Origin of the sequence: Sphingobacterium sp. 40-24 (assembly GCF_001899705.1) — a bacterium.
Taxonomy (GTDB): domain Bacteria; phylum Bacteroidota; class Bacteroidia; order Sphingobacteriales; family Sphingobacteriaceae; genus Sphingobacterium; species Sphingobacterium multivorum.
The window spans coordinates 173,015-288,357 of sequence record NZ_MKWH01000055.1 but is presented as its reverse complement, the minus strand read 5'-3'; the positions used below and the strand labels follow the sequence as shown (position 1 = coordinate 288,357).

General features: G+C 39.1%; 111 protein-coding genes and 1 riboswitch (2 of these 112 running past the window's edge). Of the genes, 37 read left to right on the top strand and 74 right to left on the bottom strand.

Annotation, left to right across the window (positions count from 1 at the left end):
* Positions 1-1,830 carry the end of a HAMP domain-containing sensor histidine kinase gene (locus BGP15_RS20610; protein WP_083295801.1) on the top strand. Its footprint begins 1,917 nt before the window's first position, so 1,830 of the gene's 3,747 nt are visible here — the last part of the coding sequence; its start codon lies off the left edge, out of view; the stop codon is at positions 1,828-1,830.
* Positions 1,831-2,137: 307 nt separating this feature from the next.
* On the opposite strand, the gene BGP15_RS20605 is transcribed toward BGP15_RS20610, so the two are convergent.
* From BGP15_RS20605 to BGP15_RS20595, 3 genes are all read right to left on the bottom strand, one after another.
* Positions 2,138-3,064 carry a DUF8428 domain-containing protein gene (locus tag BGP15_RS20605; protein ID WP_286770649.1) on the bottom strand — a complete coding sequence of 309 codons (927 nt, stop codon included), beginning with the start codon at positions 3,062-3,064 and terminating at the stop codon, positions 2,138-2,140.
* Positions 3,065-3,163: 99 nt separating this feature from the next.
* Positions 3,164-4,315, bottom strand: coding sequence for a GDP-mannose 4,6-dehydratase (gene gmd / locus BGP15_RS20600; RefSeq protein WP_046674906.1), 1,152 nt, complete (start codon positions 4,313-4,315; stop codon positions 3,164-3,166).
* 262 nt (positions 4,316-4,577) lie between these two features.
* Complete coding sequence (locus tag BGP15_RS20595; protein ID WP_046674905.1) at positions 4,578-5,132, bottom strand: lipocalin family protein; 555 nt, start codon at positions 5,130-5,132, stop codon at positions 4,578-4,580.
* Positions 5,133-5,186: 54 nt separating this feature from the next.
* Here BGP15_RS20595 and BGP15_RS20590 point away from each other — a divergent pair, with 54 nt between their 5' ends.
* From BGP15_RS20590 to BGP15_RS20580, 3 genes are all read left to right on the top strand, one after another.
* Entirely contained in the window at positions 5,187-5,519 is a 333-nt protein-coding gene (locus BGP15_RS20590) for a hypothetical protein (protein ID WP_046674904.1), read from the top strand.
* An 87-nt stretch (positions 5,520-5,606) separates the two neighbouring features.
* Positions 5,607-6,521, top strand: a complete 915-nt coding sequence (locus tag BGP15_RS20585; RefSeq protein WP_070570365.1) for a lysylphosphatidylglycerol synthase transmembrane domain-containing protein — start codon at positions 5,607-5,609, stop codon at positions 6,519-6,521.
* A 2-nt stretch (positions 6,522-6,523) separates the two neighbouring features.
* On the top strand, positions 6,524-7,231 hold the full coding sequence (locus BGP15_RS20580) for an SDR family NAD(P)-dependent oxidoreductase (RefSeq protein WP_286770648.1): 708 nt from the start codon (positions 6,524-6,526) through the stop codon (positions 7,229-7,231).
* A 194-nt stretch (positions 7,232-7,425) separates the two neighbouring features.
* Here BGP15_RS20580 and BGP15_RS20575 read toward each other — a convergent pair whose 3' ends face one another.
* From BGP15_RS20575 to BGP15_RS20560, 4 genes are read right to left on the bottom strand one after another with little or no spacing between them, the layout of a single operon-like run.
* Complete coding sequence (locus BGP15_RS20575; RefSeq protein WP_286767593.1) at positions 7,426-8,799, bottom strand: alpha/beta hydrolase family protein; 1,374 nt, start codon at positions 8,797-8,799, stop codon at positions 7,426-7,428.
* Positions 8,800-8,811: 12 nt separating this feature from the next.
* Positions 8,812-9,396, bottom strand: a complete 585-nt coding sequence (locus tag BGP15_RS20570; RefSeq protein WP_070570371.1) for a hypothetical protein — start codon at positions 9,394-9,396, stop codon at positions 8,812-8,814.
* Positions 9,386-9,880 (bottom strand): hypothetical protein, encoded by a 495-nt coding sequence (locus BGP15_RS20565; protein WP_139145106.1) that lies wholly within the window; start codon positions 9,878-9,880, stop codon positions 9,386-9,388. The genes BGP15_RS20570 and BGP15_RS20565 overlap by 11 nt, the downstream gene beginning before the upstream one ends.
* 42 nt (positions 9,881-9,922) lie before the next feature.
* The gene (locus BGP15_RS20560; protein ID WP_286767594.1) at positions 9,923-10,222 is read right to left on the bottom strand and encodes a DUF2089 family protein; all 300 of its coding nucleotides are present in this window, start codon (positions 10,220-10,222) and stop codon (positions 9,923-9,925) included.
* Between the two features lie 123 nt (positions 10,223-10,345).
* On the opposite strand from BGP15_RS20560, the gene BGP15_RS20555 reads away from it, so the two are divergent.
* Entirely contained in the window at positions 10,346-11,086 is a 741-nt protein-coding gene (locus BGP15_RS20555; protein WP_046674899.1) for a lysophospholipid acyltransferase family protein, read from the top strand.
* Between the two features lies 1 nt (position 11,087).
* Here the strand turns inward: BGP15_RS20555 and BGP15_RS20550 are convergent, their stop codons facing one another.
* Both BGP15_RS20550 and BGP15_RS20545 read right to left on the bottom strand, forming a co-directional pair.
* Positions 11,088-12,218 carry a glycosyltransferase family 2 protein gene (locus BGP15_RS20550; RefSeq protein ID WP_070570379.1) on the bottom strand — a complete coding sequence of 377 codons (1,131 nt, stop codon included), beginning with the start codon at positions 12,216-12,218 and terminating at the stop codon, positions 11,088-11,090.
* Entirely contained in the window at positions 12,202-13,176 is a 975-nt protein-coding gene (locus BGP15_RS20545; RefSeq protein WP_286767596.1) for a lysylphosphatidylglycerol synthase domain-containing protein, read from the bottom strand. Before BGP15_RS20545 ends, BGP15_RS20550 begins: the two co-directional genes overlap by 17 nt.
* A gap of 100 nt (positions 13,177-13,276) precedes the next feature.
* Between BGP15_RS20545 and ruvC the strand changes: the two genes are divergently transcribed.
* Complete coding sequence (gene ruvC / locus BGP15_RS20540; protein WP_046674896.1) at positions 13,277-13,843, top strand: crossover junction endodeoxyribonuclease RuvC; 567 nt, start codon at positions 13,277-13,279, stop codon at positions 13,841-13,843.
* On the opposite strand, the gene BGP15_RS20535 is transcribed toward ruvC, so the two are convergent.
* On the bottom strand, positions 13,844-14,890 hold the full coding sequence (locus BGP15_RS20535) for a hypothetical protein (protein ID WP_286770673.1): 1,047 nt from the start codon (positions 14,888-14,890) through the stop codon (positions 13,844-13,846).
* Positions 14,891-15,278: 388 nt separating this feature from the next.
* Here BGP15_RS20535 and BGP15_RS20530 point away from each other — a divergent pair, with 388 nt between their 5' ends.
* The gene (locus BGP15_RS20530) at positions 15,279-15,752 is read left to right on the top strand and encodes an Lrp/AsnC ligand binding domain-containing protein (RefSeq protein WP_046674894.1); all 474 of its coding nucleotides are present in this window, start codon (positions 15,279-15,281) and stop codon (positions 15,750-15,752) included.
* A gap of 35 nt (positions 15,753-15,787) precedes the next feature.
* Here the strand turns inward: BGP15_RS20530 and BGP15_RS20525 are convergent, their stop codons facing one another.
* From BGP15_RS20525 to rplC, 34 genes are all read right to left on the bottom strand, one after another.
* Positions 15,788-16,852, bottom strand: coding sequence for a M20 family metallo-hydrolase (locus BGP15_RS20525; protein ID WP_286770647.1), 1,065 nt, complete (start codon positions 16,850-16,852; stop codon positions 15,788-15,790).
* Entirely contained in the window at positions 16,842-17,648 is an 807-nt protein-coding gene (proC, locus tag BGP15_RS20520) for a pyrroline-5-carboxylate reductase (protein WP_286754814.1), read from the bottom strand. Before proC ends, BGP15_RS20525 begins: the two co-directional genes overlap by 11 nt.
* 27 nt (positions 17,649-17,675) lie before the next feature.
* A complete protein-coding gene (gene argB, locus BGP15_RS20515) occupies positions 17,676-18,473 on the bottom strand; it encodes an acetylglutamate kinase (RefSeq protein ID WP_115047047.1) in 798 nt (265 codons plus the stop codon).
* 51 nt (positions 18,474-18,524) lie between these two features.
* Positions 18,525-19,487 (bottom strand): Rossmann-fold NAD(P)-binding domain-containing protein, encoded by a 963-nt coding sequence (locus BGP15_RS20510; RefSeq protein WP_286770646.1) that lies wholly within the window; start codon positions 19,485-19,487, stop codon positions 18,525-18,527.
* 138 nt (positions 19,488-19,625) lie between these two features.
* Entirely contained in the window at positions 19,626-20,771 is a 1,146-nt protein-coding gene (locus BGP15_RS20505; RefSeq protein WP_115047043.1) for an aspartate aminotransferase family protein, read from the bottom strand.
* 157 nt (positions 20,772-20,928) lie between these two features.
* Positions 20,929-21,432 carry a 50S ribosomal protein L17 gene (gene rplQ / locus BGP15_RS20500; protein WP_070570394.1) on the bottom strand — a complete coding sequence of 168 codons (504 nt, stop codon included), beginning with the start codon at positions 21,430-21,432 and terminating at the stop codon, positions 20,929-20,931.
* A 108-nt stretch (positions 21,433-21,540) separates the two neighbouring features.
* A complete protein-coding gene (locus tag BGP15_RS20495) occupies positions 21,541-22,533 on the bottom strand; it encodes a DNA-directed RNA polymerase subunit alpha (RefSeq protein ID WP_046674887.1) in 993 nt (330 codons plus the stop codon).
* A 96-nt stretch (positions 22,534-22,629) separates the two neighbouring features.
* Entirely contained in the window at positions 22,630-23,238 is a 609-nt protein-coding gene (rpsD, locus tag BGP15_RS20490) for a 30S ribosomal protein S4 (protein ID WP_046674886.1), read from the bottom strand.
* 60 nt (positions 23,239-23,298) lie between these two features.
* Positions 23,299-23,688, bottom strand: a complete 390-nt coding sequence (gene rpsK, locus BGP15_RS20485; protein WP_046674885.1) for a 30S ribosomal protein S11 — start codon at positions 23,686-23,688, stop codon at positions 23,299-23,301.
* 10 nt (positions 23,689-23,698) lie between these two features.
* Positions 23,699-24,076, bottom strand: a complete 378-nt coding sequence (gene rpsM / locus BGP15_RS20480) for a 30S ribosomal protein S13 (RefSeq protein WP_112373918.1) — start codon at positions 24,074-24,076, stop codon at positions 23,699-23,701.
* 30 nt (positions 24,077-24,106) lie between these two features.
* Positions 24,107-24,223, bottom strand: coding sequence for a type B 50S ribosomal protein L36 (ykgO, locus tag BGP15_RS20475; protein WP_013665024.1), 117 nt, complete (start codon positions 24,221-24,223; stop codon positions 24,107-24,109).
* A 45-nt stretch (positions 24,224-24,268) separates the two neighbouring features.
* Entirely contained in the window at positions 24,269-24,487 is a 219-nt protein-coding gene (gene infA, locus BGP15_RS20470) for a translation initiation factor IF-1 (RefSeq protein ID WP_002997456.1), read from the bottom strand.
* Positions 24,488-24,561: 74 nt separating this feature from the next.
* Positions 24,562-25,344, bottom strand: a complete 783-nt coding sequence (map, locus tag BGP15_RS20465; protein ID WP_046674883.1) for a type I methionyl aminopeptidase — start codon at positions 25,342-25,344, stop codon at positions 24,562-24,564.
* Positions 25,345-25,353: 9 nt separating this feature from the next.
* A complete protein-coding gene (gene secY / locus BGP15_RS20460; RefSeq protein ID WP_046674882.1) occupies positions 25,354-26,691 on the bottom strand; it encodes a preprotein translocase subunit SecY in 1,338 nt (445 codons plus the stop codon).
* A gap of 3 nt (positions 26,692-26,694) precedes the next feature.
* Positions 26,695-27,141: a 50S ribosomal protein L15 gene (gene rplO, locus BGP15_RS20455; protein WP_046674881.1), complete on the bottom strand. Its 447-nt coding sequence runs from the start codon at positions 27,139-27,141 to the stop codon at positions 26,695-26,697.
* Between the two features lie 119 nt (positions 27,142-27,260).
* Entirely contained in the window at positions 27,261-27,440 is a 180-nt protein-coding gene (rpmD, locus tag BGP15_RS20450) for a 50S ribosomal protein L30 (RefSeq protein ID WP_046674880.1), read from the bottom strand.
* Positions 27,441-27,445: 5 nt separating this feature from the next.
* The gene (gene rpsE / locus BGP15_RS20445; RefSeq protein ID WP_112373920.1) at positions 27,446-27,964 is read right to left on the bottom strand and encodes a 30S ribosomal protein S5; all 519 of its coding nucleotides are present in this window, start codon (positions 27,962-27,964) and stop codon (positions 27,446-27,448) included.
* A gap of 12 nt (positions 27,965-27,976) precedes the next feature.
* Positions 27,977-28,330 (bottom strand): 50S ribosomal protein L18, encoded by a 354-nt coding sequence (gene rplR, locus BGP15_RS20440; RefSeq protein WP_046674878.1) that lies wholly within the window; start codon positions 28,328-28,330, stop codon positions 27,977-27,979.
* Positions 28,331-28,335: 5 nt separating this feature from the next.
* Positions 28,336-28,890, bottom strand: coding sequence for a 50S ribosomal protein L6 (gene rplF, locus BGP15_RS20435; protein ID WP_088160090.1), 555 nt, complete (start codon positions 28,888-28,890; stop codon positions 28,336-28,338).
* Positions 28,891-28,911: 21 nt separating this feature from the next.
* Complete coding sequence (rpsH, locus tag BGP15_RS20430) at positions 28,912-29,310, bottom strand: 30S ribosomal protein S8 (RefSeq protein WP_046674876.1); 399 nt, start codon at positions 29,308-29,310, stop codon at positions 28,912-28,914.
* A gap of 139 nt (positions 29,311-29,449) precedes the next feature.
* Positions 29,450-29,719 carry a 30S ribosomal protein S14 gene (rpsN, locus tag BGP15_RS20425; RefSeq protein ID WP_028071569.1) on the bottom strand — a complete coding sequence of 90 codons (270 nt, stop codon included), beginning with the start codon at positions 29,717-29,719 and terminating at the stop codon, positions 29,450-29,452.
* Entirely contained in the window at positions 29,712-30,281 is a 570-nt protein-coding gene (rplE, locus tag BGP15_RS20420; protein WP_046674875.1) for a 50S ribosomal protein L5, read from the bottom strand. The genes rpsN and rplE overlap by 8 nt, the downstream gene beginning before the upstream one ends.
* Complete coding sequence (rplX, locus tag BGP15_RS20415) at positions 30,281-30,625, bottom strand: 50S ribosomal protein L24 (RefSeq protein WP_070570406.1); 345 nt, start codon at positions 30,623-30,625, stop codon at positions 30,281-30,283. The genes rplE and rplX overlap by 1 nt, the downstream gene beginning before the upstream one ends.
* Positions 30,626-30,627: 2 nt before the next feature.
* Positions 30,628-30,996: a 50S ribosomal protein L14 gene (rplN, locus tag BGP15_RS20410; protein WP_046674873.1), complete on the bottom strand. Its 369-nt coding sequence runs from the start codon at positions 30,994-30,996 to the stop codon at positions 30,628-30,630.
* Between the two features lies 1 nt (position 30,997).
* Entirely contained in the window at positions 30,998-31,252 is a 255-nt protein-coding gene (rpsQ, locus tag BGP15_RS20405) for a 30S ribosomal protein S17 (RefSeq protein ID WP_046674872.1), read from the bottom strand.
* A gap of 14 nt (positions 31,253-31,266) precedes the next feature.
* The gene (gene rpmC, locus BGP15_RS20400; protein WP_046674871.1) at positions 31,267-31,485 is read right to left on the bottom strand and encodes a 50S ribosomal protein L29; all 219 of its coding nucleotides are present in this window, start codon (positions 31,483-31,485) and stop codon (positions 31,267-31,269) included.
* Between the two features lie 92 nt (positions 31,486-31,577).
* Complete coding sequence (gene rplP, locus BGP15_RS20395; RefSeq protein ID WP_046674870.1) at positions 31,578-32,000, bottom strand: 50S ribosomal protein L16; 423 nt, start codon at positions 31,998-32,000, stop codon at positions 31,578-31,580.
* Positions 32,001-32,059: 59 nt separating this feature from the next.
* Complete coding sequence (rpsC, locus tag BGP15_RS20390; RefSeq protein WP_046674869.1) at positions 32,060-32,854, bottom strand: 30S ribosomal protein S3; 795 nt, start codon at positions 32,852-32,854, stop codon at positions 32,060-32,062.
* An 11-nt stretch (positions 32,855-32,865) separates the two neighbouring features.
* Complete coding sequence (rplV, locus tag BGP15_RS20385; RefSeq protein ID WP_046674868.1) at positions 32,866-33,300, bottom strand: 50S ribosomal protein L22; 435 nt, start codon at positions 33,298-33,300, stop codon at positions 32,866-32,868.
* Between the two features lie 6 nt (positions 33,301-33,306).
* A complete protein-coding gene (gene rpsS, locus BGP15_RS20380; RefSeq protein ID WP_002997495.1) occupies positions 33,307-33,573 on the bottom strand; it encodes a 30S ribosomal protein S19 in 267 nt (88 codons plus the stop codon).
* Positions 33,573-34,400: a 50S ribosomal protein L2 gene (gene rplB / locus BGP15_RS20375; protein ID WP_046674867.1), complete on the bottom strand. Its 828-nt coding sequence runs from the start codon at positions 34,398-34,400 to the stop codon at positions 33,573-33,575. The genes rpsS and rplB overlap by 1 nt, the downstream gene beginning before the upstream one ends.
* A 6-nt stretch (positions 34,401-34,406) precedes the next feature.
* Entirely contained in the window at positions 34,407-34,697 is a 291-nt protein-coding gene (gene rplW / locus BGP15_RS20370; RefSeq protein WP_046674866.1) for a 50S ribosomal protein L23, read from the bottom strand.
* Between the two features lies 1 nt (position 34,698).
* Positions 34,699-35,328 (bottom strand): 50S ribosomal protein L4, encoded by a 630-nt coding sequence (rplD, locus tag BGP15_RS20365; RefSeq protein WP_046674865.1) that lies wholly within the window; start codon positions 35,326-35,328, stop codon positions 34,699-34,701.
* 5 nt (positions 35,329-35,333) lie between these two features.
* A complete protein-coding gene (rplC, locus tag BGP15_RS20360) occupies positions 35,334-35,951 on the bottom strand; it encodes a 50S ribosomal protein L3 (protein ID WP_104385215.1) in 618 nt (205 codons plus the stop codon).
* Between the two features lie 334 nt (positions 35,952-36,285).
* Between rplC and BGP15_RS20355 the strand changes: the two genes are divergently transcribed.
* Complete coding sequence (locus BGP15_RS20355) at positions 36,286-36,756, top strand: DinB family protein (protein WP_115047041.1); 471 nt, start codon at positions 36,286-36,288, stop codon at positions 36,754-36,756.
* 149 nt (positions 36,757-36,905) lie between these two features.
* On the opposite strand, the gene BGP15_RS20350 is transcribed toward BGP15_RS20355, so the two are convergent.
* The 5 genes from BGP15_RS20350 to BGP15_RS20330 all read right to left on the bottom strand — a co-directional run bounded on the left by BGP15_RS20350 (position 36,906) and on the right by BGP15_RS20330 (position 46,125).
* Positions 36,906-37,859, bottom strand: a complete 954-nt coding sequence (locus tag BGP15_RS20350) for a helix-turn-helix transcriptional regulator (RefSeq protein ID WP_112373924.1) — start codon at positions 37,857-37,859, stop codon at positions 36,906-36,908.
* Between the two features lie 387 nt (positions 37,860-38,246).
* Positions 38,247-39,521, bottom strand: a complete 1,275-nt coding sequence (locus BGP15_RS20345; RefSeq protein ID WP_286770645.1) for a glycoside hydrolase family 88 protein — start codon at positions 39,519-39,521, stop codon at positions 38,247-38,249.
* A 41-nt stretch (positions 39,522-39,562) separates the two neighbouring features.
* Positions 39,563-40,828, bottom strand: a complete 1,266-nt coding sequence (locus tag BGP15_RS20340) for a DUF2264 domain-containing protein (protein WP_286770644.1) — start codon at positions 40,826-40,828, stop codon at positions 39,563-39,565.
* Positions 40,829-40,995: 167 nt separating this feature from the next.
* On the bottom strand, positions 40,996-42,840 hold the full coding sequence (locus BGP15_RS20335) for a RagB/SusD family nutrient uptake outer membrane protein (RefSeq protein WP_286770643.1): 1,845 nt from the start codon (positions 42,838-42,840) through the stop codon (positions 40,996-40,998).
* Between the two features lie 12 nt (positions 42,841-42,852).
* Entirely contained in the window at positions 42,853-46,125 is a 3,273-nt protein-coding gene (locus BGP15_RS20330; RefSeq protein WP_286770642.1) for a SusC/RagA family TonB-linked outer membrane protein, read from the bottom strand.
* Between the two features lie 137 nt (positions 46,126-46,262).
* On the opposite strand from BGP15_RS20330, the gene BGP15_RS20325 reads away from it, so the two are divergent.
* Positions 46,263-50,144 carry a hybrid sensor histidine kinase/response regulator transcription factor gene (locus BGP15_RS20325; RefSeq protein ID WP_286770641.1) on the top strand — a complete coding sequence of 1,294 codons (3,882 nt, stop codon included), beginning with the start codon at positions 46,263-46,265 and terminating at the stop codon, positions 50,142-50,144.
* Between the two features lie 126 nt (positions 50,145-50,270).
* Here BGP15_RS20325 and BGP15_RS20320 read toward each other — a convergent pair whose 3' ends face one another.
* Positions 50,271-51,518, bottom strand: a complete 1,248-nt coding sequence (locus BGP15_RS20320; protein ID WP_286770640.1) for a glycoside hydrolase family 88 protein — start codon at positions 51,516-51,518, stop codon at positions 50,271-50,273.
* Between the two features lie 149 nt (positions 51,519-51,667).
* Complete coding sequence (locus BGP15_RS20315) at positions 51,668-53,812, bottom strand: glycosyl hydrolase family 95 catalytic domain-containing protein (RefSeq protein WP_286770639.1); 2,145 nt, start codon at positions 53,810-53,812, stop codon at positions 51,668-51,670.
* 383 nt (positions 53,813-54,195) lie between these two features.
* On the opposite strand from BGP15_RS20315, the gene BGP15_RS20310 reads away from it, so the two are divergent.
* The 3 genes from BGP15_RS20310 to BGP15_RS20300 all read left to right on the top strand — a co-directional run bounded on the left by BGP15_RS20310 (position 54,196) and on the right by BGP15_RS20300 (position 60,280).
* Complete coding sequence (locus BGP15_RS20310; protein WP_046674856.1) at positions 54,196-55,464, top strand: Gfo/Idh/MocA family oxidoreductase; 1,269 nt, start codon at positions 54,196-54,198, stop codon at positions 55,462-55,464.
* A 12-nt stretch (positions 55,465-55,476) separates the two neighbouring features.
* Positions 55,477-58,878 (top strand): 3-keto-alpha-glucoside-1,2-lyase-like domain-containing protein, encoded by a 3,402-nt coding sequence (locus tag BGP15_RS20305; RefSeq protein ID WP_286770638.1) that lies wholly within the window; start codon positions 55,477-55,479, stop codon positions 58,876-58,878.
* 151 nt (positions 58,879-59,029) lie between these two features.
* Positions 59,030-60,280 (top strand): ROK family transcriptional regulator, encoded by a 1,251-nt coding sequence (locus tag BGP15_RS20300; RefSeq protein WP_046674854.1) that lies wholly within the window; start codon positions 59,030-59,032, stop codon positions 60,278-60,280.
* On the opposite strand, the gene BGP15_RS20295 is transcribed toward BGP15_RS20300, so the two are convergent.
* The 8 genes from BGP15_RS20295 to BGP15_RS20260 all read right to left on the bottom strand — a co-directional run bounded on the left by BGP15_RS20295 (position 60,277) and on the right by BGP15_RS20260 (position 68,983).
* On the bottom strand, positions 60,277-60,636 hold the full coding sequence (locus tag BGP15_RS20295) for a CoA-binding protein (protein WP_046674853.1): 360 nt from the start codon (positions 60,634-60,636) through the stop codon (positions 60,277-60,279). The two genes, BGP15_RS20300 and BGP15_RS20295, sit on opposite strands and share 4 nt — an antisense overlap.
* A gap of 124 nt (positions 60,637-60,760) precedes the next feature.
* Positions 60,761-61,951 carry a serine hydrolase domain-containing protein gene (locus tag BGP15_RS20290; protein ID WP_046674852.1) on the bottom strand — a complete coding sequence of 397 codons (1,191 nt, stop codon included), beginning with the start codon at positions 61,949-61,951 and terminating at the stop codon, positions 60,761-60,763.
* Between the two features lie 382 nt (positions 61,952-62,333).
* Positions 62,334-63,965 carry a dihydrolipoyl dehydrogenase family protein gene (locus BGP15_RS20285; protein WP_286770637.1) on the bottom strand — a complete coding sequence of 544 codons (1,632 nt, stop codon included), beginning with the start codon at positions 63,963-63,965 and terminating at the stop codon, positions 62,334-62,336.
* Positions 63,966-63,994: 29 nt separating this feature from the next.
* The gene (gene pdhA / locus BGP15_RS20280; protein WP_046674850.1) at positions 63,995-64,990 is read right to left on the bottom strand and encodes a pyruvate dehydrogenase (acetyl-transferring) E1 component subunit alpha; all 996 of its coding nucleotides are present in this window, start codon (positions 64,988-64,990) and stop codon (positions 63,995-63,997) included.
* Between the two features lie 243 nt (positions 64,991-65,233).
* Positions 65,234-66,616 (bottom strand): histidine--tRNA ligase, encoded by a 1,383-nt coding sequence (hisS, locus tag BGP15_RS20275; RefSeq protein ID WP_286770636.1) that lies wholly within the window; start codon positions 66,614-66,616, stop codon positions 65,234-65,236.
* A 24-nt stretch (positions 66,617-66,640) separates the two neighbouring features.
* The gene (gene rnc, locus BGP15_RS20270) at positions 66,641-67,381 is read right to left on the bottom strand and encodes a ribonuclease III (protein ID WP_286770635.1); all 741 of its coding nucleotides are present in this window, start codon (positions 67,379-67,381) and stop codon (positions 66,641-66,643) included.
* Between the two features lie 84 nt (positions 67,382-67,465).
* Entirely contained in the window at positions 67,466-68,719 is a 1,254-nt protein-coding gene (gene fabF / locus BGP15_RS20265; protein ID WP_046674847.1) for a beta-ketoacyl-ACP synthase II, read from the bottom strand.
* A gap of 27 nt (positions 68,720-68,746) precedes the next feature.
* The gene (locus tag BGP15_RS20260; RefSeq protein ID WP_028070665.1) at positions 68,747-68,983 is read right to left on the bottom strand and encodes an acyl carrier protein; all 237 of its coding nucleotides are present in this window, start codon (positions 68,981-68,983) and stop codon (positions 68,747-68,749) included.
* A gap of 287 nt (positions 68,984-69,270) precedes the next feature.
* Here BGP15_RS20260 and BGP15_RS20255 point away from each other — a divergent pair, with 287 nt between their 5' ends.
* On the top strand, positions 69,271-69,765 hold the full coding sequence (locus BGP15_RS20255) for an IPExxxVDY family protein (protein ID WP_236560104.1): 495 nt from the start codon (positions 69,271-69,273) through the stop codon (positions 69,763-69,765).
* A gap of 134 nt (positions 69,766-69,899) precedes the next feature.
* Positions 69,900-71,327 carry a pyruvate kinase gene (pyk, locus tag BGP15_RS20250; protein ID WP_070561569.1) on the top strand — a complete coding sequence of 476 codons (1,428 nt, stop codon included), beginning with the start codon at positions 69,900-69,902 and terminating at the stop codon, positions 71,325-71,327.
* 47 nt (positions 71,328-71,374) lie between these two features.
* Here the strand turns inward: pyk and BGP15_RS20245 are convergent, their stop codons facing one another.
* On the bottom strand, positions 71,375-71,704 hold the full coding sequence (locus tag BGP15_RS20245; protein WP_286770634.1) for a hypothetical protein: 330 nt from the start codon (positions 71,702-71,704) through the stop codon (positions 71,375-71,377).
* A gap of 374 nt (positions 71,705-72,078) precedes the next feature.
* On the opposite strand from BGP15_RS20245, the gene BGP15_RS20240 reads away from it, so the two are divergent.
* The 3 genes from BGP15_RS20240 (at position 72,079) to metE (ending at position 77,382) form a co-directional block, all read left to right on the top strand.
* On the top strand, positions 72,079-73,911 hold the full coding sequence (locus BGP15_RS20240; RefSeq protein WP_115047017.1) for a sensor histidine kinase: 1,833 nt from the start codon (positions 72,079-72,081) through the stop codon (positions 73,909-73,911).
* Positions 73,912-74,013: 102 nt separating this feature from the next.
* A complete protein-coding gene (locus BGP15_RS20235; RefSeq protein ID WP_172840643.1) occupies positions 74,014-74,703 on the top strand; it encodes a response regulator transcription factor in 690 nt (229 codons plus the stop codon).
* Between the two features lie 184 nt (positions 74,704-74,887).
* A riboswitch (SAM riboswitch) is annotated at positions 74,888-74,991 on the top strand.
* 78 nt (positions 74,992-75,069) lie between these two features.
* The gene (gene metE / locus BGP15_RS20230) at positions 75,070-77,382 is read left to right on the top strand and encodes a 5-methyltetrahydropteroyltriglutamate--homocysteine S-methyltransferase (protein ID WP_353681994.1); all 2,313 of its coding nucleotides are present in this window, start codon (positions 75,070-75,072) and stop codon (positions 77,380-77,382) included.
* Between the two features lie 99 nt (positions 77,383-77,481).
* Here the strand turns inward: metE and BGP15_RS20225 are convergent, their stop codons facing one another.
* The gene (locus BGP15_RS20225; protein WP_070561792.1) at positions 77,482-78,012 is read right to left on the bottom strand and encodes a hypothetical protein; all 531 of its coding nucleotides are present in this window, start codon (positions 78,010-78,012) and stop codon (positions 77,482-77,484) included.
* A gap of 420 nt (positions 78,013-78,432) precedes the next feature.
* Between BGP15_RS20225 and BGP15_RS20220 the strand changes: the two genes are divergently transcribed.
* A complete protein-coding gene (locus BGP15_RS20220) occupies positions 78,433-79,023 on the top strand; it encodes a helix-turn-helix domain-containing protein (RefSeq protein WP_286770633.1) in 591 nt (196 codons plus the stop codon).
* Between the two features lie 31 nt (positions 79,024-79,054).
* Here the strand turns inward: BGP15_RS20220 and BGP15_RS20215 are convergent, their stop codons facing one another.
* Positions 79,055-79,420, bottom strand: a complete 366-nt coding sequence (locus BGP15_RS20215; protein WP_286754801.1) for a hypothetical protein — start codon at positions 79,418-79,420, stop codon at positions 79,055-79,057.
* A 174-nt stretch (positions 79,421-79,594) separates the two neighbouring features.
* Here BGP15_RS20215 and BGP15_RS20210 point away from each other — a divergent pair, with 174 nt between their 5' ends.
* Positions 79,595-79,990 carry a single-stranded DNA-binding protein gene (locus BGP15_RS20210; RefSeq protein ID WP_070561582.1) on the top strand — a complete coding sequence of 132 codons (396 nt, stop codon included), beginning with the start codon at positions 79,595-79,597 and terminating at the stop codon, positions 79,988-79,990.
* A 52-nt stretch (positions 79,991-80,042) separates the two neighbouring features.
* On the opposite strand, the gene BGP15_RS20205 is transcribed toward BGP15_RS20210, so the two are convergent.
* Positions 80,043-80,450, bottom strand: coding sequence for a hypothetical protein (locus tag BGP15_RS20205; RefSeq protein WP_286770632.1), 408 nt, complete (start codon positions 80,448-80,450; stop codon positions 80,043-80,045).
* Positions 80,451-80,882: 432 nt separating this feature from the next.
* Positions 80,883-81,542 carry a helix-turn-helix domain-containing protein gene (locus BGP15_RS20200; RefSeq protein WP_070561585.1) on the bottom strand — a complete coding sequence of 220 codons (660 nt, stop codon included), beginning with the start codon at positions 81,540-81,542 and terminating at the stop codon, positions 80,883-80,885.
* A gap of 90 nt (positions 81,543-81,632) precedes the next feature.
* Here BGP15_RS20200 and BGP15_RS20195 point away from each other — a divergent pair, with 90 nt between their 5' ends.
* From BGP15_RS20195 to BGP15_RS20165, 7 genes are all read left to right on the top strand, one after another.
* Positions 81,633-82,022 carry a YbjN domain-containing protein gene (locus BGP15_RS20195; RefSeq protein WP_046674974.1) on the top strand — a complete coding sequence of 130 codons (390 nt, stop codon included), beginning with the start codon at positions 81,633-81,635 and terminating at the stop codon, positions 82,020-82,022.
* A 4-nt stretch (positions 82,023-82,026) separates the two neighbouring features.
* Positions 82,027-82,734, top strand: coding sequence for a PspA/IM30 family protein (locus BGP15_RS20190; RefSeq protein WP_112373947.1), 708 nt, complete (start codon positions 82,027-82,029; stop codon positions 82,732-82,734).
* Positions 82,718-82,915, top strand: a complete 198-nt coding sequence (locus BGP15_RS20185; RefSeq protein ID WP_083295781.1) for a DUF4177 domain-containing protein — start codon at positions 82,718-82,720, stop codon at positions 82,913-82,915. The genes BGP15_RS20190 and BGP15_RS20185 overlap by 17 nt, the downstream gene beginning before the upstream one ends.
* Before the next feature lie 11 nt (positions 82,916-82,926).
* A complete protein-coding gene (locus BGP15_RS20180; RefSeq protein ID WP_046674834.1) occupies positions 82,927-83,652 on the top strand; it encodes an OB-fold-containig protein in 726 nt (241 codons plus the stop codon).
* 119 nt (positions 83,653-83,771) lie between these two features.
* Positions 83,772-85,889: a flotillin family protein gene (locus BGP15_RS20175; RefSeq protein ID WP_112373948.1), complete on the top strand. Its 2,118-nt coding sequence runs from the start codon at positions 83,772-83,774 to the stop codon at positions 85,887-85,889.
* 97 nt (positions 85,890-85,986) lie between these two features.
* Complete coding sequence (locus BGP15_RS20170) at positions 85,987-90,831, top strand: DNA repair ATPase (RefSeq protein ID WP_286770631.1); 4,845 nt, start codon at positions 85,987-85,989, stop codon at positions 90,829-90,831.
* 155 nt (positions 90,832-90,986) lie between these two features.
* Positions 90,987-91,943 (top strand): Fic family protein, encoded by a 957-nt coding sequence (locus tag BGP15_RS20165; RefSeq protein WP_286770630.1) that lies wholly within the window; start codon positions 90,987-90,989, stop codon positions 91,941-91,943.
* Between the two features lie 342 nt (positions 91,944-92,285).
* On the opposite strand, the gene BGP15_RS20160 is transcribed toward BGP15_RS20165, so the two are convergent.
* The 9 genes from BGP15_RS20160 to BGP15_RS20120 form a co-directional block, all read right to left on the bottom strand.
* A complete protein-coding gene (locus BGP15_RS20160) occupies positions 92,286-93,992 on the bottom strand; it encodes a bifunctional alpha/beta hydrolase/class I SAM-dependent methyltransferase (RefSeq protein WP_286770629.1) in 1,707 nt (568 codons plus the stop codon).
* A 64-nt stretch (positions 93,993-94,056) separates the two neighbouring features.
* On the bottom strand, positions 94,057-95,493 hold the full coding sequence (locus tag BGP15_RS20155; RefSeq protein WP_286770628.1) for a phosphatase PAP2 family protein: 1,437 nt from the start codon (positions 95,491-95,493) through the stop codon (positions 94,057-94,059).
* Complete coding sequence (locus BGP15_RS20150) at positions 95,475-96,230, bottom strand: SDR family NAD(P)-dependent oxidoreductase (RefSeq protein ID WP_286770627.1); 756 nt, start codon at positions 96,228-96,230, stop codon at positions 95,475-95,477. The genes BGP15_RS20155 and BGP15_RS20150 overlap by 19 nt, the downstream gene beginning before the upstream one ends.
* Positions 96,227-97,255, bottom strand: a complete 1,029-nt coding sequence (locus BGP15_RS20145) for a patatin-like phospholipase family protein (protein WP_286770626.1) — start codon at positions 97,253-97,255, stop codon at positions 96,227-96,229. Before BGP15_RS20145 ends, BGP15_RS20150 begins: the two co-directional genes overlap by 4 nt.
* Positions 97,256-97,305: 50 nt before the next feature.
* Positions 97,306-98,136, bottom strand: a complete 831-nt coding sequence (locus BGP15_RS20140; RefSeq protein ID WP_115047000.1) for a phosphatidate cytidylyltransferase — start codon at positions 98,134-98,136, stop codon at positions 97,306-97,308.
* Positions 98,129-98,713, bottom strand: a complete 585-nt coding sequence (locus BGP15_RS20135) for a CDP-alcohol phosphatidyltransferase family protein (RefSeq protein WP_204990926.1) — start codon at positions 98,711-98,713, stop codon at positions 98,129-98,131. Before BGP15_RS20135 ends, BGP15_RS20140 begins: the two co-directional genes overlap by 8 nt.
* 178 nt (positions 98,714-98,891) lie before the next feature.
* Positions 98,892-100,376, bottom strand: a complete 1,485-nt coding sequence (locus BGP15_RS20130) for a TPM domain-containing protein (protein ID WP_286770625.1) — start codon at positions 100,374-100,376, stop codon at positions 98,892-98,894.
* A 287-nt stretch (positions 100,377-100,663) separates the two neighbouring features.
* Positions 100,664-101,986 carry a gluconate:H+ symporter gene (locus tag BGP15_RS20125; protein ID WP_286770624.1) on the bottom strand — a complete coding sequence of 441 codons (1,323 nt, stop codon included), beginning with the start codon at positions 101,984-101,986 and terminating at the stop codon, positions 100,664-100,666.
* Between the two features lie 16 nt (positions 101,987-102,002).
* Positions 102,003-103,514: a gluconokinase gene (locus BGP15_RS20120; RefSeq protein WP_286770623.1), complete on the bottom strand. Its 1,512-nt coding sequence runs from the start codon at positions 103,512-103,514 to the stop codon at positions 102,003-102,005.
* 180 nt (positions 103,515-103,694) lie between these two features.
* Between BGP15_RS20120 and BGP15_RS20115 the strand changes: the two genes are divergently transcribed.
* Complete coding sequence (locus tag BGP15_RS20115) at positions 103,695-103,856, top strand: hypothetical protein (RefSeq protein WP_286770622.1); 162 nt, start codon at positions 103,695-103,697, stop codon at positions 103,854-103,856.
* Between the two features lie 56 nt (positions 103,857-103,912).
* Here BGP15_RS20115 and BGP15_RS20110 read toward each other — a convergent pair whose 3' ends face one another.
* On the bottom strand, positions 103,913-105,544 hold the full coding sequence (locus BGP15_RS20110) for an ABC-F family ATP-binding cassette domain-containing protein (RefSeq protein ID WP_046674822.1): 1,632 nt from the start codon (positions 105,542-105,544) through the stop codon (positions 103,913-103,915).
* An 84-nt stretch (positions 105,545-105,628) separates the two neighbouring features.
* Between BGP15_RS20110 and trmD the strand changes: the two genes are divergently transcribed.
* From trmD to BGP15_RS20060, 10 genes are all read left to right on the top strand, one after another.
* A complete protein-coding gene (gene trmD, locus BGP15_RS20105) occupies positions 105,629-106,306 on the top strand; it encodes a tRNA (guanosine(37)-N1)-methyltransferase TrmD (protein WP_046674821.1) in 678 nt (225 codons plus the stop codon).
* 258 nt (positions 106,307-106,564) lie between these two features.
* Positions 106,565-107,968 (top strand): anthranilate synthase component I family protein, encoded by a 1,404-nt coding sequence (locus BGP15_RS20100; protein ID WP_286770621.1) that lies wholly within the window; start codon positions 106,565-106,567, stop codon positions 107,966-107,968.
* Positions 107,965-108,258, top strand: a complete 294-nt coding sequence (locus BGP15_RS20095; protein ID WP_286770620.1) for a chorismate mutase — start codon at positions 107,965-107,967, stop codon at positions 108,256-108,258. The genes BGP15_RS20100 and BGP15_RS20095 overlap by 4 nt, the downstream gene beginning before the upstream one ends.
* Positions 108,245-108,820, top strand: coding sequence for an anthranilate synthase component II (locus BGP15_RS20090; protein ID WP_286770619.1), 576 nt, complete (start codon positions 108,245-108,247; stop codon positions 108,818-108,820). The genes BGP15_RS20095 and BGP15_RS20090 overlap by 14 nt, the downstream gene beginning before the upstream one ends.
* Before the next feature lie 11 nt (positions 108,821-108,831).
* On the top strand, positions 108,832-109,614 hold the full coding sequence (gene trpC, locus BGP15_RS20085) for an indole-3-glycerol phosphate synthase TrpC (protein WP_286770618.1): 783 nt from the start codon (positions 108,832-108,834) through the stop codon (positions 109,612-109,614).
* Between the two features lie 66 nt (positions 109,615-109,680).
* On the top strand, positions 109,681-110,196 hold the full coding sequence (locus BGP15_RS20080) for an RNA polymerase sigma-70 factor (protein ID WP_286754789.1): 516 nt from the start codon (positions 109,681-109,683) through the stop codon (positions 110,194-110,196).
* 54 nt (positions 110,197-110,250) lie between these two features.
* Complete coding sequence (locus tag BGP15_RS20075) at positions 110,251-110,886, top strand: hypothetical protein (protein ID WP_286754788.1); 636 nt, start codon at positions 110,251-110,253, stop codon at positions 110,884-110,886.
* A 144-nt stretch (positions 110,887-111,030) separates the two neighbouring features.
* Positions 111,031-112,119, top strand: coding sequence for a DUF4374 domain-containing protein (locus BGP15_RS20070; protein ID WP_286754787.1), 1,089 nt, complete (start codon positions 111,031-111,033; stop codon positions 112,117-112,119).
* A 112-nt stretch (positions 112,120-112,231) separates the two neighbouring features.
* On the top strand, positions 112,232-114,619 hold the full coding sequence (locus BGP15_RS20065; RefSeq protein ID WP_286770617.1) for a TonB-dependent receptor: 2,388 nt from the start codon (positions 112,232-112,234) through the stop codon (positions 114,617-114,619).
* Positions 114,620-114,642: 23 nt separating this feature from the next.
* Positions 114,643-115,343, top strand: partial view of a DUF4374 domain-containing protein gene (locus BGP15_RS20060; protein WP_286770616.1) — the 5' portion only. 529 nt of this gene lie beyond the right edge of the window; 701 of the gene's 1,230 nt are visible here — the first part of the coding sequence; its start codon is at positions 114,643-114,645; its stop codon lies off the right edge, out of view.

The following is a 115,343-nucleotide window of genomic DNA, read 5'->3' as shown; positions in this document are numbered from 1 at the left end:
AATTCGCAATATTATAATAAAGGAGATTATTCGATAGCCCTCTATAAAGGCGGCTCCTTAATAACACAGTTTGGGAAATATACTTACGAGAACAATTTGAGGGGGCTGAAAGGTGTTCCAGGGGAATATATTCAAGTACTCGACCGAGATGCATACCTACATATGGCTTATGTTGCCAATAAATTCTCTACATACGTTATCAGTAAACAAAAACCTTCTTTTTGGGATTATCTAGCGACGACTTCATTTCTGTTCTTGGTATTTTTTATGATTTTCATGCTTTTCCATTTCATAAAATCACTCTATATCTTTCTTAAAAATACCAAGCTAACTTTCCGTAATTTAAAGTATCAGTTCTACAAAATAGTAAATAAAATACAGTACTCTACACGTATTCAGACTTCCATCATCTCATCGGTAATTCTGGCTATTCTTATTTCAGCGGTAATTTCATATATAAGTATCAACAAGCAGCTTTATAATAACAATAAAGCAAGTAAAGAGCGCTTTATTATCGAGCTGGGTAAACGGATGGAAAATATGTTGACCTACACAGATGAAACATCCACCGAAACGCAGCTGATTAGTATTCTCAAGACATTATCCGAAACAATTTCCAAAGACTTCAATCTTTATTCCAAATCAGGCAGGTTACTTTACAGTTCGCAGCGTAGAATCTACGATCTGGAGCTTTTCTCTACTTTCATTAATCCGGCTGCACTGAAAAATCTTTCCATCTTAAAAAAATCGGAGACGATTGAAGATGAGCGTATTGGTACTTTCCAATTTGAGACCAGCTACGCCACCATTAGGGATAAAAACTATAATACACTGGCTTATATAGGTATACCAAACTTCTCGCTTCAGAAGGAAGAAAATATCAATAAGAATCTTCTTTTAAATACCATAGTGAACATTTATTCGCTGATTATTATAGGCTTTGGATTTTATGCGACGTTTGTGGCCAACAGTGTCACCAATCCATTGAGCATCATCAGTAAGAAGATTTCACAACTACGCCTGGGGCAGCCCAACGAGCCTCTGTTTTGGCAACGAAATGATGAAATAGGTACATTGATCAAAGAATATAATCTTATGATCATAAAGCTGGAGGACTATGCTAATAAGATCAAAGATACCGAGCGAGAATCAACTTGGCGTGAGATGGCTCAACAGATTGCCCATGAAATCAAAAATCCGTTGACACCAATGAAATTAGGCATTCAGCAACTCCGCAGATCGTACAAAGACGAGGACCCTAAATTTCCGGATCGCTTCAATAAATTCTCCACTTCATTCATCGAACAAATCGATGCATTGACGCATATTGCCTCAGAATTTTCACATTTTGCAAAATTCCCAAATACGGTAATGGAAAATATCAATATTGTAGAGAAAGTAACAAAGTCCATTTCCTTGTACAACAATACACCAAATGTAAGTATTCGTCTCATTAACAATGCGGATCACAGAACCCTTATCGTTAAAGCAGATGGTAATGAGCTATTAAGAACCTTCAATAATTTGATAAAAAATGCGATTGAGGGCGGTTATGGACGAAAAAACATGAAGATCGAGATTTCCATTGAACGCTACTCAGACAAATTTGTCAAGATAGATATCAAAGACAACGGTTATGGGATTCCCAAAGAGATGCAGGATAAAATTTTCCAGATTAATTTCACGACAAAGAGTTCCGGAAACGGTTTAGGACTAGTTCTTGTCAAAAAGACAATTGAAGCCTGTAACGGGCAAATCTATTTTGAGACTGTAGAAGGCGAAGGTACAACGTTTCATATACTGCTTCCTTTGCAACAGATAGAATCTTAAATCAACTGTAATCAGACATCCAAGAAAGCGGACAGGATACTGCACCCAAAGCATCTAAATAATAAGATGAGCCGTTCCAAGTACATAAATAAGAGGCTACCACATTCAAGTAATGTAAATAAAACTAGGGCGTTCAGTTAGGCTCCTTATATCTCAAACATTGATTACATAAAACTGGACGATAAATGGGAATAGTCCTATTCTTACGACGTTCCAAGGATCAGTCTAACACAAACAGCGTACTATTAAACAAAAAAGCTCTTTGCATTTATGCAAAGAGCTTTTTTGTTTAATAGTACATTTATTTTTAACGTAACACAACCGTAGATCGTCCCATGATTGCATTATCTTCATATAGCAAAACCGTATAGGCCCCTTTTGAGAACCCCTCTTCTGCTGCCCAATAGACGATATAATCTTCACCTTTGTTGGTAAATAAAATATTGTGTTTAAAGGTATATTGCAATTTCTCTCCATGTACATAGAAAATATTATCACCTTGCACGACCAGATTTCCCTGTGGATCGATAATTCTGACATATATATCACGTTCTCCACTTTTAGCTAACGGATTATCAGCAACGGTAAAGTTGATTTTTAACTTATCGATTTTTTTAGCACGTTCTTCTACCACTTCCTTTCCATTCTTTTTGACTTCAAGTCCATTTATACTGATACTTGAAACCTTCAATGCTGAAGCAGTTGCAACTTTCTCTTTCAGGTCCGAATTTGATGTAACTAAAGAAGTAATTTGTTTTTCTTTTTCAACTACAGATTCGCTCAAATTGGAGTTTTGCTTCGATAAAATTTGATTTTCCTGAATCAGCCGTTGCACATTTACACGATAAGTATCCACCTGCTTCTTAAGCTGATTGATCTTGTGCTGTGCATCATCAATATCTTTTGGAGTAATACTTTTATTTTCAAGCTTTTTACGAAGTACTGCGATCTCCGCCCTAGAATCATACTTCTGCACAGTCATCTCTGGCGTCAATTGGACATTTTCTACATCAATTTTATCCAATTCAGCTTCAATACGATCGATTTGTACCTGCAGATTTTCTTTTTCTACTGTAAGTGTATAGACCTTTTCACCATTGGTCTTAAACTTGACATAAAAATATATGTTTGTTGCAAGTAATGCTGCTATCGCAATGATAAAGAAGTAAATCTTCGAAGAATCTTTCTTCTTTTCTTCTTCTTTCTTACTCGAAACAACTTCTGAATTTATCATAATATACTGTCATTTTCATAGGTATAAATCTATAAATTTATACTATTGAATGTTTAAACAAAAATTATTCCAGTTTTATTTTTTTTTACCAATTATGAATTATTCAAAATAATTCAAGGTTTCAAATCCGCCTTGTTTTAAGTATTCTTCCTTTCTCATCAGATGAAGATCGGATTGTACCATGTCTGTTACCAACATCTGAAGATCATATTTTGGCGTCCATCCAAGTTTTGTATTTGCTTTTGTCGGATCACCAATAAGTAAATCGACTTCAGTTGGTCTATAATATGCCGGATCAACTTTGACAACAGTCTGACCGAATTTAATCAGCGACTTATCAATATTTAACTGAGCTAAGCGTTCCTCGTCAATATCGATAATTACCCCCTTCTCCTGCTCTCCCTTGCCACTGAACTCAATTTCAATTCCCAATTCTGCAAAAGCCATGCGAACAAAATCCCTAACAGTTGTTGTCACACCTGTAGCAATCACAAAATCTTCTGCGGTTTCTTGTTGTAGAATCAACCACATTGCTTCTACATAATCTTTGGCATGCCCCCAGTCACGTTGTGCGGACAGATTACCAAGATATAATTTATCTTGCAGCCCTAGCGCGATTTTTGCCACAGCCCTGGTAATTTTACGTGTCACAAAAGTTTCTCCTCTTACAGGGCTCTCGTGATTAAATAAAATACCATTACAGGCATACATCTTATAAGCTTCACGGTAATTTACAGTAATCCAATAACCGTACATTTTTGCTACAGCATACGGACTTCGTGGATAAAAGGGTGTTGTTTCACTTTGTGGAACCGCTTGCACCAATCCATACAATTCGGAAGTGGAAGCCTGATAAATACGGGTTTTTTCGATCATTCCCAATAATCTGACCGCCTCAAGAATCCGCAATGTACCGATACCATCTGCATTAGCAGTATATTCTGGCGTATCAAAACTAACCTTTACGTGAGATTGTGCCGCAAGATTGTAAATCTCGTCAGGCTGTGTTTCTTGTATAATACGAATCAAATTGGTTGAATCCGTCAAATCACCAAAATGCAATGTGAAATTTCGATTGTCGAGATGAGGATCTTGATAAAGATGGTCAATACGATCAGTATTGAATAAAGAGCTGCGGCGTTTTAAACCGTGTACTTTGTATCCTTTCTTCAATAGGAATTCTGCTAGATAGGCACCATCTTGTCCTGTTATACCTGTTATTAAAGCAGTTTTCGTGTTTTGTTCAGCCATGTTTCTCTCTAGATTAAGCAATACCTGACGAAATCGTTAGATATTTATCCCATATCCATACATACAATTAGTTTATCCGCGATTAATTTAGCTACGCACAAGATTATCATTCAATACTTGCCGGTCACCGTATTCGTAAACTCATCCGTCTACAGTGCAAATAAATCATAATGAATTGGGAGTGTAAAAGTATTAAATTTTAAACAAAAAAAGCCATAGGAATTCCTATAGCTTTCTGTTATTCTTTTTTTATCGTTTACGTTTAGTTTGAGCGCGTAAAGTTAAAAACTAGATAGGCTTCTCCATTCGCAACAGTCAATGGCATACGCATAACTAATTTATTCCCATCAGAATAAGATAAATCTAAGCGGTAACCTGTTGTGACATTTTTCGCCTTATCGCCCGCATAAATCTTTTTAAATTGAAACTGAGGTTCTCCTAAGCCTTTTCCAGGGTTATAGATAGACCAAAAAATCTCACGTGATGCTCCTGGAGCACATAAAGTTCCTTGCGCATTAAATGTAATTGATCCTTTCCCATTTCCAATAAAATTCCATGTACTACCTACGAAACATTCTGCCGGAGCCTCTTCAAATACACTTTTGATCGTGAATGAAGAAGGTAAATTCTCTCTATCGATTGTATTCAATGTCCACGTTCCTTTTACCGCGGATTTCCAATCCGAAGCGCTAGGACCAGAAGCTGCACTCGTATTGGAAGAAGGATTTCCAGTTGATGTACCTTGCTTTTGTGCTCCACAAGAAAATAAGGTCACCGTAGCAAAAACAGTTGCTAATGATAAAACGAATCGATTCATATGTATAAATTTTAATTTCAAATTGTATTTTTGGGGTAAATTAATCCACAAATCATGAAGATTACAGCCAAAAATCATACCATAAGCAAAATAATCGCAAAAACGCTGTTAAGGTTATTTATCATTTTATTGGCCTTTGCTTCTTATCCGCTTTTTTTAGGACAGGAAGCAAAAAGCAAATTGAATCAAATCAGCCTTGCTTTTACGAACAAGATAGCACTCATAGCTCCTATCTTGTTATTTTGCTTCATCATTGGATTAATGATCGCTGTGCTCAAGCACAAATATAACAGAATTGACCTAAATTGGCTATTTTCTCTTGCTACTATCTTTGGTATTTTATATTTGATATTATTGTATTCAAGAATTTACCCAACGATTGCTTAAGCCCAATTGCACAATTCGCCAAAGTTTCTAACTTTGGATTCTCCAAAACGCTAATTACAGCCGAACAAGATTGGATGTATAATTTATATGGATAAAAAAAAGGGGCTCAAAATAGCCAAAAATATAGCAAAGATTGTCGTTACTGTAGGAGCCTTATACTGGGTATTTAGCAAGGTATCGCTAAAGGATCTGAAAGAAGCCGTCATCAACTCCAATCCTCTCTATCTATTCTTTGCTTTAGTTGCTTATAGTATCTCAATTTTTATTTCTTCTTCGCGGTTATTGACTTTTTTAAAGGCAATCGGTTTAGATGTTACGGAAAAATATAATTTAAAACTGTATCAACTTGGCCTATTTTACAACCTCATTTTACCAGGCGGTGTTGGCGGAGATGGTTATAAAATATTCTTCCTCAGGAAACGATTCAATATTAAAGGACGAAAATTATTTACGGCCTTATTTTTAGATAGATTAAGTGGATTATGGGCACTGTGCCTCATCATTGCAGCGCTAGTTACTTATATGCCACAACTCGGAATTCCAAACTATCTGACCGTTATTCTATTTATAATAGGTAGCGTTCTCTATTACTTTATCGTAACCAAGTTCTTTAAAGAATACAAGGCTACATTTTTAATAGCCCATTTAAAAGCAATCGGTGTGCAATCCATGCAAGTTATTGCAGCAATTCTTATCCTTTATGCACTAGGATTTAGCGGCAAATTTTCTCCTTACCTATTTTTATTCCTTGCATCTTCTCTTGTTTCGATCATTCCGTTTTCAGTGGGTGGTTTAGGGATGCGTGAGCTTGTGATCATGTGGGGAGCGGGCATATTCCACGTCGACTCACACAATGCGGTTTTAATCACCTTGTTATTTTATATTATTTCCGCTCTCGTCGCGCTTTCAGGAATTTATTTTATCTTTCATCCCCAAGCAATTGGAGAGGACAAATTACCTTCCGCAGAAGAAGTTGAACAAAGTCAAAAACTAGAAGAATAAACATGGCAAATATTATTATTACAGGTGCAAGCAGTGGTGTTGGATTTGAAGCGGTGTTGGATTTGACCTCTAAAAAGGACAACAAAGTCATTGCTTTGGCTAGATCAGCAGACAAACTGAGAAAACTTCATGAAATTGCAGGTCAGCTCAACTATGATGGCGGCACCTTATACCCGGCTCAATTTGATATTGTCTACGATGACTATACTACACTTGTTCCCTTCATCCAATCAAAATTTGATAAGGTTGATATCTTGTTAAACAATGCTGGAGCACTCATCAATAAGCCATTTATGGAAACTGATGGAAAGGATTTTGCTGAAATGCTACAAACCAATGTAATGGGACATGTAAATATGATACAAAACGTTGTTCCCATGATGCCATCGGGCTCACATATTGTCAATATTGGCAGTATGGGGGGATTTCAGGGATCATTGAAGTTTCCCGGACTTTCGGCATATTCAACCAGCAAAGCCGCATTAGCAGTGCTTACAGAATGCTTAGCGGAGGAGTTTAAGGAAAAAGGAATCAAAGTGAACTGTCTAGCCTTAGGATCTGCTCAGACCGAAATGTTCGAGGCTGCTTTTCCGGGTGTTGAAGCGGGTACTTTAGCCTTTGAAATGGGACGCTATATTGCAGAGTTCGCTCAAAATGGACATCACTATTTCAATGGGAAAATACTTCCTGTAGCCAATACAACGCCTTAATTGGAAAGCCCTTCAAAAAAATATCCCTTAATCTAATATAGTCAGGTTGGTGTAATATAGTCAGGTTGGTGTAATATAGTCAGGTTGGTGTAATATAGTCAGGGCCATTTAATAGAACATTAAATGGCCCTGATCTTTTACCCCTATTTGATCCGGAAAGAAATACTAAAACTCGCGGCCTTCAGTTCATTAAATCAATTTGTCTTCAATTTAAGCCATTTCGTAAGGTCATCCATCAATTGTTCATTAAAACTCTCTGAGTTTTCAAAATATTCTTCGATTTTTCCAGTTTGCGCATGCTGAAAAAGGTGATTTAAATTGGGATAATCCTTAATGGTGACGTCAGTAGTCTTTAAGTGCAGGTGTTGGAGACAATAAATGTTTTCATTTGCAGGAACTTGGACGTCCTTTCCGCCAAATGAAGCAAAAACCGGTATTTTTAGCTGCTTCAGATAATAAGCCGGATCGATACGAAGAAACGTTCTAAACCAGGGGCTCATCATTGGACTTAGTTTAATTTTCATATCAGCAGTCAGGGGATTACCGTTATTTTGCTGAATAAGTTCTTTTTCCAACGATTCGGCCAATGCCTTTGGTGGCGCATCTTCCAATAGAATAGTATACAATCTTCGATTATTTGCTTTATTGGTCTGTAATGCTGCTTCAGATAATCCGCCCGCTTTTCCTAAAGCATAACTCTGTAAGATCAGTAAAGAATCTCCTTTGATCACAGGGCCAGACAAAAGTGCAATATACTTTACCTTACTGTTCTCGGATGCCACTATTTCGGCAATTAGGGCTCCCTCACTATGCCCGATCATTCCGATTTTATCCACATCTACTATAGCTTTTTTGCTGAGAAAATCAACTGCAGCATTGGCATCAGAGGCAAAATCAATTGTTGTCGCTAAATTCACTTCTCCTTTAGAGCCGCCTACCCCTCGATCATCGTAACGTAATACAGCAAAACCGTTTTTGGTAAGATGATCTGCAAGCACCTTAAATGGCCTGTGACCAAACACTTCAGAATCCCTATTCTGCTGACCGCTACCGTTGACCAACACCAATGCGGGGAATGGTCCACCATTTTTAGGATAAGTCAGAGAGCCCGTAAGAACTGCATTGCCGGCACTATTTTTAAACGAAACTTCCTCTTCCGCATAGCTATAAGGAGGAAAAACATCCTGCTTACGAGAAAGCCCACTCTGTTCATTCTCGCTTCGTACTAAAATCATAGCAGATTCAAAGGGGCCTTGTTTCATCACCCCTTTCATAACATCTTTATCCCGATCCAAAAAGCCCGCATACAGAAGACCTATATTCTTAACATCCATCCAAATGGAATCGTGTTGAATACGTATTTGATTGATTGGAAATTTCTGCGCTGTTTGCATTGGACTCTCAAAGGTACCATTCCACTTCCCTGCACTATCTTTTTGAATATTGAATACCAGTAGCAGCTTCTGCCCTGAAACCTCAACCTCGCCCTTCCATGAGCCATCAAATGTCTGCGCATGGGTACATGAAAAATGAAAACAAATGATAAATAGGTATAAAATTTTTCTCATTGTCGTTTTTTACTAGAAATTAAACTGTATGCATAAATCCAATATAAAATATAATGCCACAAATACCATACTGATTCCAATCTTCTTATTATTAACGGCTACATTCATACCCTTAACCAATAAATAGAACTGATAGCATAGCAATAACAAACTGATGATTCCAAACATGCCAAACAAGAGCATCTCCGTTTTATCAACTCCAACCAATGTATGATCGTCGCTTTGCACTGCCTTTAAGACTTCATCCGTAAATTTGTCCTGGTTTAACAATTTCCCTAAAAATAAGGCAAGATAGAGCGGAAATGGTATAATCAGAACGACATTTATGACATCGATGATTCTGGTCTTTCTGTTCAATAACATCCCAGTACCGTAAAGAAGTGTAAAAGGAGCCAAAACCATACAGGCATGAACGCCCAATACAGCCCATATCGAAATCACCCTATCCGGTTGATAGAAATGCATAAAACCATTGAACTGCTGGCCCGATAAATAAATAACATAGCTTGATAACAAAAATCCGATAACACCAGCAAAGAATAACTTCCACTCTGGGAATTCCGCAAATGGATTCTGAAAAATCTGTTTAACTTTCATTTTTTAAGAATTGAGATAAGTTCAGCTGTTCAATCGCAGCCGGATTTTGGGTTCCAATAAGTAATATCTTACCAGTTTCCAATGTAAGTTGCAACCCCATATTACCACGAGCTGAAAAAGCCAGACCTCTCACCCCCCTCCTCAATCCCCATCCACCAAACTCACCGATCGGGTTATAGTTTCGTACCTGAATAGCACGGATATCTGCCCAAAGCGTCCTTTTACGATAGAAATTAAATGGGAAAAAATAGACTTCAATTCCATCTTCACGAATAATAGTTTTTAATCGTAGTATGCCAAATAACCCCCACAATACCAAATTGATCCAAAATCCTGGTAATTGAAATAATGGAACAAAATCCAACTGCAAGATATCATGCCAGTGCACAGAAAAACTGGCTACACTGACCGTTAAAAGGATCAAACATAATAACCAGCTAAAAAAAGATTGGCTTTCGGTAAAAAGCGTATTATTTTTCATCATGACATCATTCTTTGTTCATCAATCATTCGATTTCCCTCGCCACTAAATATTTCTATTTCTGCCAACACTATTTTTATTCATAAGAGCTTTCACTTTTTGAATCAGATCATCCAGGATATTACGAACTGTCGGATAGGATTTTCCCATTTGGTTTGCCATTTCCTTTAAACTTCCTGAGTGTATCAAAAAATTCAGAACAAATTCTTGCTCCTCAACAGTAAGTTGCATTAACACGGGTAATGAAAACTTTCCAACAACTTCGGTTTCACAGGAGTCACACACCAATTTAGCGACTTTTAACTTCGCTTCACAACAAGGGCAATCAATCGGTATTTTTTTCATTAAATAATAACTATATTAATATTATTAAATATAACATTAATAATATTAAAACAAAACACTATAAAATCAATATTTTTTAAAAACCACTGCTTAATGATATATTTGTATCATTAAATAACATTTATGAAGAAGTTTTTAGGCTATTTCCTATCTATAATATTTTGGTTTTGTTTTGGTTTATCCTTGATTATCTTCCACCCTATACAGTGGTTATGTTTAAAGCTGGGTGGATATAATGCACACAAAAAGAGTGTGGATATATTAAATGCCTGTCTCGTTGCCTGCTATTACACCCTATTCAATCGGGTGACGTTTATCGACAATAAAAATATTCCAACAGGGCAACCCATAGTCTTTGTAGCCAATCACCAAAGCACCTTTGATATTCCGCCAATGATCTATTTTTTACGCAGGTTTCATGGAAAATTTATTTCTAAAATTGAACTTGCCAGCGGTATACCTAGCATCTCTTTTAACTTAAAACATGGTGGTGCCGCAAATATAGATCGCAATGACCCCAAACAGTCTATTGCTGAGATATTGAAGCTTGCCAATAATATGAAAACCAAAAACTGGTCCGCGTTTATTTTTCCAGAGGGAACAAGATCGAAAACCGGAAAAATGAAGGCCTTTCATGTTGGCGGAATTGCCACATTACTAAAGAAGAATCCGAACGCACTCGTTGTTCCTATCGCCATCACAGGATCATATGAAATGGTACAATATGGGATGTATCCATTAACCCCATTTCTTCATATGACCTGGGAGGTTCTAAATCCTTTGGATACGGAGGGCAAGAATATTGAAGAGATCGTTAAATTAGCTGAGGAAGCTATAAAACTAAAGGTCGAAAAATTGCAGTAAGCTACTTGACCTGCCTTCCTTTCCAGTCATACTTCCCAACATTACCCAATATGCCGATATAAGCTAGATAAAGGATATGAGCCAGGCTTAATAAAGGAAGATACCATAAGAGTTCATTTCTGCTTGCGAACCTGGTTAAAGGTTGAATAAAAAGAAATTCGACAGTCATCTTCAATAACAACGCGAACAGTACTACCCAAGCAACAAATTTCACACCACAGAGCGCAAGAACTGCAGCAACCAATATCAATAAGTTGAAAAACCAAATGGAAATCCCCAATGCGATGACACCTTTATTTTTATATTTGGTACTTTTTGAAGCCCAGCGTCTACGCTGACTAATGAATGATTTCAAATCTGGTTTTGCATCTGTATAAACAACGGCATCTTGTGATTTACAAAAGATTATACGATCGGGATATTGTTCTGCTACCTTATGTAAAAAAAGTTCATCATCTCCGGATGCAAGCTCATCAATCCCTTTAAATCCGCCCATTTGTTTAAAAATATCCTTTCGATAGGCCAAATTCGCTCCATTACAGGTCGTTGGTTTTTTATTACCAATACCTGCAGCGCCCAAACCTATCAAATACAAAAATTCCAGGGTCTGCAGTCGTTCAAAAAAACTCTTTTCTTCTGAATACACTACTGGAGAAGATTGTAGATAGGCACCTTCTTTCTCAAATGAACTGATAACTGTCTTTAGCCAGTTCGACCCCATGCGGCAGTCAGCATCTGTAGTGATAATAATTTCGCCATGACAGCAATCTATCGCTCTTGAAATTGCTAATTTCTTGTAGGAATTCAAACGGCCATTTTCGTTCAATTGAATCAGCTTGACACCTTTTTCTTCATATTCTTTCACAATCAAAGACGTACTATCGTCCGAATGGTCATCGATAATAATTAACTCCAGGAGCTCTCTAGGATAATTTTGCCCTAGTATCGATTCAATGGTGCGCCTAATATTTAACTCCTCATTCCGCGCTGCGATAATGACAGATACAGTCATTGTTGGCCTAACAGTATTGTTAGGCTCCGAAAGCAAGAACCAGCCTCTGCGCATCCATAAAACTAGAATTACGTATACGCAGGCAAAAATGATCAATAAATAGTTAAGAATTTGTATCACCGAAAAAATTTATCTTAAAAACAAAAATAGAACCAAATATAGCTGGAAGAATCAAATTGACGAACCAAATACAGGAAACAATAGCCATTACAGCAATTTCCTGTGTGGTAATATAACTATATAGATTGCTTGCAACGAAACTTCTAACACTGAAATCAAAAATATCCAATGTAGGTAGCGCTGCCTGCACAAAAAATAGGATAAAAATCATCAGAACCATGGATAAAAGCGGTAACTCAGGTAGCGTTAGCTTCATCAAGATGATATACTGAGAAGTAAAAATGACAAATCGCGCCAAAGAATTTAAAAGAACAATACGGAGCTCGCGCATTGAATAGTGTTCCAATACTTCAAAGAAAGGCTTAATCCGTTTCAAAAACTTAATTTTGCCGACCAATAAATCGATCCATTTTACATTGAAATATAAGATGACAAATCCTCCGGCATAAATAATTGCAAGTAGCCATACACCAAATTGTACGGTTAAAGGAGTTGAGAGAAATTTACAGATAAACCAAGCGATACTTAATGATCCCGCAACGCTTGTGAGCACCAATTGTGCAAATAATCCAACGCCCATCGCCACGGCTCCTTTTGCCCGATGTTGAGGCTGTAAAAAAAGAACGCGTCCACCATACTCTCCAATCCTATTGGGAGTAAAAATAGCCCAGGTAAGTCCGCAAAAAACGGATTGGAAGGCCTGCCAAAATGAAATACGTTCCAGTTTAGAGGCAAGATACTGCCATTTAACGACTTCAAGCAACCAATTTACAAGCATTAACACCACGATCAAAAACAGGGTCCAAACAACAGAATGTTGTTCTAAACCTGCTACTAGGGTTTTAAACTTCGCAATATTACTTTTATCAGATACTTTCACGGCAATATACCAGGTCGCCAGGGCGAAAACCAGCATCTTCAATAAAAGACTGATGTATTTTTTTTGTCTTCCAGTCAACTTTCGATAATTAGAGAGCAATGTTACTAAATTTTAGCCAAATGATTAAGTTTTGTCGAATGCAATCCGCGAATAAAACGCAAAATTTGTAATATTGTATATGCAGAAGGAAAAGGCGAAAGAAAGAATAATTTTAGGGATCGACCCCGGTACCGTTGTACTGGGATATGGCATCATCAAAGAAGTTGGCAATAACATATCCTTGATCTCAATGGGGGTCATCAAAATGGGACATTTAGACGATCATGCTCTAAAACTACAACGTATTTTCAAAAAAACTTCGGCTTTAATGCAGGAATATAATCCCGACTGCGTAGCCCTTGAATCACCATTTTATGGCAAAAACATACAGGTCATGCTCAAACTAGGGCGAGCTCAAGGTGTTGCTATGGCGGCGGCGCTGGCGCAAGATATTCCGATCTTTGAATATTCTCCAAGAAAGATAAAACAATCCGTTACAGGAAATGGAAATGCGACAAAGGAGCAGGTTTCCGCTATGCTAAAAAATCTATTAAAATTTGAGGAAACACCACAATTTTTAGATGCCACCGACGGATTGGCAATTGCTGTCTGCCACTCGTTTCAGAAAAATGCAGTATCAGGCAACAGTAAGTCGTACACGGGATGGTCCGCCTTTATCAAAGATAACAAGGATCGAATCAAGTAATCACATTTGCACCTGACGAATCACATTCTTCACATTCAATTCCACAATATCCGTCATCGTTTTACACTTGAGGTAGGAGTTGTTCTGATAAAATTCAGCATAGCCCTCACGTAACTGTTTGATATTCTCCTGGGTCGAGAGCACCTGCGTTTGCGAGGCATCCCTCAGATCAGCGATCCGATGTCTTTCGCTTCGAACTCTATGCACAATAGAGGAACGCTCCTCTTGTTGGTATTGCAGTACTGTTTTTTCATTGAGATGTTCCATCGCCAGTTTGACATAGGGAAGATTCTCCTTAAAAAATTGCGGCATATATACCTTCGGATTTCCTTCATAAAACTGCTGGTCAAAATCTATTGCCCGAATTCGAAACTGGAAATCATCAAAATCTGGTGTAATCTGCATCACGAAATTGTATGCCCGCATATCCCCCAACAACGTAATAATACATCGCTCATTAAACTTGACAAATTCTTTGGAAATCCGGGTCAGATTATAATCAGGCGAGAACATACGTGTTTTCGAAAAAGTGTCTCCCGGAATTCCAACAATATGTTCCTCAACCAAGGTATCATGGCCTACCATATAATTCACCTGATTGGGCGACAATATTTCTTCCAACTCCAGTCCATATATTCTTGATGCATCGGCCTGCTTGATGTAAAAATAATCATACACATCATTTAAACGGTTCACGATACGAATACGAAAGGGTTTCGTATTGCCAAAGCCGCAGTACTCGACACGATCAATATATTTATGCTGGACGATTCGCGTATTACCTGATGCTTTCAATTTAGCATAAATCACCTTCAACCCGTCATATAATTGGTCAATGAGATATTGTGGATACAGTGGAGTCTCCCAAAAAGTATCGTTGCCAAATTTATCCATAACAGGTACTGTCTCCGTAAAATTCAGTAGATCCTTATATCCTATAGGCAATTTTTCATCTCGCTGATACAGCTTAAGGTATTTATGAAGTCCTTCCCCTACTTCAAAAATCGGCTTCTTTTTCGAAATCTTTACATCTTGAACTTCTTCCATCGCTATTCCGTATTTGATTTTTCGTTTATTCAAACATCACACGGTTGGCTACATTTTTAACCTAACAACCGCTAAATACGAACTGATTAGATTGTTAATAGGCCAACTGCATTTCCTACTTCTTAAAAAGGCAATACTAAATTAATTTATCATAATCCTGATATCAAACATGAAAACAATCACTTAACCTATAATAAGATCACCATGAAACAATTATAATCACTTTCAATCAAAAACATATAACATTATCAATATGAATAAGTATTTTTTATTAAATTTACATCTATAAACCGAAAATTCTTAGTAATTTTGAAATAAATTTAATTATTTTAGCTATTGGTCCGATTTTGATGCAACGGCCAATTAATGAACACAAAAACCATTGTTAATGGAAAATCAATATGCAAACTATGATCTAGACAATTTGGATATCCAAATCTTGTCTATTCTAATGAACGATGCCTCTATTCCTTATACAGAAATAGCAAAAAAGCTAATTGTATCAGGTGGTACAATTCACGTTAGAATGAAGAAGATGGAAGAATTAGGTATCATTAGAGGGTCAAATCTAATTATCAATCCTCAAAAAGTCGGATTTGATATCACGGCCTTTTTGGGTATCTATCTTGAAAAAGGTTCACAATATGCAGATGCGGTAGATAAATTGAAAGAAATCAAAGAAGTGGTCGAATTACATTATTGTACTGGCCAATACAGTATTTTTGCAAAAATCATCTGTAGAGATACAGTTCACCTCAGAAAAGTATTGAATGAAGATATTCAATCCGTACCTGGGATTCAACGTACCGAGACGATCATCTCTCTCGAAGAGAGTATCAAACGTCAAATCAGCTTAGTCTAGTATAAAAAAAGCTTCCATAAAAATGGAAGCTTTTTTTATACTATCTGTTCTAACATTTCGATATAGAGATCGATCCCTGCTCTAATTTCATCGATATAGATAAACTCATCCGCCATATGCGACCTTGCGCTATCACCAGGTCCCAACTTCAGAGAAGGGACAGGAATAAGAGCCTGATCGCTCATCGTCGGCGATCCATAGACGGCACGCCCCAGTGTAACACCTGCTTTGACAATTGGATGCGTTTCAGGAATGGAAGAAGACTTCAGACGCGTTGATCTCGCTGTGACCTCTGATTTGACATGAGACTTGATAATATCCAACGTCTCTTCATTCGAATAAGCATCTGTGGTTCTGACATCGACAACAAAGTTACAAGTAGCCGGTACCACATTATGTTGTGATCCCGCCTGAATTACTGTCACCGACATCTTAATCGGGCCTAAGGTTGACGAAGTCCTTTCAAACGTATAATTTTGAAACCATTCAATATCCCTAATCGCTTTGTAGATTGCATTATCGCCCTCATTACGTGCGGCATGTCCAGCTGTCCCTAATGCTGTACAATCCAACACCATCAGTCCCTTTTCTGCAATTGCCAAATCCAATAAGGTAGGTTCACCCACAATTGCAAAATCAATTGAACCGATATCATCCAAAACAGATTCTACACCGTTCTTACCTGAGATCTCTTCTTCGGCACTAGCGACAAGACAGAAGTTATACTTCAAGTCCGTCTGCTGGTAAAAATACAAAAATGTAGCTATCAATGATACCAAACAGCCTCCGGCATCGTTGCTCCCCAATCCGTACAATTTACCTTCCTCTACAGTCGCCGCCAAAGGATCTCTTGTATAACCTGTATTTGGTTTTACTGTATCGTGATGGGAGTTGAGTAATATCGTAGGTCTGGTGCTATCATAATGAGCGTTATATACCCAGACATTATTGCCTTTTCGATGTGTTTTGATATCACGCTCCTGAAAGAAGCGAACAATTAAATCCGCTGTGAACTCTTCCTCTTTACTTAAAGACGATAGTCCAATTAATTGTTTTAAAAGGGCCAGAGCATCTTCAAATAAGCCCTGCTTATCCTTCATGGTATAGTCCTCCTGCTTTATCCGCAGATAGTTTAATTCCTTTTATAAAAGCAGAACTAAAACCATTATGTTCCATTTCGTTCAATCCCGCTATTGTACAGCCCTTCGGTGATGTTACCTTATCAATCTCTCCTTCTGGATGAGCATTGGTGTGCAATAACAAATCAGCAGCGCCTTTTGCAGTTTGAACCGCCATCTTTAATGCATCATGCGCATGAAATCCGATTTCAACTCCACCTTGTGAAGCAGCACGGATCGCACGTAGGAAAAATGCAATACCGCAAGCACACAATGCCGTCGCCGATGTCATTAGGTCCTCATTAATAACAACGACTGAACCAACAGTTTCAAACATTTTCTCAACCTCCTTCAAACTGTCGTCTGAAGCATTGTCGCTGGCGATACACGTCATTGATTGCGCTATTGCAATTGCCGTATTAGGCATTGCTCGTATCACTGTGGCATCTGCCCCCAACTCTGCTTTTAAATCGGCACAAGAAACTCCCGACACAATAGAGACAAAAATCTGATTGGTCTTTTCAATTACAGGAGCCACTTCCACCAATACCTTTTTTAGTTGTTGAGGTAGGATTGCGAAAACAACAATATCAGCCCCCTTTACAGCGAGTTTATTATCATTACTTATTGAGAAGCCTTGGCGCGCTTCTTCGGCCAGTGCATTCAAATTTCTCCTCGTCAAGGTAATATCGGCAGCATGGGCAAATTCACTTTTTACAAGTCCTTTTGCCAAAGAAAGACCGATATTACCGCTTCCGATAATGGTGACCTTTTTCATAGCGATCGTTGGGTTTAGGTTAGATTTTTATTTTAATGTCAAGCAAGTGCCAAATTGTCCTTGTTGAAACAAATGCAAATTATTAGCATTTCCAATATAGACCTCTTGAACACCTTTATTTATAGCATTGAATGCATTTTGCAACTTAGGGATCATCCCGTCGTTCACTACGCCGGATTCCTTAAGATGTTCAAACTCTTCTGACTTAATCGTTGGGATTACCGAATTCTCATCTGTTACATCCCGTAAAACGCCGTTCTTCTCGAAACAATAAACCAAAGAAGTTTCATATAATGAAGCCAAAGACACCGCCAATGAAGAAGCTATTGTATCCGCGTTGGTATTGAGCAATTGTCCAAGGCCATTATGTGTAATAGCTGAAAACACAGGAACAAAACCCGCTTCCAAAAACTTTTTGATGGCCAAGGTATTTACAGAGTCATGTAACAAATCACCTACAAAACCATAATCGATATCTTTTACAGGACGCTTTATCGCTTTAATGACATCCCCATCAGCTCCGGTTAATCCGACAGCATCACATTTCAAATTTTGCAACTTCGCAACGATTGTCTTGTTTGTCAATCCGGCGTATACCATTGTTACAACGCGTAACATTTCCTCATTTGTCACACGCCGCCCTTCTACCATTTGGGCTTCGATGCCCAGTTCACTAGCCAAACGAGTTGCAATTTTACCTCCACCATGTACAAGAATCTTTTTCCCTGATAATGCGGAGAACTTTTCTAAAAAAGAATCCAATTGGCGTTCATCATCAATAATATTCCCGCCAATTTTAATAATATTTAATACACTATTAGCCATTACGCAACTTTTCCCAATAAAAATAGTTTTTCAAAAATCAATAGGATTGTACTATACCAAATCCTCTAACATACGTTTCAAAACAACCTGAGCAGCCCAAACACGGTTGCTGGCCTCTTTAATCACGAGTGAGTTTGGCCCATCCAAAATTTCTGAAGATAATTCGAGATCTCTTCGTACTGGCAAGCAATGCATAACTTTGGCATCATTTGTCAGCTTCAGCTTCTTATTATCCATCATCCAATCTTCATCAACACCATATACCTCGCCATATTCCTGATAAGAAGACCAGTTTTTCACATAGACAAAATCAGCATTCTTTAAACTTTCTTCAAGATCATTAGATATGGTTGCACCGGCTGTAAATTCTTCACTTAACTCATAGCCCATAGGTTGAGCTATCGTAAAATCAACCAATCCCTCTTCTTGCGCTTTACACATCCATTCTGCAAAAGAATTAGGTACCGCTTGAGGTAATGCCTTAACATGCGGAGCCCAAGCCAAAACCACTTTTGGTTTCTCGGTCTTTTTATACTCAGTGATGGTAATCATATCCGTCAAACTCTGTAGCGGATGCCGCGTTGCACTTTCTAAGGAAACAACAGGAACACCACAGTATTTAATGAATTTGTTGAATAAGTCTTCACTATAATCCTCTTCGCGATCTTTCAATTTTGGAAAGGAACGAAGTCCCAAAATATCACAATACTCGCCCATAACAGCAGCGGCTTCACGAATATGTTCAACAGTTGTCCCGTTCATCACAACACCATCCTGTGTTTCAAGAGCCCAACCATCTTTATCCATATTCATAACCATCACATTCATGCCCAAATTCATCGCCGCTTTTTGTGTGCTCAAACGTGTACGTAAACTGGGATTCAAAAATACAAGTCCCAGCGTTTTGTGTTGACCAAGATCCTGATTGTCATATGGTGCAGCTTTCAAATTTAACGCTTCTTGAACAACGTCCGCTACACTGGAAACATCCTTAACAGAGAAAAACTTTTTCATCTATATCTATTTATTCGAGTGCATCTTCAACGGCAATAAATAAGCGCGTCACACTCAGTATATATTTTAACTAATACAGTGCAATCAAATTTCCACAAGCTGAAACAGCCATTGGCCAATTTGACAGCATTTAGGGGTTTACGCAACAGTTACGGCCTTTACATGCTCCTTTAATGCAGATAAAAACTGATCCGCATGCTCTTTCGTCATATTCAGGGCAGGTAATAAGCGAATCACAAATGGCTTAGCCTCTCCCGTAAAGATACGGTTCTTTAACAAGAGATCCTTCTTCACATGACCCAACGATGCTGGAAGTTCGATACCGATCATTAATCCCCTACCTCTAACTTCAATAATTTCCTCTATTTGCTTCAATTCATTGATAAGATAGGTGCCGACTTGTGCAGCATTTTCCATAAGCTGATCTTGTTGGATGACCTCCAAAACAGCCAAAGCTGCCGCGCATGCAAGATGATTCCCCCCGAAGGTAGTACCCAAACTGCCGTAAGTAGCTTTAAATTTGGGCGATATACTTATTGCTCCGATTGGAAACCCATTGCCCATACCTTTTGCCATGGTATAAATATCAGCTTCGACGCCGGAATAATCCTGGGCGTAGAATAAGCCCGTCCTGCCGTAGCCACATTGTACTTCGTCTGCAATGAAAACTGCATTATATTGATCACAAAGAGACCGAATCAAACGAAGAAAAGAAACTGAAGCCTCCCGAATACCGCCAACTCCCTGAATACTCTCTACAATAACGGATGAAATTTCCTCACCATAAGATGCGAAAGCGCTGGTTAAAGCCTCTTCATCATTAAAAGGAAGAAAAACAATATTGTCCGTCTCGTTTACAGGAGCCACGATACTCGGATTGTCTGTTGCAGCAACAGCTAACGATGTGCGTCCATGAAATGCTTTTGAAAATGCAATAACCTTCTTTCTTTTGTTATAAAAAGAAGCTAATTTCAATGCATTTTCATTCGCTTCTGCGCCCGAATTACAAAGAAATAAATCATAATCAACCTTTCCCGACACTTCCCCCAACAATCGGGCAAGTTCACGCTGAATTGGAATTTCAACAGAATTAGAATAGAACGCAATGCGGTTCAATTGCTCTGTTATACGTTGTACATAATGTGGGTGCGTGTGTCCGATCGATATCACAGCGTGGCCACCATACAAGTCCAAGTAAGCATTTCCTTCGGCATCCCACACCGTTGATCCATTAGCTTTTACTATGTTAATGGGATTAATGGGATAAACATCAAATGGTTTCATCTTAATGAATTATAGATTGATAAACGAAATAGCTTGTAATAGAAAAAGCTATCAGATTTTAGCAATACAAATATATTAGTTATAACGGTAGGAATGGTCATAAAATAAAAAAAGTCCTCTTAAAAAGAGGACTTTTTTATGTTAGATCAGCAGAATACTATTCTCCGTCTACTTTTTCTTCACCTTCTACTTCGGCTTTAACTTCTGCAGGAGCTTCAGTTTCGGCAGTAGCAGCTTTTTTAGCACCACCACGACGACGAGTCGCTTTTTTCTCAGCAGCAGCAGCTTTTTTACCGTAGATTTCGTTGTAATCAACTAGTTCGATGAAAGCCATTTCTGCGTTATCACCTAAACGGTTTTCCATTTTGATGATACGTGTGTAACCACCTGGACGGTTAGCTACTTTTTCAGAAATTTCGCGGAATAAGATAGAAACTGCGTCTTTATCTTTCAAATAAGCGAATACTGTACGACGAGAGTGTGTTGTGTCGTTTTTAGATTTAGTAATCAAAGGCTCAACATACGTACGTAACGCTTTAGCTTTAGCCAAAGTAGTTGTAATACGTTTGTGTAGGATTAATGATGTCGCCATGTTAGCCAACATTGCTTTTCTATGGCTATCCGTACGGCCTAAGTGATTTACTTTTTTTCCGTGTCTCATTTTGATTTTATTATACTAACCGTACCGTTTTTGTATAGTTCAAATAGGTGAAAATCACCTATTCAGACAGCCAAAAGGAATTACGACTAGTGGTCGCTTAATAAATTATTATTCTTCGTCTAATTTGTATTTCGCCAAGTTCATTCCGAATGATAAACCTTTTGATTTAACCAATTCTTGGATTTCACTTAACGATTTTTTACCGAAGTTTCTGAATTTCAACATATCAGCCACGTCATAAGTTACTAACTCAGCCAATGTGCGAATATCTGCAGCTTTCAAACAGTTCAATGCACGAACTGAAAGATCAAGATCTACTAATTCTGTTTTCAGAATCTTACGCATATGTAAGATTTCTTCATCAACAACTTTAGTTTCTTCTTTCGTTTGAGACTCAAGAAGCATATTCTCATCAGAGAATAGAATAAAGTGTTGAATTAAGATCTTAGCAGCTTCTTTCAAAGCTTCTTCGGGGTGAATTGAGCCATCAGTAGAGATATCCAACAACAATTTCTCGTAGTCAGTTTTTTGCTCTACACGGTAATTCTCAATGGTATATTTAACATTCTTGATCGGAGTAAAGATCGAATCGATTGCGATAACACCTACTGGAGCATCCACAACTTTATTCTCATCAGCATTTACGTATCCACGACCTTTGGCAATACTCAATTCCAATTCAATTGTCACTGAATTATCCATGTTACAGATTACCATGTCTGGGTTCAAGACCGTAAAGTTATTAGAGAATTTTGTGATATCACCAGCTAAGAATTGTTCTTGACCATTGATTACTACAAATACCTTTTCGTTGTCGCCAATCTCACCTGTTTTTTTGAAACGAATTTGTTTCAAGTTCAAGATAATTTCAGTTACGTCTTCAACAACACCTTTGATCGTTGAAAATTCGTGCGAAACGCCAGAAAACCTTATCGACGTAATTGCATATCCTTCTAAAGAGGACAATAGAATACGGCGCAAAGCATTACCAATGGTTACACCAAAACCAGGCTCCAATGGACGAAATTCAAACGTACCATCAAAATCCGTAGATTTTTGCATGATAACTTTATCCGGTCTTTGAAATGCTAAAATTGCCATTTATTTTCTTTTAATGTTTTATTTGTAATAATAATTGTAATACAATAGAAGATGCATACCCCAAAAATTGGACTATGCATTCTTCTATTTTATTTATTATTTAGAGTATAACTCAACGATTAAGTTCTCTTTAATGTTTTCAGGAATGTCAGCTCTTTCTGGATAGCTTAAGAAAGTACCTGTCAATTCTTTCGCATTCCACTCTAACCAAGAAAATTTATTTACAGTACGACCTGCAACTGAATTTGTGATGGCTTCAAGTGTTTGAGAACGTTCACGAACTGCTACAACGTCACCTGGACGCAAGCTATATGATGGAATGTTAACAACTTCGCCGTTAACAGTAACGTGTTTGTGGGATACCAACTGACGAGCAGCGGCACGAGAAGTAGCGATACCTAAACGGTAAACTACGTTATCCAAGCGAGCTTCTAACAATTTCAAGAAGATCTCACCTGTAATACCTTGTTTAGAGGCAGCTTTAACAAATAAGTTTGAGAACTGACGCTCCAATACACCGTAAGTGTATTTTGCTTTTTGTTTTTCCAACAACTGAATAGCATATTCAGATTGTTTACCTCTGCGTTTAGAAGCTCCATGTTGTCCAGGAGGGTAATTTTTCTTTTCTAACGCTTTATCTGGGCCGAAGATCGGCTCTCTAAATTTACGGGCAATTTTGGACTTAGGTCCTGTATATCTAGCCATTTTCTTTTACAATTAAAGTATCTATCAGCCTATAGCCGATGAATCTTATCTTTAAATTAATTAAACTCTTCTGCGTTTTGGAGGACGACAACCGTTGTGAGGAAGTGGAGTGATATCTTTGATAGTAGTCACATCGATTCCTACTGTTTGCAATGTTCTGATTGCCGATTCACGACCAGCACCAGGTCCTTTAACAAACACTTCAACTTTACGTAAACCTAAGTCGTGAGCAACTTTTCCACAGTCTTGTGCAGCTTGACCAGCAGCGTATGGAGTGTTCTTTTTAGAACCACGGAAACCCATTTTACCAGCACTAGACCAAGAAATAGTTTGACCTTGATTATTTGTCAAAGTTACAATGATATTGTTAAACGTTGCGTTAATGTGAGCCTGACCTACAGGTTCGATAACAACGATACGCTTTTTTGCAGCTTTTTTAGTTTTAGCCATTTCTTATTTATTATTTAGTAGCTTTTTTCTTGTTTGCAACTGTCTTACGTTTACCTTTACGAGTACGTGAGTTGTTTTTAGTACGTTGACCACGAACTGGTAAGTGTTTACGGTGACGCAATCCACGGTAACAACCGATATCCATTAAACGTTTGATGTTTAATTGAATTTCAGAACGCAATGCACCTTCAACTTTCAATTCGTCGTTAATGATGGTACGAATTGCTGCCAATTGATCATCATTCCACTCTTGTACCTTCACATCTTCGCTGATACCAGCTTTTTCCAAGATATATTCAGCTCTTGTACGACCGATACCAAAAATATAGGTAAGGCCGATCACACCTCTTTTGTTTTTAGGTAAATCAATACCTGCTATCCTTGCCATATAATATTAAGCTATTATTTTTTTAATGAATTAACCCTGACGTTGTTTAAACTTTGGGTTCTTTTTGTTGATTACAAAAACTTTACCTTTACGACGGATGATCTTACAGTCCGCGCTACGTTTTTTTATTGATGCTCTTACTTTCATGATATTTATTTTTTCAAAAGCTTGCACTAATACAAGGGCTTACGGCTATTTATAGCGATAAGTAATCCTTCCTTTAGTCAAATCATACGGAGACATTTCCAATTTAACTTTATCACCAGGTAAAATTTTGATATAGTGCATGCGCATTTTACCAGAAATATGGGCAATGATTTCATGTCCATTTTCCAACTCTACCCTAAACATAGCATTAGAAAGTGCCTCTCTAATTATACCGTCTTGTTCTATTGAGGCTTGTTTAGCCATATATTCTCGATTAAATTTAATTTAAAAGCCTGCGAACAGGAGTGCAAAGATAAATAAAAATAATTGAAAACCAACTACTTTTTGTTCAAAACTTTCTCTACATGTTCGAATGTCAGCAACACATCTGGTTCTCCTTTTCGGATTGCAACCATCTGTTCGAAGTGCGCCGATAATTTCCCATCCACTGTACTTACTGTCCAACCATCATCCCAAAAACGAACACCCGCACGCCCTGCATTGATCATCGGTTCGATACAAATAACCAAACCTTCTTCCAATTTAGGACCAGCACCTCGTTTTCCATAATTGGGAACCTCAGGTTTTTCATGTAAGTGATAACCAACTCCGTGTCCAACCAGTTCACGAACAATTCCGAATCCGAATTTGCTCACATACTCCTGAACAGCTGAAGAAATATCCCCAACACGTTTACCAGCCACCGCCTGTTCAACACCTTTGTACAATGATTCCTTTGTTACATCCAGTAACAACTGTGCTTCTTCAGATATTTCACCTACACCAAAGGTGTATGCTGAATCACTGATAAAACCATTCAGATTGACACCACCATCGACCGAAACAAGATCTCCATCTTTAATTTCATAATCACTTGGAAAGCCGTGTACAATTTGATCGTTGACAGATATACACAAAGAATATGGAAATCCCTGATAATTTAAGAACGCAGGCGTTCCGCCGTTATCATGAATATACTCATAAGCTAATTTATCAAGAGATATAGTCTTTACCCCAGGCTTAATCACTTTTGCGATTTCACCAAGCAATTGCGAAAGCACATCTGCTGACTTTCGCAATTGCTCTATATCTTCTGCTGACTTATAAAATACTTTAGACATCTAAAGAAATTAAATTGCCGAATGATCCATTCCCTCAACAGACGCGGCCGAACGACCTTTAATACGACCTGTTTTCATTAATCCATCGTAATGACGCATCAATAAATGAGATTCGATCTGTTGCAAAGTATCCAACACCACACCTACTAAAATCAATAATGACGTACCACCGTAGAAGTGCGCAAATTGATTGTTAATACCAAACAAACTTGCAATAGCAGGTAGAATAGCAATGATCGCTAAGAAAATTGCACCTGGAAATGTAATATTTGATATTACGCGGTCTATAAAATTACTAGTTTCCAATCCCGGTTTAATACCTGGTACAAAACCTCCGTTCTTCTTCATGTCGTCCGACATCTGTTGTGGGTTCACCATAATCGCTGTATAGAAAAACGTAAATGCGATAATTAACACCGCAAATGTCACGTTGTATGCAACAGAAGTATAGTTACTCAACGAAGTCAAAAATTCCGACTGAAGATTTGGGAAGAACTGTCCTAAACTCATTGGCACAAACATGATTGCCTGCGCAAAAATGATAGGCATTACACCTGCAGCATTTACCTTTAACGGTATATACTGACGTACTCCACCGACTTGCTTGTTTCCAACGATTTTCTTCGCGTATTGTACAGGGATCTTACGAACACCTTGTACGATCAAGATCGTAAAGATCACAACAAAGAACAAAGCTACAAATTCAAGCAACAATGGAATTGGACCACCACCACCTTTCGCCATTCTAGAAACCCATTCCGCAGTGATACCACTTGGCAATTGAGCGATAATACCAGTCATGATGATCAAAGAAATACCATTACCGATACCTTTATCCGTAATTTTCTCTCCTAACCACATCACAAATAAAGTACCGCCTGTCAAAACTATAGCAGTCAGAATAGTGAATAATGGGTCAGCTATTGTCTTAGCACTTGGCTCGATTTGAGTACGTACATAAGCAAAAGCTTGAAGCAAAGTAATCCCTAAAGTTAAATAGCGAGTAATTTGATTCATTTTTTGACGACCACTTTCCCCTTCCTTCTGCATCTTTTGGAAGTAAGGAACCGCGATGCCCAGCAATTGAACAACAATGGATGCCGAGATATATGGCATTACCCCTAAAGCAAAGATAGCCGAACGAGAGAATGATCCCCCCGCAAACATATCCAGTAAGCCCAATAAACCCTCTTTTTGACCAGAAGCCAAAGCATGAGGATTTACACCTGGTAATACCACGTGACATCCAATACGGTAAATCAAAAGAAAAAGTAAGGTATTTAGAATACGCGTACGTAAATCATCGATTTTCCAAATATTGGTTAAGGTTGTGATTAGTTTCTTCATTTATTAAATTTTAACGATAGAACCGCCTGCAGCTTCAATAGCTTTTTGAGCAGAAGCAGTAAACGCGTGCGCTGTTACTTCAACTTTAGCTTTCAACTCACCGCGACCCAAGATTTTAACTTTGTCATTTTTAGACACTAAACCATGAGCTTTCAATGCGTCGAAATCTACAGCTGTTAAATTGTATTTCTCGATCAACGCTTGTAAAGTATCTAAGTTTACACCATTATACTCAACACGGTTGATGTTTTTGAAACCAAATTTAGGCACACGACGTTGCAAAGGCATTTGACCACCTTCGAAACCGATTTTCGTAGAGTGACCTGAACGAGAACCAGCACCTTTGTGACCACGTGTTGAAGTACCACCACGACCAGAACCAGTACCACGGCCAATACGTTTGCTACTTTTTACTGCACCTTTTGCAGGTTTTAAATTACTTAAGTTCATTTTTAAACTAAATTGTGCTAGCCCTTCGCTCTCACTAAACAGGTACTAGCGATTAAAAAATAATGATTATTAATAACAAGTAATGGAAGAAGCCCAAAGACCTCTTCCATATGCTAATATTAAATAGTTTCGATAGCTACTAAATGGTTTACTTTACGTACCATTCCAATAATTGATGGAGTAGCTTCAACTTCTACTGAGTGGTTGATTCTTTTCAAACCCAATGCCTCAATAGTTTTCTTTTGGCGCTCGCTTCTGTCGATAACGCTCTTTATCTGGGTGATTTTGATTTTTGCCATGATAATTAACCGTTAAATACTTTATTCAAATCGACACCGCGGTGTTGTGCTACTGTATACGCATCACGCATATCTGCTAAAGCAGTTACAGTTGCTTTTACCACGTTGTGTGGGTTAGAAGAACCTAATGATTTAGCCAATACATCTTTGATACCAGCAGACTCCAATACTGCACGCATTGCACCACCTGCTAAAACTCCTGTACCACCTACAGCTGGTTTAATCAAAACTGAACCACCAGAATATTTACCATATTGTGCGTGCGGAACAGTACCTTTGATAATAGGAACTTTTACCAAATTTTTCTTTGCGTCATCGATACCTTTCGTGATTGCTTCAGTTACCTCTTTAGCTTTACCTAAACCGTAACCAACGATACCGTTTTCATCACCTACTACAACAATTGCAGAGAAGCTGAAAGTACGACCACCTTTAGTAACTTTAGCTACACGTTGGATACTTACTAAGCGATCTTTTAATTCAATTTCGCTTGATTTTACTCTTTTTATATTGCTTAATGCCATTTCTTTCTATGATTAAAAGTCTAAACCGCCTTCGCGAGCACCTTCAGCCAAAGATTTGATACGGCCATGGTATAAGTACCCATTACGGTCAAAAACTACTTTATTAATACCTGCTGCTAATGCTTTTTCAGCCACCAATTTACCTACAGCTTTAGATTGATCAACCTTGTTACCAGATGCAACAAACTCTTTTGACAAGCTAGATGCAGCAACTAATGTTTTGCCTGCATTGTCATCAATGATTTGCGCATAGATACCTTTGTTACTTCTAAAAACCGATAAACGTGGACGTTCAGACGTTCCAGCAAGGTTTTTTCTGATTCCTTTTTTGATTCTCTCTCTACGAGATGCTTTTTGTCCTGCCATGATTATTATTTTTTAGCTGATTTACCTGCTTTTCTTCTCAATACTTCACCTGCAAACTTGACACCTTTTCCTTTGTAAGGTTCTGGTTTACGGAAGCCACGGATTTTAGCCGCTACCTGACCGATCAATTGTTTGTCAGCACACTCTAAAGTGATTGTAGGGTTTTTACCTTTGTCAGCAGTAGTTGATACTTTAACCTCGTTTGGCAATACAAAAACAATCTGGTGAGAGAAACCTAAAGTTAACTCTAATACATTACCAGTACTTGAAGCACGGTAACCTACACCGACTAACTCTTGCGTAGTTTTGTAACCTTCAGTCACACCGTGAACCATGTTAGCCAACAGGGAACGGTATAGACCGTGTAATGCTTTGTGTTTCTTTTGATCAGTTGGACGTGTTACAACGATATTACCCTCTTCTTGAGCAATCGTGATGTCACGGTCAACTTGTTGTGTTAATTCGCCTTTAGGACCTTTTACTGAAACTAAGTTTTTGTCCGAAATAGTAACAGTTACCCCAGCAGGGATAGCGATAGGCGCTTTTCCAATTCTTGACATTTCTTTGTGCTTTTACCTAGATTAATAAACGTAACATAAAACTTCACCACCAACATTTTGAAGTCTAGCTTCCTTATCTGTCATTACACCTTTCGATGTTGACAAGATAGCAATACCTAAACCGTTCAAAACACGAGGCATAGTATCAACGCTTGCATACTTTCTTAAACCAGGTTTACTCACACGTGTCAACGTACGAATAGCCGGAATTTTGCTAATTGGATTATATTTCAATGCGATTTTGATCGTACCCTGTACGCCATTCTCATCGAATTTGTAATTAGCAATGTAACCTTTGTCAAAAAGAACTTTAGTGATCTCTTTTTTTAGGTTCGATGCAGGAATTTCAACAACCCTGTGGTTGGCCTTGATGGCATTCCTTACTCGTGTAAGGTAATCCGCAATTGGATCTGTAGTCATTATATATGAAAATTTGTGACAGCGGTTTCCCTCCCAACCATTGGTATGAGACCTTCTATCTGTTAAACAATTTTAAAATGCAAAAACCCCGGCAATCCTCAGTTGAATTGCCCGGGCAAAATTAAGTATTTTTTTTTAATTACCAAGAAGCTTTTTTCACCCCTGGGATTTTGCCATCTAAAGCCATCTCACGGAATGTTACACGAGAGATACCGAATTGACGCATATATCCTTTAGGACGACCAGTCAATTTACAACGATTGTGTAAACGTACTGGAGAAGCATTTTTAGGCAATTTATCTAATGCAACGTAATCGCCAGCAGCTTTTAATTCTGCACGTTTTGCCGCATATTTAGCTACCAATTTAGCGCGTTTTACTTCGCGTGCTTTTAATCCTTCTTTAGCCATTGTTATTAGTATTTTGATTTTTAAATGGTAAACCGAATTGTTTCAACAATTCTAAAGCCTCAACATCATTTTGAGCTGAAGTCACGAAAGTGATGTCCATACCTTGGATCTTGTTGATTTTGTCAATGTTGATCTCAGGGAAAATGATTTGCTCAGTGATACCTAAGTTATAGTTACCACGTCCGTCAAAGCCTTTATCGTTGATACCGCGGAAGTCACGAATACGTGGAAGCGATACTGCTACCAAACGGTCCAAGAACTCAAACATATTGTTGTCACGTAAAGTAACACGTGCCCCTACAGGCATACCTTTACGTAATTTAAAGTTTGAAATATCTTTTTTCGATTTTGTAGCAACGGCTTGTTGACCTGTGATTAAAGTCAACTCAGCGATAGCGTTATCGATTAATTTTTTGTCAGCTGTTGCAGCTCCTACGCCTTGTGAAACAACGATTTTCTCAAGTTTAGGAACCTGCATAATACTTTTATACTGAAATTTTTCTTGAAGTGCTTTACGGATTTCCTCCGCATATTTCACTTTTAATCTTGGTACGTAAGTCATTATTTAATTTCCTCCCCTGATTTTTTAGCGTAACGAACTAATTTACCATCTGCATTTAACTTACGACCTACACGTGTAGTTGCACCTGTTTTAGGATCGATAACAGCTAAATTAGAGATGTGAATACCAGCTTCTTTCTCAATGATACCACCATTAGGATTAGCTGCACTTGGTTTAGTGTGTTTTTTTACGATGTTAGCGCCCTCAACGATAGCTCTATTTTTATCCACTAAAACAGTTAATACTTTTCCTTGAACACCTTTAGAGTTACCAGCGATAACTTTCACTAAATCACCTTTTTTAATTTTGATTTTGTGCGTAGTTGTTTTTGTTTTCTGTGCCATAATTATAAAACCTCCGGTGCTAATGATACAATTTTCATGAACTGTTTCTCACGCAACTCTCTAGCAACAGGGCCAAAGATACGTGTACCACGTGGTTCATCATTATTATTTAATAATACAGCGGCGTTATCATCGAAACGGATGTATGAACCATCTTTACGACGGATTTCCTTTTTCGTTCTAACCACTACTGCTTTAGAAACGGAACCTTTTTTCACGTTTCCTGAAGGCATAGCGCTTTTCACCGATACAACAATCTTATCTCCGATTGATGCATAACGCTTGCGCGTACCGCCCAATACACGGATTACTAAAACTTGTTTAGCACCGCTATTGTCAGCTACATTAAGTCTTGATTCTTGTTGTACCATGTTATTTAGCTCTTTCTATAATTTCTACTAATCTCCAGTTTTTTGTTTTACTCAGCGGACGAGTTTCCATAATTAATACCGTATCGCCGATACCGCAGGTATTAGTTTCGTCATGAGCTTTAAATTTAGTAGTTTTTTTAACGAACTTACCATAGATCGGGTGTTTCACTTTACGTTCCACTGATACCACGATAGACTTGTCCATCTTGTTGCTAACTACTAAGCCGATTCTTGTTTTTCTTAAATTTCTTTCCATTTCGACTTTAAATTTTACGCCTCAGAGGCTGTTTCATTTTTAGCTGCAGCTTTGCGTGCACTGATCTCTGTACTGATACGAGCGATAGTTTTGCGTGCTGCTTTGATCACGTTAGGGTTCTCAATAGCTGAAACAGCATGTGCAAATTTCAATTTTGTAAGGGCTGTTTTCTCTTCTACAAGACGAGCTTTTAAGTCCTCATTAGATAATTCTAAAATTTCTGAATTTTTCATGTTTTTTCAGTTGTTATTTGGGTTATCATCGCTTTATATATAGCGTTAGGGGTAACGGCCCTAACGCTTAAATGATGACATTACCAAGATTTTTATGCTTCAACGTAGTCTCTACGAATCACAAACTTAGTTTGAACCGGAAGTTTTTGAGCTGCAAGGCGTAAAGCTTCTTTGGCAATTTCCAAAGGCACACCTTCTGCTTCAAATAACATACGGCCTGGGCGTACTACTGCTACCCAGTATTCTGGAGCACCCTTACCTTTACCCATACGTACCTCTGCAGGTTTTTTCGTAACAGGTTTGTCAGGGAAAATACGAATCCAAACTTGACCTTCACGTTTCATATAACGTGTAACCGCAATACGAGCTGCCTCGATTTGACGACTAGTGATCCATGCTTGCTCCATTGTTTTGATACCGAAAGAACCGAAAGCTAACTCCGCTCCACGAGAAGCGTTACCTTTCATGCGGCCTTTCTGCATCTTTCTGAACTTCGTTCTTTTTGGCTGTAACATGTTCGTATACTTTTTAAATCTGCTTTTTCAGCAGGTTTTTGTTGTAATCTAAATAACTATTAATCTTTTTTCGGACCACGGTTGCTTCCACCACGGTTGTTTCCACCACGGTTGTTTCCACCGCGACCACCTTTGTTGTTACGGTTGTCACGACGTTCGCCACCACCTTCGTGGTTGCCACGTGATTTTACACCAGATGCTTGACCAATGTTTGGAGATAAATCACGTTTACCGTAAACCTCACCTTTACAGATCCAAACTTTGATACCAATTTTACCGTATGTAGTCAATGCTTCAGCTAAAGCGTAGTCGATATCAGCACGCAATGTGTGTAAAGGAGTTCTTCCTTCTTTGTATTGTTCAGTACGCGCCATTTCAGCACCACCTAAACGGCCAGAACACATGATTTTGATACCTTCTGCACCCATACGCATCGTAGAAGCGATTGAAGTTTTCATTGCACGACGGAATGAAATACGCGCCTCTAATTGTTTAGCGACACCTTCAGCTACTAGCTTAGCATCTAACTCAGGGCGTTTGATCTCGAAAATGTTGATTTGAACATCCTTTTTAGTCAGTTTTTTCAACTCTTCTTTGATCTTGTCAACTTCTTGACCACCTTTACCGATAACGATACCTGGACGAGCAGTGTGAATTGTAACAGTGATACGTTTTAAAGTTCTTTCGATAACAACTTTAGCTACACCACCTTTTGCAATACGAACAGAAAGATATTTTCTGATTTTTTCGTCTTCAACTAATTTATCGGAATAGTTTTTACCTCCGAACCAGTTAGAATCCCAACCTTTGATGATTCCTAATCTGCTACCTATTGGATTTGCTTTTTGTCCCATTTCTCAATAAATTAGTTTTGTTCAACGTTTAATTTGCTATCAACTACCAACGTAACGTGATTTGAACGTTTACGAACTCTGTATCCGCGACCTTGAGGAGCCGGACGCAATCTTTTCAATTGACGACCACCACCTACTGATACTTCTTTTACATATAGTTCGCTTTCTTCCACTGATTTACCTTCGTTTTTGGCTTCCCAGTTTTTGATTGCAGATAATAATAATTTTTCTACACGAGCAGCAGCTTCTTTACTTGAGTGTTTCAAAATGTAAATTGCATTTTCAACACGTTGACCGCGAATTAAGTCTACCACCAAACGCATCTTACGAGGCGAAGTCGGGCAGTTCAATAATTTGGCATCCGAAGCTCCTCCTTGTTGAGCTTTCTCTTGCTCTTTACGTTGTCTAATTAAGACAGACTTTTTAAGTTTTTTTGTTGCTTCCATTACCTATTATTTTTTCTTTTCTGCGTGGCCTCTGAATGTACGCGTAGGCGCGAATTCACCAAGCTTGTGACCTACCATATTCTCTGTTACATAAACAGGGATAAATTTATTCCCGTTGTGCACTGCGAAGGTATGGCCAACAAAATCAGGTGAAATCATTGATCTACGAGACCATGTTTTGATAACTGACTTTTTGTTAGTTTCATTCATAGAAAGAACTTTTCTTTCTAAGTTGTGATCGATATAAGGACCTTTTTTAATTGAACGAGCCATTATTTTTTCCTTCTCTCAATGATGTAACGATTCGATGTTTTCTTCTTGTAACGTGTTTTGAAGCCTTTAGCTAATACACCTGTACGTGAGCGTGGGTGACCTCCTGAAGTACGGCCTTCACCACCACCCATAGGGTGATCTACTGGGTTCATCGCAACACCACGAACTCTTGGACGACGACCTAACCAACGTTTGCGACCTGCTTTACCTAACACTTGGTTAGATCTTTCATGGTTCGATACTGAACCAATTGTAGCAACACAAGTCAATAAGATCATACGTGTTTCGCTCGAAGGCAATTTGATGATGGCATATTTACCATCACGAGCAGACAATTGAGCATAAGTACCAGCCGAACGAGCAATTGAACCACCTTGACCAGGATTTAATTCAATGTTGTGGATGATAGAACCCAATGGAATGTTTGCTAATGGTAATGTATTACCAACTTCTGGGGCAACTTTATCACCTGCGATTACAGTTTGACCAACTACTAAACCAGCTGGAGCAAGGATGTAACGTTTTTCACCATCAGCGTAATGCAACAAGGCAATACGAGCAGTACGATTTGGATCGTACTCGATAGTAGCTACTTTTGCAGGGATATCTTTTTTATCGCGTTTGAAATCAATTAATCGGTATACTTTTTTATGTCCCCCACCGAGATAACGCATAGTCATTTTACCGGAGTTATTACGACCGCCTGATTTCTTGTTGATTTTTACTACTAACGATTTTTCAGGAACGTTTGTAGTAACATCAGAGTAGTCAGCGCCTACTCTAAAACGAGTACCAGGGGTTACCGGTTTGAATCTTTTAACTGCCATTTTGTATTATATAGTACTGTAAAAGTCAATAGTTTCGCCGTCTTTAATCGTAATGACAGCCTTTTTATACTTAGGAGCTCTACCAGATACGAAACCTGCTTTTGTGTAACGGCTTTTTGCTTTACCAGCTACTACTGCAGTGTTTACAGCAAGAACTGTAACACCAAACATAGCCTCAACAGCTGCTTTAATCTGGATTTTGTTTGCTCTGTGATCTACTTTGAAAGCGTAACGGTTTAATTTTTCCGTTAACAAAGAAGCTTTCTCAGTCAAGATAGGTTTTTTAATAATTTCCATATTACTTAGCTAATGCTTCCTCCAAAGTTTTAACAGAATCTGTAGTCAACAATAATTTTGTTGCGTTCAATACATCATATGTATTTAAATCAGCTGCAACAATAACTTTTGCTTTTTTCAAGTTTCTGCTTGATTTATAAACAATCTCATCGTAAGCTGGTAATACCAACAATGTTTTCTCATCAGCTACGTTCAACGCATTTATTAAAGCAACATAGTTTTTAGTTTTGATAGCATCGAATTTTACTTCATCCAATACCACAATGTTATTATCTTTTGCTTTGTAAGATAACGCTGATTTACGTGCTACTTGTTTCAATTTTTTGTTCAATTTGAACGAGTAGTCACGAGGTTGAGGACCGAATACACGACCACCACCATTAAACAATGGAGATTTGATAGAACCCGCACGAGCACCACCAGTACCTTTTTGTTTGTGTAATTTACGAGTAGAACCCGCGATTTCGTTACGTTGTTTAGATTTGTGAGTTCCTTGGCGTTGGTTCGCTAAGTATTGTTTCACATCCAAATAGATCGCATGATCGTTAGGCTCTAACCCAAATACCGACTCAGGAAGTTGCACCTTGGCACCTGTTTCTTTACCTGATAAATTTAAAACTTTAACTTCCATCTCTACTATTTGTCTACGATTACATAAGAACCTTTAGCTCCTGGAATGGAACCACTAACAACGATAAGGTTTTGCTCAGCGTAAACTTTCAACACCTGTAAGTTTTGAACTTTAACTCTGTCACCACCTGTACGACCAGCCATGCGCATACCTTTGAATACGCGTGAAGGCCATGATGAAGCACCTAATGAACCTGGAGCACGTAATCTGTTGTGCTGACCGTGAGTCGCACCACCTACACCACCAAATCCATGACGTTTCATTACACCTTGGAAACCTTTACCTTTTGAAGTACCAACTACATCTACGAATTCGCCTTCCTCGAAAAGTGTAACGTCAACTACGTCACCAAGTTGTTTTGCATCTGGGAAAGTTTTAAACTCTACCAACTTACGCTTAGGCGTTGTGTTTGCTTTCGCAAAGTGCCCTTTCAAAGGAGCTGTCGTGTTTTTCTCCTTAGCTTCGTCGAAACCAAGTTGAATTGCCGAGTAGCCATCCTTTTCTTCCGTACGTATCTGCGTAACCACGCACGGCCCGGCCTGAATCACTGTACAAGGAATATTTTTCCCATCAGCGTTAAACAGGCTCGTCATTCCTACTTTTTTTCCAATAATACCTGACATGTTGTAAATTAATTAATTAAAAGTCCTTCGAAGCAGTAGGGCTTCGCTCAAGACATACTATTCCCATTAAGGGACTGCAAAGTTACAAACATTTTTATAACTGTCAAATAATTAGTGAATTATTTTTTTTTATTTTCTACTTCTTTTAAAACCACTCCCCTATTTTTACGATTTGTCCTTTCAAGATTCCTTACATCGAATAATGCCCCAAAAAAAATAAAATTAGCACCCAAATCCATACTGCCATACAGCTGTCATAAGTTGCGCTAATTTTGAACTGTCATACAACACGTCAGGTGATGTATCGCTTACTAAAATTTTAAATACAAAAATCATGAAAACAGAAATCATTTCGAAGAACGAGCTACTTCAACATTGGCTAGGCCATAGAAACCTAACAAGACAGACTATTGAAAAATTTCCAGAAGAAGGATTGTTCAATTACAAGGTAGAAGGCATGCGCACTTTTGCAGATATGATTAAGGAGCTACTGGGTATTGCTGTTCCAGGTCTCCAGGAAATTGTCAACAACAAAAGTGGCAAACTCAACGAGAATCTCAGTTATTCGACCAAAGCACAATTACTGCAGGCTTGGGATGAAGCTACTCCTCAGATCAGTGAACTGTTCAATCAAATTCCAGAAGAACGTTTTGCCGAAGAGTTCAATTTATTTGGACAATACAAATCCCCCATTATCCATAGCATATTTTATTTTATTGACAACGAGATCCACCATCGTGGTCAAGCTTTTGTCTATTTACGCTTACTGGGTATCCAACCACCATTTTTTTGGGAAAGGGGTTAATAACTGATACAGACAACGGAAGTTTTCTCCTGACATGGATCAAAAACTTTTTAGTACAATTTACAGTTTAACTTGTTCGGCATCCTTCCTTTCCGCCGAACAAGTTTTTCCTTTACCATAGTAAAGAATCCTGATTACTTCATTTACAGCTAAACTTGCTCCAAAGCAGATGAAAGCAAACCTCTGACAACATCTTTTAGCGATTCGGGTTCAATTATGCGACCTTTATCCGCAAACATCAGATACCAGCGCGCAAACCCATTCTCCATATTCATGCAGTCAAAATGCATTTCCACATAGTTATCGGTTACAATTTCTTCTTGGAAACCAAAATAGTGACGATCCCACTCCATATACCTAGCCATTTCTTTATCCACTTGCACCACCACTTTGGTTGTTGGCACTTCATGCCGCTTACTCAGAAAGAAAGATAGTTCGGGATGCTCTTTTCCAAAATCTTCAGCAAGTATTCTAATATTGTTTATTCTATCCAAGCGGAATTGCCTATAATCTTGTCGCAATCTACAAAAAGCAAGTACATACCAAAACTTGCTCTCCACAAAAATACCCACAGCTTCGATTTCACGCCTTTCTGGAGTTTTATCGGAAGGTTTGGAATAATAGATTTCCACACATTTCTTTGCTGCGATGCTTTCGATCAGAATATTGGTGCCATGGGTTAGCTTCTCATTGAATTGATGACGCCCACCGCGCACCAGAAAGTTATCCCCAACTAAGGCTACCTGTTCTTTTTCGTTGCCCCGTAATATAGCTTTCATTTTCAGCAATGCCGTGGTAAAATGATGAGCAAGATTCCGGTCCGTATATTTTTCAACTAATTTCTCTGCTGCGACAAAACTCAATGCCTCTTCCCTTGTAAATTGCAAAGGTGGCATCTTATATCCCTCCACCAAAGAATAACCGCTTCCCGCTTCACCATAAATAGGTACCCCTGCCTGCATCAGGGAACGAATATCTCTATAAATGGTACGCTGACTTACTTCATATCTTTCTGCCAACGCTGCAGCTGTCACAACAGGTTTAGCTTGCAGATGCATATAAATAGCGAGTATACGGTCAAATCTCTTCTGGATATCGGTCATAGGGATAAAGATACAAAATCTAGGCTTTAACGCTACAAAAGTTAAGTTTGAGCACTCCTGTTAAGGAAGGCAATAAATTAATAGGATTTTATTAAATAACAGGGAGTTTATAGGGACTTCATACGGAATTAATAGGGACCTCATTCGGATGAAAGCGTATAATATCCGATTTATCTACGGATAATATTTATTTAAAATCTGCACTAATCAAAAAGCAATACTCTACGTGGTCATCTGTAAAACAAAAAGGCACCTCTTAAAAGAGGTGCCTTTTTGTTTCAAGACTTAAACGATCCGATAAGTAATATAATTTAAGGCTTGCATACGCATACCTTACTTAAAAACAATGGGTATCCGATTTTAAGTACGGTATGCGTATGCTAATTTCTATTGTTTAATTACCTTTTCTCCACGGAGCAATCGATTATACCGCACCAATGCTTCTACATAATAGTAATCGGCATAGGTTAAAGGCACATCTACCTCTGTTTTATGTGGAATAGAACCGACGCTATGTTTCAAGATATATCCCCCTGCTTCTTTATAATCTGCTTTGTAGGGTTTAGATGATAAAGACCGCAACATCTGCTCGGCCTTTGAAATATAGAGCTGGCTTTCACTACCTGTTGTGTATTGTGCCAATTCCAGCAAAGCCGAGGCCGTTACTGAAGCTGTCGACACATCGCGAAGATCTTTTTGGCTATAATATTTACTGTCCGGTGTAAGCTTGTTTTGGTCCATATCCCAATAGGGAATTAGATCTTTTGGAAGGTTGGGATGATTCAGATAAAACTGCGCAATATGCCGCGCTTGCTCCAAATATTTCTTGTCGCCGGTCTCACGATACATCATCGTATAACCATAAAGTCCCCAAGACTGTCCCCTAGCCCATGCAGACTCGTCAAAAGCACCTTGGGCAGTCTTTCTCGAAATAATACGTCCATCTTTTGGATTGTAATCCACGACATGATAGGAACTATAATCTTTTCGATAGTGATTGACCATTGTTGTATTTGCATGCGTTATAGCGATATCACGATAGCGCTTATCACCTGTCATCTTGGAAACTTCCGTCAAAAACTCCAGGTTCATCATATTGTCGATGATTACCGGATAGGTCCAAGGCTGCCCATCCCAGTTTTTTCCACCGTCCCATGAACGGATAGTTTTGGGTGCTTCGTGAAAACGTGTTGCCAACGAGGCTGCTCCGGTACTTAAAATTTCCTTATATGCAGCCGAATCTCCCGTCAAGCGTAACGCATTCCCAAAGCTGCAGTACAACATAAAGCCCAAATCATGTGTTCCCTTGTTGTTCTTTTCCTTCTCGAGTTCTTTTAATTTGCTTTTTGCTTCCGTCAAAAGTTTTTCATCCTTGGTATACTCGTATAAGTATAACACTGTACCGGGATAAAAGCCCGAGCACCACCAACTTGAACCCCAATTCACATATTTACCATCTTTATACGTCGTCGGCATATCCGATTCATTGATCGATGCGGCAAGGTAGGCGATTTGTTTATGTGCATCTTCCAAATTTGTGCGAACAAATTCTTTGTCAAGTCCCAATTTCACTGCTCCTAGGTTTCGCTGACTGGAACAGGAAATTCCCTGCATTCCTAGCCCGATCATTAAAGCTCCCGTAATATAGTGTTGTATCTTCATTTTATCCAATCCTTAATCTTTTGCTTTTTATTCTTTTTCGTTTAATAACTTACATAATAGTCTTTGGGAAATTGCTCAGCATTCCAGCATTTTTGGGAGGTCCATGGTTGTGGAGCACAGGTCCAGAACTCGTCGTTTGCTGGTAGTCCTAATGGCAAAAACGACAAGGAAGCTACATACATTGAACCTGCATTTGTATAATAATCTGCGAGATTGGATTGTTTATCACCCACCACGCCCATACGTAGCCATCCAGATGGCGCAAAGGTTTTGTCAATATAAATATGTCGAAGTATAGTCGTCAACGCTGCCCTGACCTGACCCTTCGAGATGTCTTCGGGCAACTTATTTTCTAGAGCGACTGTTGCTAGCGGCTGAAAAGCAGCATTCTTATAAGTTGATGAACGGCCAACGACAACATAATGGCCTTCTGGGGAAATCATGCGTTCCAAATGATGCGCATAACGCTGCATCCGTTTGTATGCCCGCTCATACATCTCTTTGTATTTTCCACCCGCTGGGATATTATGACGCAGCGACTCAACCTGCATGCAATGGATTACGTACCCGTTGTAGTGATCAAAACTAAAATGGGCGCCATCGCTATACCAGCCATCTCCCACATACCATTCCTGATCAAATTTATTGACGGCATAATCGATCTTTTCTCGCGCACATTCCTCACCTATGCTGTAAAGAAATGTTTCTGTCATTGCAGCAAACAGCAGCCAATTACTTTCATTCGGCTTAATCTTACGCAGCAGTTTAAACTCTTCGACCACTCTTTTCTTTGTAATTGGGCCCAATGGTTCCCATAAAGCTTTTGGAGCTCTCAGAAAAGCCAGCGCAAGATGTGCTGCATCTACGAGTGTTTGAGACGACGGACCTCGCCAGGTAAAATAATCCGGTGATTTAGGATCTACACCATACTGTATACCGAGTAATGCTTGATCGCGTAATTTTTTTCGCAATTTTCCTTCCTCAGTGACGTCATCCGGTAATGCCAACCAGGGTGCCATTCCTGCCAGCAAACGTCCAAACGCTTCTAGGTATCCGACTCCAGGGTCCCTACTATCAAAAGTCGGGCTCACCTCCATCGGCATATTTTTACGCCACTGCTGCTTGCTGATATTACCTAATATTGGAGCAGCCATCTTATGTAAGACAGATACCCAATAGGTGCGATCGTTTTCGTTAACGCTTGTCTTATTGTCCAAACTGCTTGCCTCTGCTTCTATTGGTAGAGACGCAGTTAATACGCCAAATCCAGCTCCGCCTAACAATTTTAATAGGAATCTTCTCTTCATTCGATAATGGTTTATAAATTAATGTGAGCTTGATAATGCTGCACAAAACATTAAAAATCTTTAATTTAACCTAAAAAAACAAACCTAAATAAATCAATCGCTCTAGCAAACGATTGCATGAGCGATTGATAACAACTTTTTTACGTGGGAAGTCTTTTAGTTTTCTTTTACCAACCTGTATTTTGTGTTAAACTGGTATTTCGTTGCCTTTCCAATTCAGGGATAGGCCATGTATAAAGCTGATCTCCTAAATAGGTATATTTATCTACAATAGCACCCCAAGGTTGTTTGTTTCCAGCATTACCACTAAATACCTGCTCCTTCCAGGATTTCCACCTTAACTCATCAAAATAGATAACCCCTTCTCCAAAAAGTTCTCGCCTACGTTCGTTACGAATTCGGCTAGTTAGATCGGTTTTGCCACTCACAGTCGTGGCTGCAGAACTATTCAACAGCCCTACTTTAGCACGAGCGCGGACCTCATTGACTTTATCGACAGCAGGTCCTGTTTGTCCTTTTTCATTTAAGGCTTCGGCCCATAATAATAACACATCTGCGTAACGTATCACCGGATAATCAATATCACCTGCAACCCTGCTTGGAATAGGAGGTTTACCGCCTTCATATACAAATTTACGCGGCAGGTAGAAAAACTGACTTTCAATATCCGTCCTTAGGTCAAAAACATTGTTCAATTGCTCAATATGTGGCCATCTAGACGTGAACGTTTGATCCGCCGTACCATTCATTCCCACGAAAGTAGAGTAGGGTAAAATGACATTGGCACTTAAACGTGGGTCTCGATTTTCGAAGGCTTTCTTTAAGCGGGCCTCATTTCCATTTTGTAAATACAGCCCAAAATCAAGTCCTCGTTTTGGATCGATCAAATCTGTGTATTTAGCGGGTTTGTTATTGGCCTGCGCTACTTGCTGTACATTGTCACGTACGAAATAGATTTCTCTCTTCGCTGGTACCATAGCGTTATAGCCCGGGATTACATCATCCCAGTTAAATTTACTGCCATCTTTGTTCTCGTATAAGTCAACAAAATCCGGACTAACCAAATAGCTGTCCCAATTGGAACCAAACGCTGAACGGCTACCAAAATAGAATTGCATGGTCGATCCATAATTATCTAATGCAATGTTCTGAATGGAAAAAATCATCTCATCAGATTTTTCGTTGGCGGCAGTGAATAAAGTCTTATAATCTGAAAATAGTTGATGACCTGCATCTTTAACCGCTTGAAAATCTGCTATCGCCTTATCCCAGTCCTGCAGATACATATACACTTTACCACGCAAAGCATAGGCAGCAGACTTCGTGATACGGCCAAAGTCTTTACTTCCAGCTGGAAATTTAGTTGGCAAATTAGTTTCGGCGATACAATCACTCAGATCTTTTAGTATAAAATCCCACACCTCTTTTTCAGTATTTCTAGGTTTAGTAGCCTCATTGTAATTTATTGGAGCGTCATATATAGGCACCCCTCTATACAATTGATTTAATCTGTAGTAATAAAATGCTCTTAAAAACTTCACTTCCGCCAATAGACGTGCTTTCTTCTCAGGTGCAGAAGGGGAAATGTTACTTATTCCATAAATTGCGTCATTCGAACGATGTACACTTTCATATAACTCCTTCCAGACATCGGCAAAAAGTCCTGTTGAAGTATTGGCGGTAGCATTCAACAAAGGATCTCCTCCCCTAGGTATCAGCGTATTGGATAAACGATCATATTGGTAAAGTTCACGATTATTTGTTCCGCCGGTTGAATATCCAAAACGCAATGCCTGATAAACTCCATTTACACCAAGATCGGTGTAGTTATCTGTTGTCCACATTTTATCCTCAGGGACTTGCGTGTTTGATGTGATATCCAATAAATCCTTTTTACAGGAGCCCATTGTCCCTAAAACGATAGCCAACATGGATATGCGCCCCAAGCACTTATTATATTGTTTGTAATGCGTAAATAATCTTCGCATACCTATAGTTATTATTTTCTTCATTTGTTCTTAGTATTAGAATCCAAAATTCAAACCGAATGCATATTGTTTCATCGTTGGATATTTAGCTCCAGCTCCGATTTCTGGATCAGCTCCAGGGAATTTTGTAAACATCAATAGATTCTCACCAGAGAAGTATACGCGTAGATTACGTACATGCAGACGCTCGGTAAGCCTATTATTAAATGTATAACCGATTTGTAAATTCCTTAATTTAATGAAGTCTGCATCGTAGAGGTAATAGTTGTTCGCTACGTTATTGATTGTTTCACCGTTATATTTTAAGCGCGCATAAGATCCGGTCAGATTTGTACGAGAGTCGCTCGGATTAGCAGGATCATAAAAATAATGGTCATCCGCCACACGTTTTGAAATACCATTTCCATCACGAACAATATTGTTGCTATAACCTTCATCATTCCAATAATATTGCAATTTACCTTCACCTGACCACAGCATTTGTAGATCAAAACCTTTATAGGAAAACCCCAGATTAAATCCATAGATATATTTCGGAATATCGGAGGTTCCTGTGAAATCAAGATCGTTCTCATTGCCATAGATCTTATCTCCATTTAAATCTGCATAAAGAAAATCACCATAATAAAGTTGTTCTTTACCCAAAGTATTTACTGGAGAAAAACTATAACCCGCCGTTTTCATATCCTGAGCCCACTTGTAATCCGCTTCGGTACGGATCATACCATCCCGAGGTCCACCATTCGGGTTTACCGATCCATCACTAGAATAGTAACTACCATTTCCTTTATAGCGCTGTCTTACATAAAACTCTCTATATGTATGCCCTTCCAAATTACGTTGGTTTGTACCAACAGCATTGGATACCTGTCCAATATTGGTACTGTAGCTATTCGTACCATTGACATCATTCCAACCTCTTACCAACTGGCCTTTAAGTTTGGTCACGCGACTCTTATTGTAAGCAAAATTACCACCGATATTGTAGCTCACTTCACCTATTTTATCCTTCCAAGTCAGATTGAGTTCTATACCACTATTACGCATAGCCGCCGAGTTGACAATTGGAGCAGAAGTATTGCCGGTTGTTAGCGGCAATTGTTCAGGAACCAATATTCCGGAGGTTAGTTTGTTATAGTAATTCACCTCGACATAAGCCTTATTCTTGAAAGTAGAGAATTCAAGTCCCACCTCTTTATTTTCACTTTCTTCCCAAGCTAACATCCTATTGCCAAATTTGCTCCGTTCCAAACCACTCACTTGTGACCCACCGTAGGAATAACCTACATTTCCATAGAAAGCAAGTGCCGGGAAATAATTCTCACTGTTTGGATCCCCGTTATTTCGGTCATTCCCCAATTTACCCCAAGATCCGCGCAATTTAACGTTCTGAACGTAAGGATCTAGACCTTTCATAAACGATTCTTTAGAAAGCAACCAACCCAAACCTACAGAAGGAAAATAACCGACCTGTTTATCCTTTCCGAATTTGGAGGATGCATCTCGACGCAAATTGAATTCTACCAGATATTTTCCATCAAAGTCATAATTCACCCGTCCAAAGAAAGACCGCATACTGGTTTCATATTCGTTACCATCAATGCTATTCATTTCATTTGCTGTACTGATATTAGAAATTGTTGGATCGATAACTCCTCTTTTTGATGCAGAGAACGTGTACCATTTGGTTTGGAACTCATTATGCCCCAATAATGCGCCTATATTATGCTTACCTATAGTTGTTTCATAACGGAGCACATTGTCAAAAGTCAACGTACGAAGATTTTCATAGCTTTGAGAAAGCGTAAGATTAGCTGCCACACCGGCAGGGAAAACAATTGCACCAGTTGCAAAATTGTACTTATCTACAGGAATACTGCTACCAGTCTGCTCTCTGAAGCGTGTCAAATAGTTGAATTTGGTTTCAAAAGTTAATCCTTTGATAATTTTAACATTGGCAAAAATAGTGGAGTTAAAATTTGACACTTTATCCATTCCCTGAGGTTCATATAGATACTGCATCAGATTGTTCAATTGAACGGACTCTTCAGCGGCTACAGCTCCTCCAAATTTCCCATCATACATCGGATATACACCTGGGGTTGACTGCCTTAAGAAATTATAAAGATTATCAACGTTTGCTTTTTTTCTATCTTCTGTTGATGCAAAAGTGTTTGTCCCAATTGTTAAACGGTCTCCAATTTTAGTGCTCAGATTCGTTCTTAATTCATACTTTTTGGCACCAGTGTTTTGCATAATACCTGGATTGTCCAAAATCCGTCCGGAAATCATATAATTGGTAGACTCCGATCCCCCAGTTGCGGAAATATTATGACTCTGAAGCCAGCTCGAGTTATAGATCCAATCTGTCCAATCTGTATTTGGATAAGCAATATAATTTGGCAAACCCGAAGGAGCCATAACACCATTTGGATCCGCATTTGCTTTTCGCCATTGCTCTATTGTAGATTCTGCATACTTATTCGGTTTTCCCAAATTGAAGGTTCCTTCATTCATTAACTCCATGTGACGTACGTAATCCGACACAAACTCAGGTGTTCCCATCGGTTTGGTCTTGGAAAGAATTCCTGAATAAGTCAATTGTGTCTTTTGATTTGCCTTACCTTTTTTAGTTGTGATCAATATCACCCCGTTAGCCGCACGTGTACCATAGATTGAAGCAGAAGATGCATCTTTCAAAACAGAAATTGTTTCAATGTCATTTGGATTTACCGCATCCATTGTTCCAACAATTCCATCAATAACAACCAATGCTTCAGCATTGTTCATTGTACCGATACCACGTACGCGAATAGTAGCACCATCGGCGCCTGGTCGACCAGTACCTTGTTTTACCTGTACACCAGCAGCAACACCACTTAATGCCGTAGAAACATTTGTGACAGGCCTATTTTCAATTTGCTTTGCATCAATTGTACTTACAGACCCCAAAAGCTTTTCCTTTTTCTGCTTTCCGTACCCCACCACAACAACCTCGTCAATAACCGAACTTGTGCCGTCCATAGTCACATTGACGACATTGCGCCCATTGACAACAACTTCTTGGTTTTGATAGCCGACATAAGAAATGACAATTGTCGCACTAGAACTCACGGACAATGAATAGGTACCAGTAGCGTTTGTAGAAGTAGAAGCACTTCCACCCTTTTCTCGAATCGTTACACCCGCTAAAGGTGCACCTTGACTGTCTGTAATCCGCCCCGTAATCGAAATTTTCTGCTGTGCCATACTCGCACCCACAGTAAACATCATCATAGCAGACAGTCCAACTTTGTAAAACTTTGCCATACTTTAGGAAATTAGCTTTATAATAAAAATTGGTTGTTTAACTAGGTCAAAGATGGGCCTATACGCAAATTAAGAGGGGTGAAATTCATAAATATTTGGGGGTAAAATCTTAAATTTGATCCAAATACCCCATAACCATGAACATATTGCCTATTTTATCGCGACAATTTCTGCTGTTGATATCCATCATTTCCCTTTGTCATGCTCAGGATCTTAAGTTTGAGACACTGAGCCAGGAGAATGTGTTGGATAAACAGGCAGTATTAACAATTGCGCAGGATAAACAGGGTAAACTTTGGTTCGGTGGTGGCGCCAACCTATTTGTATATGACTCCCAGAATATCACCAATATTTTGGTACAGGATACCGTCTTTAAAAAGGTAGATTATATTAATAAGATTGGCATCAATGCAAAGAATCATCTTTTCATCGCTACGGCAACCCAACTATTCATTTTCGACATCGATAAACGTAAAGCTGTATTTAAACAAGGAAAACCTTTTCAGGAAAAAATTGTCATCACCGACATCCAGTTTTTATCAGACCAGATATTTCTATGCACTGACAAGGGGCTTTATCAGGCAATCCCGACAGCTGGCTCCTACAATCTCAAGAGAATCCTCGACCGCCCCCGAGTGCAATCGATCATCCAAACCAGCCCCAACACCTATACAGTAGCAAGTTATAAGGGCATCGAGTCTTTTTCATGGCAAAATAATCAGATCTTCCATATCCAGAATCTGATGTTTCCCCCGCTGCCGTTAAAAGAACGTATTTTCAGTGCCCAATATTTCCATCAAGGTATCTTGTGGGTTGGCACAAAATTGCACGGAATATTCCAATACAACTTCATTGATAAAAAATGGAATAACTTAACAGAATCAAACAGCAACCTACTGAGCAATAACATCAGAAAAATAGTCCCAACCAAACAAGGAGATCTCTTGATCGGTACACTAAAAGGACTCTCCATCTTTAACGGCTCGCCACATTTCCTAAACTATAAACACAATACCTCCGTCAAAAACTCATTGAGTCAAAATTCCATCTATGATATCTTCATAGATCGCCAACAGATCACTTGGATAGGAACTTATTTTGGAGGAATCAATGCCATCTACCCCGATCTCATCCCCATACAGCATTACTCAACACGTTCGCGCACTGCTCTCAGCCTCAGTAGCGATATCACCGGCAGTTTTGCTGAGTCAGAAAATGCGTTTTGGATCGGAACAGAAGAAGAAGGAATCAACAAAATTGACAAAATAACTGGAGTAACTTCACCTTTATCAAAATTAACCCAGTCAAACCTGATCAAGGACCTCTATGTTCGCGATAATAAAATCTACGCGGCACAATATGGCGGCGGCTATTCCATTATCGATGCACAATCTGGAAATGCACAGCATTTTTACCTCGAAAAAGAACTCCTAAATCTCAAAAATAACATCTACAGCATTTACGTCGATCCGACACACCGTATTTACCTTGGAACCAACAAAGGGCTCTATATCGTGGAGCCAGGAAAACCTGCAACGTATCATGCTGCATTAAAAACAGGTACAATTGATGATATCCAAGCTGATCATAAACAGCAGACCTATTTTCTTAGAGGCGGGACACTTTTTCGCAAAAAACCGAATGAATCAAACATACGACCAATAAAACAGCTTGATACATTAGCCCTGGGTGGATTTTATGTGCATCCGAATGGTGACATCTGGCTGACGTCAAAAGAAGATCTTTATCATGTTGATCAGCACGATAAGCTTACCAAAATATCACGTTTTCCAAACAATTCCTTAGGCTGGCCCATCATTGTGAACAATCAAGTGTGGCTTACAAGTAAAAATGGATTAATATGCTACAATCCCAAAACAAAACAGCGTTACCTCCTGAATCAATATGACGGTTTACCGGTCAAAAATCTACTTGGTGCCAAAGTCTTTGCCAGCAAAGCAGGAACACTATCCGTCACGACACTAAATGGTGTAGTTTCTCTAGATACCCGAAAAATTATCTTTAATCAGAACATCCCCGAAGTACTCTTTCGAAATATCTTTCTCGAAGACACGCCATTGAACTACGGACGTTTACAGAAAACGTCAGACCCCAACAGCTACCAGCTCAAACTCCGACACGATGAAAACTTTGTAACGATTAATTTCTCAGGTTCCAATTTCATCAAACCGCAGAAGAACAGATACCGCTATAAGCTCGAAGGTTTCGACAAGGATTGGGTTGAAACAAATACCCCCTCTATACGATATACCAATATTCCTACAGGTATGCACACCTTGACCATTTTCGCCAGTAACAACGATGGTATCTGGAGCAGCATACCCCTGCGGATCAATATCGATATTAAACCTCCCTTTTGGAGGACCTGGTGGGCCTATCTTTTGTATGCCGGCTTGTTTACTCTCGGTGTACATTTTGTTATCAAGTTTGTTGTCGAACGTGAGATGTTGATCAACTCAGAACGAGAACAGGAAAAGAAAATAAAGTTCTTCACACAGATATCCCACGAAATCCGTACACCACTGACTTTGATAACGGCTCCTTTGGATGAAATTATTTCCGAAACAGCCAATCTTACTTCTACCCAGAACAAGGTAAAACGGATAAAAAAGAATGCCAGTAAACTCCTGGGTGTTATCAACGAGCTACTGGATTTTAAAAAATTCGATGACAAACACTTTGTACTGAAGAAAACAGACATCTCTTTTCGGGAATATATAGAAGATACATTCTACCTATTAAATGACCTTGCAAAAGCAAAACACCTCAACTACTATATCCGGCAGCTGGATGCTGTGGGGCTACAATCCATAGATACTGTACAATTTGATAAAGTCATGTTTAACCTCTTATCAAATGCGATCAAGTACACACCAGAACATGGCACAGTTTATCTGGATCTTATCGAAAATGATCACACAATAGCGATCAGTATTATCGATAATGGTATCGGTATCGCTACCGACAACCAATTTAAAATATTTGAAGAGTACTATCGTGAAGAACAGGCTAATGACGTGATCGGAACAGGTATTGGTCTAGCACTTACCAAACAAATTGTGCAGCAGCACGAAGGAGATATTCGCTGCTCAACGATGAATGATGAAAAAGGCCAATGGACTGTATTTACTGTTAGTCTCCCCAAGCAAATAAACCAAAAAACCGGAGTTATACCGCTAGAAATATTAACAAAAGAGACAGAGGAAGCAAACACAACGAACCTAGGCACGCTGGATATTTCCTTAAAGCAGACCATCTTGATTGTAGAGGACAATAGCGAATTATTAGCAGCCGTTGTCAGTCTATTTGAGGAGAGCTTCAGCATTATTACTGCTGTCAATGGTGAGGAAGCCCTTTCTAAAGCATTGGAATATATCCCTGATCTGATTATTTCGGATCTGATGATGCCTTACATGGACGGTGCTCAGCTATGCCAGGCCATTAAAACAAATATGACGACCTGCCATATACCATTCATCTTGCTGACTGCTGTAACCGACAACGATTCCCAAACTTTGGCCTTAGAGCATGGCGCAAACATCTATTTGACAAAACCTTTCGACAATAAACAGCTTTTTCTTTCTGCACAAAATCTCTTGGCTATCAGCCAGAAAAAGAGTAAAGGATTTCAAGTCAAAACAACTTCATTCGACAATGAACTTGATGCGCAATTCATCTCATCCCTAAATCAGTTGATTGAAGAAAATATCCAATCAGATGGCTTTGATGTCAATTTTATAGCGCGAACAATGGGAATGAGCGCACCAATCCTCTATCGCAAGCTAAAAGCCATATCCAATTTGTCACTCAACAATTATGTAAAAACGTATAGGCTAAACAAAGCGAAAGAGTTACTAACATCCGCAATGAATATCAGTGAAATCGCTTATGCCGTAGGCTTTTCCGACAGGAAATACTTCAGTAAGGAATTTAAAAAACAGTTCGGATACAATCCGTCAGAGCAAACAACAAATTCTAGCCAGACCACTGAAACTTAGCGATATTTGAAGATAACCCACATCCTATCCCATAAAAAAAGAGATGCCTCTAACATCTCTTTTTTTATCTATACCTGTGTACTTAAAACGAGTTAATTTATCAACGATAAGCTTTCTTTGATGGTCCTATTTAGCGATCTCTTTGATCATTGGCTCTCCTGACAATAGGCGTTGATAACGCACCAAGGCTTCAACATAGTAATAATCTGCATAAGTCAAAGGCACATCGATTTCGGAATTCAATGGCAACGCTCCAACACTATGTTGTAAAATGTAACCGCCATTTTGACCATAAGGAGCAAGATAAGGCGCCTTCGACAGGTTTTTAAGAATAATTTCTGCTTTGTTAAAATAGTTCACAGCCTCACTTCCCTTTGTGTATTGCGAAAGTTCTAATAAAGCCGATGCATACAATGCCGCTGCCGACACATCCCGAAGGTCCTTATTTGGATACATTTTGTCCGACTGCGCAATTTTATCTTTATCAAAATCCCAGTAAGGAACCAGATCAGCAGGCATATTTGGGTTACTTAAGATATATTTTGCGATTTGCTGTGCCTGCTTCAAAAATTCTTTCTTCTTGGTTTCGCGATACATCATCGTATAACCATAGAGTGCCCATCCCTGCCCTCTTGACCATGCCGATTCATCAAATGCACCCTGATGTGTTTTTTTTCCAATAGCCTTACCAGTCTTCTTATCATAATCGATCACATGGTAGGAACTATAATCTTTTCTGAAGTGATTTTTCAAGGTTGTTTCGGCATGAGCTACCGCAATATCATAGAATTTTTTATCTCCAGTCATTTTAGATACCTGTGTCAAAAATTCCAAATTCATCATGTTATCAATGATTACTGGATATTGCCATGTTCCGTGATCCCAAGAACGGATTGTCCTGGTAACGGGACTATAGCGAGATGCTAGGGAATTCGCACCAGTGCTGAGTATTGGCTCATACTTTTCCGTATCGCCCGTGAGACGAAGTGCATTTCCAAAACTACAGAATAACATAAATCCTAAGTCATGCGTACCCTTGTTGTTCTTTTCTTTCTCCAGATACGTCAATTTATCAGTTGCTTTCTTTAATAATCCCTCATCTTTGGTGCCTTCATATAAATACAGCAATGTCCCCGGATAGAAGCCCGAACACCACCAACTGGATGAAGAAAATACCTCTTTCCCATTTTCGAAAGTTTTTGGAAACTTTTCTGCCGGCGTTTCATTCGCCAGGACTTTTATTTGCTTTGCTGCAGCATCTAACTGTTGCTGAATGAACTCTTTGGATAGATTCGGTTTTGCTGTTTGGGCCTGAACGACAGTCGAAGTGCCCAAAACGGCCAATAATAACACAGAAAGTTGTTTTAATTTCATTATTTTTTATTCGTTTATTTTTATTTGGTCAGCGCATGAGCGCGTCAATTTATATTTAATAATCAGCTCTTTTCTCCATTTTAATATGGAGCGTGGGTTCAAAGCATCTGCCTATCCAGCTTTTCCTGTCTTCCTTTCTCTAAGCTCGGTTATCCATGTGCGTTGATCAAAGCGACTGCTCCCTTATCAAGCTTCAGATCAATTATTCCGTCTTTCCTTATATCAAACGTACCTTTTCCTTGTATCTTTACCTCTGGTATTCCGATATCGGATTTTAAACGTAGACGACCTCCATATTGACTTTTGATCCGGATGTTGGCCGTTTTTCCATTTTTCCGTTCTGCTGACACGAGATTTCCACCATCTGTCAAAAAATTAGTAAAGGAAACATCCTTCCATTTATGAGGAATAGCAGGAAACACGCGTAATACACCATCCCAATACTGCATACACAATTCTTGAATACTGGCCATCGCTGCCAGTGGGGTTTCTATCACCGGACCGCTTTCAGCATATAGTGTATTGGCTTTAATATATTTCTGCAATAGCACATCCAGCGAAGCCAAAGCCGAGTCTCCTCTTCCCATCATGGCATACATAGAGGCAGCCCCCGTAAATGAATAGCCCTGCAACAATTGCTTTTTGCTCTGCCAATGTGCAATAGAGCGCTCAATAAGTGCTTGATTATTTACCTGATCCCAGTTTATATCGTAAAAAGGATAAATCATCATGAGATGCGAATAATGACGATGCGACTCACCATAGGGAAGGTCTCTTGCGATCATAAAGCCATCGGCATCTTGTGGATAATCAATCAAGTTGGCTAACACGTCTTTCCAGACCGCATAAAGTTTATCCTTACCGCCCCTTTCTTGATCCAGCTCTATAAGTGTCTTGAGCCCCCATCTTAAAATGGAAAGGTCATAATTTGTATCATAAGCGTAGCCCTTAGGATACTCCGGTGAATAGGTTTTTACCCCGATATGGTATTTCCCCTGTTGATCCTTTTCCAATAAGTGCAAATGATAATTTATCGCTTCCTTCAGTAGCTGGAACAAGCGATCATATACTTCCTGCGAAAGGGTCGCTCGATAATACTGATAATAACTATGCAGAAGCCAAACGAGATTTCCCAATTCTTTTTCTCCATCGGAAGCGCCTTCCAGCGCAACATTTTTTGCCAGAAGAACCGGACTCCATAGACTTGGTCCCGAGGAGCGACCTACAGCCAAACTGTTATAGCGATAAGGTTCGGGAACATTTTGTCTTAGCTTATCTTTATTTCGATCAATCATCTGGATCAGCGAGTTTGCAATACCGAGCTGGTTGGCTTTGAAAACTGGTGAATAAGCAAGTTGCATATTGAGATTAAGCCAGTAAGCTGGCCAAGGAGTTGGACTCGTCCATGGCCCCTGTAAATCCATGGCGGGTTTATCTGACCTTGTTGCACTGGCAAGCTTATACAGTTGCATATCATAAAACCGCTGATAAACCGTATCTGGCAGCTCCAGTGTAGATGCTTTAAAATAGTTTGTCCACCACTTGCGATGGGATGCCAGTCCTCTCGTTAACTGTTGAGCATTAAAATTCCGAACATAATGAATCGCCTTTTTGACATAAGCGGTCCCATGCTGGCTATAATCTACAGTAATTAAATAGGTATCCACTTCTTTATCAGATTTGCTCCAATAAGCCGTTACATACCCTCCCCCCGCTAAAAGAGGCTGGTCAAAATATTTAATTCCGCCTTGTGTACCAAAACTGCCTTTTGGATTTGCTGGATAGTTTTTCGGTTTTTGCGTATAGCTGAATCCCATCCTTGGGCTGATGGCTTCGTCGGGTTTCCATGTAAGCTGGTAATTCCCGTTAAAATCTTTTTTAAATACCTCCAGCAAGATAATATTGTCATTCGACAAGGTGGTTGTCCGAATTCTCATTATGCCCTTATCCGTGCTGACTTTCGCCTCTGCATAAGCATCTTTTAAATAAATTTCTCCTTGTGCCTGTACAATCGAGCTTTCAAATTCCATTTCAAAATGACCTAACGACATACGCGCCTGATCAAACAATTTATCGGCCGAATTCGCGCGATGATCATAAACATCAGTTCGCCCAATATCAACGCGCATTGAATTCTTGCCGGCTAAGTAAGTCATCGTTCCCAGTAGACCATTCCCGGTAAATACACCTTCATAAATGGTATGACCCAATGTGGGAATTCTAAATTGTGCTGAACCAGAAATTGACTGGAATAGCGCGCAAATGAGAAAAAATAGTATTCTTAGATTCATCATTAGGATTTAATGCTATCAGAGCGACCATAAAGATGCTGGATTATTCGACTGAAATCAAGCCTCTTTTACGAAAACGATTGAGAAAAATTGATCGGTAGGGCTTTCCGAATCTATCCACAGGTCGGTTACCAAGCTGAAATGTAACAATTTAGCAGACAAAACAACAAAGCATAGGCAATAATGGGGTGGCTATATATGAAAGAAATGAATTCAGCAGCATTCTTTTGTTATTTTTTAATAAAACACAAATAAACAATACGTAAAATTTTAGTTATCAGTTTACATTTATCAGTTTTTTATCTATTTTTAAGATTAAATATCCAATGCCGTTATTTTTAACAGCCTAATAGTGGATCAATTATAAAACAACTAATCCAACCAAAATGAAAGAACAGAATTCATCAAGGCGTGATTTCATAAAAAAATCCGTGGTCGGTGCTGCGGCATTTTCTATTGTACCACGCTTTGTACTCGGAGGACAGGGCTATCTTGCTCCGAGCGACCATCTAACCAAAGGTGTAATTGGTGTCGGCAATATGGGGCGTGGACACTTTGGCTACGCCGGAACTAAAACAGTAGCTATTTGTGATGTGGACAAAACCCATCTGGCGGCAGCACAAGCAGACTTAGGCGGTGGTGTGAAGGAATACCATGACTTTAGGGAGTTGATTAAATCTCCGGAAGTAGATATCGTACATATTGCTACTCCGCCACATTGGCATGGACTGATGTCCATTGAAGCGGCAAAAGCAGGAAAAGATATCTGGTGTGAAAAACCGATGACACGCACTATCGGTGAAGGTAAAAAAGTGAAAGAAGCCATTGCACAGCATGGTAATATCTTTCGTTTAAATACCTGGTTTCGTTTTAAGGATGATTTTTATGGAATGAATGTTCCCGTAAGCAAAATCAAAAAATTAGTTGATACAGGGATGTTGGGTTGGCCTTTGAAAGTGACGATAAGCAAACATACGGGCTTTGACTGGAAATTTTATTGGGTAGGAAAGGAAAACCTACCGGAAGAGAAAGTACCAGCGGAACTTGACTACGATTTTTGGCTAGGCCCAGCACCATACAAACCTTATAATAAGCACCGTGTACATACGACCTTTAGAGGATATTGGGATTATGATGGCGGCGGCCTAGGAGATATGGGACAACACTATATGGATCCTGTTCAATACTTCTTAGGAAAAGACAACGAAAGTCCCGTTACTGTTGACGTTGATGCTCCGCAGCAACATCCGGATGCCGTGGGCACATGGAGACGAATTACATTTACCTATGCCGATGGTTGTCAGATCATTCTAGATGGTGAAGCGAAAGATGAAAAGGCAGCCTATATTGAAGGTCCAAAAGGTAAATTATATAGAGGGTTTCAATCAGATATACCAGATTTGGAAAGAAAACTTGCACAATATCCTGAACCAGCACCACAGATTACCGACTTCCTGGAATCTGTGCGCACAAGAGAAAAGTTTGCACTGAATGAAATCAATGGACACCGTTCTTGTACTTTGGTCAACATGGGATTAGCAGCATTGCGACTAAACAGATCATTAAAATACGACTCTCAAAACGAGCTATTTATTAATGATGACGCCGCAAATAGATTGATTCACCAACCAATGAGAGGCCCTTGGTCTATTTAAAAAGATATCCCAATGAAAAGAATATTCAATTCGCTGACTGTATTGCTTCTTATATCTAGTGCAACTTACGCTCAGCAACCACAAAATAGAACGACTGCAACCAAAATAGCAGACGTATTGGCACAGCAGCCTGCCGAAGAAAAAGAAAAATTTTTGCTTGCCATGCATGAGTTGGAAGGTTTTTCGTCTGACGACGTTGTCACTTTCCTCAAGGGACTTAAAGCACCGGGAAGCAATAATGCTCCGATAGAATTTGCAGCAAACAGCTATTCATTCTATGTAAATCAACCAGGTAAAGAACAGCAAAACAGAGTTTTTGTTGAAGGTTTGGCAAAATCCATCTCGCAATTGAGTGAACCAACAAATCAGGTCTTTGCCCTACGCCTATTACGTCAATGTGCAGATAATACCGCTATACCCGCTGTCGCAAATTGCTTGGCAAACGATTATCTTGCCGATGCTGCAGCGAGAACTCTGGTATCTATTCGTACCCCTGAGTCGACAGCAGCATTAGAAAAAGCTTTAGCTGCGTCAACGACAGAGAAAACTGCTATTGCCTTAGTTACTGCACTCGGAGATTTAAAGGATAAAAATGCTGAAAATGCTATTTTGGGATTGACCAAAAAATATAATTCGGACGGTTTTCAACGGACAGCATTAATCGCATTAAGCAAAATAGGTGGCACAGCTTCTGAATCGCTATTCCAGGAAAAACTAACTGCTGCAGGTTACAGCTACGACAAATTTGATGCGGTTGGTCTTGGTATCGACTATGCCCAAGCATTGATCGACAATAAGCATGATCAAGATGCAATCAAGTTTCTGAACAAATTTTTCCAAGAATCCCAAAAAGCCAAATCAATCAACGGTCAAATTGCATCGCTTAAATTATTGACAACTCTTGACCCGGCGAAACAACAAAAGAACTTATTAGCAGCAGTTAAGAGCGATAATGGTGCTTACCGTAACATTGCTTTACAATTACTCGGAAAATACGGAAAGGGCAGCGACGCAAAAAGCTTGCTTGCTTTAGCAAGCAAGGGTACGCCTGAAGTTCAAGAAAGTGTATTGAACTACTTAGCCCACAATGGTTCGGCAAGCAGTTTAAAACTAATCCAGGCGTTAGTAAATAAAACACAATCTCCAGTAACTAAATTAGCTGGATTAAGTGCACTAAATACACTATCACAGGGAAAAGAAACCAATACTTTAATCCAGGCTCTCAACACAGATCAACAGTTCAACAATTCGGTAAAAGCGTTGATCCTATCATCTAAAGATGCAAATGTTGTTACCGATGTCAACAATGCGCTCGCCACGGTAGATGACGACAAAAAGATTCAATTACTGGATATTTTAAGTAAACGTTCCAACAATGCATCATCCAAAGCTGTATTAGCAATAAAGAGTGCAAATCCTGCTGTCGAAGAAGCGATCAACAAAGCACTTCCCAATGTTGCCCAGGAATCGGATTTAGAAGAACTATTCAATAGGCTAAACAATACGACAGATAGTAAATCTGCCGTTCTATTGCAACGTGCCATTGTCAATGTGATTCAGTCAAGCACAAATTCAAAAGGATTAACAGAAAAACTAGCAGCTAATATAGCGAAATCAGCAGCGCCTAATACCGCTAAATATTTCCCTATTTTTGCTGGTCTTGGTGACGCACAGTCATTGAAAGCTGTAACTGCATACCTTAACAATAATAATACAAGTCTACGGTCAGCAGCAATTGAATCTTTGGCTGGCTGGTCTTCCTCCAACGCACTTCCAGAATTGGTATCTCTTTCCCGAACAGAAAAAGACGATAATCTGTTCAATACGGTATACCGGGGATTAATTAAATCAATTTCTTCTTCTTCGAATACGCCTGAACAGAAAACGTTGTTATTAAGAGATGCATTCAGCGTTGCCAAAACAGCAGATCAGAAAAAAGCAGCATTATCGGCGTTACAACCTACAGGAACATACCAGTCTTTAGTTTTTGCCGCCGACTTAATGAACGATGCACAACTGGGCGGAACTGCTGCCAATGTAGCAATGAACATTGCAATGGACAACAAGTTCTATGGAAAAAAGGTCAGAGAGGTTCTTGAACAGGTCATCGGTAAATTGTCGGGTAGTGAAAGTGGATACCTTAAAGAAGCCGTTGTTCGCTATCTCGCTGAAATGCCCATCAAAGAGGGTTACGTTTCGATGTTCAATGGTAAAGACCTAAGTGGCTGGAAAGGTTTGGTAGCGGATCCGATCAAACGTAGTAAGATGAACGAGAAAACTTTAGCAGCAGAACAAGCTAAAGCCGATGACATCATGCGCAAAGGCTGGACAGCATCCAATGGCGAAATTACCTTCAGTGGTAAAGGAGATAACCTGGCTACCGTAAAAAAATATGGCGATTTTGAAATGCTTGTAGATTGGAAATTGGAGAACTATGGTGGTATAGAAGGTGATGCCGGTATTTACTTGAGAGGAACTCCACAAGTACAAATTTGGGATATCGCGAATACAAGAGTCGGTGCCCAAGTTGGCTCTGGTGGATTATATAACAACCAGAAAAATGAAAGCAAACCATTGAAGGTTGCCGACAACGCTACTGGCGAATGGAATACGTTTAAAATCAAAATGGTAGACGATAAAGTCACGGTTTGGTTAAATGGACAATTAGTAACCGATAATATTCCTCTTGAAAACTATTGGGATAGAAACCAATCCATTTTCCCGACCGAACAAATTGAGTTACAAGCGCATGGTTCAGTTGTTTATTATAGAGATCTTTTTATCAAGGAATTCCCAAGAAAACAAATCTTTAAATTGAGCGATCAAGAGAAAAAAGAAGGTTTTGAAGTACTTTTTGATGGAACAAACCTCGACAAGTGGACAGAAAACCAAGCTTATGTCATCAATGACGAAGGTTATATCTGGGTGTATCCAAATGCAAAATTTGGTGGGAACCTTTATACAAAAGAAGAATATGCAGACTTCATTTATCGCTTCGACTTCAAATTAACCCCGGGTGCCAACAATGGTGTGGGAATACGGGCTCCTCTGGAGGGAGATGCCGCATATGAGGCGATGGAAATCCAGGTACTTGATGATGGTGCAGATGTTTATAAAGACTTGAAGCAATACCAATATCACGGTTCGATTTATGGTGTTGTTCCTGCCAAAAAAGGTCATTTGAAACCTGTAGGTGAATGGAACTCCGAGGAAATAGTCGTGAAAGGAAATCGTATCAAAGTTACACTAAATGGCGCTGTTATTGTTGATGCGGATATCGCCGAGGCAAGCAAAAACGGAACCTTGGATGGCAAACAACATCCTGGACTTAAACGAACCTCTGGTCATATCGGGTTCCTTGGACACGGTACCGAAGTATTCTTTAAAGATATTCGAGTAAAAAAACTCAAATAGTCTTAACTTATACGTAGAAAGGGGATAAGGAATCTTATCCCCTTTTTGCTAATTAGCCCACTTGTTTGTCAAGTGAGAAAAATAACCAAATGATTCCAAAACTTTTGCTAAATTAAAGCCCTGAGGATTCTATTTCAAAATATGATGTTTTATGACTAAAGCCGTAAACTTACTGATTAACAAAAAATTGGAGAGTAAACCTGAAAAGAAAAATCTGTTCAATAAAATCTCCATTATAAAATTAATAGCCGAATTAGGATCTGTATCGGTAAATGACATTGTAAAAAACCTCTATTTAAGCCTGCCTACGGTGAATAGCCTCATTGCTGAGTTGCTGGAAGATGATTTTATCCGTCAATTTGACAAAGGAGAATCTATTGGCGGACGTAAACCCAATTTATATAAGCTATGTGATGGATTGTTTCAGGTGCTTTCGATTGAGCTCCAACGTTTCTCTATCACTATGAGCATAATGGACAACAACCAGAACATTATTGCTGAAACTGTTGAGCTGGATAATGAATTATCTCGCAATGGAGAAAATCTAGCCGCTATCACACAAATCGTTGATCAATATCTTATCGATAAATCAGTTGATATCGAGAACCTAACAGGGATTATCATTGGTATGCCTGGGCTAATCAACGCTGAAGAAGGTACCAACGAGACTTTTTTACATGACGACAATCAATCCATAACAAATTATTTTGAGCGCATATATAAAAAACCAGTCTTCATTCTCAATGACGTCAAAGGCGCTGCTTATGCTGAATTGAAATTTGGATTGGCAAAAAACACAAAAAACAGTTTAATTATCCTAATGGATTGGGGGATTGGTTTAGGAATCGTGTCCAATGGCGAAGTCTATCTGGGACGTGATGGCTACTCCGGCGAAGTGGGACATATGCCCTTTATCGATAATGGCGAACTATGCTACTGTGGGAAAAGAGGTTGTTTGGAAACCGTAGCTTCCGGAATTGCTTTAGTCAACAATGCGAAACAGGAAATCCAGAAAGGAGAGCTGACTAAATTAAACGAATTGCAACCCGATGAATTACAACATTTAACACCAACGCATATTATTGAAGCTGCAAACAAAGGTGATCAATTTGCAATAAACCAGATTTCAAAACTAGGGACAAATCTAGGGAAAGCATTTGCATCCTTGATACAGCTCCTCAACCCCGAATTGATCGTATTGGGGGGGAAAATTGCAAAAGCAAATGAACTGATCACGATTCCGATACAGCAAGCCATCAATTCTTATACCATGGCAATATTGAAGGAACATTGTGACATAAAAGTGTCAAGCCTAAATCTCGACAGCAATACCGTGGGACTTACAAATTATTTTATCACGAAGTATCTGTCGGTTGAGTTGCTTCATAAATCCAAAATCTAAAACTGCCCTGTACTCAACAAAACAAGAGTGCAGGCTCTTTCTGTCTTAATACCATGCTCCATCGCGAGCTGTTCCAATGCTGAATTCTCTGCCCCTGGATTAAATATTATTCTTTTTGGCTTCGTCGCTAATATATAATCGTAATATTCTTTCTGATTAGGCTCGCTAAGATACATTGTCACCGTATCAATATCTGTATAGATCTCACCTTTCTTTTCAATGGCAACTCCAGCGGCTTCTCCTCCACTCAAGCCAATATTGACGATTGCATGCCCATGTTTATGAAGCATATTTGCCGCTTTATTCGAATAACGTGATGGATTGGTGCTAGCACCCAAAATCAATGTTTTTTTCATCCCTTTATATATCTTTTGTATTTACTTATTACACGCTCACTCAAGGCATTTAGATTATCTTCTCTGCATTCTAGTTTACGATAAAAAAGATAATCTAAATGCTCCGAGTAGCATCGCTCAGAAATTACTCATCGATGATAAAATCACCATGGGTGCTATAGGCATTTTTACGCAATACCGGCATTCCCATGATTTTATAAAGCTCATCCAATTTGACCAAGCTTCCATTGGTCATATTAGAAAGTAAAACAATAACAATGTTTCTTTTTAAATCTCTTACATAAATATGTCTAAAACCGTGCCACCAGCCTGTATGGTATACGATATGATCATTACCATGCTCAAAGGTACGCCAACCATAACCATAGCTAAAAATTCCCTTTTTGGCATCGGGATATCCTCGGTATGCTGAATCCAATGTTGACTGCTTTAACAATCGTCCATCTCTCAAAGCCAGATCAAAACGATAAAGGTCACGCACTGTACTATAAATTCCTTTGTCACCAAGCGGTCCATCCTGAAAATTTTGCACCACCGATCTTCGCCATACCTTATCATGCCCGATAACGTTGGTCGGAATTTTATCATACACGGCCTTAGAGAGTGCGGCTGTATTTGTCATTCCGGCAACATTGAATACGCTATCTTTCATATACGTCGCATAATCTTGCTTTGATATCTTTTCAATAATGGCCCCTAAGACCATAAAGTTCGAATTATTGTAAAAGAAACGGCCTCCTGGCGCACCATAGCGATTAGGCTTAAATTCGGTCAGCATTTTCATCACATCTTGATTTGTCATTCCTTTCTTGCGATCAGGCCAATGTTCCTCCGAAAAATAAACGTAATTAGGTAATCCCGAGCGGTGTGTCAATAACATTTTTATGGTAATACCAGGATAAGGAAAATCCGGATAGAAGTCATTGATCGTTTGATCGAGACGTAGCTTTCCTGCCTCCACTAACTTCAAAATTCCGACAGCTGTTAACGGTTTAGAAACTGAAGCGAGTTCAAATTTGTCATCTATTTTTAGACTATCCCGTTTTAAGTAATTGGCCCAGCCGAATGTATTCTGATATAAGATTTTCCCATCTTTAGCAACAAGAACGTTCCCATTGAATGCAGCTTTTGAATGAAGGTTTTTCATAAAAGCATCGATTTTCTGATCTGCATTATTTGGATTATAGACGAGTCTTGTGCTATCTACTTTTGCCTGCGCTATTGCTGCTTCCTTCTGTTTTTTCTCTTTTGAACTACAAGCCACTGTAGATACCATCAAAAGAGCGACCATTCCCTTTAAAAAAAATAATTTCACTATACTAAGTCTCCCGGATTTTTGTGTTTTATGTATTGTTTATCAATAAATACCTCCTATTTCCTTTGTTCTAAACAACATCAAATTATTGAAGCTCGTAATAGAAGGACCAGCCTACTGATAATAATGCTAAAATGAAGATTTTAGTATAAAAAAACGAATTTTTCACCACAATAATTGATATTCATCGGATATGTTACCTTTTTTATGTGCGCAGTCTCTTTCACTCTAGCAACGGACAACCTGGGCTTACTTCAAACAAATGGATAACGATGGAAAACTATAGGTAAAAAAACTTTTCCCTATCATAAGATTAACCAATTAAGGCCATAAAAAAAGCCACCTTATTACTAAAGTGGCTTTTAATTCCTCAACTAAAGGATTATGCTAATAATCTTACTGGATTTTCAACCAAAGATTTTAATGTTTGCAAAAATGCAGCTCCAGTTGCACCATCGACCACGCGGTGATCACAACCCAATGTCACTTTCATTACATTACCAGGAACTACAGCACCGTTTTTAACAACAGGAACTGCTTGAATAGCACCAACAGAAAGGATTGCTCCATCTGGTGAGTTGATAATGGATGTAAATTCGTCAATTCCAAACATACCTAAGTTGGACACTGTAAATGTAGATCCTTCCCAATCGGCAGGCTGTAATTTTTTAGCTTTCGCTTTTTGAGCGAAGTCTTTCACCTCTGCAGAGATATGCGACAATGATTTACCATCTGCAAAACGCACAACAGGGACTAATAAACCATCTTCAACAGCCATTGCAACACCAATGTTGGTATGCTCATTGAAACGGATTTTATCACCTTGCCATGAAGAGTTTACGGCAGGATGTTTTTTCAAGGCAACAGCAACAGCTTTTACAACGATATCATTGAAAGAAACTTTTACTGGAGCAACCTCATTAATCTGCGCACGAGCAGCCATTGCATTGTCCATGTCAATTGATACAGTCAAATAGAAGTGTGGAGCTGTAAACAATGACTCTGCTAGACGACGCGCAATAGTTTTACGCATTTGGTTAACTGGTTTTTCAGTATAACGCTCTTCACCAACAAATGTAGGTAAAGTGATTGCTTTTGCTTCTGTTGCAGGAGCGGCTGCAGCTTTTGTTTCCGCAGGTTGTGCAGCAACAGGAACAAATGATTCTACGTCTTTCTTCACAATACGGCCACCATCTGCGGAACCTTTGATATCACTTAAGTTGATACCTTTCTCCTGTGCAATTTTACGTGCTAAAGGAGAAGCTTTCACACGAGAATCATCGCTTGAAGTCGATGCTACCGGTGCGGCAGTTACAGCAGCAGCTGAGTCAGCTTTAGGAGCTTCAGCAGTTTCTGTCTTTGCTGGTGCAGATTTTTGATTTAACAAAGGTGTGATATCAGTTCCTGCAGGACCAACGATCGCGATGATGTCGTTAACCTTTGCCGCTTGTCCAGCTTCAAGGCCAACATATAATAAAGTACCATCAGCATAAGCTGTAACTTCCATTGTCGCTTTATCAGTTTCTACATCAGCAATAGCATCGTCAGATTTAATCGTATCACCAACTTTGAAGTTCCATTGCGCAATGACACCCTCTTTCATGGTATCACTTAACAAAGGCATTGTAATTACTGTACATCCCAATTCCTCAGGAGTTACAGTACTAGCCGAAGATTCTGGACCAGAAACTTCTTCTGCTTTTTTTTCTTCTGTTTTTTCCGGTGCTTTTTCAGCTGCAGGCGCATCACCGCTCAACAATGCTTGAAAATCTTCACCTGGCTCACCTAAAACAGCAATAACAGCATCAATAGCTACTGCTTCGCCTTCTTTAGGACCAATATATAAAAGAGTTCCTTCTTGGTAAGACTCAAAGTCCATCGTAGCTTTATCTGTTTCAATCTCAGCTACTAAATCACCAGAATTTACTTTATCACCAACTTTTTTGTGCCATTTCGCGATGACCCCTTCGGTCATTGTATCGCTCATTTTCGGCATTCTTACTACTTCAGCCATTCTTTATTATATTATCAAGTTAAAGAGTATTAATCTAAAATAAATGGATAGTCTTGTTGTACATATACATCTTTGTACAATTCATCTGCAGTTGGATAAGGAGATTCCTCAGCAAATTTTACAGACTCTTCAACGACCTTTTTCACATCAGCCTCAACCTCTGCAAACCAAGCGTCATCCGCATAGTTGTTTTCTAAAATAGCATGTTTAGTCGACAACAATGGATCACGGTCTTTATACGCTTCAAGCTCTTCTTTCGTACGATATTTAGCCGGATCAGACATTGAGTGTCCTTTGTAACGGTATGTACGAATTTCTAAGAACGTTGGACCTTCACCTGCACGAGCACGTTGAACAGCTTCGTCCATCGCATTGTGTACAGCAACAACATCCATTCCATCAACCGGAGCAGAAGGCATATCGAAACCTAAGCCCATTTTGTAAATATCCTGCATGTTCGTTGTACGTTGTACAGAAGTACCCATTGCATAACCGTTGTTTTCACATACGAAGATAACAGGGAGTTTCCACAACATCGCCATGTTCAATGTCTCATTGAATGCACCTTGACGCACAGCTCCATCACCCATATAACAGATATTTACATTATCTGTACCAAGATATTTTTCAGCAAATGCGATACCAGCACCTAAAGGAATCTGACCTCCAACAATACCATGGCCACCCATGAATTTGTGCTCTTTGGAGAAGAAGTGCATAGAACCTCCTTTACCTTTTGAACAACCAGTGATCTTTCCATATAATTCAGCCATACAAGCATTTGCAGAAACGCCTTTAGCCAAAGCGTGGGCGTGATCACGATAAGCAGTGATTAGAGAATCCTCAGGTTTGATTACTGACATCGTTCCAGCGACTACAGCCTCTTGTCCTATGTACAAGTGACAGAAACCACGAATCTTTTGTTGTCCGTAAAGTTGACCTGCTTTTTCTTCAAACTTACGCATAAGTAACATAGACTTATACCACTCCAAATATGTCTCTTTTGTTATAGGTGTTGAACTCATTTCAAAGTTTTGATTTTCTTACTATTCTAGACTACAAATCTAATAATTTTGGACGAATTTCCTTGCCCAAAAATCAATTTTATTTATACTTTAAGACACTTCTAAGACATTTGATTTAAAGTATATAGCATTTGATTACAAATAAATGAACGGCACAATCAAATAAATCAAAAACTTATGAAAATAAAAAAGCCAAAGGACTTAATAATCATTTGGCTTAATCTATTTTATGCAAACTGTTTGCTATCGAAGTTTTTGGATCAGCTCACTTTCAGTTACCCTTACCTGCTCCCCGCTTTCCATGTCCTTTAATGACAATTGCCCCGATGCAGCCTCCTCTTCACCGACTAATAACACGTAGGGAATACCCTTCCCATCCGCATAACCCATTTGTTTTTTCAATTTTACAGGAGATGCATAGAGTTCCGAAGCGATATTTTCCTTGCGAAGCTTGTTGAGTAAGCTCAGGGTATAACTTTCCAGCTGTTTGTCAAAATTGATGATCAGGAGCTTGGTAGAATCAGCTTTCCCAGCAGGAAATAAGTTCAACTCTTCCAGCACATCATAAATGCGGTCTGCACCAAAGGAAACGCCGACACCGGTCAGTCCCTTCAAACCAAACATTCCTGTAAGATCATCGTAGCGGCCACCTCCACCGATACTTCCCATGGCCACTTCATTCGTCTTGACCTCAAAGATACAGCCCGTATAATAATTGAGACCTCGAGCCAATGTAATATCTAGATCTATGATTTGATGAAGCAACTTTTCTTCAGCACCTAATTTAGCTACATAGTCAAACACTTCCTCAATCTCTGCAATGCCATTTAAACCGACAGAAGAAGTTGCTAAAATCGCTTTTAAGGAAGCAAGTTTCTCATCATTTGAGCCTTCCAATAAAATTATAGGTTTCAAAATAGCAAGATCTGCTTCTGTAAAACCTCTTTCCAACAGTTCTTTGTTGACACCTTCCAACCCGATTTTATCCAATTTATCGATCGCGACAGTCATGTCTACGATCAGCTCCGGTTTGCCGATGATTTCAGCAATACCCGAAAGAATTTTCCGGTTGTTGATTTTGATATTAAAATCTTTCAGTCCAAACCGTTCGAAGGCTTCTTGATAAATCAAAATAAACTCAGCTTCATTCAATAGACTTTCTGACCCGACAACGTCGACATCACATTGATAAAACTCGCGGTATCTTCCGCGCTGCGGACGATCTGCACGCCATACAGGTTGCACCTGAAAGCGCTTAAACGGTAAAGTAATATCATTTTGGTGCATCACAACATAGCGCGCAAAGGGCACCGTAAGATCATATCTTAGTGCTTTCTCTGTTATATGCGGAATGAGCTTATTGGAATTTTTATCGTGAAGCAGGCTGTCGGGCGCTTTTGTCAGGTAGTCACCCGAATTAAGAATCTTAAAGATCAATTTATCACCCTCGTCGCCGTATTTACCGGTGAGGGTCGTCAAATTTTCAAATGAAGGGGTCTGTATTTCATTATAGCCATATTTTCTGAATACCGTTTTCAGTGTATCGAAAATATAGTTGCGTTTGATCATTTCGGAAGGCGAAAAATCACGCGTTCCTTTTGCCAAAGAAGGTTTTACTACTGCCATATTTGGCAAAGTTAATAAAATCCTTTATTCTACTTCCAGAATTTTAAGGAATTCACAGGCTTTTTCGGCGGCAGATTTCTCGGCAGACTTCTTATTAAAATCACGGCCAAGTCCACAAACAATACCATCCACGACCGCTTCAATACTAAACATCTTAGAAGATTCCCCTTCCGGGTTGTCTGTTTGCCGAAATACAATCTCTTTGCCAGTATGTTGACACCACTCGATCAACCGACTTTTAAAGTTTGTTTCCGTCTGTTCCAATAGGTGAATATCGACGTGCGGTTTAATAATTCGATTCAACAAAAAGCTCTTGGTAAAAACATAGCCCCTATCTAGATAAACTGCCCCAATCAATGCCTCAAAAGCATCACCCAATAAAGATCCTTGTTTATTTGGAAAACTGATCATTCGCGCATCAAACTGGATAAGCTCATTAAACCCCAACTTTTTGGAAAGCTGGTTTAGATTTGCTCTACTGACAATTTTTGAGCGCATTTCAGTCAGGAACCCTTCGTCTTTATAAGGATATTTCTTAAATAACAGTTCAGCCACAACCGAACCCAAAACAGCATCACCTAAGAATTCTAAACGTTCGTTGCTATTTTTTGCGCCCTCTTTAATTGTAACGGCGACAGACTTGTGTCTAAACGCCATCTTGTACAGATGTACATTTCCGGGAACAAATCCTAGCAGGTTTTTTAGTTTTCTAACGTATTCCCGATCTGGCGAAAAATATAATTTATATATCCTTGCAAAAGGCATCTCTTCTAAAAATAAGGCGACAAGTCCTAGTTAAAGAACCTGTCGCTAGCTCATATTATCAAACCATGTTTGAAGGATCAAACATTAAGCTTTATATTTTTTCACAATAACGGTAGCATTATGCCCACCGAAACCGAATGTGTTGCTCAAAGCGGCATTAACGATACGTTTTTGCGCTTTGTTGAATGTAAAATTCAAGTTGTTATCAATTTCCGGATCGTCTGTAAAGTGATTGATTGTCGGAGGGACAATATCATTTTGAACAGCCAATATAGAAGCGATAGTTTCAATAGCCCCTGCAGCACCCAAAAGGTGCCCTGTCATTGATTTAGTTGAACTGATATTCAATTTATAAGCGTGTTCACCAAACAGGTCAACAATAGCCTTCGTTTCACTAATATCACCGACCGGTGTAGATGTTCCATGAACATTGATATAATCAATATCTGAAAAATCCATCTCTGCATCATTTACAGCCATTGTCATAGCCAGTTTTGCGCCCAATCCTTCAGGATGCGAGGCTGTGATGTGATGTGCATCTGCACTCATTCCACCCCCTGCAATCTCTGCATAGATTTTTGCTCCACGTGCTAAGGCATGCTCCAAACTTTCTAAGATCAATGCACCCGAACCCTCTCCCGAAACAAAACCGTCTCTGTCTTTATCAAAAGGACGTGATGCTGTTTTAGGATCATCATTCCGGGTTGACAACGCATGCATAGCATTGAACCCACCAATTCCAGCTTCATTGACTGTAGCTTCTGATCCACCTGTAACAATCACATCAGCTTTGCCCATACGAATATAGTTAAAAGCATCTATCATTGCATTGGTAGCCGAGGCACAAGCCGATACGGCAGAAAAGTTAGGGCCACGTAGACCATGACGCATTGAAATATGTCCTGGAGCAATATCAACGAGCATCTTAGGAATGAAGAAAGGATTGAAACGAGGTGTTCCATCTCCCTTTGCAAAGTTTGCAACTTCTTCAGTGAAAGTTGTTAAACCTCCAATTCCTGATCCCCAAATTACTCCGATACGATTTGTATCTAATTTTTCAAAATCTAAGCCAGCATCTTTAATTGCCTCATCTGTTGACGCAATTGCATACTGGACAAAAGGATCGACTTTACGAGCTTCCTTTCGATCCATAAATTCATGCGGATCAAACCCCTTTACCTCACATGCAAACTGAGTCTTGAATTTTGACGCATCAAAATGCGTAATAGGAGCAGCTCCGCTTACACCATTTATTAACGCCTCCCAGTAAGCTGAGACGGTATTACCAATTGGTGTAAGGGCGCCTAATCCTGTTACTACTACTCTTTTAAGCTCCATTTATTACGATTAGCCTAATTAAATTAGTTAGTTAACGTTTTTTTCTAAATAAGCGATTGCTTGACCAACAGTACCAATAGTCTCTGCTTGATCATCAGGAATAGCAACGTTGAATTCTTTTTCAAACTCCATGATCAACTCAACAGTGTCAAGTGAATCAGCACCTAAATCATTAGTGAATGAAGCTTCTGGTGTTACTTCGTTTTCGTCAACACCTAATTTTTCAACGATAATTGCTTTTACTCTTGAAGCGATATCTGACATGATTTTATAGTTTAATTGTTTAATAAATCTGTGCAAAGAAAAATAAATTTCATCAAAATTCAAACCTAAATTGATATTTAGATGAAAGTCACCATGTTAGGCGACCGAACTTATTCGCGTCTTATACTAGCTAACCCACTCTATATTAACTTAGTTCAAGTATAACAAAAAATATTTTGTATTCCAAACGCTCAGCTAATTAACTCAAATTTTACACAAAAAGTATATTCCTACCTCAAAATTATTAGTACCTTCGTTAGCAGAGGGACATATATTTAAACATTAAAGTGGTCAATAAGTTAGTAGCAAGATTGGATATGGACATGAATGAAGAGTTGGATTTTACCCTACTCGCCATCACCTGTTCGTTGAAAGATTACCGACTCTGCCATTTCATCAACAAGGAGACTAACCTGAATTTTTCCAGAGGAAAAGAAAGCAAGTACGACCATGATGGTCGACAAAAAAACAAAACCGAAGAAGAGCTTGAATATCACATTGTCTTTGATCCAAAGAAAAAAATAAGCTACCACTTCACTGCTTTTCATTACCTTATCGCCGATGCCGACACCGAATATTTCTTGATCAACAATAAGAGCATCGAAGGCACTTATTTAATCCCGGAAAACCCCCACTTCGATTTTTTTATCATCATCAAAAACTACATCTGTGAGGATGACGTGGAACATATTATCAAAAGGATCAACAAATTACCCGAAGTCGTCATTGCAAAAGAAATATCACCAAAAATATTGAAATCTAAAGAAAATCTCATATTTTAGCAAACTGTAGGTTAGTGTAGCAAATACACCCCAACTTAGATCTAAATTAATTCGATTTAGTTTTGACAAAACACAACAATATAGTAGGCTATTTGTTGTGATTAATGAAGAACATTTAAAATACAAAATAACAGATGGAAAAAGTTCAAAAAAGGACTAAAATTGTCGCAACATTAGGCCCTGCCTCGGCAGACAAACAAGTTTTGACCAACATGATTGCCAAAGGGGTTGATGTGTGCCGGTTGAATTTCTCTCATGGCAGCCAGGAAGATCACCTTAAGGTAATCGAAACTATAAATGCAATAAATAATGAAACAGGATTCAATGTTGCCATCTTAGCCGATTTACAAGGTCCAAAAATTAGGATCGGAAAAATGAAAGAAGGTGGAGCTATTCTCGTGAATGGTTCAAAAGTTGAAATTACAACACAAGAACTCATCGGAGACGAAAACAGAATCTACATTACATACGAAAACTTTCCAAACGATGTTGAAGCCAACGAAATCATTTTACTTGATGACGGAAAACTTCAACTTCGTGTTTTAGAGACCAATCATAAAGATACTGTTACCTGTGAAGTTGTACACGGAGGTGTCCTTACTTCACGTAAAGGCGTTAACTTACCGAACACCAAAGTATCTATCCCATCGTTGACGGAAGAAGATTTAGACAACTTGAATTTTGCCCTGGATCATGGTGCAGACTGGATCGCGATGTCTTTCGTACGTTCGGCAGAAGATATTTTTCAATGTAAAAAAATCATCGAGGCAAAAGGAAGCCATGCTCGTGTAATCGCAAAAGTTGAAAAACCGGAAGCGATTGAAAATATTGATGCCATTATCGAAGCTACAGATGCTGTTATGGTTGCTCGTGGTGACTTGGGCGTTGAGCTTCCAATGGAAGAGGTACCAGGACTTCAAAAGATCATCGTACAGAAATGTAGAGATCTTTCAAAACCGGTAATCATTGCGACACAGATGTTGGAAAGTATGATCACTACACCACGTCCTACACGTGCTGAAGTAAATGACGTAGCCAACTCCGTATTGGATGGAGCGGATGCTGTGATGTTAAGTGGCGAGACTTCAGTTGGTGAATTCCCTGAAATCGTTATCGAAACAATGAGCAAAATCATTATCCACGTGGAACAAACTTCTTATCCTTATTATAATGAGAAAGTTAGTGAAATCCACGACGGAACACTTATTCCGGACGCGATTTGCGCATCTTCGGTTTATCTTGCTCAAAAAACAAATGCATCTGCAATTGCGGTATTGACATCATCTGGTGCAACAGCGTTTGAAATTACAAGTTATAGACCAAATGTAGATATCTTAGTTTTCACAGGAACACAAAAATTGCTGAAACAACTCAGCCTACTTTGGGGAGTAAAAACTTTTATCTACGACAAGTTCGAAAGCACAGATGGATCTATTCATGATGTTAACAAATTTATTGTAAAAAATAACTACGTTAAACCTGGATCTATCATTATCAATACAGCTTCGACACCGTTAATCGAAAAAGGTAAAACAAATACAATCCGTGTTTCCCAGCTATAATGGACAATAAGGATTAAAGCAAAAAAAATAGCGTTCTATCTAGAACGCTATTTTTTTTGCTTGTTTGGATACAAGGAGTCGATTTTTAATTTAAAGTCCTTCACCTTTAGCGAATCATTCAAGCGCCTAAAAGGAAGATTGTTTTCTTTCTCATCACCTTTGGGCATTTTTTCCGTTCCTGGCATTGGGGCTAGACCGTCCACACGATTTGGCCTCTTAATGGGCATATGATACTTTTCATCTGAAGAATCCAATTTAAAGACAGGCATCTTTGATTCTTTTTCCTCCATTAAAGGAATCTGCGGTTTCACCTTTACTTGTCCTAAAGCAATGGTCCCTATGGAAGACAATACCAATAATAATACGTAGCTTTTCATCTTTATATAGTTATTAAAGAGCACTCATTGTACCAATGAACGCGTCATATTCGGCTTATTCACTTCTCCAGCAGTTAGACTCAACCGCGTAGATTAAAATTTGTCCACAGCGCAATTCAGCACATAATCCATTTCTATTCACTAATTTACAAAGAACAGCATCTATATTTAAACAGATTGCTGTTAAACATTGTTAAAACAGCTACAAAACACATTAGCATCTTTATATTTGTAACAATTTAAGAAAAAATGAGCTATCGCACCTTAAATGGCCGCTCACATGGCATAAGGGATGAATACGCAAATGGTAAATAAACTGAGCGCTATAAACTTTTTGATATATTCAAAATACATTTATTTAATACCCAATACTAATGAAGAAAAATAGCATTGTATTAATCATTGGACTGATGTCTCTCGCTCTAATTGGGGTATTGGCCATGCAATTCTATTTTCTGAGAGATTCTTATCGCCAAAAGTCTCAATTATTTGATGAGTCCGTCAATGCTGCGATTACAGCTGTTGCCGGTAAGCTTGAACGACGGGAGGTAGTTGACTTCGCTAAGGTTCAACAGGAGCGTAACATTGAAAAATCCAAGCAGGAACAGGCCAAACAACGTCTTTTGGCCGAGCAACTCGAAATACAGTATAGAATTGAAGAATTAAAAAACAAACAACATGTTGTTTTCTCAAACTTTAAAGAGCAAGAAGACCAATTACGTGCATTGTATCCAAATGTAATTGAAATCAAAAATTCATTCTACGAAACATACATCAAAAGACCGGAGTACCAGAAATTTATCAAATTTTCTGTTTCAAATGAGCTTACCGACGATAATTTGGTACAGGCTTTTATCATGTTAAATGCTTCAAAGGTAGATGATCAGATCAATGGGAAGGACGATAGCACGCGGTTTGTTATCCCCCTAATGGACCCACTGGTCAATCAACAAACAAAATTCCGGGTAGCCACATTACCTCCAAGAGAGAATGCGAAACTTGCGAAAACAATTTCTGATTTGGAAAAAAGATTGGATATCCTCAACAGAAAAAACGCGTGGAGTGGCTTTAATGTATATGATTCCGTTGCCATGCTGGGCGGCAAAAAAGCAGACTACATCGAAGATATTGCTATTGGAATGGAGCTTGCTAAACGTCCATTAAAGGATCGATTGAATGTGATCATCGTTCAAGAACTTATCAAAGAGGAGTTGGCTCAACGCGACATTAAAGCTCCTTTCAATATTGAAATATGGAGCACAAACAATATATTACTAAATAATATTTTAAACGAAGCCGCTTTAAATAACCCAACAAATACAACCAAATACTCAACGGCACTTTTTAAAGGTGATATCGGTGCTGCGCCAGGAAAATTAACCATCTATTTCCCCAATAAAAAGGCGATAATTGCCGATAATATGGGCTATCTGTTGCTGCCCATGCTGGCACTGCTTTTCTTGTTGGTGGGGTGTTTTGCTTATACACTGATTATCATCTTCAGACAAAAGAAAGTTTCGGAAATGAAGACGGATTTCATCAACAACATGACGCATGAGTTTAAAACACCTGTTGCAACAATTATGATTGCCAGTGAGTCACTTAAAGATCCAGACATCAATGCCGACCACAAGCGCGTTCAGAAATTGGCTAATATCATCTACGACGAAAATGTTAGACTCGGAAATCATATTGAACGTGTGCTCGATTTGGCAAGACTAGAAAAAGAAACGCTAAAACTCGACCAGGTAGAAGTATGCATCAATGATCTTGTTTCGGCAGTAACGGACAGTATGCAGCTACGGATGCAAAATATTGGCGGGAAATTCAGTATAGATCTTGCAGCGACCAAGGATGTTGTCGTTGGTGATGAGTTACATTTTTCCAATGTATTTTACAATCTTTTGGATAATGCCATCAAGTACAGCAAAGGAGATTTACATGTCAACATCAATTCAAAAAATGTTGGCGACACCATTGTTGTCACCATAGCCGACAATGGTATTGGGATGAGCCGGGATCACCTGCAAAAGATTTTCGACCAGTTTTACCGTATTCCAACTGGGAATGTTCATAATGTCAAAGGATTTGGCCTTGGCTTAAGTTATGTACAGGACATTCTGAGAAGGCTGAACGGAAAAATTACAGTTAAAAGTGAAAAAGATAAAGGCACGACCTTTGAAGTAATTTTGCCTATTAAAAAATAAAACGTTCCTTTTTTGTATATTTCCTCTTTAAAAAATTTCAAAGGTTGAGGAAGGCTGATTTATCAGCATCAAGGGACATTGGTGAAAATTAATATATTCATTATGCAAAAGATATTATTAGCAGAAGATGATCCTAATTTGGGGGATCTTTTAAAAGACTATCTCGAATTAAAGGGAAAATTTGACGTCACATTATGCACGGATGGAGATGAAGCGATTTCTCAATTCAAAAAAAATAACTACGACCTTTGTATTTTTGATGTCATGATGCCAAAAAAGGACGGATTTACAGTTGGACGTGAAATCAGAAAAACAAACAATACTGTTCCTATTATCTTTGCCACAGCAAAGGGGATGATGGAAGATAAGACCGAAGCCTTTGAGCTAGGAGGAGATGATTATATCACCAAGCCTTTTCGAGTGGAAGAATTATTGCTCCGCATCAATGCTTTGCTGAAACGCAGTGTTCGAGACAAAGAAGAAGAAGTGGTTGCGGATAAATTTGAAATTGGCGATTATTTCTTTGATTATACAAGTCAGCAGATTTCTTACAAAGGACAGATGCAAAAACTCTCCACGAAAGAAGCTGAACTACTCCGCTTGCTTTGCTTAAAGAAAAATGATGTGCTGACCCGGGAAGAAGCGTTGTTAAAAATATGGCATGATGATAACTATTTTACGGGTAGAAGTATGGATGTATTTCTCAGTAAACTTCGTAAATATCTAAAAGAAGATAGCAAAGTTGAAATTGTCAATGTGCACGGAAAAGGTTACAAACTTTTGGTCAGCTAAAAAAAGGGGAATGAAAAATATAGTCATTCCCCTTTTTATGCTACACACGTATTCAAGCGTGACTTACTCGAATTCGTGGATGAAAATAAAAGAACAAAACAATTTCATCCTTAGTAGAATATAAAAAATTGACGCACTTTTATAAAAAATTTGCATTTCAAAAAGAAATGTTCTAACTTAGCGTCGCTTATAGAGAAAGGCAGAGGGAATAGACCCGATGAAGCCTTAGCAACCTGTCCCTTGACAAGGTGCTAAATTCTACCCTACTTGATATGGGAATGATAAGCCGAAGTCACCAAATTCTAGTGTGTCCTTCTCTCTCTAGCAAGAAATATAGTTGAAAAAGAAATATTAAAAACATTCATTATGTTATTGACTAACAATTTAGGTTACCCTCGTGTGGGCGCGTTCCGCGAATTGAAAAAAGCCAATGAGGCCTATTGGGCTAAAAAATCTTCTGTTGAGGAATTATTGGACACAGCAAAAAAAATTCGTGAAGGCAATTGGAAAACACAAAAAGATGCTGGAATAGATTTGATCCCTTCCAATGATTTCTCTTTTTACGATCAAGTATTGGATTTAACCCTCACTGTTGGTGCAATTCCTGCTCGCTACCATTCTTTATTGAATAAAGTAGACAACAATTACAGTTTAGATCTATATTTTGCCATGGCGCGCGGTTTCCAACAAGAAGGAATCGACGTGACTGCAATGGAAATGACCAAGTGGTTGGATACGAACTACCACTACATGGTACCAGAATTCACAAAAGATCAAGAATTCAAATTGACTTCCGAAAAATTCTTAAATGAATACAACGAAGCAAAAGCATTGGGCATCGATACTAAACCAGTTCTATTAGGTCCTATTACATACCTTTTGATCGGTAAAGAAAAAGAAGCTGGCTTCGACCGTATCGATTTATTGGATAAACTTATTCCAGTATATGAGCAAATACTAGCTAAATTAGCTGATGCTGGTGCACAATATGTTCAGATTGACGAGCCTTTCTTAGCATTGGATTTAGATGCTAAAGTAAAAGCTTTATATCAACCTACTTTCGAAAAATTAGCTGCAGCAGCAAAAAATATCAAATTAATCGCAACGACTTACTTCGAAGCTTTAAAAGACAACGAAGATATCGCAGTTAACCTACCTATCCATGCTTTACATTTGGATCTGGTACGCGGTGAAAACCAATTGGATACGGTATTGGCTAAAGTTCCTGCTTCATTAACATTATCTTTAGGTATTGTTGAAGGCCGTAACATCTGGAAAAATGATTACGAAAAATCATTGGTTAAAATCAAACAGGCTGTTGATGCATTAGGAAAAGACCGTGTATGGGTAGCTCCTTCTTCATCTTTGTTGCACGTTCCTTTTGACTTAGACAATGAACACAATGAACAATCGCTACCAGCTGAAGTAAAAAACTGGTTAGCATTTGCTAAACAAAAATTAGCTGAAGTAAAAGACTTAGCCGTACTAGCGGAGGGAGAAGTTGATGCTGAAACAGCAAAACGCTTCGAAGCGAACAAAGCGGCTGCTGAAAGCCGTCGTACCTCTCCATTGATCCACAAACCAGAGGTTAAAACACGTACAAGCAATATTACTGATGACGATGCAAAACGCACTTCAGCATTTGCAGACCGTAAAGCAGCGCAACAAGCGAAATTCAACTTACCGGCGTTCCCGACCACAACTATCGGTTCATTCCCACAAACGAAAGATGTTCGTAAATGGAGAGCAGATCTGAAAAAGGGTGCTATTACGCAGGCAGAATACGATAAAGCAATCGCAGAAGAAACAGAAAACACCATCCGTCTTCAAGAGCAATTGGATATCGACGTATTAGTACACGGCGAATTCGAACGTAATGACATGGTTGAATACTTCGGTGAACAATTGGCTGGTTACGCTTTCACACAAAATGGTTGGGTACAATCTTACGGTTCACGTTGTGTAAAACCTCCGATTATCTATGGTGACGTATACCGTCCTGAAGATATGACTGTCCGTTGGTCTTCATATGCACAATCATTGACAAATCGTCCGGTTAAAGGTATGTTGACTGGTCCTGTAACAATCTTACAATGGTCTTTCGTACGTAACGATCAACCGCGCTCAACAACGACTTACCAAATTGCATTGGCGATCTTGGATGAAGTACAAGCCTTGGAAAAAGCAGGTATCAAAATCATACAAATCGATGAACCAGCTATCCGTGAAGGATTACCGTTACGTAAAGCTGATCAAAAAGATTACTTGAACTGGGCAGTACGTGCTTTCCGTGTCTCTTCATCAAATGTTGAAGACGATACACAGATTCACACACACATGTGTTATTCTGAGTTCAATAATGTGATCGAAGATATCGCTGCAATGGATGCCGACGTTATCACGATTGAGACTTCACGTTCTCAAATGAAATTATTGAATGCTTTCGCCGGTGATTTCAAATATCCAAATGATATTGGTCCAGGTGTTTATGACATTCACTCACCACGTGTTCCAAGCAAAGATGAGATGGTAGATCTATTGCGCAAAGCAAAAGCAGTAGTTCCAGCAGAACAACTTTGGGTTAATCCTGACTGTGGTTTGAAAACTCGTGCTTGGCCAGAAACCAAAGCGGCTTTAGAGTCTATGGTTGAGGCTGCGAAAATCTTAAGAGCAGAATAATTCTTAAACTATATTGATAAAGCCCTAGCTGAAATTTCAGCTAGGGCTTCTTTATTGGACTTCGTTCAAAATAAAAACTGTTATACGAATAAGGTGAGATTATTTTCGGCTGTTCTTCCGTTCTTTCTTGTTTTCCTTTTCGTTCCCGTTCTTAATTTCCTGTTTTCCTTTAATCCGATCTTCAATCGCCTTCAGGTTTGACGAAAAATCGAGGTCAACATTTTCAAGTTTAGCCTTTTTTAACGCCTTCAATGCCTTTTTGTATTTTCTCATTTTTTCAAATAGCAGTGCTTTCTTGATCCAGATTCCTGTCAAGGGCATGGCCGGAAGTGTCAAAGCAAATTTGATCGTCTTTTTTGCAGCTTCATACTCCCCCATATCAATCAATGTCTGAATGAAATAAGGATATACTTCCAGTGCCTGCACATTATGCACCAAAGCTTCCTGGAAATACCTTTTTGCCTGCTCATAGTCCAATAGCTGTTCGGCATGAACTCTTCCCATCAAACACAGCGCCATTGTATTGGACTCATCATAGGATAGCGCATAGGATAAGGATTCCATGGTCTCCTCCAAATACATCGGATAGTTATCCAGCGCCTGAAGGACATATTTATTTACTGAATTCATAAAATTTTCTAAAACATAACATTCATATCCAGCTTTCACGATAACTTTGAAAGTAACTGGATTTTTAAAACTCCTGAATAAGCTAAGCATATTGGAAAAGTGGACTACCATTTCGAGCGCCACGTTTTAGCCAATATCAACCTAGGTTACTTAACGTATTAAGAAGAAGATTAGGAAAGGGCCGTATTCCGAAGAATATTCCCGAGAATCTTCTCTGTGGACGAAGCGGGATTTTCTAATATTGCAAACATATTCTTCCGTTTTTATTAATTACTCTATTGAATTGCAAAGATTCAAAATATTTACCAAATTCCAAAAACTTTTGATTATTAATCTGTTATATTGTTCAGCACGATATTGGCATATTATTGTCGCATCAATTTCACTAAAATTCAACGACTATTTCCCCATCTTTGAACTATGGAAAGTCAATCAGCTAATCAATTAATCAAACTAGCAAGAAAACGTAAGGGACTAACGCAGCAGGAACTCGCCGATCAAGCGGGGGTATCGCTAAGAACAGTGCAACGCATAGAAAAAGGCACGGAAGAAATCAGTGGATTTAGTCTCAAACAGATCAGTCAAATTTTGGAAATACCATTAGAACAACTCATTATGCCAAATGTAAATCAAATCAGTATCGACAACAATCAAACAGGAAGTATTAAAGCGCTATATTTAGCATCGCTCACCTTTTTGGTCAATCCATTATTAGGGCTATTGGTCCCAGCAATTATGGGTTATACGAAACAAAACAAAGACGCCTTATACAGTAAGCACCTAAAAAAAATAATTATAATACACGCTGTTGGACTATTTTTTCTCGGAAGTTTCATAGTCTATATCATTATTGCAGATTTTTTTAAAATTGCACTACCGTCTTTTTTAACCAATATCTTTAATAGCGCCTATTTTTTACTCATACCAGTATGCTATTACATATTGATTCTAACGTTTACTATTTTTAATTATATCGCAATAAGAAAAGCCAAGCTCAGTTCTGCAAACTAAACCAATACAAATGAATCTATTGTGATCAATATCACAGCGGTTTCTTTTGAACAATCAATACCCAATCATTCTCCAACAACAGATACCCTGTTTCGTAAATAAAGCTATAGGTCTGCCCCTTGTTATTGGAAAAAGTATGTGTATGAAACTTAAAATCAAATCCCAACCGCTTTAACTTTTCCCGTTGTATCTTCACCATACCCTCCCCACTCAATGCATCTAATAAAATACGGCGGTTTTTTCGTAGGATATTATTCACATTGCGCACCAGATTGGTCTGGTCGCTATTTAATTTATTGTTATAGGCGTTCCGGCAAGCATCATCACAAAATCGCTTGTCCGAACGGCCATATATTACTTTGCCACATTCAAGGCAGACTTTTTCTCCAGAACTCATAACGGAAGATTAAACGACAACAAACGGTTACAACCGACTATAGTCGAATACAAATGGTAAATAGACGACTATAATTATTTCCCCGCCCCACCTTTGCTTAAGATCATTCGGCGTTCATAGCCAATGACCATCAACTAAAATAAGAATTATTAAAAACTTTTAAAAATTAGACACATGAGCACATTACGCAACAAAGTACAATTGGTTGGGCATTTAGGAAACGACCCGTTAATCAAAACAACTTCCACTGGCACCAATTACTCCATATTACGTCTCGCCACCAATGATCTTTTCAAGAACAAAGCCGGTGAATGGGTTGAAGAAGTTCAATGGCATACACTCGTGGTTTGGGGTAAGCAAAACAATACCATTGAAAAGAAATGCCAACGTGGGACCAAACTCATGGTTGAAGGCAAACTCACCTATCGTAACTATGAGAACGCAGATGGGGTAAAACAATATGTCACAGAAATTAAAGTAGATAATTTTATGATTTTATCTGATTCGAACGGTGCCAAAGATGACATCCCAACACCTCCAGATGAAAATGAAGACGATCTGCCTTTCTAGTATGATCAACGAGGTAGGTTTTCAAGCCCCTACCTCGTCGATTGTTTCCAACTTATTTTGTCAGGCTTGCAGTCAACGCTCTTCCTAGGTTCTCTGCATAAGCCTTCCATAATTTAGCATCTTCTGGCGTAAACTTAGCAACAGCTTCAGTTTCTTTGGCCGCCCATTCCCGTCGCTTCGCTGCAAGCTCCTTGAGTTTAACAACATCGCCGCTTTTAGCAACAGCGATAAATTCTTTGATATATTTTGTATAATCCTCCGCCAATTTTTGTGTCCCAGCAGAACTAAATTTCGGTATTGGCACTTCGCCACCGCTATTTTCTACCGACGTTTCGGCCGTATCTTTTTTTAAGTCAATAGCGGCAGTTGTATCTTTTACGTCGACTTTTTTAGTCGCGGAATTATTGCAGGAAATAACAAAAAATCCAGCAATTAATGCTGATAAGGCTACTTTCTTCATTTATTTAAATTTAGTTTTTTATGTCTGGTCATTTATCCGTTTATGCGTGTTGTTCTAAAACTAAATAAATCACTCTAGTTTTATCGGATCGACAAGTTCACCATCATCTTAATCACAACCCTACCTTTTTGTAACATTACTTTATTATCGAACTAATTTAATTACAATGCCCGACTCTACGAAATTTTTTGTGGACACTCCCATTCTGCAGGCCTGAGTTAGGAGTCTTCTTTTCTTGTAGGCAAGTCAACATCAGATCAACTCCAAGGCCGTACATATTAGGGGTATTACAAGGGTAAACCCCTGCAAACCCCTTGTTAATACCTTGTAAATGGACTGCAATTAAATAATTAACCACGGATATGATAACAACATGGAAATACGCCCGATACCGGCAAAACCGAATAAACAATAGGAAAAAGTTCCACGCAATTAGATTCGCTCAAACCTGCCATACAATTTCCAGAAATATGCCTTCTCCCCCATAGTGAGATCAATCTTCTTCCAGGCATTTAAGGCTAAACTAATCTCCTTTTCCTGCAAACTGTATTTTCCAATAAAGAACTCTTCTTCGGAAAAATACAAACCAAATGCTTTATCCAACGTATGTAGGCTCTGAACATCTACCTCTTCAAAAAATAAAATGGATTGAGGGCCAGCCAAAAAATCACTCGGCACCGGAATAGCGTCAGCGTATTCGATTGCGATGAGGCGGTTCCTACTTTGCAAAGGAAATTCAATTATTGGAAGCTCTTCTAATTTCGAAAAATAACTACCCGCCTCAAAAATACCATCTCGTTCCAGCAGCGGGATTTGTAACAGTCTTTTACGTCCAATAAGAGAAACATTTGGATCAAAATAATCATTGAAATTAAGAATTTCATTGACAGATAGATTTTTTTCAATAAGATGCTGCACAGGAATGCCAAAATAATTTGCAATCTTTAGAACAATCTCAATTTTTGGCTCTGCACGCATTTCTTCGTAAGACGAAATATTACCTCTAGTAAGATTAAAAATATCCCCAAATGCCTGTTGACTCATTCCTTTCACTTTTCTTAATTTCTTAATATTGTTGCCTACGTTGCTCATTTTAAAAAAATTGAATATTTATTGCAAAATATTTTTGCATTTTTATTACCTTTATGCAAAGAATATGTGCAATATATAAAAAACTTGATTATGTACTTCTCAAAAATTGAAAATTATATCGCCAATATCGGTTACACCATCACCCATAAGGATACAAAAGAAGGAATCTTTGTCATCGAAAATGAAGATGACGGAATCCGTAACCTGATTGTAGGCATTGCCCAACCCATCCTGATTTTTGAGCAATATCTTTTTACAATCAGCAATGACACCATGGATATGTTCAAATCACTATTGATAAAGAATAGAGATATTATACACGGTGGGTTTGCATTAACAGAAGATGGTACCAAAGTTATATTTCGGTATACCTTACAAATACATAATCTCGATCAGAATGAGTTTGATGCAGCCATTAATTCGCTGAGTCTTTTGATGAGTGAATATTATAATCAGTTAATAAGTTTTTCAAAATTATAGAATAATGAATATTTTTAAGAGAATTTTCAGAATTGGTCAAGCCGAGATCCACGCAGTCGTGGACAAAATGGAAGACCCCATCAAAATGACGGAACAGGGTATCCGTGAGATGAAAGAGGACCTGGAACAATCGTTAGAAGCCTATGCTAAAGTTAAAGCGTTAGCCATACGTACCCAAAACAATTGTGAAAAGAAAAAAGAAGAAGCCAATGAATTCGAAAACAAAGCTATTCTATTACTCCAAAAAGCACAAAAAGGAGAATTAACGACAGAAAAGGCAGAAGGTCTTGCAAAGGAAGCGCTGTTGCTGAAAAAACAGTTGTTAATCGAAGCTGGTGAATTGGAGAAACAAGCCGTGATTCATCAAAGTTCATCGGATGAGCTACACAAAAATGTAGACATTCTCAAATTCAATATATCGAAATGGGAAGGTGAACTCTCTACTTTAAAGGCACGTGTAAAGGTATCCAACGCAGCTAAAATGGTCAATCGTCAGCTCGCTAATATCGATTCCAATAGTACGATTTCCATGTTAGAACGTATGAAAGAGAAGGTCGAGGAAGACGAGGCACTAGCAAAGGCCTATGGCGAGATTGCACTAGGTAACAAAAGTAAAGTTGATGAGATCAACGAGACCATCGGCGGGTCTGAAGCCGTCAACAACGAATTAGAAGAACTAAAAAGAAAATTAAATAATGATGAAAAGATTTGAATATAAAACGCTAAAAATTGAACCTAAAGGTTTTTGGGGAACAAAGTTGGATCCCGAAAAAATTGATGAAATCTTAAATGATCTTGGAAATCAAGGCTGGGAATTGGTAACCATGCAGGACCTTGAAGTCAATGGGAATTCCTGGTCTTTTCATTATACTTTCAAGAGAGAGAAAATTTAAACAATAACACTATGACAGAACTAATCAATATCTTATTCAATCCATTGTCCAATGGAATTATGACAGTCTTAACTGGCATGTCTGTAGTGTATTGGTTATTTATGTTTCTGATGGGTGATGGAGTACATCTATTTGATGCCGATGCAGATATAGACCTCCATCCTACACCTGATGTCACGGACGTTGATGGCTCACATGATATCGCAACTGAGGGCGGCGATCATGCACACCATCATCATACGGATACGGACGCTAATACAGAACCTGGCTTCTTTGCAAAAGCAATGGATTACATCAATGTTGGCAAAGTACCCATCATGCTTATTGTAACACTGTTCAAATTTATAGGCTGGATAATTACCATTGTTTCTTCGCTCTTTATCGACGTTGCTTCATGGGGGATAAAGTCCGTATTAATCCTGATCCCTGTTTTTATTGTTACATTTATTTTAATGCATTTTCTGACCAAACCTTTAGCTAAAATGTTCAAAAGTATAGGTTACAATGGCGAAGAAAGTCACGATTTTCTTGGTCGCATGGGTAAAATGAGAGCCAGTATTGAAGGCAAGAAAATAGGTTCTGCCGAATTTATCATCCAACAGGATCCTATTCGCCTCAATGTTGTCAGCCATAATGGGGAGAAAATAGGCTATGGAGACGATGTCATTATTGTTGACGAATCCAAGGACAAGAAATATTATTATGTGACCAAAGAAATCACGATAGACAATATTTAATGGAAAAGGAATAAACGCAAAACCCCGACACTAAACAACTGTCCTAAAAGAGCGAATCTTTATCCTTTTAAATTCTAATCGTAAACCCAAATATTAAAATCTAAATAAATACAAATCATATGCTATATCAACCTCTTTTATTTTTAAGTGGCTTAAACGGAATTATACTTTTAATTGTCGGTTTGGCTGTCTTTTTAATTTTTGCATTCTTTGTTGTATTGAGTGCATTCTACAAGAAAATTCCACAAGGGAAAGCGATTGTACGAACCGGTGTTGGTGGTACAAAAGTAGCATTCAACAAGGGAATGTATGTTGTACCTGTATTTCACAAGATGGAGATCATGGACATCTCAATCAAAAAAATTGAGATTGCCCGTATGCAGGGTGAAGGTTTGATCTGTAAGGACAATATTCGTGCAGATATCAAAGTTGCTTTCTTTGTTCGTGTCAATAAAAATGTAGATGATGTGATCAATGTAGCCCAAAATTTAGGTTGCGACCGCGCCAGTGAACCAGAAACATTAAAAAGTATTTTTGAATCTAAATTCTCCGAAGCACTCAAAACAGTAGGTAAGAAATTTGATTTCATTGAATTATACGAAGCCCGTCGCGAATTCCGTGATGAGATACTGGACGTCATCGGAACTGATCTTAATGGTTATATTTTGGACGACTGTGCGATTGATTACCTTGAACAGACCGACATCGAACATCTCAATCCAAATAATATCCTAGACAGTGAGGGTATCAAAAAGATCACCGAATTAACAGCCAAACAAAATATAAATGCCAACTTCATTCGTCGTGATGAGGAGAAACTAATCAAAAAACAAAACGTGGAAGCAAGGGAAGCGATTCTAGAACTAGACCGTCAGCTTGCCGAAAAGGAAGAGAAACAAAAACGGGAAATTGACAACATCAGAGCACGCGAAGAAGCAGAAATAGCAAAGGTACGCGAAGAAGAACGTCTCAAGTACGAAAGCGTCCGGATTTCTACCGAAGAGCAACTCGCTGTTCAAGAAGAAAATAAACTGCGGCAGATTATCATTGCTGAAAAGAATAAACAACGTACCGATGCTGTGGAGGCCGAACGTGTAGAAAAAGATCGCGCCTTAGAACAAACAGAACGCGAGCGCATTGTTACCTTAGCACAGATCGACAAAGAACGCTCGATCGAAACCGAAAAGAAAAGTATCCAAGGCGTTATCAAAGAACGTGTACAATTGGAAAAAGGTGTTGTTGAAGAGCAACAAGGCGTCAAAGACATCGAAGTATTCCGTGAAGTAGAACGTAAAAAACAAGCGGGTGTTATTGCGGCATCACAAGAAGCAGAAGAAAAATTAATTTCAACTGTTAAAGCTGCCGAAGCTGCAAAAATTGCGGCAGAACAGGAAGCAGAGAAAAAAGTAATCGACGCGGAGGCTGCTCGTAAAATCGCCGAAAAGCGTGCACAAGAGCTATTGATCGATGCGGAAGCGAAAAAAGAAGCATCGCTCAAAGAGGCCGAAAGTCGTAAGATTATTGCCGAGGCACAAGCCAAAGAAGAAGCTGCGCTTGGCTTATCCGAGGCCGAAGTTATGGTTGCCAAAGCTGAAGCTGAAGAAAAACAAGGTACTGTTGAAGCTAATGTCATTGAGAAGAAAGCGGAAGCGATGCGTAAAGAAGGCTTAGCACAGGCGGAAGTGGTGCGTGAGAAAGCGCTTGCTGAAGCCAAAGGTATCGAAGAGAAAGCTGAAGCGATGAAGAAATTGGACGGCGTGGGCAGAGATCACGAAGAATTCAAATTGCAATTGCAAAAAGAACGTGATATTGAACTCGCACACATCAATATCCAAAAAGACATTGCTCAAGCACAAGCCGGCGTATTATCGGAAGCACTTAAAACAGCAAAAATCGATATTGTTGGTGGTGAAACCATGTTCTTTGAGAATATCGTCCGTCAAGTATCCAACTCCAAAGGTTTTGATCACTTGATTGACAACTCCAAACATGCCACAGCTATTAAAAATTCTTTGATAGGTCCAGATGGACAAGGAGACCTCGCAGAAAAGGTGCGTGGATTAGCCGATAAATATGGAATTTCCACAAACGATATTAAGAACCTCACCGTTTCAGCAGCATTGATTAAACTTCAACAAGCGGCGACTGATGCTGAAAATGGCGAAGATACAGGCTTCATTAATTCTTTGTTCGGATTGGCGAAAAACTTGGGCATATCAAACAAGAAACTGTCCTAGCCCATACCCAATTCACTATTGCCTGCAATGCTAATTAGCATTGCAGGCAACGAACACAAGATTTTATCACATATACCAAGTCGAGAAAGCTCATTTTATGCCAGAAGAAAACGTAATAAATCAGAACGACTCCCTTGATCAAGGTGCATACGAGATTATTCGAAAGCGGCTCCTTACACAAAAGGAAGAGCTTTCTATCAAACTCCAGCAACTAAATAATGCCCGCAAGGAAGTATTTAATGCGACAAGTTTTATACTCAAAGCCAATCAACGGATCACGACAGAAAATAACTGTGTTGCTCGCGGTATTTTGGCCCTGGACAAGCTATGTATATTTGGTTATAATGTCCATTTTGGGTTACGTACCGAAATTAAACTCGAAGATGTTTTCAGTGTATATACGTTCGAAAACAATCAGTTTATCCCACAATCACTCGATCTGATCAATGATCCTAATTTCATTGGCGATTATCAAAATTTATACAAATACTATCGCGACTCGATCTTTTCCAAGTTTCGACGTACGGAAAACTATCTTTATATGATCTTTCAGACCAGCAAAAATCCTGCTGACCTGAAGGCATTCAAGTGGTTGATTAAAGACGGAAAGCTCCAATATCAGGATGACCGCAGCATCCACGAAGTCAAATTGCCCAACCAATTTGAATTTGAATGGACAAAAACAACCTTGGAAGACCGTCGCCTCGGAAAACACCCACACATATCCATTAAGGATAAGATCTTTATAGAAGCGATCAATGGCGATATTACTTTCAAAATTGAAAATAACACCGATACAGGGAAAGGAATCTTCTCTGAAAAAGTTTCAAACGCCGACCAACAATTGGATGATGCGGATTACTACTATGCAGACCTTGGCAATTTGATTGCCGTTCGCATCAAACCGTATCAAGAAGATTTCCGTGCATTTGTCTTTAATCAACGGACAAAAGAAGTGGTGAATCTTAAATCCCTGAATGAATCAGCCATTTTACTACCCGATAATCAAGGAATCATTTTTTCTAACGGATACTACCTGCAGAATGGCACCCATAAAATCTTTGACGTCCAGTTTGACCGGGTTAGTTTCCTTAGACGCATCACATCACCAAACGGTGAAGACTTTCTCTATATCTTTTGTCAGGAGGAAACGAATACCTACATCTTACTGTCTTATAACATCATTCAGCAGCATGTCGAAACGCCGATCATCTGCAATGGATTCACACTTTTTAAAGACGGTAGTTTAATTTACTTCCATACAGAGGCCGAAGCAACAAGGCATCATCAGGTTCAGATCTGGGAAACCCCTTACATGGCCGTGCTCAAAGAAAATGAGTTAAAAAAAGACGACCCACTTTATAAGGTTGGTAATAAACAGATCGTACAGGCCATGGCCGAGGCACAAGAAGTCATACAGCTCATCAACAAAGAAGACAGTTATGAAGGTCTTTACGAGGATATACTCAAAAAATCGACTGTCCTTCTTGACTCTTATTTTTGGATAAAGGATGAAGCCTTGTCCAACCTTGGTCAGCCGTTGGCTCAGATCAAGGAGGTCGCCAATACGGCAATTGACGAATTTGTTAAGGTCCAAGCCCAACGTAAATACGCTACAGAGCTCAATAGCACTGCCGAGAAGAAAATGGAAGAGCTTACCTTTTCCATCAATAGTACAGTAGTCGAAAAGCTTGACCAACTTGTTCATCAATTGGCAGATTCACGACGTTTACAGGGCGAAATCATTGACCTCAAAAATGTCAGATATATTGATATAGTCCGTATCGATGCTTTACTCGAGAAGCTGCAGTCAATCACCACCGAACTCGCCGAAAAGACAATTGCTTTCTTGCTCCGCGACGAGGCTTTACAACCCTATGAGCAGAAAGTGGAGCAGCAGAAAAACAATGTTGCTGCAATTGTCAAAGTCTATGACGCCAAAGCGATCGAGGAAGCCAATTCGGCTATATCGAGTGAATTGGAGCTGTTGATCGATATTCTAAACAGTTTAAAAATTGACGACTCCACCCAGACCACCAAAATCATCGAGAAGATAGCTGTTATTTTCTCTTCCTTGAATGAAGTCCGGGCGCAGCTTACGCGTAAACTCAATTCATTAAAAAGTACGGAAGCCATTGCAGAATTTTCCGCCCAACTTACGCTACTGGAACAGTCTGTCACCAATTATCTTGAACTCTCTACGACAACTGAAAAAGTAGACGAGTATTATACCAAGGTCATTGTTCAACTGGAAGAACTCGAAAGTAAGTTTTCAGAATTTGAGGACTTCGCCCTGAAAATAGCAGATAAACGCGATGAGATCATCAAAGCATTTAATTCCCGCAGAGAGCAAATCGTTGAACAGATCAACAAACGTAGCTCTTCACTCGAGCAAATTGGACTTCGCGTATTAAAGAATATCGAAAACAAATCAAAGACATTTGCAACGCGTGAGGAAATCCTAAGTTTCTTTGCTTCAGATTTGATGATTGACAAAATCAGACAGCTTGTGCAAGAGCTGAAAACGCTCAGTGATGTTTCAAAAGCCGAAAATCTTGAAAACCTGCTCAAAAAATCTCAGGAGGATGCATTACGCATTTTACGTGACAAGAATGATCTTTTTGTAGATGGAGAGAACATTATTGCGCTTGGCAAGCATAAATTTGCCGTCAATAGTCAGTCACTCAGTTTAACACTCCTACGCAAAAATGACGAACTATTCTTCCATCTTACCGGAACGAGCTTCTATCAAAAAGTCAAAGGATCCGAGATCGAAAACTTTAGCGATATTTGGGATCAGGAACTGATTTCCGAAAACAAGGACGTATACCGGGCTGAATATCTCGCCTATAAAACATTCCTTGCTTCCAAAGGACAGTTAGATTTTGATGCCAACCTGTTTATCAATCAGACTGTCGAGCAAAGTTATTCGGAAGGTTATGTCAAAGGAGTGCATAACTTTGATGCCTTGGTAATCTATGATACCATCAAACAGCTAGATAGCAAACTTGATCTTTTACGTTACGATGCTCATTTGCGTGCTATGGCACAATTGTTTTGGCATTCACTTGCGCAAGACGAGCAGGAAAAACAGAAAGCGTTGATTCAATCTACACATTCGGTATTAAAAGCATTTCCAAATTCCACACGCTACCAATCTGTCGTGGACGAACTCACAAAATTATTCATCAATTGGGACACACATTTGGATCGTTCGACATTTCATGCGAAGGACGTCGCGAGCTATCTCTTCCAGACTTTCACAAGCTACAGCAAGTTTGTCGTCAGTGAGCAATCGGATGAACTTAAAAAGGCTTTCATCCGGCTATTGGAAAACAAGAAGAGTTTTAAACTCTTTGAAGCAGATATTCAGCATACACAATTTAGTCTCGTAGACCGCTTCTATTTGACCTTAAATTGGCTAAATTCTTTTATCGACGAGAACGACGATTACCAGGATTTCCAAAAGTACGTGGAGGAAACTGCAGTCACGCTTCTTTATCCGAAGGATGAATACCAATTGATCATCGCCAAAGACAATGCACTCATCCAGGGATTAAAGGGAAATCACGTGATCTTGAACAATGGAGAAGAGCAGATTCAATACCATCAATTTCTGCGTAGATTGAAGACTTTTGCCGAATGGAATGTTCCTCGTTTTCAAGAATTCGCTTCTTTGAAGGAGCAGCTCGGAAAAACATACGCCAAGGAGCTGAAAATCGGAGAATTTGAACCAAAAGTCCTAACATCTTTTGTCCGAAATAAGTTGATCAACGAAGTTTACTTCCCATTGATCGGAAATAATTTGGCCAAACAGCTGGGGGCAGCTGGCGACAATAAACGTACCGCCAGGATGGGTATGCTTCTCCTCATTTCTCCGCCAGGTTACGGAAAGACAACATTAATGGAATACCTCGCGAAAACCATGGGATTACATTTTGTAAAAATCAACGGACCTACAATAGGGCATTCCATTACTTCAATAGATCCTGTGGAAGCGAAAACCTCTGGTGAACGTGAGGAACTTAAGAAGATCAATCTTGCTTTCGAAATGGCCGATAATGTGATGCTTTACGTCGATGATATCCAACATTTGAATCCCGAATTCCTTCAGAAATTCATTTCATTGGCTGATGGGCAACGTAAGATCGACGGTATTTTTGAAGGTGAGAGTAAAACATACGATTTGCGTGGGAAAAGATTCTGCATCGTAATGGCAGGAAACCCTTACACCGAAAGCGGATCCAAATTTCAGATTCCAGATATGTTGGCCAACCGTGCGGATGTATACAATCTTGGGGATGTGATCGGTGATACCGAAGCACTTTTCAATCTCAGCTTAATTGAAAATGCGGCAATTGAAAACAGCTACCTTGAAAAAATAGCAAGCAAATCCTTCAACGATTTCTATGCTTTAGTGAACTATGCACAATCGGTTGTAGATCAACTTCCCGATTTAGAAGGCAATTACCTGAAGCAAGATATCGATGATTTTATCACGGTATTAAAACATGTGTTAAAGATCAGAAACGTTGTCATCAAGGTCAATCAAAATTATATTCAAAGTGCGGCCATGCAGGACAATTACCGAACAGAACCGCCGTTCAAACTGCAAGGGTCTTATCGGAATATGAGTAAGCTCGTCGCACAAGTTGTGCCGATGATGAACGAACAGGAAATCGATCAAGTTCTCCTCGCACATTATGAAAGTGAGTCACAAACCCTTACTGCCGATACGGAAAGTAATCTTTTAAAATTGAAAGAACTTGCTGGATTAATCAATACAGTGGAACAAGAACGGTGGGAACACATCAAAGAAATATTCCGCAAGAACAATAAACATGGTGGACTTGCCAAAGATGATAAGGTCTTTGCACAAATGCAGGACTTTAATGAAAACCTAGAGGGTATCATACAAGCTATCCGTGCCTATAAGAACTAATATTTAACATTGCTATTCCAGTGGACTTTACCTGTCTATTAAGCTGGAATAGCAATATTTCTGATACGACTACTGTCAAATATTTTTTAAGCATTCGCTATATTTAGGATGATTAATGATTATCTTTGATAGTATCAAATGATAGTATCATCATAATGAAACCACCATATATTATTACAAGTGAAACTTTAAAATTAGTTAGTTCTATTTCAGAAAGAATAGGAGAAATTAATGCTGCTCATTTATATAAACCCACCACAGAGCTACGAAAAAAGAACCGTATAAAAACGATTCAATCGTCTTTAGAAATCGAAGGTAACACGTTAACTGAAGAACAAATTACCGCATTATTAGAAAATAAAAGAATTATTGCACCCAAAAAGGATATTTTAGAGGTACAAAATGCTATAAAAGTTTATGACAAATTAAATGATTTTAATCCTTATGAATTAAAAAATTTAGAAAAGGCTCATTCTGTCCTGATGAATGGGTTGATCGATAATGCAGGGAAATTAAGAACTACGAATGTTGGTATTGTAAAAGGTTCAAAAGTAAAACATATTGCCCCAAGTGGGACAATGGTTAAAGGTTTGATGAAAGATCTTTTTGCTTATCTAAAAAACGACGCAGATTTAATTCTAATCAAAAGTTGTGTATTCCATTATGAATTTGAATTTATACATCCGTTTATCGACGGCAACGGCAGAATGGGGAGATTATGGCAAACATTGATTTTAATGCAGCAATATCCTGTTTTTGAGTTTTTACCCATTGAGAGCCTAATCAAACAAAAACAAGATGCATATTACGCAAAGCTATCAGAGTCGGACAAAGAGGGTAACTCAACACCATTTATTGAGTTCATGCTTGGGATTATTCTGACCGCTTTAGAAGAACTTTTACAAGCTCAAAATAAAACACTTCGTTTAGAAGACAGAATAAGTCTGTTTAAAGAGAAAATCGGTCAAAATAAATTTCATCGAAAAGACTATCTACAAAATTTTAAAAATATTTCCGCTCCCACAGCAAGCAGGGATTTAAAATGGGCTGTTGAACAAAATATTTTGAAGAAGTTTGGAGAGCAACGATTGACAGAATATCAATTCAAGTAATTTACTATATAATGAAAACAGTAAATATATATTTAACATTCGGCTATACATAGTTCTTCTTGCTGACATTCGATGATATGATCGCCCTCCTCAGGATATTTAGCTACTGTACCTCAATGGAAATTTGGAACATATTGTTCAGGAGATCAGAGAATATAAAAACTGGATATCCATTTTACTTACCTCCATTTTAAAAAACCTGAGATAAGCAAAATCAACGCTATTTCAATAACAAGTTCCCGAAATGGGAACTTGTTATTGCGTTTGTTATAAGATTAAAAAATATTGAGAGTAAGATTAAAGAAAATACTACTAGGCTATGAGCTTTTCAATGTTTTACGATTATCCGCTCTTCACAGCCCCCGAAGACACCGTAAATATGCCAAAGTCATCGATCAGCATACGTTCCTTAACAACTCCATTGTACGCCATCAGACGATCTAATTCTTTCTGCGAACGACGACGCATCACCCAGTCCTTTTTCTGATGACTGTTTAACACGTAAGCAATCATCTTTAACTGTGGATGCCATGGCTGTCCAGTATAAACCAAATGACTGCTTGATTCGCAAATCGAAATTGCGCCTTTTACAGCCCTACTTGCCATTTCATTGTCACCAAAAAGTTCAAAAATACCTGAGATAATAACAATATTAGGCTCGAATTCCAGTTTGGAATAGGTAGCTGGATCAAAACAATCGTAATTGGTAAATCGTATCCCCTGCAATCCATTTCTACGGATAATCCTCTCTCCCACCTCAATATTGGACAACAGGAATTCATTAATCACGATTTCGGCTTCGGGATATTTCGCTTTGATATCAAATAAGTAATTGCCGGTGCCACCTGCAATATCCAATATCTTCACGGTCTTTCCAGCAGCTTTGACCTTCGCGATATTCTCTTCCAATAACTGTAATAAGTGCTGTTTTCGAATGCGAATTCCTTTCCATCCAATCGCCTCCAGATAACCTCGGTCGAGGATACGACCGAACCGATTTTTACCCTGCGATTCATTGCGATAGACGTAGTCCAGCGATATCCCCGAATCAAATCCAAACTGCAGGCCTAAATTCATTCCTTTACTTAAGGAACCTATTTTGCCCAATGCCCATTTCTGAACCGCATAGTTCAATTTTTCACCTGCAGGAAGTAATTTATGGTATAATTGTTCATACTCTTTCACCGAAAAATCATCGGGTTCGAGCGTCAGTTCAGGACTTTGTCGGGCATAGGCTTTGTCGATAAAATTTCGCAGATAGTGATAAACTTTCTGCCGATTTGTTTCAAATAGAATCCCGTGGTAGAAATTACGTAAAGTGATAAAAGTCTTCAACTTTGAAGCTATTGTCACAAAGAATTTTTTCTGCACCGAATTTTTGACCACATAATCTTTTTCAGCAGAAAGGACAATCACAGGGATATCAATCGCCGCAGCGTCTTCAACAATACGCTCGCCAGCTTTTAATAGATCAACCAACAAAGCACCATTGATAGATTTGGAAATCAACGGATCGGCATCGTAAGACTTCTGCTGATCGATATCGTGAGTCAACACCTTAGATTTGACATAACTCTGGATAATCAGATCTTTTTTTAGCTTTGTTCCCAAAGCAATCATCTGATTTGCCAAGGGCACATATAATTTAATTTCAAATGCAGGTGCCAACAATGCGATACCTGCGACTTTAGGCGCAAAATCATGTACCCAGGCACTGACAACAAGTCCCGCAATACTATTGGCGATAACGAAAATGTCTTTCGAATCAACCAAATATTCGTGGCCTATATAATGAACGAAACTATCTAAATCCCGTACATAATCCATAAAGATCGGTGAAACTGGTTCTTTCGTATAACCATGTCCGCGCAAATCAAATGCAAAGATGGAATGATCGGCAAACTGGGGATCCGTAGCCATCTCCTGCAGACGTTCCGAATGCTCATGCCCCCGGTGCAGTACGACCAATGCCCGCTGTCCGGCCTGATAATTCCAAACGCGATATAATAACTCCCCTTGATCAAAACTCTTGAAGTAACCTGATTTCATGTATAATTTTTACGTACTAATATCAAATAGTATATTTCATAACAAAGATCATGCAAAGGACCGTCTAGCTATTTCTCTCGACCAGCACCTCCATCAACTCAAGTGCATGTTTATGCAATACAAGATGCTTATTATGAGATTTAACCTGATCTATAGCATCCATTAAATCTAAAGATAATATTTTTTGTGACAATAGAACAGCAAAAATCATACTCCTGCTGTAACCCATTGTACAATGTATAATCATATTTTCACCTCGCTTCAATTGTTGATAACTGATTACGAGCGCTGCCAATATCCTTTCGGCATCCGACAATTTAATTGCTGCTATATCCAACAATGGAAACGAATGATAGTTTTTCTCTAAATGTAGAATAGGTATTTCTTCCAATTCAGCAGCCAGATCAAAAACAACCAGATGCTTATTCAGACCAAGCACACGGAGATCTCCTGCAGTCATCCTCGGCCCCACATAACAACCTGGTAAAATTTCAAATAAAGGCGGATTATTGCTGCGTCTGACAAAACGCCACAGCAGCCAATATATGCATTGATATGGACAATAAAACCATTTTTTAAATCCAGGTATCCAACCTTTTTCATTTTTTAAAAACCTTGGATTATTGATAACATAATTCCTTCCTACCGCAATGCAGACCAGGGATGGCCAACACAGAAGATATAATCCAAAAGCATGAGCTCCGCCCCACAATACCAGTAACAATAAACTCCAGCCAATGGCATAGTAAACGTTACCAATTCTTTGGTTTCTACGACAAATCTCCGTTTCGAGGTCTAATTTCGTCTTTTCGTATAAATTTGCCTTTTCGGTACCAGCCAAAAAGGGAAAATTCCCAGCCTTTAACATAGATAATGCACTGTCATGAAGCAGTCCCGATGGAGATGGGAATAGCACGAATCCCATATGAACCAAAATCAATGCGGTCAGCACATCCACCAGATGGTGCTGATAAACGGTGAGTGTAGCAATCCCCGTGAGCAGCAGCCAAATTCTCACAGCCTCTTTTTTCCATCCTTTTAGCTGCCTACCGAGCACCGACCAAAACAGACATGCATAGGCCACATGCAACGAAGGTGCTTGATTAAATGGGGAATCGTACTTCCCTAAAAAGGCGAAGAAAAATTCAAAAACTGGATACTCAACGCTAGGCCTATCAAAAGAAAATCGCAAGGGAAAAATAAAAAAACAACAAATAGAGAAGATGGTAATGAAACTGAAACGCTTCGTATAGACCCAAAGCTCTTCTCGACTTCGACAACAGAAAGGAACCACAGCGAAGAACAAACCACTGCTCATGTAGGGTATAATCATCCAAGAAACGAACGGCATAAAGTGTTCAAAAGGAAACACAAACGAAGATACAGTAGTCTGATTTGCAGCATGGACCGCAGCAGCAGAATAAGTCAACTGGAAAAATAGCGCACAATAAAGGAAAACAGCAAATTGCAGTCCCCTATTTTTCAGTCGTTTTTCATCCATTTGGCCTTCCTTGACATAATTTTATTCAATACGATATTTGGAAGTAGTCCCAGCGATGCCATTAACCACTTCATACGCTTCGGAAACACTACTTGCTTCTTCTTCTGGTCGATAGCTGCTATTATACGCTGTGCAGCGTCGTCTACGGGTATTAAAAATGGTTTTTTAGACAAATCTTGCTTATTGAGCGCTCTCAGTTTATCCGTATCAACATAGCCCGGGGCGATAACCGTAACCGCAATTCCATACGGCTGTAGTGCCCTCCGATATGCATCAGCCACTTGGATTGCAGCACGCTTGGTCTTACTATATAGGCTTGAATTGGGAAAATGAAGCGTTCCCGATACCGATGCGACGATTGCAATCTGTCCTTCCGATTGACCCTGCATAACCATTCTTGCCGCTTCAAAACAATTTATCGTACCCATCATATTCACCTGTAGCATGGCAACCGCCTCCTGATAACTTATCTGTTGAGCAACGTCATCTGCGTAACTCCCGGTACAATTGATAAAGAGGTCCAAAGATGAATGTGCACAAAATGTGCTGACCGTACCCTGCAGACTGTTTAATTGACATACGTCTACTTCAAAACTTTTAAGGCTATGCGTCCAGGAATATGCTGACATTTTCGTTAGATCACGTCCACATACCGCTACCTCTGCTCCTTGATCAAGATAACGCTTGGCCAAAGCAAGGCCTATTCCACTTGTACCACCGGCAATAAATACTTTCATTTCAATGAATTTAATGTCACCTCATAGCCATAGTTCCATTGCGCTTCCATCGCTTCAGCAAATTCTTCCGGATCTCTCGGGAAAGAAAGCGTAACTTCAAATTTACGCCAATCAATTCCTTTTTTACAGTATTTCCCAGCTAATTGTTTCGCGGCATCCTGTGTATCTATCCAATGTGCATACGGAAAATGTTGTTCCAAATCTGCTAACCGTTTATTTCCACTAAAGCCCAATACTGCCCGTACCAACGCTTCTTCTTGTGGTTTGTAAGGTTGTTTTCGCTCACATATAATGTTTTCAGCAAGCACATTTGCTAGCTCCATTGGAACGAGATCAATTGCTCCACCAGCGTAATGAGTATTATTGGAACATACAGGTTCAATATAAAACATATCGGACATTGAAATACGGGCCGCCTGTAGCACAGAAAATTCAGCGCTCAAATGAACTTCTTCAGCCACTGCACTGTGCACATAATTCTCATCCGCAATGCCTATTGCCTCAACAGGCACATTGGCCAATACATCCTTAGTTCCCATCAGCATTTTTTGATAGAGTTTCCGATCTCCACGCCGCTGCCCTACTTCAGACGGGCTGAACAGCATTTTAGCGCCGACCACCAGTGCCGGTATTGCTGCCGAGAATGGTCTAACCAAGGTAGGCAATAGTAAGGAAAGATCCTGTTCCATATCTACGAGATAGCGACTAAAGACATCCTCGATAAAGGGCGCCCGTTTTTTGTTCAGCTGTTTTTTCAAAACATACACGCCCAGCTTCCCCAAACGACGCTGTTCAGTGAGCCGATGATGCAAGAAAAATCGATAAAGTTCTTCAGATTGTAGATAGCACTTGCGGGCTTCATGTGTAGCAAAGGCCTGTATAACAGCGACTGCCATTGAACCTCCGCAGCTCGCTATAAGCAGATCTGGTTTTAAGCCCAGCTCATCTAACGCAGCGTACATGCCCAGATATAGACTGAACCGCGTTCCACCCCCTGAAAATAAAACAGCACGTTGATAAGCCATCACATTGAAATTTTAATTAACCTTCTCTCTACTACATTCGTCAAATTTTATTAATTCCCCAACAACAGGATAATCAGAGCATAAAACAGTGGCGCATTGAAGATCAGACTATCGATACGGTCCAATAAGCCACCATGCCCGGGAATCAATGTTCCAGTATCTTTCACTCCTGCCTTCCTTTTCAGATAGGAAAAAAGAACATCTCCCCAGAATCCCAAAATACCGAAGAACAAACCGAACAACGAAAAGTATAGAAAATTCTGAAAAGGCAGTAGGAAATACCCCAATAAATTACTCAGTATAATTGTTAAGCCGATACCGCCCACACATCCAGCAATTGTCTTATTTGGGCTAATACGCGGAACGATTTTACGTTTGCCAAAAAACTTGCCCATCAGGTATTGAAAGACGTCATTCAGTTCCGTTAACACAACAATATATCCGATTAATTTTAGTCCTAGGAACGCGATGCCATCCATTTTAATGGATCGGATAAAAGCTAAATGGCTAAAGGCAAGCAAACAAGCTACGGCGCCAAAAAACAGTCCAAATACAGTTCCCTTCTTAACCTTTAAACCATATTTGAAAAATAAAGCAGTCCCTAAACACATGAAGCTGGCCAACACTAAATATTCTTGATAGGAACAAAAGTACAGAAGCAACGCTTGCAACAATGCCATGGAAAGAAATACAAATGGATTCGCCTTCCATTCAGGGATAAACATACGCGCAAACTCGCACATCCCTTGAAAGGTTATCCAGGCAACAAACAAAGGTGATAATGTTGGTGGGACGAAAGCAACCGCCAGCACCAAGACAATATAACCCCAGCTTCTAACACGAACAGGAACATCTGCAAACTTGCCATTGGCATCAGCCATGCGCCAAAGCCTTTCTCAATCGAGTTACCGAACTCAAAAGTAAGAGTAAGCACAAAACGCCAAAAATATAGCCCGAAATAGCAACGATAGAAATATGCAATAATGCTAAAATTCCATATACGCCCAACAGCAAAGCACGATCACTTTTGCCCATCGGCCCATCGTAACGACGATCATTGGCAATTACCTTCCCTATCAATCCACAAAATTCATTCACAACACTCAAGACAATAAAAGCGACGATTGGATACACGCTTTCCGGATGAAACTTCAACAAAGGAAAAAATAGCACGACATCCGAAACAATATCTCCGACTTCGTTCAAAACCTCTCCGGTCTTGCTTGTCTGATTAAAAAGCCTCGCCATCATACCGTCTAAGGCATTCAAGGCCATGCGTAATAACAATCCGATTGGCAGGACCAAAAAGAAAATCGGGAAACGATCAGCATACCAAAAAAACAAAGCAATGATCAACGAGAATACGATCGATCCAATTGTAATTTGATTGGCCGTTATCTTCCTTTGATGCAAAAAGTTCAAGATCGGCATCAGCAACTGCTGAAATTTTGGTTTCAATTTATAAACAGAAATCATATAGCGCTAGCTGTAACTTATTTTTTATTTTTTTAAAAAAAAATTTGCATAGTGTAATAAATACACTATATTTGTGTCATCATAATTTAGGTTTATAATTGGTTATTTAAGGTTTTCATTCTCCCCGTTTGGAAACCTTTTTTTTGCCCTAAATTACGGATTACCATCTTCCGCCTGCACCACCGCCACCAGAAGATCCGCCACCAAAACTACCACCACCGCCACTACTACTCGATCCTCCGCCAGAGCTACTCGATGTTGAGCGCACTTTAACTGGAGTTGAATGTTCACCATGGGATACCCGATGGCCACAGTTCTTGCATAAGTCAAAGCGTTCTTCCAATCCCTGCGAACTATACGTTGCTGCACGTATCGTCTTGGTACGCCCGGTCTCAAAAGTTCTGTAATGACATGCAGGACAATCACTGAACCCAACATTTTCATCCCAGGGAACCAGCTTTGTTTCATTGGTCGTCTGATCTATCCATATTTCGTACGAACGGCTACCGATTTTTTCCTCCAAAAGCTGCCCCTTATCCAGGTATGCACTTTCTCGGGTAGACACATCATCCTTATTCATGCGCAACCAACGTCCAGATTGATCTGGAGGAGCCAATCGAAGTTGATTCTTCCGAATGCGTTTATTTAATCCAATGAGATCAAATAGCGCCAATGGACTAAGCAATAGCGGAACTAAGCCCCAAACACGAAATTTGCGCAAAGCTTTTTGTATATTTTCTTCGTCCTGATAAGAATTGACAATCTGCGTACGACTTGCATTATACTTCATCGCCAAGGTGATACTACCGAAAACACCAATAAAATAAGGTAAATTTTTCCACTGATAGACCTCCTCAAAATTATTGAGGGCAAATGCACAGATAAACACCGAGATAAACATTACTATCCCCATACAGCCGCATCCGCTGACTAAAGGCGGGAAATATTTACTTTTTTTGGTCAACTTCCCTTTGATCGCTCGGGTCACCTCACCCAACCAGATATAACAGATTGCAAACAAACCTAAAACCAACAGTGAATTTCGCAGGATTGGACTTTTAAAGCTCCAGACAGGTGTTGCCTCTGGCATTAAGCGTTCCAGCTCGGCTTTACTATCCGGTGAGGTGAGAATGGTCTTTATAAATTCTGAAGCCTCCATAACACCCCGGTCGTAATCCTCATTCCTAAAATTAGGTACGAGATATTTTTCGCCAATGCGCTTTAAATAAGCGTCGGGCAAAATACTTTCCATACCATACCCAGTGATAAAACGGTATTCATGGCGGTCTTTAGCAATAAACAACAAAAGCCCATTGTTACTTTCCTTCTTACCGATCCCCCAGGCATTGAATAATTTTAAAGCAAATTCGAAATCACTGTCGCCAACGTAATCGTTCACCACAACGATGGCAAATTCACTTTTTGTAGTAGCCTCAATCTGCGTTGATAAACCATCTAATTCCGCCACTGTACCCGAAGATAGAATCTCATCGGGATTGGACACAAAATAATCCTGCCCCTTTATTTTTGGACTGGGCAAATTGTCTACTGTATAAGCAATTGATTGTCCAAAAGACGGTAACCCAGATAGGCAGCTTACCAACAGGATTGAGCAAAGTATATAAAATCGGTGTAATCTCCACATAATTTTAGAACAACAAAAATTTAGTTCATTGTCACGATATTAAGAAAAAAAAATCAAACAAAGGTTTCCTTCAAAAAAAAGCCCATAATCAACCGATTATGGGCCTGTATAATTCAATATTCGTTTGAGCTATTACTATACATCCTTACGATTACTTCATATCATCATTTTGTTGAGCTACCGTGACAGTACACGATCGTGTTATGTTGTTTATAAAGAAGCAATGCTTAGAAAGGCAAGATTATTAACTAAAGCTGTATGACAATAGGAAACTTTCCCATTCGCTGTCAATGACCAAGCCAATGTAAAATCAAGACGCCAATCAATCCAACAACAGAAACGAGCGTTTCCATCACCGTCCATGAGCGAAACGTATCCTTCATGCTCACTCCAAAATAAGATTTAAACATCCAAAACCCAGGATCGTTGACGTGTGAGAACATAAGACTACCCGCTCCCGTCGCTAGCACCATTAATTCAGGAGTAACCTTTCCTGCCTGCACAATGGGAAGCATAATGCCCGCTGCCGTGAGCCCAGCAACACTAGCCGAACCGATAACTAGGCGAATGATACCGGCTATTAACCATGCAAGTACAAGAGGCGACAAGCTCAGGTCTGCGGTTATGTCAGCGATGTAGTTCGCTACACCACTGTCTACCAAAATTTGCTTAAAGGCGCCTGATGCCGCAATGATAAAAAGGATCATCATTATCCCGCGGATTGCTTCCTCCACACTTTCTGATTGCTCCCGCAAACTTTTACCTTGGCGGATACCCATTGTGTACATCGCCATTAGCGATGCAATCATTAAAGCCACAACCGGGTCACCCAAGAAACGTAGTGCCTTCAGCCAAGAGGAGCCTTCTTGAAATATTAGATGTGAAAATGAACCAAAAGCAATTAAAATTATTGGAAAAAGCCCCGTAAATATGCTAATTGCAAATCCGGGAAGCTCTTTCCTATCCGCTTGATTGTGTTCAGGAAAAAACTCGGTCGGTGGGTTGGTCGGAATATGCTTAAGCATCCTTCCAAAGAGCGGTCCACCGATAATGATGGCAGGAATTGCCACAATAATCCCATAGACCATTGTTAAACCGATATCCGCCTTGTAGGTAAGCGCTATGGCCGTAGCTCCCGGATGTGGTGGCAAATAACCATGTGTCACGGACAGCGCTGCCAGCAACGGAATGGCTATGTAAAGCAAAGGCATTTTATTGGAAACACATACCATGAAAACGAATGGTACTAAGACGATAAAACCGACATTGTAAAATAAGGGAATTCCTACTAAAAAGCCCGTGAGAACCATTGCCCAAGGTAAGTTCTTTTTGCCAAATACAGCCGTTAGTACCGTTGTAATCTTTTCTGCAGCACCACCCTCCGCCATCAATTTTCCCAGTAAAGACCCGAAAGCCAACAATAGTGCCAACTGGCCCATAGTGGTACTCACTCCGTTTTCAACAGATTTAAGGATGTCGACGGCACTCATATTCATAGCAAAACCGACCGCAACAGAGGTTATCAGTAATGAAAAGATCGTGTTTAACCTGACGACGGTAACTAAAAGAAGTAGTAAAGCTACTCCCAAAATAACGATGATTAGAGGCATAATAATTTATATTTAGTTAAAACTCACCTTCCAATATATGGTACAGGCGTTCAAATTTCCGGAAGTTTTTAATATATACAGCGTGATTCTCCGCACTCGGTTTATAATAGTGCTCGGTCTCTTGCGCTCCTTCCGCTTGTTTGTTTTTTATAGTAGGCTCACATCCCTGAATACCCAAGGCTTCCAAGCCTATCAATGCTGCTCCCCATGCAGAGCTTTCTACTGTATTTTTGGTGAATACAGGTTTATTGAAAATGTCTGCAAGCATCTGCACGAACAACGATGACCGCGCCAAGCCGCCGCTTGCAAAGATCGTATGAATGGGACCGCTGTTCTCCTCTAACGCGATTCCTACACTGTAAATTGCAAACAACATCCCTTCCATCATGGCACGTGCAAAGTGCGCCCTGCCATGATGCAACTGTATTCCAAAATAAACACCTTTGGCATTGGAATTCCAATGTGGTGCCCGTTCACCAGTTAAATAGGGCAAGAATATCAAGCCCTCTGCCCCCGGAACGACGGAGTCGATCAAAGCATCTAACGACGCCGAAAGATCTCCATCTGCCTCCATTTGGGTATATTCGTTCAAAAAGTTGTCTCGAAACCAGTTGCGTAATACACCGCCATTATTAACCGCACCACCGATTATATATTCATTTGATCTCAGTAGGTAGGTAAATAGTCTTTGTTTTTTTTCTTGATTTGCCTGCGAGCTTGCTACGCGAATAGCTCCACTGGTACCTACAGTTACCGAAGCCACTCCAGGACGTATAGCTCCTACTCCGAGATTAGCCAAACAACCATCGCTACCACCTATAACAAAAGGGGTATCTTCAGGGATATGCATCAAGGCCGCAATTTCTCGGCTAGGCATATTTAAAATATAATTGACCGGAACTGGAGATGCTAGCTGTTCTTCCGATATGCCCGCCAAGCTTAACGCCTGATCAGACCATCTTAGGTGATGTATGTCGAAAAGCCCTGTTGCAGATGCAATGGAATGATCGACCACATACACGCCAAAGAGCCGGTAAAAAAGAAATTCTTTGATACCGATAAACTTGTACGATTGAGCAAATAATTTTTGATCATTGGCCCCTATCCACATTAATTTGCAAAGCAAAGACATGGGATGTATTGGTGTACCCGTCTGCTGATAAAGCAACCTGCCCGCCTCACTTGCCTCCAAGGCAACCGCAATATGCTCACTTCTGCGATCTGCCCATATAATGCAATTGCTAAGTGGCTGTCCTGCCGAGTCAACAGCGATCAGTCCGTGCATAGCACTGCTAACCGAAATACATACAGGTTTCGGTATCTCCCCACTAGATTGCCTTAAGCTAATCATGACATGCATAATAGAATCAATACATGCGCCATAAACAATCTCCGGATCTTGCTCATACCACCCTTCCAACGGGTTTATTATAGGATAAGGTATACTATGCTGGGATAAGATGTTACCTGCGTGGTCAAATGCAACAGCTTTCGCAGATGATGTCCCAATGTCTAATCCAATGATCATAAATAAAATTGATGTTTAGGAAAGTTCAATATACGGAATATCTGTTAGCTTACAACAAAAGGCTCAATACTAGCGAAGTAATTGGAGCGAGAAAATCGCCGCATACCGATCTGCTGATAATTGTCTTTCGTAGTATCAACATAAATGGTAAATTTCAACTTAGAAAAACGGTATTAAACGATGAGTATAGATAAAAAGAATAACTACGATTTTGGAATAGTTGGACTCGGCGTAATGGTATTGATCGGGAAGATATCTTTCACACACTTTGGGATTAAGGCAAAAAAACTTGAAGGCTCGATTAATATTCTTTTAAAACACAAAAAAGCGGCTTTTATATAAAAAGCCGCTTTTTATAACTGAACCCCTATCGGGTTTACACGACGTTTATCTAGATGCTAACGTTCAATATCTTTCAAGCTACTCATCTTCTTGTATTCCAAGAAACCTTTAATATCTTCAAAATGCTCCCGTACACGTTTATTTCCGAATTCAAAGACTTTCTCGGCCAAACCATCCAAAAAGTCACGGTCGTGCGAAACAAGGATCAATGTACCATCGAAATCTTTTAAAGCATCTTTGATAATGTCCTTTGTCTTCATATCCAAATGGTTTGTCGGCTCATCGAGAATCAATACATTGACCGGTTCCAACAACAATTTTATCATCGCCAAACGCGTTCTCTCCCCTCCAGATAATACTTTCACCTTTTTAGTTGTATCATCGCCGCTAAACATGAAAGCCCCCAAAAGATCTTTCATTTTAACACGTACATCGCCTACTGCGATTTGATCAATGGTATCAAAAACAGTCATTTCACCGTCAAGTAAGGCTGCCTGATTCTGTGCGAAATAGCCAATTTTTGCATTGTGTCCAACTTTTAACGTACCTTCGAAATCGATCTCACCCATAATTGCTTTGATCATGGTAGATTTACCCTCACCGTTCTTTCCGACAAAAGCAACCTTTTCACCACGTTCGATAACCATATTTGCTTTTTGAAACACAACATGTTCATCATAAGCTTTGGTTAGATCCTCAACAATAACAGGATATTGACCCGAACGCGGAGATGGTGGGAACTTAAGACGCAATGCGGAAGTATCCACTTCGTCAATCTCAATGATTTCCAATTTCTCCAACATCTTTACACGTGATTGTACCTGCAATGTTTTAGAATAGGTTCCTCTGAAACGATCAATAAACTCCTGATTGTCCGCAATAAAGCGTTGTTGCTCTTCATATGCTTTAAGCTGATGCTGGCGACGCTCCTGACGTAATTCCAGGTAATGACTATACTTGGCACGATAATCATAAATCCGTCCCATCGTCACCTCAATGGTCCTATTGGTGATATTGTCGACAAATGCCCTATCGTGCGAAATAACGATAACTGCTTTAGCCGAATTGACCAAGAAATCTTCCAGCCATTGAATACTCTCGATATCCATGTGGTTGGTTGGCTCATCCAATAAAATCAAATCCGGCTTCTTCAATAATATTTTAGCTAATTCGATACGCATCCGCCAACCACCCGAAAACTCAGAAGTCTGTCTTGTAAAATCAGAACGCTCAAAACCGAGTCCCTTCAAGACCTTTTCAACTTCTGCATCATAATTAACTTCCTCAATTGAATAGAACTTTTCGCTTAATTCGGATACACGTTCGATCAATTGCATATAATCATCAGACTCATAGTCTGTACGGATATTTAATTGCTCATTCAGGTTTTCCAACTCATCACGCATACCATAGACTTCTTCGAAAGCCTTTGACGTTTCCTCAAAAACAGTCACGTTATCCTCTGTTAGCAAATGTTGCGGTAAATAGGCTATAATGGCATCTTTCGGCCCTGCAACATTACCAGTAGTAGGTTTACCCACTCCAGCGATAATTTTCAATAAAGTCGATTTACCGGCACCATTTTTACCCATCAATGCGATCTTATCATTCTCATTGATGGAGAAGGATACATCTGAAAAAAGAGTTGTTCCCCCAAAGGAAACAGAAATATTATTTACGTCAATCACTGTATATACACTTAATTTTGGCACAAAGATAAGCGAATCAATCTTATAAATAGACAATGGTGCATTTTTGTGTATCTTTGCCCCATGCGTTTTGATATTATTACGGTCTTACCTGACCTCTTGGAAAGTCCATTTGCACACTCTATTTTGCAACGAGCAAAGAACAAAGGCTTGGCTGAAATATATGTCCATAATTTAAGAGACTATTCAACAAATAAACACAAAAGTGTCGATGATTATCCGTACGGGGGCGGATCGGGCATGGTCCTTCAAATAGAACCCTTTGCCAAGTGTATTGAGCAATTGCAGTCTGAACGGGAATACGATGAGATCATTTATATGACTCCCGATGGTGAAACATTCAATCAGGATATTGCGAACGGATTATCGACAAAAGGAAATATGATGATTCTCTGTGGGCATTACAAGGGAATAGATCAACGTATCCGTGATATTTATGTAACAAAGGAGATTTCTGTAGGTGATTATGTATTGTCTGGAGGTGAACTTCCAGCGGCGATTGTTACAGATGCTGTGATCCGTCTGATTCCCGGAGTTTTGTCGGATGAAACATCCGCGCTTTCAGATTCTTTTCAGGATGGATTACTTGATGCTCCTATCTATACACGCCCTGCAGACTGGAAAGGCCACAAAGTGCCTGATATTCTCCTTAGTGGTCATGAGGCAAAAATCGCTGCATGGAAAGATGAACAACAGTTAAAAAGAACACAAGAAAGACGTCCTGATTTATTAAATGATTAAGAAATAAGGTGAATTTTTGTTTTTTTGTCACAAAAAGTTTGCTTATTTATTTTTTTTTATAAATTTGTGTAATAATGACACGAAGATATACAAATACAAATTGGTGGTGGCCTGAAGCAATAAGCATCGGGAACTAATTGGTATTGTCATAATATTTCATAATCAACCAAAACCATTTATGGAAATTCCAACCCCGATGCTGACCAGTATCGGGGTTTTTTTATACATAATTTACAACAAGAAGATAAGACACAAAAAATGAAGTATACATTCAAAACACAAACCAGAAAGTTGCTTGCGGATACAACTACCCCCGTGAGCATCTATCTTCGTCTAAGAGATATCTTTCCAAACTCCTTGTTACTGGAAAGCTCCGACTACCATAGTCGCGACAACAACATAAGTTATATCTGTTGTCAACCAATCGCCGGAATCCAGCTCGATGAGAAAGAGCTGACGCTCACTTATCCGGGTAGAGAACGTATCGTAAAAAGTGCACACGAAATCGAATTACGTCAAGAAGTTTCCGATTTTAGAAATTCGTTCGAAGATCATACAATTGCTGAACTTAACTTGATCTCCAATGGACTATTTGGTTACTTCACCTTCGATTGTATTGAACACTTTGAGGACATCAAACTAACAACAACGTCAGATCCAGCACGGAAAATACCGTTTATGCAATATCATGTTTACAAATATGTCATTGCCATCGACCACTTCCGTAATCAACTCTATATTTTTGAACATCTGCTGGATGACGAAGAATCAGAACTTGAAAGAATGCAGTTCCTTATTCAGAACAAAAACTTCCCTGAATATACCTTCAAACTAGCTGGTGAGGAAAGCTCCAATCGTACCGATGAAGAACACCGTCAGCTGGTCAAGAAGATGAAAGAGCATATCCAACGTGGCGATGTATTCCAGATTGTTCCATCCAGAGGCTTTAAGACACCATTCTCTGGTGATGAATTCAATGTCTATCGTGCACTCCGCTCCATCAACCCATCACCTTATCTTTTCTATTTTGACTACGGTGACTTTAAGCTTTTCGGATCTTCGCCTGAGGCTCAACTGCGTATTCACGGAAAACAAGCGACGATTTTCCCTATTGCAGGAACATTTAAACGGACAGGCAACATGGAAGAGGATCAAAAAATAGCCACCAAACTCAAAGAAGATCCAAAAGAGACTTCAGAACATGTTATGCTCGTAGATCTTGCCCGCAATGACTTAAGTAGACATTGTACCCAAGTTAAAGTTGAGTCCTACATGGAACCACAATATTACTCCCATATTATCCACTTGGTCTCTAAAGTAACGGGCACATTAAAAGATAATATCAATCCATTTGACATCGTAGGCGATACGTATCCAGCGGGTACACTTTCAGGTGCTCCAAAACATATGGCGTTGACACTGATTGATCGTTACGAAGGATTACAACGCTCATTTTATTCTGGTGCAATTGGATTCATGGGTTTTAACGGCGACTTTAATCATGCCATTATGATTCGTTCCTTCCTAAGTAAACAAAACACCCTACACTATCAGGCCGGCGGTGGTATTGTACTAGATTCAGATCCTGAAATGGAGCTACAAGAAGTAAATAACAAAATTGCTGCGCTACGAAAAGCATTACAATTAGCAGAAACATTATGATCAGACCATTGGAATACTGTGTCAACAAGCAACATATCCATGATTCGGTAGACACTATTGACAACCGCATCGTTGAGCTATTGGCATTACGAAAAACCTATATCGGTAAAGGTAAGGCCTTCAAGGATGAGCAAAACGAAGAGCAGCATATTATTCGGAACCTGGGCAGTAAATATGGAGTGCTGGCAAAAAGATTTAATTTGCCAACCGAATTTATTCAATCTATATTTCAGGAAATTGAAAATTATATTAATCAAGATTTTATAGTAAAAGGTTATGAGCAACAATAAAATAGTCGTTATAGACAACTACGATTCGTTCACCTACAACTTGGTCCATTTGTTACAGGAATTAGATCAAGAGTATGTTGTATGGAGAAATGATAAATTCAAACTGGAAGATATTGATGCTTTCGATAAAATACTTCTTTCGCCCGGACCAGGCATTCCGGAAGAAGCTGGATTATTGCTTGATGTTATCCGTACCTACGCTCCACATAAAAGTATATTGGGCATTTGTTTGGGCCAACAGGCGATCGCAGAGGTTTTTGGTGGTACGCTATTCAATATGGAAAAACCTTTGCATGGCGTAGCAACAAATATTACCGTTGTTGATGAGTCAGAAAAATTGTTTCGCGACTTCCCAAAAGATTCCAAAATAGGACGCTATCATTCTTGGGCCGTAAACAAAGACACCTTACCGGCTAGCCTCAAGGTAACGGCGATCGACGAGAATGGCATCATTATGGCCTTAACCCATACTGAATACGATGTAAGGGGAATGCAGTTCCACCCAGAGTCGGTGTTGACCACAAGTGGTAAGAAATTAATTGAAAACTGGTTGGGAATCTAACATCTAGAAAAATGACTATACTTGATAAAATCATTGAACGAAAAAAAATAGAAGTAGAACAGGCAAAAGCTTTAGTTCCTTTGGAGGAATTATTAAACTATCCCTATTTCAATGTGGCTTGTCTATCGTTGAGAGAATCTATTCTTGATCCTGAAAAAACAGGAATTATAGCTGAATACAAAAGAGCATCGCCATCAAAAGGAGACATCAATAGCACTTCAGCAGTGGAAGATGTTGTAAAGGCATACGAGGAGGCTGGTGCTTCTGCAGTGTCTGTTCTGACGGATGGGGAATTTTTCAAAGGCAATTTAGAAGATCTATCGAAAGCACGTGAGGCTATTAGCATTCCTATCTTAAGAAAAGAATTCATCGTAGATAAGTATCAGATCGCCGAAGCAAAAGCGTATGGCGCAGACATCATCCTTTTAATTGCGGCATGCCTGAAAAAGGAAGAAGTTCAGGAATTTGCAGCCTATGCACATCAATTGGGCTTAAATGTCTTACTTGAGGTGCATAACGAACAGGAACTGTTGGATAATCTTTTTGATGACATTGACGCAATCGGTGTTAATAATAGAAATCTGAAAGATTTTTCAGTCGACATTCAGCATTCCTATGATCTCCTAGACAAAATACCAACAGAATATATTAAAGTATCTGAGAGCGGCATAGCTGATCCTTCGACAATTAAAGCCTTAAAAAAAGCTGGATTCCAAGGTTTTCTAATCGGTGAAAATTTCATGAAGACAGCCGATCCTGGACAAGCCATCAAAGACTTTGTAAAAGAAATATAGAAAGTTATTTAAAATCGATCTAAATAAGGTTATATTTGCCAAGGTATAAGCTAAGGTCAGTGTATTTTGGAAACGGATTTTTTTATTATAGATCGAGAGAGTTTTGAGCAAATATATCTTCGCCATTGGGAAGGTATGTTTGCTTTCTGTCTTAGTAATATCCAAGATGAAGAGCATGCAAAAGAAATCGTTCAAGATGTTTTCAAATCACTTTGGGAAAGACGGAATGAACTTCGACTGAAAGAAGTTGAACGTTATCTGATCCGCTCGGTAAAACTCAAAGCTTTTGAATACATTCGCAATAAGGTCGCCCGTCAGCAGCACCTAAACAATATTTCAAACATCACCGAATCCCACTATACGGATAATACGTTGATTGCCGAGGAACTCGCAAATAAAATCTCTCGTCTGGTCAATACACTGCCTAACCAATGTCGAAAAGTATTTCGGATGAGCAGGGAACAGGGACTTACCAACAAACAAATCGCTCAGGAACTGGTGATCTCTGAAAGAGCTGTAGAATACCATATTTCGCGGGCGCTTAAAACTTTAAAAACAGAATTAACAGAATATATATCGTAAGTTGATCCATAAAAAAAGAAATCTCGTATTTTTGTTAGCAAGTTGAATATACGGATGAACATAGACCAGAAGTTAATAGAGAAATATCATTTAGGCCAATGCTCGCCAACAGAAAGACTGCTGGTAGAACAATGGTTGCTGGATGACACCTTCGAAACTAAGCCATTGCCTATTTCTACAGCTCAAAAAAACAAATTAGAAAGTGATATCTGGGCCGATATCAACACCTATATTGAAAAATCAGAAACCCCAGTACAAATCAGGAGCAAAAAATACCCACTTAAATATGTTGGTATTGCAGCCTCCCTCCTAGTCCTGCTTGGCTTTGGGTTCCATCAGTTCAATAACATGCAGGAGAAGACTGATGCTACATTCGACAACAGAACGAATGCTAGTCTAAAATATATCAATCAGGATAATTATAAAATAGTCTTAGGCAAGAATGCAACTGCTCAGATCAATACCGATACCGGGGAAATCAAAACGACAGGAAATATGCTCTTTATACCCAAAAAGAACATTGCATTCAGCCTTTCGGGAGATAAAAAGAAAGAATTAAAAACCGGTGAGACCTATTTTGTATTGCAACCACAAAAAAACGGAAATCAGGTTATCATTGCCAAATCCGAACTGACTTTCCTTGCACCAACATTACAGCACGAACTTAAATTACAATTTAACATCATTTAATCGTTCCCAATTCCCCCATCCTATATGACCATGCTAACAAGCCGTCTTATCTTATTCTTACCGCTCTTGCTTCTTAGCTTTACGATAAGTTGCCGATCAGAACATGCTGAGAGAAACTTAGCTGGAAAATATAGCTTCTATACCATGGATAAGGATTTAGGAAACACCATCATCACGACCAACAGCATTGATAGCGGAAAATTGACGATTCGACAAAGTGGAGTTGATATCCCAACACAAGAGTTCGATCGTAGTATCATTGTTAAAAATGGTAGATTTTATTTCCTCAGAGAAGGGAAATTTAGAAAATATACACTTGAAAAAACAGGCCTAAAAGAAATTGCTCAGTTGTCTATGCCTGACCAACATATTGAAAATATCAATTGGCTCAACAATGACACCTTGCTCCTTTTCACATCAGACAACAAAACTAACCGTCGCTTATGGTACACGAAGATCGCTGTCAATGCGTTTAACATCATTCAGCAACAAGAGGTAATCTTACCTTCCGCAGCACCCAATTTCAATATTATTTCCATCGGCTTTAGTACCATACACCAGCAACAACTACTCGTTGGATATACCTTCAATAAAATTATCAATGAAACAGACTTCACCACAATAGATACCCTCTATGTAGCAACATTCGATAAAACGACATTACATTTAAAGGGAATTCAAAAAGATACCCGATCCACTTATCCCGGAGGGATAAATACGGTACAATCCTATAGTTTCAATGATGAAGAAGGAAACTATTATTTTATGGCTTGTCCAGGTATAGCTTTAGGAAACATTCCCTCAAAGCCAACTGCAATCTTTAAAATTGGTCAGAAATCAACTCAAATTGACCCGAATTATTTCTTTGATTTAACAGCACAGACTCATAACCACGCTTATGGTATGTGGTATTTGGGAAACCATCAAGCAATTGTACGGAGCGAACGTAAAGATCGCTATACCGATTTCAGTGACCACCACTCTACTTATCAATTTGAATATTTTCTTGTTGACCTCAGTACCAAAACCACACGCAAACTCAACCTACCCTTTGACAAAGGTACCCGTAAAGAATCTGTACTTGTTGAAAATGGTAAAGCATATATCACCATTGATGATAACTCAGACAAGCATCAGGTTTGGATCTATGATATCAAATCAGGTCAAATTACCCCAGGGCTTCAATTAGACCAAGAGACCGATTTCATTGTAAGAATCGACCGACTAAATTAATTCCACCTGTAAAACAGATCATTACAAAAATTATCCTTTTTTTTCACCTTAGGACCTTCGGTAAATTTAGAGTTACGCAACTACTTTGTGTGTAATTAATCTAAATAAAACAATGTCCAAATTTAAAGTGATATGGTTACTATTATTTTTAACCCTATCTTTTCCCTCGTTTTCTCAGCAACTTGCTCAAATCGAAGGTAGCATCAAAAATAGCGCAAAGGAACCGATTGAAGGCGCTACAATTTTACAAAAAGGCACCAAGAAAGGCGCACAAGCAAATAGAACCGGTACATTTATACTAAAACATGTACCCTTTGGAAATCATGAATTTATTATTTCAGCACTCGGCTATAAAACTTTAACGCTGAAACTCGAAGTCAATAAATCAACCGAAATTCTAAAAGAGATCACATTAAGTACAGAAAGCAATTCATTGGATGAAGTACAAGTTGAAGGAAAAACTGTCAGCAAAAAGATCAAAGAATCTGGTTTCAACGTTAATGTAATCGAAACCAAACAGTATGCCAATACCAATTCCGATATCAATCAAATACTCAATCGAAGTACAGGCGTAAAGATTCGAGAACAAGGCGGCTTAGGTTCCCGATATTCCTTTTCGCTAAATGGCTTATCTGGCAATAACATTAAATTTTTCATCGACGGGGTACCAATCGAGTCTTTCGGTAGTGGCATGAGTCTTAATAATATGCCGGTCAACATCGCTGAGCGCATCGAGGTGTATAAAGGTGTGGTGCCGGCGCACCTAGGATCAGATGCTTTGGGTGGAGCGATCAACATCGTCACCAATCGTGATTATAAAAAATCTTTAGACGTCAGTTATAGTATTGGTTCGTTTAATACACACCGTGCTGCGATGAGCGCCGGTTATAAACATCCAAAAAATGGCTTGATGATCAATTTGAATAGTTATTACAATTACTCAAATAATAACTATCTCATGAGAACCAATCCGAAAGCAGGTGTATACCTAAAGGCACCTATGCCTCCGAAAAATGAATTATTTGACACCCTTCAATCCGCAAGACGTTTTCATGATGACTATCGCTCATTTATGACACAGGTTGAAGTGGGTATAAGTAATAAAAAATGTGCCGATATCGCTGTCTTAGGGTTGACTTATAATGACGTGTATGACCAACAACAAACCGCAGCGACACAAGAACGTGTGCTAGGGCATGTATTCAGTAAAAGTCATACGTTTACACCAAGCTTGCGCTATAGAAAAGACAAGTTTCTTTTTGAGAATCTATCAGCGACAGTATATGCAAATTATTCACGCGGCGAAAATATTATTACCGACACGAGCTCGAGGACATATTACTTTTGGAACGGTATAGCGACAGAATATAGTCCTAATGCAGGGGAGCTGAATAGCTACAAATCCATCACCCATCAAAAGATTAACAACAGCTTTTCGCAGGCAAATTTAAATTACAAGCTATCGGCATCGCACCTTTTCAATTTCAACTATAATTTAAACACCAATAAACGCGAAAATTATAATGAAATAGATCCTTACAATGATTTTTATAATATAACAAATCAGATCTATAGAACGACTATTGGGCTCAATTATCAACAGATTCTTTGGAAAGAGCGACTAAATAATTCATTTTTCATCAAAGAGTATGGCTTATCCGGCAAAACCAACACAGCTGGTAAAACCTCCAAAAATTACGTTGGTTATGGCGCTGTGACGAACATTAAATTAGATGCGACTTACGGCATAAAACTATCGTATGAACATGCCTATCAGCTACCAACTTTTACAGAGCTCTTTGGAGATGGTTTAAACGTGATAGCTAATGAAAAATTAAATCCTGCAAATAGCGACAACTATAACCTGAATTTCTACTATGGAACAACCTTTGGAAACCACTATCTAAATGTTGACGCTTCTACCTATTATAGGAATGTTAAGGACTATATCATTCAGAAATCTTACGATACCCCGCAGGGGCAAAAACAACTAGCGGATAACGAAGGTGGCGTGAAGGTCAATGGTCTTGATTTCGAAGTTAAATATGGGTACAAATCCAATTTCATGGCCGTATTAAACATGAGCTATTATAATGCAGTCGATCGCGAAAAGTATGATAAAAATAATAGAGAAAAGATAACCTACAAAAATCGTACACCCAATGAACCTTGGCTATTTGGAAACTTAGACATCAGTTATGGCCGAAATAACCTTTTTAGCGCCAAAGACAATCGTATACAGCTAAATTATTACTTGCAGTTTGTCAATAACTATTCGTTAAGCTGGTCCAAATTAGCGGAAAAATCAACAAAAGATTATATTCCAGCCCAATGGCTACACAATATTGCCGCTACCTATTCTTTCAAGAACAATACTTATAACATCACCGTCGAGGGGAAAAACATGACTGATCAAATTGCTTACGATATTTTCAAACAACAGCGTCCCGGTCGTTCTGTCTATCTAAAATTGCGGTACCTCATCCGCTCTTCACATTAAAAATTATTTAATACTATAATATCATGTTAAAATCAATTACAAAAAACGTTAGTTTAATTGCTTTGGCAGGCATTTCGTTAATAGGCTGTAGCAAGTCCACGCCTGACAACAGTACGCCAACAAATCCAACGGAAGAAGTTGGTGGAAATTTTGCGATAAAGTTCAGTACAGACAATGGCTCATTTATGCTTCCTGTAAAGGATCTCATGTCGGGTACGATTTCTCCAGTAGGCGCCGGTACTGATGTGACAAGTATGTTCCCTTGGGAAGAGAATGTAATTCAAAAAGGTAAATATTTCTACTCGATTGATCCAAATGCAGCGCAGTTCGGAAAATATAGCTTTGAAAATGGTGTATTAAAGGCTATTAAAGTCATTCCTTTCACCAAATTAACCACTTTATATATAGGATGGCATAGTTGGCTTGATGACGATCGCTTGGCCGTCGGTCCACGCAATAGCAACGAATACGCTGTAATCAACACAAATACGATGCTTGTAGAGGCAAGTGGTACAATAACATCAGATACCGATATCCCGAAAGACCATAATATGCGGATTTATGCTTTTCTTCCTCAAGGGAATAAAATTGTCTTAGGTTATTGCTTATATAACAATATAACAAAAGTAAGCTACGACGTTACGTATACAGGTTCGGTTGACTATCCATCGTTTAAGAACTTTAAAAAAACAGGTGAAGACAACCGTTCAGCACCTGTCGGTCC

Bases quoted from the DNA above. Each gene is read 5' to 3' on its own strand.
- rplB (WP_046674867.1), bottom strand. From the start codon at position 34,400: ATGGCAGTTAAAAGATTCAAACCGGTAACCCCTGGTACTCGTTTTAGA.
- BGP15_RS20175 (WP_112373948.1), top strand. From the start codon at position 83,772: ATGCTATATCAACCTCTTTTATTTTTAAGTGGCTTAAACGGAATTATA.
- BGP15_RS20585 (WP_070570365.1), top strand. From the start codon at position 5,607: ATGGATAAAAAAAAGGGGCTCAAAATAGCCAAAAATATAGCAAAGATT.
- gmd (WP_046674906.1), bottom strand. From the start codon at position 4,315: ATGGCTGAACAAAACACGAAAACTGCTTTAATAACAGGTATAACAGGA.
- BGP15_RS20190 (WP_112373947.1), top strand. From the start codon at position 82,027: ATGAATATTTTTAAGAGAATTTTCAGAATTGGTCAAGCCGAGATCCAC.
- rplC (WP_104385215.1), bottom strand. From the start codon at position 35,951: ATGTCAGGTATTATTGGAAAAAAAGTAGGAATGACGAGCCTGTTTAAC.
- BGP15_RS20330 (WP_286770642.1), bottom strand. From the start codon at position 46,125: ATGGCAAAGTTTTACAAAGTTGGACTGTCTGCTATGATGATGTTTACT.
- BGP15_RS20260 (WP_028070665.1), bottom strand. From the start codon at position 68,983: ATGTCAGATATCGCTTCAAGAGTAAAAGCAATTATCGTTGAAAAATTA.
- rplE (WP_046674875.1), bottom strand. From the start codon at position 30,281: ATGACTTACGTACCAAGATTAAAAGTGAAATATGCGGAGGAAATCCGT.
- pyk (WP_070561569.1), top strand. From the start codon at position 69,900: ATGGAAAAAGTTCAAAAAAGGACTAAAATTGTCGCAACATTAGGCCCT.
- BGP15_RS20200 (WP_070561585.1), bottom strand. From the start codon at position 81,542: ATGAGCAACGTAGGCAACAATATTAAGAAATTAAGAAAAGTGAAAGGA.
- argB (WP_115047047.1), bottom strand. From the start codon at position 18,473: ATGGCTAATAGTGTATTAAATATTATTAAAATTGGCGGGAATATTATT.
- BGP15_RS20180 (WP_046674834.1), top strand. From the start codon at position 82,927: ATGACAGAACTAATCAATATCTTATTCAATCCATTGTCCAATGGAATT.
- BGP15_RS20320 (WP_286770640.1), bottom strand. From the start codon at position 51,518: ATGAAATTAAAACAACTTTCTGTGTTATTATTGGCCGTTTTGGGCACT.
- rpsN (WP_028071569.1), bottom strand. From the start codon at position 29,719: ATGGCTAAAGAAGGATTAAAAGCACGCGAAGTAAAACGCGCTAAATTG.
- BGP15_RS20150 (WP_286770627.1), bottom strand. From the start codon at position 96,230: ATGAAAGTATTTATTGCCGGTGGTACAAGTGGAATAGGCCTTGCTTTG.
- BGP15_RS20595 (WP_046674905.1), bottom strand. From the start codon at position 5,132: ATGAATCGATTCGTTTTATCATTAGCAACTGTTTTTGCTACGGTGACC.
- rplW (WP_046674866.1), bottom strand. From the start codon at position 34,697: ATGGAAATTATTAAAAAACCTATCTTGACTGAGAAAGCTTCTTTGTTA.
- BGP15_RS20285 (WP_286770637.1), bottom strand. From the start codon at position 63,965: ATGGCTGAAGTAGTAAGAATGCCGAAAATGAGCGATACAATGACCGAA.
- rnc (WP_286770635.1), bottom strand. From the start codon at position 67,381: ATGCCTTTTGCAAGGATATATAAATTATATTTTTCGCCAGATCGGGAA.
- hisS (WP_286770636.1), bottom strand. From the start codon at position 66,616: ATGGCAGTAGTAAAACCTTCTTTGGCAAAAGGAACGCGTGATTTTTCG.
- BGP15_RS20325 (WP_286770641.1), top strand. From the start codon at position 46,263: ATGAACATATTGCCTATTTTATCGCGACAATTTCTGCTGTTGATATCC.
- rpsM (WP_112373918.1), bottom strand. From the start codon at position 24,076: ATGGCAAGGATAGCAGGTATTGATTTACCTAAAAACAAAAGAGGTGTG.
- rplX (WP_070570406.1), bottom strand. From the start codon at position 30,625: ATGGCACAGAAAACAAAAACAACTACGCACAAAATCAAAATTAAAAAA.
- rpsD (WP_046674886.1), bottom strand. From the start codon at position 23,238: ATGGCTAGATATACAGGACCTAAGTCCAAAATTGCCCGTAAATTTAGA.
- BGP15_RS20525 (WP_286770647.1), bottom strand. From the start codon at position 16,852: ATGAAGGATAAGCAGGGCTTATTTGAAGATGCTCTGGCCCTTTTAAAA.
- BGP15_RS20125 (WP_286770624.1), bottom strand. From the start codon at position 101,986: ATGCCTCTAATCATCGTTATTTTGGGAGTAGCTTTACTACTTCTTTTA.
- BGP15_RS20355 (WP_115047041.1), top strand. From the start codon at position 36,286: ATGAAAACAGAAATCATTTCGAAGAACGAGCTACTTCAACATTGGCTA.
- BGP15_RS20605 (WP_286770649.1), bottom strand. From the start codon at position 3,064: ATGATAAATTCAGAAGTTGTTTCGAGTAAGAAAGAAGAAGAAAAGAAG.
- ruvC (WP_046674896.1), top strand. From the start codon at position 13,277: ATGCAGAAGGAAAAGGCGAAAGAAAGAATAATTTTAGGGATCGACCCC.
- BGP15_RS20215 (WP_286754801.1), bottom strand. From the start codon at position 79,420: ATGAGTTCTGGAGAAAAAGTCTGCCTTGAATGTGGCAAAGTAATATAT.
- rpmC (WP_046674871.1), bottom strand. From the start codon at position 31,485: ATGAAAAATTCAGAAATTTTAGAATTATCTAATGAGGACTTAAAAGCT.
- BGP15_RS20535 (WP_286770673.1), bottom strand. From the start codon at position 14,890: ATGGAAGAAGTTCAAGATGTAAAGATTTCGAAAAAGAAGCCGATTTTT.
- BGP15_RS20195 (WP_046674974.1), top strand. From the start codon at position 81,633: ATGTACTTCTCAAAAATTGAAAATTATATCGCCAATATCGGTTACACC.
- rplN (WP_046674873.1), bottom strand. From the start codon at position 30,996: ATGGTACAACAAGAATCAAGACTTAATGTAGCTGACAATAGCGGTGCT.
- BGP15_RS20065 (WP_286770617.1), top strand. From the start codon at position 112,232: ATGTCCAAATTTAAAGTGATATGGTTACTATTATTTTTAACCCTATCT.
- rpsQ (WP_046674872.1), bottom strand. From the start codon at position 31,252: ATGGAAAGAAATTTAAGAAAAACAAGAATCGGCTTAGTAGTTAGCAAC.
- rplQ (WP_070570394.1), bottom strand. From the start codon at position 21,432: ATGAGACACGGAAAAAAAGTAAATCACTTAGGCCGTACGGATAGCCAT.
- BGP15_RS20070 (WP_286754787.1), top strand. From the start codon at position 111,031: ATGGATAAGGATTTAGGAAACACCATCATCACGACCAACAGCATTGAT.
- BGP15_RS20335 (WP_286770643.1), bottom strand. From the start codon at position 42,840: ATGAAGAAAATAATAACTATAGGTATGCGAAGATTATTTACGCATTAC.
- BGP15_RS20350 (WP_112373924.1), bottom strand. From the start codon at position 37,859: ATGACCGATATCCAGAAGAGATTTGACCGTATACTCGCTATTTATATG.
- ykgO (WP_013665024.1), bottom strand. From the start codon at position 24,223: ATGAAAGTAAGAGCATCAATAAAAAAACGTAGCGCGGACTGTAAGATC.
- BGP15_RS20570 (WP_070570371.1), bottom strand. From the start codon at position 9,396: ATGAAAGTTAAACAGATTTTTCAGAATCCATTTGCGGAATTCCCAGAG.
- BGP15_RS20140 (WP_115047000.1), bottom strand. From the start codon at position 98,136: ATGGCTGATGCCAATGGCAAGTTTGCAGATGTTCCTGTTCGTGTTAGA.
- BGP15_RS20160 (WP_286770629.1), bottom strand. From the start codon at position 93,992: ATGAAATCAGGTTACTTCAAGAGTTTTGATCAAGGGGAGTTATTATAT.
- BGP15_RS20120 (WP_286770623.1), bottom strand. From the start codon at position 103,514: ATGATCATTGGATTAGACATTGGGACATCATCTGCGAAAGCTGTTGCA.
- BGP15_RS20090 (WP_286770619.1), top strand. From the start codon at position 108,245: ATGAGCAACAATAAAATAGTCGTTATAGACAACTACGATTCGTTCACC.
- rpmD (WP_046674880.1), bottom strand. From the start codon at position 27,440: ATGGCAAAAATCAAAATCACCCAGATAAAGAGCGTTATCGACAGAAGC.
- proC (WP_286754814.1), bottom strand. From the start codon at position 17,648: ATGAAAAAGGTCACCATTATCGGAAGCGGTAATATCGGTCTTTCTTTG.
- BGP15_RS20555 (WP_046674899.1), top strand. From the start codon at position 10,346: ATGAAGAAGTTTTTAGGCTATTTCCTATCTATAATATTTTGGTTTTGT.
- BGP15_RS20245 (WP_286770634.1), bottom strand. From the start codon at position 71,704: ATGAAAAGCTACGTATTATTATTGGTATTGTCTTCCATAGGGACCATT.
- BGP15_RS20100 (WP_286770621.1), top strand. From the start codon at position 106,565: ATGAAGTATACATTCAAAACACAAACCAGAAAGTTGCTTGCGGATACA.
- BGP15_RS20560 (WP_286767594.1), bottom strand. From the start codon at position 10,222: ATGAAAAAAATACCGATTGATTGCCCTTGTTGTGAAGCGAAGTTAAAA.
- BGP15_RS20115 (WP_286770622.1), top strand. From the start codon at position 103,695: ATGAGTATAGATAAAAAGAATAACTACGATTTTGGAATAGTTGGACTC.
- BGP15_RS20165 (WP_286770630.1), top strand. From the start codon at position 90,987: ATGAAACCACCATATATTATTACAAGTGAAACTTTAAAATTAGTTAGT.
- BGP15_RS20345 (WP_286770645.1), bottom strand. From the start codon at position 39,521: ATGAAGATACAACACTATATTACGGGAGCTTTAATGATCGGGCTAGGA.
- BGP15_RS20575 (WP_286767593.1), bottom strand. From the start codon at position 8,799: ATGAGAAAAATTTTATACCTATTTATCATTTGTTTTCATTTTTCATGT.
- BGP15_RS20505 (WP_115047043.1), bottom strand. From the start codon at position 20,771: ATGAAACCATTTGATGTTTATCCCATTAATCCCATTAACATAGTAAAA.
- BGP15_RS20155 (WP_286770628.1), bottom strand. From the start codon at position 95,493: ATGGATGAAAAACGACTGAAAAATAGGGGACTGCAATTTGCTGTTTTC.
- BGP15_RS20305 (WP_286770638.1), top strand. From the start codon at position 55,477: ATGAAAAGAATATTCAATTCGCTGACTGTATTGCTTCTTATATCTAGT.
- BGP15_RS20565 (WP_139145106.1), bottom strand. From the start codon at position 9,880: ATGATGAAAAATAATACGCTTTTTACCGAAAGCCAATCTTTTTTTAGC.
- BGP15_RS20340 (WP_286770644.1), bottom strand. From the start codon at position 40,828: ATGAAGAGAAGATTCCTATTAAAATTGTTAGGCGGAGCTGGATTTGGC.
- BGP15_RS20130 (WP_286770625.1), bottom strand. From the start codon at position 100,376: ATGTGGAGATTACACCGATTTTATATACTTTGCTCAATCCTGTTGGTA.
- BGP15_RS20300 (WP_046674854.1), top strand. From the start codon at position 59,030: ATGACTAAAGCCGTAAACTTACTGATTAACAAAAAATTGGAGAGTAAA.
- BGP15_RS20095 (WP_286770620.1), top strand. From the start codon at position 107,965: ATGATCAGACCATTGGAATACTGTGTCAACAAGCAACATATCCATGAT.
- rpsS (WP_002997495.1), bottom strand. From the start codon at position 33,573: ATGGCTCGTTCAATTAAAAAAGGTCCTTATATCGATCACAACTTAGAA.
- secY (WP_046674882.1), bottom strand. From the start codon at position 26,691: ATGAAGAAACTAATCACAACCTTAACCAATATTTGGAAAATCGATGAT.
- BGP15_RS20145 (WP_286770626.1), bottom strand. From the start codon at position 97,255: ATGGCTTATCAACGTGCTGTTTTATTTTCAGGGGGTGGAACGCGGTTC.
- rplD (WP_046674865.1), bottom strand. From the start codon at position 35,328: ATGGAAGTTAAAGTTTTAAATTTATCAGGTAAAGAAACAGGTGCCAAG.
- rpsE (WP_112373920.1), bottom strand. From the start codon at position 27,964: ATGGCATTAAGCAATATAAAAAGAGTAAAATCAAGCGAAATTGAATTA.
- rplO (WP_046674881.1), bottom strand. From the start codon at position 27,141: ATGAACTTAAGTAATTTAAAACCTGCAAAAGGTGCAGTAAAAAGTAGC.
- BGP15_RS20590 (WP_046674904.1), top strand. From the start codon at position 5,187: ATGAAGATTACAGCCAAAAATCATACCATAAGCAAAATAATCGCAAAA.
- metE (WP_353681994.1), top strand. From the start codon at position 75,070: ATGTTATTGACTAACAATTTAGGTTACCCTCGTGTGGGCGCGTTCCGC.
- BGP15_RS20580 (WP_286770648.1), top strand. From the start codon at position 6,524: ATGGCAAATATTATTATTACAGGTGCAAGCAGTGGTGTTGGATTTGAA.
- trpC (WP_286770618.1), top strand. From the start codon at position 108,832: ATGACTATACTTGATAAAATCATTGAACGAAAAAAAATAGAAGTAGAA.
- BGP15_RS20240 (WP_115047017.1), top strand. From the start codon at position 72,079: ATGAAGAAAAATAGCATTGTATTAATCATTGGACTGATGTCTCTCGCT.
- BGP15_RS20295 (WP_046674853.1), bottom strand. From the start codon at position 60,636: ATGAAAAAAACATTGATTTTGGGTGCTAGCACCAATCCATCACGTTAT.
- map (WP_046674883.1), bottom strand. From the start codon at position 25,344: ATGTCTAAAGTATTTTATAAGTCAGCAGAAGATATAGAGCAATTGCGA.
- rplP (WP_046674870.1), bottom strand. From the start codon at position 32,000: ATGTTACAGCCAAAAAGAACGAAGTTCAGAAAGATGCAGAAAGGCCGC.
- BGP15_RS20235 (WP_172840643.1), top strand. From the start codon at position 74,014: ATGCAAAAGATATTATTAGCAGAAGATGATCCTAATTTGGGGGATCTT.
- BGP15_RS20220 (WP_286770633.1), top strand. From the start codon at position 78,433: ATGGAAAGTCAATCAGCTAATCAATTAATCAAACTAGCAAGAAAACGT.
- infA (WP_002997456.1), bottom strand. From the start codon at position 24,487: ATGGCTAAACAAGCCTCAATAGAACAAGACGGTATAATTAGAGAGGCA.
- BGP15_RS20310 (WP_046674856.1), top strand. From the start codon at position 54,196: ATGAAAGAACAGAATTCATCAAGGCGTGATTTCATAAAAAAATCCGTG.
- BGP15_RS20510 (WP_286770646.1), bottom strand. From the start codon at position 19,487: ATGAAAAAGTTTTTCTCTGTTAAGGATGTTTCCAGTGTAGCGGACGTT.
- BGP15_RS20530 (WP_046674894.1), top strand. From the start codon at position 15,279: ATGGAAAATCAATATGCAAACTATGATCTAGACAATTTGGATATCCAA.
- trmD (WP_046674821.1), top strand. From the start codon at position 105,629: ATGCGTTTTGATATTATTACGGTCTTACCTGACCTCTTGGAAAGTCCA.
- BGP15_RS20170 (WP_286770631.1), top strand. From the start codon at position 85,987: ATGCCAGAAGAAAACGTAATAAATCAGAACGACTCCCTTGATCAAGGT.
- rplV (WP_046674868.1), bottom strand. From the start codon at position 33,300: ATGGAAGCAACAAAAAAACTTAAAAAGTCTGTCTTAATTAGACAACGT.
- fabF (WP_046674847.1), bottom strand. From the start codon at position 68,719: ATGGAGCTTAAAAGAGTAGTAGTAACAGGATTAGGCGCCCTTACACCA.
- BGP15_RS20225 (WP_070561792.1), bottom strand. From the start codon at position 78,012: ATGAATTCAGTAAATAAATATGTCCTTCAGGCGCTGGATAACTATCCG.
- BGP15_RS20495 (WP_046674887.1), bottom strand. From the start codon at position 22,533: ATGGCAATTTTAGCATTTCAAAGACCGGATAAAGTTATCATGCAAAAA.
- rplR (WP_046674878.1), bottom strand. From the start codon at position 28,330: ATGGCAGGACAAAAAGCATCTCGTAGAGAGAGAATCAAAAAAGGAATC.
- BGP15_RS20205 (WP_286770632.1), bottom strand. From the start codon at position 80,450: ATGAAGAAAGTAGCCTTATCAGCATTAATTGCTGGATTTTTTGTTATT.
- pdhA (WP_046674850.1), bottom strand. From the start codon at position 64,990: ATGAGTTCAACACCTATAACAAAAGAGACATATTTGGAGTGGTATAAG.
- rpsH (WP_046674876.1), bottom strand. From the start codon at position 29,310: ATGACTACAGATCCAATTGCGGATTACCTTACACGAGTAAGGAATGCC.
- BGP15_RS20075 (WP_286754788.1), top strand. From the start codon at position 110,251: ATGAACATAGACCAGAAGTTAATAGAGAAATATCATTTAGGCCAATGC.
- rpsK (WP_046674885.1), bottom strand. From the start codon at position 23,688: ATGGCTAAAACTAAAAAAGCTGCAAAAAAGCGTATCGTTGTTATCGAA.
- BGP15_RS20210 (WP_070561582.1), top strand. From the start codon at position 79,595: ATGAGCACATTACGCAACAAAGTACAATTGGTTGGGCATTTAGGAAAC.
- rplF (WP_088160090.1), bottom strand. From the start codon at position 28,890: ATGTCAAGAATTGGAAAAGCGCCTATCGCTATCCCTGCTGGGGTAACT.
- BGP15_RS20315 (WP_286770639.1), bottom strand. From the start codon at position 53,812: ATGATGAATCTAAGAATACTATTTTTTCTCATTTGCGCGCTATTCCAG.
- BGP15_RS20185 (WP_083295781.1), top strand. From the start codon at position 82,718: ATGATGAAAAGATTTGAATATAAAACGCTAAAAATTGAACCTAAAGGT.
- rpsC (WP_046674869.1), bottom strand. From the start codon at position 32,854: ATGGGACAAAAAGCAAATCCAATAGGTAGCAGATTAGGAATCATCAAA.